The following is a 115,343-nucleotide window of genomic DNA, read 5'->3' as shown; positions in this document are numbered from 1 at the left end:
TTATTCATCTCTTAAATATAATTCTATTTTATAGCTTTTTAGGGGGAGTAGTTCATTACAGTATTCTTAGGCGGTATAAAGTGGCTTGTGAAGCAGAAGATAAAATACGAGTAACTGGTTCAACTATCTATTTACAATGATTCAAAACATTTAATACTGCATTATCAACTGTATTGAACGTTTGTGTGATTTCTATTAATATCACAGTGACCGACTGTACCAAACGATTTGATAATGGCTTGAATTTCAATATTAGAAAAACATTCTTCACAAAATTTCAATGACTTCACCTTCTACTCAAATACTTGTCCATAATTTCTAAGTGATGCATAATTGACAACTTCTTTGTAAAACCTAATCCAGGATACCTTTTTTCATTCCACAACACTTGAAATTGTTTCAAAGCATCTGAATGGTTTAATGCTGTTGTTGTCTCCGCCCAATTGATTAATTTTTCAAGCGCTTCTCGAAATTTTCCGGCTGGATCTGAATTATCATCATTTGATTCTGAAACAAAATGCTTAATTCTCAAAACATCATTTGAATCAAAATAAACGATGTGTATTGCAACTGCAACAGGTGCAAAACCACTATCTAAATAATGAAAGCCTCAAAAATAGTATTATATAAACTTCTAACCCCATTATTTTTCAAAAACAAATCTCCCTACTTATATATCAAGTATTGTACCTATTTAAGAATCATCAATTAAGTATCAAATAATAAAACTTCAACTGAGATAAATATAAGTATTTAAATCTTGATAAACATTTTAATCTTCTGATATTTATAATTATATCAAGATAAAAGTTTAAAGGGTATTATCAATGTTATAAAATTATAAAGACTATCAGATTTGATCAAAAGGTTTGCACCAGATACAGATGTTGGAGGATTAGTAAATTCATTAACAATCAAAATAAAAGCCATAGCTAATGCATCTGATGGTTTTGCATGGACGGATATTGCAGGTGTTATATCTGATTTGGCTAGATTTATTGCTAGTTATTTACACCACAAGCTAAAGTTGTAGATGTTGCTACAGCACTTTGGGAATATTCATCATTGCTTTAAGTTTTTCTACTATTTATAATATTGATAGATTTTGATAAGTATGGTTTTGAAAACATTCAAAATCATACTTATTTTAAATTAAATAAGTATAGGGATGGTATTACCATTGGCAATGATTAGAGAAACACTTATATGGATAACTTTGTTAGTATTTAGTATTATTAATACAATTTCAGTTTTATTAGATACGGGTACAATTCTAAATATTCCATTGTGGTTATCATGGTTACTATTTTGGGGAATTACATTTATTATTGTACTAATACTTTTGTTCAGAAAATATTTACAAAAAAGATATTCTACATATGAATTGATTGGAAATGATGATTTAAACTTAAAATCGAATGAATATTTTTTTCAATCTCCATTGTATATAGTTGATAATCAAGTAGTTCCTGTATATGGATTTGAAAATATAACATATACTCCAACATATTTTAATAAAATGCATAAATTTGTGAGCTTATTTGGCTTTTATCCTATATATAGTACATATCTAACTTCTGAAAATAATGAAGTTAAAATTATTCCACAAAATGCTTTTTCACTTAGATATAAATATAATGTGTACTTAAATGGTAAATTTATAGGTATTTTTGAAATGAGGAAACTTTTCAAAGAGAAAGGTATTAAGCAACAATTACCTTATATTTTTAAATCTGATAATGAACAGTATTCATTCAATAACGCTTATATGAGTACTCAAACTACAATTTCAGATATTAAAAATAAAATAGTTTTCCAAGCAAATAGAAGTTTTTTTGATTTCTCTAAAAATAAGAGTACAATAAAACGTGGAGAAAAGCATACTATTACACTTACTAGCAGTCACTGTTGTTCAGAACTACTTTTAGCGCTATATATACAAGCGATTATAAATAAACAATCTCAAAAAGGATCTTAGGAGGATTTGATGCTAGACTAAGAAATGGACACGGTAAATTGATAAGAATTTCATGTATAATAAAAGAAATCAATTGATAGGAGTGTCAGTGATGGCGAGAAGAAAATACGATCATAGCTTTAAAATGGAAGCAATTCAATTAGTCGAATCAGGGAGACGTGCCTCAGAAGTTTCTAGAGATCTAGATATTCCTATTCAAACGTTAACAAGATGGCTGAGTATATACCGTAAAGACGGTGAAAAAGGTTTTGTCGGTAGCGGTAAACGTACGTCAAATAAACAAGCAGAAGCAGATTTAGAAAAGCGATTAAGAGATTTAGAAGAAGAGAATAAAATCTTAAAAAAGGCTATGCACATCTTTGCCAAAGACCAGAAGTAATATACAGGTTTATTTATGAACACCGACATGAACTTCGTTTTGTGAAGATGTGCCAAGTCCTTGGTGTTTCGAATAGGGGTTATTATGATTGGAAAAATCGCAAGCCAAGTGCGCGTATAGTAAAACGTGATGGTTTGAAGAAGCATATTTATCAAATTTATATTAAGAGTCAAAAGCGATACGGAAGCCCCAAAATCACACAAATACTGAGGAGTCATGGCCATACTGTAACCCAAAGAACTGTCAGTAGATTGATGAAGGAGCTCGGTATAAGGTCTATCACAAAAAAGAAATACAAGGCAACGACCCATTCAAAGCATCATCTTCCTGTCTACCCTAATTTATTGAATCAACAGTTTAAAGTATCACAACTTGGCAGTGTTTGGGTGGCTGACATCACGTATGTATACACAAAAGAAGGATGGCTCTATTTAGCTACAGTCATGGACTTGTTTTCTCGTAGAATCATTGGCTGGGCGATGGCAGCTCGTATGACAAAAGAACTTGTGATGTCAGCTTTAAACAAAGCGTATACAATTCAAGAACCTAAAGAGGGATTAATCCATCACTCAGATCGAGGAAGTCAATATGCCTCAATAGAATATCAAAATTTACTACGTGAAAAAGGGATTCAGAGCAGCATGAGTCGTAAAGGAAACTGTTACGACAACGCATGTATAGAATCTTTTCATAGTATCATCAAAAAGGAATTGATACATCATCAGAACTATAAAACCAGGAATGAAGCGATGTTTAGCATTGTGGAGTATATCCTTACTTTTTACAATTCCAAAAGAGTGCATTCAACGTTAAATGATATGAGCCCCATTGAATTTGAGAAGAAATACGCAACAAAATAACCTAGCTCAGAATGTACTTTTTGATTTTTAAAAGTACATGATGGGCTAGGCTAGCAAGCGAAGCGCGGTAGAATTCTCTTTTTTCTGTGTCCGTATTCTTGACATAGATCCATTCTGTTGATTCCCAATCGATAATGTACGGTATTCCTTCTTTCCACAATACATTTTTTGAATCAAGGTTTCTATGACTTATGATTTATTTATTACATAGGTGACTCGTTGAGCGATTATATAAATCAATCCATACTTTTAATATTTTCTTTTAGAATATTGCTTTCTTTCCCCCACGCACCCCCATTAACTGATACATTATTAATTATCTGATCAAATTCTTGATAGTCCATTGTGTTGTATTCTCTTTGAACTCAAATCACTTTAATAATTTAAATGGTGTAACTTTGATAGTAATTTAGAAATAGTTATTAAGTGGTTATCTTCATTTCCATCTTGACCAAGCGAACGGGCTTCAATCCAGTCAAATACCATATAATATTTGTTATCAACAATTGTCCAAGGCAAATCATTATTATATTTTGCACAGATAGCATCAATACCACTTTCTTTTGAAAAACTAGAAAATCTTTCGGAGAGAATATAATTATTAGGCGCTTTAGGTCGTGAGATGATTTCTTCATTCAATCGCTTTATTGCATATATTCCTTGATCAGTTTCTACTTCGTACATTTTATGAAGAAGACCACCAAATATTTCACGTGGTGTATCAATTATTTCACTGACATTCATAAATGACAGTACACTTAAAGCAATATTCTTATCCACTTGTCACCTCATATAGTATATAAATTTCTAACTTCGGCCATTTTGAAATCCAATCTTTCTCTTCAATTCTTTTTAAATATATGTCTATTTTTTCTTTGTTATCAAAGTATGGTGTAGGTCTAACGACACCGTTAAATAATTCCTCAATATCGTAATCATAATGAATAGCAATTTTATCATTTACTAACTTTATACATATAGCAGTTGGGCATTCAGGATATTGATTTACAGCATCTACAGATGAATTATAAGGATCTGTCGCATTTCTTAAATGCATTCTTGCTTGATTTTTAACCGACCAAGGTATCTCTGAGTTTAATTTATTTAACTCTTTTTCATAAATCTTTTCAGTATTTTCTTGAATATTTAATACATCATAGTAAATAACGTCTACATCGTTATATTCAGTCTTTATATTATAGTCATGAAGAACATCCCATATTTTATTTCTTATAAAACCAGCACTAATCCACCAATCTGGTAAATCAAGTAATGACGCTGTCTTTAAGATTTCCATCATGTTTTTATCAGATTCAATAATATTTATCAACTCTTCTTTGGACTTTATTATCATGTTCTCAACACCTTAAAATGATATCAACTTTATTATAAAGAATTTTCAGTTGATTATTATAATTAGTTTATCATAATAATATATAGAAAGTTCCATATTTATTATAATGAGGTTAACATTAGGAATATCTACTGTTATAACTTGGAGGAAAATATGAAATTAACAGATTGTCAATAGCGGTTTGAAAATGTTGTTTTATGGCTGTTATAAGTCATTATCCTATAGCATCATATTTTCTTTTAACTTTGTTGCGACTACGTTGATATCATCCGCGTTCATATATTTCTTGCTGTTTTTAATTTTATCATCAAAGTACGCTACCAAATGTTCGATTTGATTAACGGCTTTAATTGGATTATTTTCTTCTGAACCATCAAAGAAAATATAATGGTCTGCTTCCGCTTTATAATTAAAATAGACTAATCCATTCACATAATACTTTTTGTTGAAGTAATGATACACCTTATAAATAGACTGTCTGACTTGTTGATAGGGGTTACCATAATCTAATACTTCAAATTTACCATCTTTATCAGACTTAAGTACAAAAGTTTTATATGCTTTTTCAAACTTATCATTAAACAAGTATTTCTCTAAAAATCTATATGGTGTCCCTTGCAATGCTTCCTTATTGGTATTATAAAATATATCCCCTTTCCAAGTCTTTGTTTCAATCATAAATATCCCATAATCACAAACCACCACATGATCGATTTGCCTTACATTCTCGTCACTGAAAAGGATATTGTCTATAATATGATATTGATTCACTATCCCCCTAGATTTATAAGATTCAAAAATATGAGACAAATCTCTTGATGCCATCACTTCACCGATATTATTTGAAAAAATCTTATGCTTGTTAAGTGTCTCTTTTAATTGGATGTAATTTTTCTCTAACTGTTTAAGATCTGTTTCTATTTCACCTTTACTCAATTGATAACTTTCCAACGTTTGAATATGCGTGTCAACCTCAGTTTCTTTCTGCTCCAATTTCTTTTCATATTGTTGTTCGATTGCCATTCTTTTATGCATCTCTTCTTTTACCATCGCATTTGTTCTTTTTAAGACAAATACTAAACCAAGAATCGTTATCATGAGTATGATTATGACGATTACCATACCCACTCACCTCCTGAATCACTTTATAGGTTTTTAATTTTATGATCAGATTCCCCATCACTTATTTTAAATATCACATTCATTATACCGAATTTTCAGTCATATTTCTTCATCAATTTTTCCATGTCTTTTGTTTTTGAGAGCCTATTTTTTACATTGTATGCACGCTCATTCGGTACATTGGTTTAACATGCCCTTCTTGAATCATTTGCATTTCACTTCATTAAGTCATTATAAAATAGTAATCACAGAGGTTTATGATCCAATACACGATCAACGCCTTGATTTCACACGCCTTTGAACATACTTATCATTGTCTCCCATATTCAAGGCGTTGTCGCGTTTCTATTCTGCATTGCCATTTATCGCACAATGCCAAAGTAAAAAGACACCTTCCCGCAATGAGAAGATGTCTTGAAACATAATATATAATCGATATTAACGTTTTGAGAATTGAGGTGAACGACGGGCTTTTTTAAGACCTGGTTTTTTACGTTCTTTCATACGTGGGTCACGTGTTAATAAACCAGCACGTTTTAATGAACCTCTGTATTCTGGATCAGCTTCTAATAATGCACGTGCGATACCGTGACGGATTGCTTGTGCTTGACCAGTAAAGCCACCACCGTGAACGTTAACTAAAACGTCATAGTTACCTTTAGTTTCTGTTACGTCGAATGGTTGGTTTAAGTCTAAGATTAATGATTCGAATGGTAAGTATTCACGTACGTCACGATCATTTACTTTAATGTTACCTTCACCTGGTACTAAACGTACACGTGCTACTGAGTTTTTACGACGGCCTGTGCCTCTATATTCAACTTGTGCCAATGTCATTTCCTCCTTCTAATTAACCACGTAACTCGTAGTTTTCTGGTTGTTGTGCAGCGTGTGGATGTTCAGCGCCACCATAAACGAATAATTTTTTACCTTGTTTTTCACCTAAACGTGAACTTGGTAACATGCCTTTAATTGATGTTTCAAGTAAACGTTCTGGGTTTGTACGTTTTAACTCGCCAGCTGTGATTGATTTTAAACCACCTGGGTGATTTGAGTGACGGTAGTAAATTTTATCGTTTTCTTTGTTACCAGTCAATTCGATTTTTGATGCGTTGATGATGATCACGTAGTCACCTGTATCAACGTGTGGTGTGTAAGTTACTTTATTTTTACCGCGTAAGATACTTGCTACTTCTGATGATAAACGACCTAATGTTTGCCCTTCAGCATCGACAACGTACCATTTGCGCTCAATGTTTGATTCATTTGCCATAAATGTTTGACGCATAATTGAGTCCTCCTAGTGAATAAATGTTTCTATAGTTTTTGGGTGATTGTACGAAACAATCCAGTGCGCTATTTATTCCGTTAGCTGTTGCTCTTTCCTGCTTATATATCTTGTAACACAATAAGTTTCCGGGGCTTATCGTGGGGTGATATAAAACAATACCGTTAACTATGATATAGGTTTTAGCGCATAAAGTCAATGTGTTTCGTTAAATTTGTGTTGATTTTTTATAGTGAATTTGAATGTCATCTCCAAAGTCCGCTGTTAACTGCTCTGGCGCTAAATAAATCTTCTCCAAATACAGTCCTTCTGCGGGTGCTGTATGCGGAACGAGATTTCTATCTTGCTGGGCTAACAAGTTTGGTACGTCGTCTGCTGAACGTTTCCCTTTGCCGACTTCTAATAAATACGCCATAATGACACGCACCATATTGTACAAAAATCCTGATCCAGTAATCACGAAATCGATACCGTCCTCAGTTTGTTCAATACGACTTTCATATATCGTGCGTTCTTTACTTTCAACTTCTGTTTTTTGCGAACAGAACGTCGTAAAATCATGCGTACCAACGAAATACTTTGCCGCACGTTGCATCGCTTCAATATCCAATGCTTTAGGCTCAAAGGTCTTCAACTGTGACCAAAACGGATTGCGATGGTCAGCTTGATAAATACTATATCGATAGCGCTTCCCCACACAGTCATAGCGACAATGAAAATCTTGATCAATAAAAGAAACGTCATGAACATAAATATCATCAGGCAATGCACTGTTCATCGCATGTTGCCAACGTTCTGGCGTAATGTTTAAATGCGTATCAAAATGAAAATATTGTGCTTTAGCATGTACACCACGGTCCGTTCGACTGGATGGATGAATGCGTACATGTTGTTGATGCATGCGTTTTAATATTTTTTCAAAGTAGCCTTGAACTGTTCGCCCTTGATTTTGAATTTGAAATCCTAAAAATTGTGCACCGTTATAACTGATTTTAACGAGGACACGTTGCATAATATCGTCCTTTCTTTAAAAAGTATGGCCTAACCATAAAGAGACCGCTGCAATAGGAACGAGGCTGATGATTAATAATGTGTCTTTCAGCTGCCATTTTAAAATGCGATAACTCGTTCGTTCTGCATTCGCATCATATCCTCTCACTTCCATCGCAATGGCAAGTTCTTCCGCACGTTGAAACGCAGAAATAAACAACGGAATGAGTAATGGAATAAATGCTTTAATTCTCGCAGTCAATGAACCTGAGCTAATGTCAGAGCCCCGTGACTTTTGAGATAAAATGATTTTGTCCAATTCTTCCATTAATGTCGGAATAAAACGTAATGCAATCGACATCATCATACTTAACGCTGCGACAGGAATTTTAATGTATTTCAACGGTTTAAATAGACGATCAAATGCATCCGTCAAATTGAGCGGACTCGTCGTTAATGTTAAAATCGTTGACACAATCATAATGAACCCGAGTCGAAACATGATGAGTATCCCTTCTCTAATCCCGTTTGAATCAATAGTAATGAAGCCCCATTCAATCAAACGTGTACCACCTTTAGTGAGAAACAGATGCATCATAAAGGTTAAAATTAAAAAGAAGAATACCGGCAAGAGCCCTTTGATAAGAAACCATAAAGGAATGCGCGCGAGTTGAGTGATTATGAGTAATATCAGTGCCAGCCACAAATAACTTAATGGATCATGACTAAAAAAAATAATGATAATAAATAAAAATACAAAAATGAGTTTTGCGCGTGGATCGAGTCGATGTATGACAGTATCGAGTGGAAGAAAACGTCCAATAATTAACTTATCTTTCATGACGTTGCCTCCATTCTTCATACATCGCTACAAACGATGCTTCGGTTAATGCCAACTTATCGAACTGTATGCCTAATTTCGCCTCAACATCACGCTGTAACCGCACAATGTCAGGAAGGCACAAATGTAAAGCATTGACGTCATCAGGTCGTTGGAAAAAGTCATACGGCGTGGTGGACTCAATTAAAGTTCCACCTTGCATGATTTTAATTTCATCCGCAAATTCAGCGACATCGTTCATATCGTGTGTCACTAAAATAATCGTTTTCCCTTCTTCTAACTGTAGTTTCTTAAATAACGCCATCACTTGCGCTTTACTTCGTGGATCTAAACCCGCTGTCGGTTCGTCTAAAATTAAAATGTCCGGATCCATCGCTAATATGGCAGCGAGCGCAATTTTACGCATTTGCCCTCCTGAGAGTAGAAATGGGGACTGCTGCATCACTTTCTCTGCATCAAAACCGAGTTCGCCAAGCAACATCAGCACTTTGCCACGTGCCTCTTCTAAGTCAAGCCCATAATTACGTGGTCCGAACAACACTTCCTTTTCCACCGTTTCCTCAAATAACTGGGACTCCGGAAATTGAAAAACCATACCGATCCGTTGACGAATGGATTTCAAATGTTTATCTTTCGTTTTTCGGTTGACGGTGACATCTAACACTTGGACCTTGCCGCGCGTCGGTTTCACTAAACCATTGAAATGTTGAATCAGTGTGGACTTGCCAGACCCCGTTTTACCGATAATCGCATAATAACGTCCAGGTAAAAATTCTGTTGAGACTTGATTTAACGCTTGATATTCGTAAGGTGTATTCTTTTGGTACGTATAGGAAACTTCTTCAAATTTAATCATATCAACCGCTCCAATAATCCATCATAAGTCATAAACGATTGGCTGAGGTTTAACTTTTGAGCCATGCGCATCTCAAAGGGCAAGTCCAAACCAATCTCTACTAACGCCTCACCTTGCTCAAAAATCTTGTCAACCGTTCCTTCTAAAAACACTTCGCCGCGATTCATCACAATCACACGATCTGACGACACGACTTCTGAAAGATCATGTGTAATCGCAATGACCGTAACCCCTTTATTGCGATGGAGTGCTTTCACCATTGCTAATATATCACGCTTACCTTCTGGGTCCAACATCGCCGTCGCTTCATCTAGAATAATCAGTTGTGGCTCTAAAGCTAAAACACTCGCAATCGCGACACGCTGTTTTTGGCCACCAGAAAGCGCAGTAGGTTCATGATGCTGTTTATCATACATATCTACATCTTTAAGGACTGAAGGCACGATGTCATGCATCTCATCATAGGACAACCCTTTATTTTCTAAACCAAAAGCCACATCATAACTTACTGTCGATCCTACAAATTGATTTTCGGGATTTTGAAACACGATGCCAATATGATGTTGAAAAGCTGAACGATCGACACCTTTAATCGAACTGCCGTTAATACGAATGTCGCCTTGATAATCTTCTTCAATACCTGTGAGCAGTTTCGCTAATGTTGATTTACCCGAACCGTTATGACCGACAATGGATAGCCATTCACCTTTGTTCACTTTGAATTGGATATCATTTAAAACTTTCGGTTGATCCTCATGATATTGAAATGAAACGTGATCAAATTCTATCAAGTGTTCGTGTTCCATTTCTAGTGCCTCCTTTATGTGCTAATATGACCATTTTACAAAAAACAGCGTCATTTGTATATGTATCGGAAATGTTTGCCTGTGATTCAATCCAATCGTGAGCCATCATTGTCCCTTGTTTGACGTGACTCATATCGTTTTATTTAAAAAAGGGCATGAGACAATCCATCATCATCTCACGCCCTTGCCTAATATCTTGAGGCCGAAACACTATGCAGTATTCACAGCCTCTATCTTTTTACAGTCTTATGATCATTCAATAATGATAAAACAGTCAAAAATGAGGACAAATGAGACACAAATCTTTGAGGTCCCATCCAACATTGACATAAAAAAGCGCGCACCCCATCTGAATTGAGTTCACGCTTTGTCGTCAATATTAAGTTAGATGGGGTACTCTGAGCTAGACAATATTTGTATGTGGCAAACATTATCGTTGCACTCATTTGCTTTCATGTAGTAGTGTGTATCAATTATACTAATTCAATGATTACTTTTAACGCGCCATCGCCTTGACGTGGAGCAACTTTAAGAATACGAGTGTAACCACCTTGACGCTCTTGGTAACGTTCAGCGATTTCACCGAATAATTTTTGAAGTGCAGTTTGAGTCGTTTCATCTTCGTTTAAGATTTGAACGTTGCGTAATGTTTTAGCCGCATTACGACGAGAAGCTAAGTCACCTTTTTTACCTAAAGTGATTAATTTTTCAACTACGCTACGAAGTTCTTTCGCACGTGCTTCAGTCGTTTCGATGCGTTCGCTAACGATTAATGATGTTGCTAAGTCACGTAACATTGCTTTACGTTGATCTGAAGTACGACCTAATTTTCTGTAACCCATGAGTTAACCTCCTTTATCAATCTTCTTTTCTTAGACCTAAACCTAAGTCTTCTAATTTGTATTTTACTTCTTCAAGAGACTTACGACCTAAGTTACGAACTTTCATCATATCAGCCTCTGATTTGTCAGCGAGTTCTTGTACTGAGTTAATACCCGCACGTTTAAGACAGTTGTATGAACGTACAGATAAGTCTAATTCTTCAATAGACATTTCTAATACTTTTTCTTTTTGATCTTCTTCTTTTTCAATCATGATTTCTGCATTTTGTGCTTCGTCAGTTAAACCAACAAAGATGTTTAAATGCTCAGTCATAATTTTAGCAGCTAAAGATACTGACTCTTGCGGTGTAATTGAACCATCAGTCCATACGTCTAATGTCAATTTGTCGAAGTCAGAACTTTGTCCCACACGTGTATTTTCAACTGTATAATTCACACGCTCTACTGGAGAGTATAATGAATCTACTGGAATCACACCAATTGGAAGATCACTTGAGTTATTTTGATCAGCTAATGCATACCCACGTCCTGTATTCGCAACTAAACGTAACTTAAGGTGACCACCTTTAGACACTGTCGCAATTTTAAGATCAGGGTTCAAAATTTCAACATCACTGTCATGCATGATATCTTTTGCAGTGACTTCGCCTTCTTCTTTAATATCGATTTCGAGTGTTTTATCCTCTTCAGAATAAATTTTAAGTGCTAACTTTTTAATGTTCATCACAATTGTTGAAACATCTTCAACGACATGATCAATTGCTGAGAACTCGTGTAACACACCTTCAATTTCGATATACTTCACAGCCGCACCTGGTAATGATGATAGTAGGATACGACGTAAGGAGTTTCCTAGTGTAGTACCATAACCACGCTCTAATGGTTCAACAACGAACTTACCGAATTTAGCATCATCACTAACTTCAATTGTCTCAATTCTAGGTTTCTCAATTTCAATCATTTACATATCCTCCTTAAGTACGTCGACTTGCATAATCTTTAAATTCAAGTGATTTGTGACAAAACGAAAATTTAATTATACGCGACGACGTTTTGGTGGACGGCAACCATTATGTGGAACTGGAGTAACGTCTTTAATCGCTGTTACTTCTAAACCTGCTGATTGTAACGCACGGATCGCTGACTCACGACCTGGGCCAGGGCCTTTTACAGTTACTTCAACTGATTTTAAACCATGCTCCATCGCTGCTTTTGAAGCTGTTTCAGAAGCCATTTGTGCTGCGAATGGTGTAGATTTTTTAGAACCTTTAAAACCAAGCGCACCTGCAGATGACCATGATAAAGCATTACCGAATTCATCTGTAATTGTTACGATTGTATTATTGAATGTTGAACGGATATGAGCCACACCGTTTTCAATATTCTTTTTCACTCTACGTTTACGTGATACTTGTTTACGTGCCATAGTATAATTTGCCTCCTTTACCTATTATTTTTTCTTGTTAGCTACAGTTTTAACTGGGCCTTTACGCGTACGAGCGTTGTTTTTAGTTTTTTGACCGTTAACCGGTAAACCACGACGGTGGCGGATACCACGGTAAGATGAGATTTCCATCAAACGTTTGATGTTTAAGTTTGTTTCACGGCGTAAGTCACCTTCAACTTTATAACCGTCTACAACTTCACGAATACGACCTAACTCATCGTCAGTAAGGTCTTTAACACGTGTATCTTCTGAAACGTTTGCTTCTGAAAGGATCTTTTGTGCTGATGTTTTACCGATACCGTAGATATAAGTTAATGAGATTACTACGCGTTTATCACGTGGGATATCAATTCCTGCAATACGTGCCATTATAATTTACACCTCTCTTTTAATTAACCTTGTTTTTGTTTATGCTTAGGGTTTTCACAGATTACCATGACTTTACCTTTACGTTTAATGACTTTACATTTTTCGCAAATAGGTTTTACTGATGGTCTTACTTTCATTTTTATACCTCCTTCAATGTTGGAGTGACAATTATTTATAACGATATGTGATTCTTCCGCGTGTTAAATCATACGGAGACATTTCTACTGTTACTTTGTCGCCAGGTAGAATACGGATATAGTTCATACGAATTTTACCACTCACATGTGCTAGAATTTCATGACCATTTTCTAATTCTACTTTAAACATTGCATTTGGTAAAGTATCTAATACTGTACCTTCAAGTTCGATAACGTCTTGTTTTGCCATTTGGAATAACGCCTCCCTTTTGTTGTAAGGATATAGAATATTTATTCATGAACGGTCTACTTTGGTTATACTCTCTTTTACACAATCGTTATAAAGCCTTGTCACCATAAAAATCAATTTATGCTATCAAAGTTAACGACTGATTCAAAAGGATCTCACCAAGCCGTTATGATTTAAGTGACTCTAAAATTTCAATCACATCTGATGTAACTTCATCAATGTGTTTTGACCCGTCGATGTTTTTCAAAAGACCTTTTTGATTGTAAAACTCTAAAATTGGTTTAGATTGCTTTACGTTCACTTCTAAACGGTTCGCAACAGTTTCAGGGTTGTCGTCTTCACGTTGATAAAGCTTACCACCATCAATATCACAAATACCTTCAACTTTTGGAGGATTGAAAACAAGATGATATGTTGTGCCACAAGTCTCGCAAATACGACGACCTGTTAGACGATTCATTAATTCTTCTTCTGGCACCTCGATATTCACAACTGCATCAATCGTTCTTCCAAGTTCTTCTAGGATTGAATTTAATGCTTCTGCTTGCTCAATCGTACGAGGAAATCCGTCTAATAAGAAACCTTTCTTTGCATCGTCTTCAGAGATACGTTCTTTCACAATCCCAACTGTAACCTCATCTGGTACAAGTTCACCACGATCCATATAGGATTTCGCTTCTTTACCAAGTTCAGTTTCATCTTTAATCGCTTTTCTGAACATATCCCCCGTTGAAATGTGAGGAATAGGGTACTTTTTAATGATTTCACTCGCTTGAGTTCCTTTACCAGCACCAGGTAATCCCATTAAGATAATGTTCATAAGTGCCCTCCTACAAATTATCGTCTACCAAAGCCTTTATATTCTTTTTCATTCACTTGTGCTTCTAAACTTTTCATGGTTTCGATGGCAACACCGATAACGATGAGTAAGCTTGTACCACCCAATTGAATCGCTTGTGGTAAGTTCATAAATTTAGTCGCGATAATTGGTAAAATCGCAATGACCGCTAAAAAGATTGAACCGACAAACGTTAAGCGATATAAGACTTTAGTGATATATTTTTTCGTTTGTTCACCAGGACGAATCCCTGGAACGTAACTGCCTTGCTTCTTAAGATTTTCTGCCATCTTTTCAGGGTTGACTTGAACAAATGCATAAAAATAAGCAAATGCAATAATCAAGACAACATAGACTACCATACCCATATTATTAGATGGATCAGCGTAATTTCCTAGCTTTTGTGCCCAGTCGGCATCCGGGAAGAACAATGATAATGTTCTCGGTAATAAAAAGAATGCCATTGCAAAGATAACTGGAATCACACCAGCTGAGTTAACTTTTAATGGTAAGTATGTTGCTTGTGAACCAAGACGCATATGAGATTGTTTCTTTGCATATTGAATAGGTATTTTACGAATCGCTTGTAATACATATACCGCGCCGACAGTTAATAAAATCATACCGACAACGAGTCCAGCTACTTTCAACCAAGCGAATGTAACATCATCTTGTCCGATAAACTCCTGTTGGTAAAATTGCATGAGTCCTGACGGTAATGTAGATAAGATACCTGCAAAGATGATAATAGAAATACCATTACCAACACCATATTGCGTGATCTGTTCACCTAACCACATTAAAAATGCAGTTCCTGACGTAAGTACTATTGCAATTAACAAATACGACCAAACATTTTGTTCTTTGATCAGTGCCCCGTCCAAATAATTATTGAATTGGAACGACATACCAATCGATTGAATAAATGCTAAAACAATTGTGAAATAACGCGTGAAGTTGTTTAACTTCTTACGACCTGTTTCACCTTGCTTTGCCCATTCAGTAAACTTAGGTACAATATCCATTTGCAATAGTTGCATAACAATTGAAGCAGTGATGTAGGGCATGATTCCCATAGCGAAAATGGAAAAGTTCTTCAAGGCTCCGCCACCAAACGTGTTTAACAAGTCAGTGACGCCTTGAGAACCTTGTCGATTATCAAATGCTGCTGGATTAACACCAGGTGCTGGGATATACGTACCTATTTTGAAAATGACTAACATTGCAAGAGTAAAAAGTATCTTGTTACGAACTTCTTTTGTTTTAAAAAAGTTCACAAGCGTGTGAAACATTAGATCACCTCTTGTGCTCCGCCTTTCGCTTCAATAGCGGCTTTAGCTGAAGCTGAGAATTTATGTGCTTTAACAGTTAATTTCTTTTCTAATGAACCATTACCTAAAACTTTAATGCCAGCTTTTTCATTCTTAACTACGCCTGTTTCGATTAATAACTCAGGTGTTACCTCAGTACCATCTTCAAATTGATTAAGTTGGTCCAAGTTAACAATAGCGTATTCTTTACGGTTAATGTTTGTGAAACCACGTTTTGGAATACGGCGGAATAATGGTAATTGACCACCTTCGAAACCTGGTCTTACGCCACCACCTGAACGTGCTTTTTGACCTTTTTGACCACGACCACTTGTTTTACCGTTACCAGTACCTGCACCACGGCCGACACGGTTACGTACTTTACGTGATCCTTCTGATGGTTTTAATTCATGTAATTTCATTTTGGCACCTCCTTAATTATTTTTCTTCTACTGATACTAAGTGACTTACTTTGTTAATTTGTCCACGAATTGCTGCGTTGTCTTCAACTGTAACAGATGAGTTGACCTTACCTAGGCCAAGTGCTTTAACTGTTTTACGTTGTGTTTCTGGACGCCCAATAACGCTTTTAGTGAGGGTGATTTGTAATTTAGCCATTTATCTGTTTCCCTCCTTAATTGTATAATTCTTCTACTGTTTTGCCGCGTAAACGCGCAACATCTTCAGCATTTTTTAAGTTTTTCAAACCATTGATTGTCGCACGAACCATGTTGATTGGTGTGTTTGAACCTAATGATTTACTTAAGATATCAGTGATACCTGCAAGCTCTAATACGGCACGAACTGGTCCACCTGCGATAACACCTGTACCAGGAGCTGCTGGTTTCATTAAAACACTTCCTGAACCGAAACGTCCAGTGATTGTGTGTGGTGTAGTACCGTCAACACGAGTAACTGTAATTAAATCTTTTTTCGCAGCTTCTACTGCTTTTTTGATTGCTTCAGGTACCTCTTGTGCTTTACCAGTACCGAATCCAACGCGACCATTTTTGTCACCTACTACTACAAGTGCAGTGAAACGGAAACGACGTCCACCTTTTACAACTTTAGCAACACGGTTAATCGTAACAACGCGTTCTTCAAATTCTTTAACTTCTTCTTCTCTACGAGCCATTTATATTGTCCCTCCTTTTAGATTAAAATTGAAGTCCATTTTCGCGAGCTGCATCTGCTAATGCTTTCACACGTCCGTGGAATAAGTATCCTCCACGATCGAATACAACTGCTTCGATGCCTTTTTCATTTGCTTTTTTAGCAATTACTTCACCGACTTTAGATGCCATTTCAACTTTTGTTGTAGAAGCATCTACTTCGCTATCTTTAGTTGAAGCTTGAACTAAAGTAACGCCTTTAGTATCGTCGATGATTTGTGCATAGATGTGTTTGTTTGAACGATATACGTTTAGACGTGGCTTTTCGCTAGTACCTGACAATTTCGTACGAACACGTGCATGTCTTTTTAAACGTACTTTATTTTTATCAATTTTGCTGATCATGTCAATACTCCTTTCTTATTAGAGTGATTTATTATTTACCAGTTTTACCTTCTTTACGACGTACATATTCACCTTGGTAACGGATACCTTTACCTTTGTAAGGCTCTGGAGGACGAACGTCACGAATTTTTGATGCTGTTGCACCTACTAATTCTTTGTCGATTCCTTCAACTTTAACTGTCGTATTTTTTTCTACTGAGAAAGTGATCCCTTCAGCAGCTTCAAATTCAACTGGGTGAGAGTAACCTACGTTTAATACAAGTTTGCTACCTTGAACTTGTGCACGGTAACCAACACCAATAAGTTCAAGTGTTTTTTCGTATCCTTTAGATACACCTTGTACCATGTTATTGATTAACGCACGAGTTGTACCATGAATTGTTCTATGTTCTTTAGAATCTGATGGTCTAACAACTTCAAGTGTGCTTTCATCTTGTTTGTAAGTCATTTCTTCATTTAAAGTTTGTGATAATTCACCTTTAGGCCCTTTTACTGAAACTGTATTTCCTTCGATCGTTACAGTAACATCGCTAGGGATTTCGATAATTTTTTTACCAACACGGCTCATGTTCTGGCACCTCCTTATTTTTTAATATTACCAAATGTAAGCTAATACTTCTCCGCCTACGTTACGTTTTCTAGCTTCTTTATCAGTGATTACACCTTCAGAAGTTGAAACTAATGCAATACCTAAACCGTTTAATACTTTAGGCACTTCATTTGCTTTAGCATAAACACGTAAACCAGGTTTTGAAATACGTTTAAGACCAGTAATAACACGTTCGTTATTTGAACCATATTTTAAGAATAGACGAATAACACCTTGTTTATCATCTTCGATATATTCTACATTTTTGATGAAACCTTCATTTTTAAGGATTTCAGCAATTTCTTTTTTAATGTTTGATGCAGGTAATTCTAATTTTTCGTGACGCACCATGTTTGCGTTTCTTACACGAGTAAGCATATCTGCAATTGGATCTGACAATGTCATAGTTGTTGCCTCCTTTCAAGAGTTAAATTTTTACCAGCTAGCTTTACGTACGCCAGGAATTTGACCTTTGTAAGCTAATTCACGGAAACAAATACGGCAAAGTTTAAATTTACGATATACAGAATGTGGACGACCACAACGATCGCAACGTGTATATTCACGGACTTGGAATTTTTGTTTACGTTGTTGCTTAACAACCATTGATTTTTTAGCCACTTAATTCGCCTCCTTTAGAGATTATTTTTGAAACGGCATACCGAATTGTGTTAATAATTCACGCGCTTCTTCATCTGTGTTTGCAGTAGTAACGATAACGATATCCATACCACGTACTTTTGATACTTTATCATAGTCAATCTCAGGGAAGATTAATTGTTCTTTAACACCTAATGTGTAGTTACCGCGACCGTCGAATGCATTTTTAGATACACCGCGGAAGTCACGTACACGTGGTAATGAAACTGAGATTAATTTATCTAAGAATTCGTACATTCTTTCGCCACGTAATGTTACTTTAGCACCAATTGGCATACCTTCACGTAAACGGAATGTCGCAACTGATTTTTTCGCTTTAGTGATTAATGGTTTTTGACCAGTGATTGCAGTTAATTCTTCAACAGCGTTATCTAACACTTTTGAGTTTTGTACTGCGTCACCTACACCCATGTTCACAACAATTTTATCGATTCTAGGTACTTCCATTACTGAGCTGTAGTTAAACTTTTTAACTAAGTTTTGTGTAACTTCTGAATTAAATTTTTCTTTTAAACGGTTCAAAGTGGATCCTCCTTTCAACTAGATATTAATTAGACTTAATTTCTTCGCCTGATTTTTTAGCGATTCTTACTTTTTTACCATCAACAAATTTGTAGCCTACACGTGTAGGTTCGTTTGTTTTAGGGTCTAATATTTGTACGTTAGAAACATGAATTGCTGCTTCTGTTTCTAAGATTCCACCTTCAGGATTCATTTGAGTTGGTTTTTGGTGTTTTTTAACGATGTTCACACCTTCCACAACGACGCGGTCTTTTTTAGGTTGAGTTGCTACAACTTTACCTGTTTTACCTTTGTCTTTACCTGCGATAACGATTACGTTGTCACCTTTTTTGATATGCATGTGGGCACCTCCTTGGAATTTATTATTTATGATTTACGATCGATTAAAGTACTTCTGGTGCTAAGGAAACGATTTTCATAAAGTTTCCTTCACGTAATTCACGTGCTACTGGTCCGAAGATACGTGTACCACGTGGTCCTTTGTCATCACGAATGATAACACATGCATTTTCATCAAATTTGATGTAAGAACCATCTTTACGACGTACACCTGATTTCGTACGTACAACGACAGCCTTAACAACATCGCCTTTCTTAACAACGCCTCCAGGTGTAGCATTTTTAACAGTTGCTACGATGACGTCGCCGATGTTAGCAGTTTTGCGGCCAGATCCACCTAATACTTTGATTGTAAGTACTTCACGAGCACCAGAGTTGTCTGCTACTTTTAAACGTGTTTCTTGTTGGATCATGATTAAACCTCCCTTATCTTTATAGTCATTAAATGATTACTGATTCTTCGACGATTTCTACTAAACGGAAACGTTTTGTCGCTGATAAAGGACGAGTTTCTTGAATTTTAACGATATCTCCGAATTTAGCTGAATTGTTTTCGTCATGTGCTTTATACTTTTTAGAGTATTTTACACGTTTGCCATATAGTTTGTGCGTTTTGTAAGTTTCAACTAAAACAGTCACTGTTTTGTCCATTTTGTCTGAAACAACTTTACCAACGTAAACTTTACGATCATTTCTTTCGCTCACTTTAGTAACCTCCTCTTTCAATCAATTATTGATTTGCTTTACCTTGTTCTAATTCTCTTTCACGTGCAACAGTTTTTAGACGTGCAATTGTTTTTCTAACTGTTTTGATTCTTGCAGTCTCTTCTAATTGACCTGTAGCTAATTGAAAGCGTAGGTTAAAAAGCTCTTCTTTTGAAGATTTGATTTGCTCTTCGATTTCTGAAGTGGTTAAGTCTCTAATTTCCTTAGCTTTCATTTGTTTCACCACCCAATTCTTCACGTTTTACAAACTTCGTTTTAACTGGAAGTTTGTGGCTCGCTAAACGTAATGCTTCACGCGCAACTTCTTCAGATACGCCAGCAACTTCAAATAAAATACGACCTGGTTTAACAACTGCAATCCAGCCTTCAACCGCACCTTTACCAGCACCCATACGTACTTCTAAAGGTTTTTGTGTGTATGGTGTGTGAGGGAAGATTTTAATCCAAACTTTCCCGCCACGTTTCATGTAACGTGTCATAGCTATACGAGCTGATTCAATTTGACGAGAAGTAATCCAAGATGTTGTTGTAGCTTGAATACCATACTCACCAAATGTTACAAAGTTACCGCCTTTTGAACGACCTTTTGTATCAGGACGATGTTGACGACGATATTTTACACGCTTTGGTAGTAACATAATTATTTTCCTCCTTCACTATTTTTCTTAGTAGGAAGAACTTCACCACGATAGATCCATACTTTAACACCTAACTTACCATAAGTTGTGTCAGCTTCTGCATGTGCATAATCGATGTCTGCACGTAAAGTATGAAGTGGTACAGTTCCTTCTGAATATTGTTCAGCACGCGCGATGTCTGCACCGCCTAAACGACCTGAAACTTGTGTTTTGATACCTTTAGCACCTAATTTCATTGCTCTGCCGATCGCTTGTTTTTGAACACGACGGAATGAAGCACGGTTTTCTAATTGACGTGCAATGTTTTCAGCAACTAAACGTGCATCAAGGTCAACTTTCTTAATTTCAACTACGTTAATGTGAACTTTTTTGTCAGTAAGTTGATTTAATTTGTTGCGAAGTTTTTCGATTTCTGAACCGCCTTTACCAATTACCATACCTGGTTTACCAGTGTGAATAGCAATGTTGATGCGGTTAGCAGCACGCTCAATCTCAACGTGAGATACTGATGCGTCTTTCAATGCTTTATCAATAAATTTACGAATTTTTAAGTCTTCATGTAAAAGTGATGCGAAATCTTTTTCAGCGTACCATTTCGCGTCCCAGTCACGGATTACACCAACACGAAGTCCGATTGGATTAATTTTTTGACCCACGGTATTCCCTCCTTAAAATTTGATTAAGCTTCTTGAGCTTCCTCTTGTCCATCACTTACTACGATAGTGATATGACTTGTTCTTTTGTTAATTGCGCTTGCACGTCCTTGTGCACGTGGACGGAAACGTTTCAATGTTGGTCCTTCGTTAGCATATGCTTCTTTAACAACTAATTGATCAGTGTTCATACCATAGTTGTGCTCTGCATTAGCTAAAGCGGACATTAATAATTTTTCTACTACTGGAGAAGAAGCTTTATTTGTTAATTTCAAAATAGCTACTGCTTCTCTTACGTCTTTACCTCGAATGAGATCCAATACTAATCGAACTTTACGAGGTGCGATTCTGATAGTTCTAGCAACCGCTTTTGCTTCCATTCGTATTTCCTCCTCTACTTACTAGAAATGGTATTATCTTCTTGTTTTCTTGTCGTCTGCAGCATGTCCTTTGAAAGTACGTGTTGGAGCAAATTCACCTAATTTGTGTCCAACCATATCTTCAGTTACATATACAGGTACATGTTTACGTCCGTCGTATACTGCGAATGTGTGTCCAATAAAGTTTGGAAAAATCGTTGAACGACGTGACCATGTTTTAATTACTTGCTTTTTCTCGCTATCGCCTTGAGCCTCAACCTTTTTCATTAAGTGATCATCGACGAAAGGTCCCTTTTTAATACTACGAGCCATATTGGCGCCTCCTTTCTTATTATGTGCGTGCAGCGATTACGCCGCACACCCAAATAAGCTATTTTTATTTTCTCTTGCGTCCACGTACGATAAGTTTATCTGAACGTTTTTTACCACGACGAGTTTTCTTACCAAGCGTTGGTTTACCCCATGGTGACATTGGAGATGGACGTCCGATTGGCGCACGACCTTCACCACCACCGTGTGGGTGATCATTAGGGTTCATTACAGAACCACGGACTGTTGGGCGTTTACCTAACCATCTAGATTTACCCGCTTTACCAATGTTAACAAGTTCGTGTTGTAAGTTACCAACTTGACCAATAGTAGCACGGCAAGTTGAAAGAATCATACGTACTTCACCAGAACGAAGTCTTACAAGTACATATTTACCTTCTTTACCTAATACTTGCGCGCTAGCACCAGCTGAACGTGCAAGTTGTCCGCCACGACCAGGTTTTAATTCAATGTTATGAATAACTGAACCTACAGGAATGTCTTTTAATGGAAGTGCATTTCCGACTTTAATGTCTGCGTCAGAACCACTTTCAATAATTTGACCTACTTCTAAACCTTTAGGTGCGATGATGTAGCGTTTTTCACCATCTGCATATACGATTAAAGCAATGTTTGCTGATCTGTTTGGATCATATTGGATTGAATCCACTTTACCAGGAATTCCATCTTTATTACGTTTGAAATCAATAACACGGTATTGACGTTTGTGTCCGCCACCATGGTGACGTACAGTCAATTTACCTTGGTTATTACGACCCGCTTTTTTCGGTAGCGGTTGTAATAATGACTTTTCAGGCTCAGATTTTGTGATCTCAGCAAAATCTAATGTAGTCATATTACGACGACCATTTGTAATTGGCTTGTAATGTTTAAGAGCCATTGTCGCTTACCTCCTTATTGGTATTTGATTTTTAGTTAAATAAGTCGATTTGACCTTCTTTTAATGTCACAATCGCTTTACGGCGTTTGTTTGTATAGCCTTGGTAACGGCCCATACGTTTTTTCTTTGGTTTGTAGTTGATAATGTTGACATTAGCAACTTTTACTTCAAAGATTTCTTCTACTGCTTTTTTCACTTCTGTTTTGTTAGCACGTACGTCTACATCAAAAGTGTATTTATCTTCAGCCATAGCTGCAGATGATTTCTCAGTGATTACGGGGCGCTTTAGAATGTCTCTAGCTTCCATTATCCGAGCACCTCCTCAACTTTTTTAGCTGCTTCTTGAGTGATTAATACGCTGTCTGCGTGAGTTAACTCTAATACGTTTAAACCTTCTGGTGTTGTGATTGTTACACCTGGAATGTTACGTGCTGATAATTCAACATTTACATCTTCTCCAACTGTTACAACTAACACTTTTTTAGGTAATTCTAAGTTTGTTAAAGTTGTTTTGAATTCTTTTGTTTTTGGTGCTTCTAAGTTAAAGCTATCCACAATTTTGAATTCATTTTCTTGTACTTTGTAAGAAAGTGCCGAACGTAATGCTAAACGACGCATTTTCTTAGGCATTTTGTAGCCGTAGCTTCTTGGTGTTGGACCGAATACGATACCACCACCGCGCCATTGTGGAGCACGGATTGTACCTTGACGCGCACGTCCTGTACCTTTTTGTCTCCATGGTTTACGTCCACCGCCACGAACAGCTGAACGGTTTTTTACCGCGTGTGTACCTTGGCGTAATGAAGCACGTTGTAAGTTAATTGCTTCGAATAAAACATTATTATTTGGTTCAATTCCGAATACTGAATCGCTAAGTTCTACTGTACCAGCTTTTGAACCGTCAACTTTATATACATCATAATTTGCCATTATGCATTTCCTCCTTTCGCTACTAATTATTTGTTAGCTTTAATTGCTGATTGGATTTGTACAAAACCTTTTTTAGGTCCAGGCACATTACCTTTAACTAAAATTACGTTGTTTTCCGTATCAACTTGAACAACTTCTAAGTTTTGAACAGTTACTGTATTACCACCCATACGACCTGGTAATTTTTGCCCTTTGAATACGCGTGATGCATCTGATGCCATCCCGATTGAACCTGGTGCTCTGTGGAAATGAGAACCGTGAGACATAGGTCCACGTGATTGGTTATGACGTTTGATTGCACCTTGGAAACCTTTACCTTTTGAAGTTCCTGTTACGTCAATAATGTCGCCAACTTCAAATGTATCTACTGAGACTTCTTGACCTACTTCGTAATCATCAACATTAACGTTTCTGAATTCACGAATGAAGCGCTTAGGTGCTGTGTCAGCCTTTTTAGCGTGACCTTCAGCTGCTTTAGTCGCATATTTATTAGTTTTTCTACCTTTTTTGTATGCTTCTTTGTTTTCAAAACCGATTTGGATTGCGTTGTAACCGTCAACCTCTACAGTTTTCTTTTGTAATACTACATTTTCTTTAGCTTCTACTACTGTAACTGGGATTAATTCACCATTCTCACCGAACACTTGAGTCATCCCGATTTTTCTTCCTAAGATTCCTTTGGTCATCGAAAGTCCACCTCCTAAAATTTTCTATTATAATTTAATTTCGATGTCTACACCTGATGGTAAGTTTAAGCCCATAAGTGCGTCAACTGTTTTTGGCGTAGGATTTACAATGTCGATTAAACGTTTATGTGTACGTTGTTCGAATTGCTCACGAGAATCTTTGTACTTATGAACCGCACGAATGATTGTGTAAACTGCTTTTTCAGTTGGTAATGGAATTGGACCAGAAACATCCGCTCCAGAACGTTTTGCAGTTTCAACAATTTTTTCTGCTGATTGATCGATAACACGGTGATCATAAGCTTTTAATCTAATTCTGATTTTTTGTTTTGCCATGATTTACCCTCCTTATTCGTCTTCATTAAAGTGATAGACTTCTCCACGAAAACTATCTCACACAACGCCATGGCAAAGCGGCCGGGTGTGTCAGTAACCTTTCGCTTCATCGCATTAAAAGTCCAACATTAGACATGATACATGAAATGTTTTAACCTTGCAACTATTTATACAAAGTTTTTTATGTCTAATTCACATACCCCATCATTTTACTTGATATACGCTTTAAGTTCAATAGCTTAGAGAGATTTTTTCAAATTTAATCTTACATTTTGTTTCTTATCATTTAAACAATTATAATAATGGTAAATCTTTTTTCTTCATTTTGATATGATTTACTGACAAAAAGTTGAGGTACTGTATTAAAGCTTTCTATATTATATAGTGTAGTATGATCACAATGTATCCCACATAGCAAGCGTCGATTTAGGCGTTTGATCAAATTATTAAGGAGTTGCTTATTTTGACGAGAAATTCTAAAACAGCTTTAGTCATATTATCTATTATTGCACTTGTTTCTGAGTTCATTGCTGGCTTTCCCTTTTTAGGCGGTTGGTATGTCCTTGCATTAGGTTGGCAACCACTCGCATTTAATGCTTTTATCTATTTAATTATGGTGCTTATCTTTATTTTCGATCGCCAAAATACGATTCGCCCTATGCTGCTCATCCCTGCTGGCGGTATCATTGCGAGTGCGCTTGCGGTGGTTCCTTTCGTAGGTATGATTTTGCATTGGATTATGTTCGTATTAATGATTTTCTTATTGATCGTTTTATTTGTAACCCCAGTTTATCTTAAAGCATCATATACACGTTATACGCATTCTGAACGTGATCATAAACGTTATTAAATTGTTTCATAGAGATTGGACAAAAAATTTGATGCTATTGATGCAATATTTTTGTTAAACTTGCCCTCCCTATGATTTGTGGCTTTAGATTGCCTTCATGGCTTCGCGTTCTTAGGGGCTGAAGGGAGGTTGTGACAAAAGCGCTTAGGATTTGAGCAGAACCGAGCGATGAGCAAAATTGATTTCCAAATTTTGCCGAAATCGCGGGAGTTCTGTCGAAAATCCTGCTTTTGGAACACCGTTTATTGATTCCCAGCGCACCCATTCATTGTGGATTTTGGGAGCAGTACAGAAATCTCATGTGTAACAAAGATTTCGTCGTACTACCCCCGCAAGGCTGACTAGACTTCTCAAAAGCATGTGCATTGAGAAGTCAGACAGCTACTGCGATAAACAGCAACCACTATTAAAGTGAAGAAACGACTGTCAGCAATATGCACGCATTCCCACAGGAGTCTCAGCCTTCTGGGCAATCTTACAGTAAACATTTTAGGGGCAAGTTTATGAAATCAAGAAAACAATAGCATCAATTTTTTGTATCCCATCCCCTTATTTTGCTACCGTTTTAAATTTATTAATAAATCATAAATCTATGAATGGTTTGATGATTAAAATTTTCTATGTCTTCCTTCTTTCGCTTGAATCATCTATCTCAATTGGCTTCAACCAAATAAAAACCCGAATAGTGCATGACACACTACTCGAGCTTCATTAAAGTGATTTTAACCATGTACAAATGCGAAATATAAAATAAAGATTACCATTAAACCGTACATAATCGGATGCACTTCTTTATGACGTTTTGTTAAGACCATTGTAATCGGATAGAAAATAAAGCCACACGCAATCCCTGTTGCAATTGAGTATGAAAGTGGCATCATAATAATCGTGATAAATGCTGGTACTGCCACTTCAAAACGTTTCCAGCTGATTTCCGCTAAATTCGAAGCCATTAAAACACCGACAACGACAAGTGCTGGTGTCGTTACTGCTGGCGTAACCACTGCCATTAATGGATTGAAGAATAATGCGAGTAAGAAACAGATCCCTGTCACAATACTAGCAAAACCTGTACGTGCGCCAACTGCCACACCTGAAGTTGATTCAATGTAAGATGTCGTCGTTGTGGTACCAAAGACTGCCCCCACCATTGTCGCTAATGAGTCTGAGAACAACGCACGTCCTGCACGCGGTAACTTGTTGTCTTTCATCATGCCTGCTTGAGATGCAACCGCAACAATTGTCCCAGCTGTATCGAAGAAGTCGATGAATAAAAATGTTAAAATGACGATCAAAAACTGAATCGTAAATAGTTGTGACGGATCTTGGAATGATTCAAACGCAGCACCAAATGTCGGTGCGATACTTGGCACTTTACCTATAATCGCGTTTGGCGGTGCAATTTGTTGTGTCAGTAAACCAACAATTGACGTTGCGACCATCCCAATAAAGATAGCGCCTGGAATTTTCTTGGCGTATAACACGACTGTAATGATAATACCGAACACGGCTAATAATACACCGGGATCTGTAATTTTTCCTAAAGTTACAAGTGTCGCTTCTTCATTTTTAATAATCCCTGAACCTTGTAAACCGACAAAAGTAATAAATAAACCTATCCCCGCTGAAACAGCCATTTTCATTTCAAATGGAATTGCGTTAATGATTGTTTCTCTCAAACCTGTAACGGTCAATATCGAGAAGATTAATCCTGAGAAGAAGACCCCTGTTAAGCCTGTTTGCCATGGAATCCCCATTGTTAATACGACTGTAAATGCGAAAAATGCATTCAATCCCATACCCGGTGCGAGTGCGATAGGATATCTCGCTATCAAGCCCATAAATAAACAGCCGACAAATGCAGCAAGTGCTGTCGCAACGAACACGGCACCTTGGTCCATTTTAAGTGCATCAGGTACGCCTTCAACACCAGCAAGACTCAATATTTGTGGATTGACAGCCAAAATGTATGCCATCGACAGAAACGTTGTTAAGCCACCTAAAATTTCGCGACGATAACTCGTTTGGTTTTCGTCAAATCGGAAATATTTTTTCACTTTAATTTTCTCCTTTAAATGAAATACTCCAATAGTCTAATACGATTACGGGTGAATTTCAACACTTTTTCCGAACTTTATATCCTAAAAACTATATTTCGTTCGATATTTATAAGTGTATTACAAGTTAAGTCCTTTTAATGCATCTTTAAATGGATTGTTTTCCAACTCGTCTTCTTTCATATATTTCTTCAATTCTCGCTTCGATACTTTATCTTTACCTTTATTTTTAAAGCGTTGATCCATATGTTCTTGCGTTTCGGTATAACCACAGACACAACGATACGTCGCTTTTTTACCTGTACCGAATTTCGTCAAACGTTTCTTACATTGCGGACATCGCGCATTCGTTTTCGTTTTCACATCTTTCTTCGTTTTACATGATGGATCTTGGCAAACGAGCATCGAACCATTTTTCGTGTTTACTCTTAACATAAATTTGCCGCACGTAGGACATTGCGCAGACGTTAAATTATCATGCTTATATTTTTGCTCACTCGATTTAATCGTATGAATAATCTCATGCGTAAACTGTTTCATTTCTTGCATAAATTGGTGCGCTTTGTACTGCCCTTTTTCAATTTGCATCAATTTATCTTCCCATTCAGCCGTGAGTCGTGGTGAAGTTAATGCAGGTGGCGCGAGGTCTAAAATTTGCTTCCCTTTAGAAGTGACTTTAATTTTACCGTCATGACTTTCGATCGCGTTCATATTAAACAACTTATCGATAATGTCTGCACGTGTCGCAACCGTACCAATCCCGCCTGTCGATTTTAACGTTTGTGCGGACTTTTTATCTTTTAAGTCGAAAAACTTATCTGGTCTCTCCATCGCTTTAAGTAGTGTGCCTTCATTAAAATATGCTGGCGGTGTCGTTTCGTGCGCCACAATGTGTAGTCGTCCTACATCGAATGTCTCGCCTTGCTTAAATGACACAGCCCGTTCAGTTTGTGCACGGTCTTGTTGTAACTTTTTAAAGCCTAACTCTACCGGAACTTGTGATTGGTATGTGAATACATGTTTGCCGATGTTCACTTCCACCTGTTGTGCACGATAACGATACGGTGGCATCAACACTTCTAAATAGCGCTGTGCAATCATCGTATAAATTTTCTGCTCATTCGGCGATAATGACGCAACGTTCGCACGCACTTCTGTCGGAATAATCGCATGGTGATCGAAAACTTTTTGATTGTTCACAAATGACAATTTCTTCGCTAAAGGCTGCTTTAAAATCTCTCTCGCATACGGCATCAAATTCGTCCCCATCGTTGCTTGTACGCGCTCTTTCAAGGTGTCCACCATATCTGTCGTCAAATAATTCGAATCTGTACGTGGATAAGTCACTAATTTATGTCGTTCGTACAATTGTTGCAACGTATTTAATGTTTGCTTTGCACCTAAATGATATTTTTGATAAGCCGCTTGTTGTAAATCAGTTAAATTAAATAACGGTTGCGGATAAACTTTTTTTTCTTTTTCATGTACGTTATTCACTTGCGCTTGCTTATTTTGCAACGCACTCACAATCGCTTCTAACTTTTCTTTCTGATAAATGCGTCCCTCGTGTTGATACGTCATTGTCACGCCGTTCACTTCAACTTCTAAAGTGTAATACTGTTGCGGTTTGAAGTTTTTAATTTGTTCTTGACGCATCGCTACGAGTTGAATCGTTGGTGTTTGTACACGTCCAAGTGATAATTGTGCATCATATTTCGTCGTCAATGCTCGTGTGGCGTTAATCCCTACAATCCAGTCCGCTTCACTTCTCGCTAACGCCGCTTCGTATAAATGTTGATACGCACGTCCATCTTTTAACTTTTTGAAACCTTCTTTAATTGCTTTCGACGTAACAGAACTGATCCATAAACGTTTAATTGGCTTTTTCACATGCGCTTTTTCAATGATTAAACGTGCAACGAGCTCCCCTTCACGTCCAGCATCCGTTGCAATAATCAATTCTTTGACGTCACTGCGCTTCATTAAATGTTGAACTGTATTGAATTGCTTTCGTGTCTTACTAATTACGACGGATTTCATTTGTTTCGGTATAATCGGTAAATCGTCCAACACCCATTGTTGATACTTTTTATCGTATTGTTCTGGTGTTGCATTCGTCACTAAATGCCCGAGTGCCCATGTGACGATATATTGTTGGTTTTCAAAATAACCTTCTTTGCGTGATCCTACATTTAAAGCATTGGCAATATCACGCCCCACTGATGGCTTTTCTGCTAATATCAGTGCTTTACTCATGTTTCATTCCTCCATATTTCATTCCAATTATTTATCAAAAAACAACGCTTTAAATCTCCGTTGAATGCTTCACAAGTTGCTTTCATTTCATATCAAAAAAACTTATAATTAAGCTAAGTATATCATTAAGGAGGCGCATGATGAAGATATCTCAAGTTACTCCCAATCCAGTTATTGCGTCATTTATTCAAACGTATGTGTCAGAACGCCCGTCTTATACGAATAAGTTGCCATTAGATGATGAACAAGCACTTTTCACTTTTTTAGAAGAAGCCGCAGATGAAACAGGGCTATTTGTCGTTGAAGAAGGCGATGAAATTCAAATGCTATTACTCTGTATTTCTTATTCTGAAGACCGTTACAAAGTGATTGGTCCAATTGTAAAGACGGGGTATGAACCAACGAAAGAGACGTTCAAACAACTTTTCGATACGATCACAGCACAACACCACCCACCATCGACGTATTACTTTGCATTTACAGCGCAACACGCACTGATTAAAACGTTTATGAAGACCATTGGCGCATCGTACACATTTACAGATTATCATCTAGAAACGAGTCAAGATTTGGGCGAAACGCAAAACTTACATCATATGATTCCGTATAGTAAAGCGTATTATCGCTATTTTCAACGGTTGCACGAAGATACGTTTACGCATAATGCGATGACGGCAAAAGAGATCGTGTCATCACTTGACGATCAACATGAACTCGTTTTGTATATGGCAGAGGGCATTTTAAAAGGGTACTTATACTTAATTTATGATGAGTCAGAGCGTCATGCAGAAATTAAGTATTTCTCAAGCCATGCGGACTATCGCTTAAAGGGCATTGCGTTCGACTTAATTCAGCATGCGATTCACCGTGCGTTAACGAGACCTGAGATCGAACGTGTTTATTTTAAAATCCGAAGCAAAAATCATAAACTGGTCGAACGTTTTCATGAGCTCGGCTTTCACATTTCATCTGAATATCAAAAGTTTAAAATTTATAAATAGTCGTCGTGCATATATCGACATATGCGACCAATGAGGACGATAAAGAAAGAGGCAGGGATTCGAATTTCCCAAGCCTCTTTTTTATACGAACCAATATTGATACAAGTACAAAATCACAATACTGATCACAATCGTGACATTACTCGCCATCGCAATAACTGGTAACGTCCGATATTTAAACTGAACCGCATAAGACAGTGCTGCAACGCCAACAGGTAACAGCCAAATGAGCTGTAAGGTTGTTTTAATCATCGCATCGTCTATCGGTAAGAAAAAATAGATGAGCGTTCCGAATAGTGCACCAAAACCGTAATGTAATACGAGATATTTAAGTGTTAACGGCAAAAAGCGGCGTTCTAATCTAAAGTCCATTAAAACACCAAGTAAAATCATCGAAAGTGGTAAGTTGGCATGGCCTAAAATATCGAAGAAACGAATCGCTGTGTGTGGTAAATGCCATTGAAAAATATTGAGTACTAACATCGTAATATATGTCATCAACGGCACAGATTTCAACATGTTCCATAAGATTTGCTTAGGATTAAAACCGCCACCTACTTGCTTGAAATAACTTGCAGCGAAATACGTGAGGCCGAACATCACGATTGCCCCACCGATATCGGCCATCCCAAAATACAACAAGCCTTGCTCAGGCCAAATTTGTTGAACTAACGGATATGCAAAAATGCCGATGTTCAGTGCTGCCATCATCATTGCGACAGTTCCCCGTACTTCATTATTATATTTTATGAACATGAGGACAATGAGCACTTTTGTTACAACACCATATAAAATCATCATCACAGGCAACACAGCGAGTGATGGCGTCAAAAGAACATGATTTAAATTGACGATGACGACAGAAGGCAGCGTCACATTAAGCACTAACGTCGAAATCACGCGACTGTCTTTCCCATTAATATAACCGATACGCTTTAGGATGTACCCTAGTGCAATTAATAATAATATCATCAAAAAATTCTCTGTCATGATACATCCCCCTTTGAAACAACTTGCTTCTATATTACTGTAAAACGTTTTAATTAAGCAATGTTAACGTGTTATAATGAAAAGGATTGATATAAGGAGGTGCCCTATGGATTTAGAACAGCAATTACAAGAGCTTAAAATGGACTATGTACGCTTACAAGGTGATTTGGAAAAACGCGAGTCCACGTCTCAACAAGTCGATCCACTGATTCAACAACTCGAACAAATCGAACAACAAATTGCTGAGGTACGTAGGCAACTTCGAGAAAATCATTAAAAGGAGCCATTCAACTCTAACTTAATCAACATTTGACTTTACTAGCAAGATACAGAAAGGATGTACTTCATGTTAGCTTACTTAATCTTATTACCCCTCATGTATTTGGTTGTTGCCTATATTAGTATTTTTAAAATGCGTATTATGATGCCGAAGTTATTAAGAGTGATTATGGGACTATTACTCATCATTGTCGTTGCGACTTCACTCGTCTATTACCCCGCAGAAACTTGGTGGGTATTTGTCGTCTTAATTTTATTAATTGGTAATGTTGAAATCACCGCATTCAAACATCTTAAAAATGATGAAAAAGGTGTACGTATTTTAAATATGATGAGTCTTTTTATTCTCGTTATTTATATCGTACTGGTTGCAGTTTTTATTTAAATCTGCCATTTACATATGCATATCGTGTAGCCATGAAGAACTAACGTTGCGCCTCAGCCAAAGCGCGCCGTTAGTTTTTTGTATATCACTGAAACAAAAGAGGGCCGATGTGACGTTGTGTCATGTCATCAGTCCTCTTTTTTCTATACTTGATGATAAAGTGGCTTCAATGAGACGAGTCGTGCAATGGCCTCATCCAGTTGTGCTTCATCAATCGCAAATGATAGACGCACGTAGCCTTCCCCTTCTTCACCAAAAGGATGCCCCGGTGCCGCTAAAATAGATTGTTCTTGTATTAAATGTTGAATGAAGGCATCGCTCGAAAACCCTTCTGGACATTTCAACCATAAGAAAATGCCCCCTTTAATCGGTTCATGCGGAATGGCTGCTTCATTTAAAGCCACTTCTATTTTATCGCGTCTTTTCCTAAATATGTCATTTTGTTTGTTCAATTCATGATCACATACGTTTAATGCGACTGTACAAGCATCTTGTAACGCCCCGTACATGCCTGCTTGAGTATGTGTGTGATATTTCCGAAGATTCGCAATCATTTCCGCGTTACCGACCGCAAAACCGACACGATATCCTGACATATTATAACCTTTTGAAAACGAAAACACTTCTATAGCACATGATTTGGCTCCGTCTGCTTGGAGAATACTCGGATTCGGTTGGTCAAATCCAAATGCTTGATATGCAAAGTCATGTACTATTTTTGTGGGCGTCTTTTTAAAACGGTCAATCGTCTCTTGGAAAAATTCAGGTGTTGCAACAGAACCAGTCGGATTATTCGGATACGTTAAATAGATGAGTTTTGTATTTGTAGTATCCACTGCATTCCAATCCGGTATGTAATGACGTTCAGGTGATAATTTTAATGGTTTCGGTATGCCCCTTGCGAGTCGCACGCCTGCATCATAATCTGTGTAGCCTGGATCGGGTAATAACACTTCGTCACCTGGCTCAATGACACACGTCGGCAAGGCAACAAGCCCGTTTTTCGTGCCATACAATAAACAAACTTCTTTATCTGGATCAAGTGTCACATTGAATTGCCGTTGATAAAAATCGACAATCGCTTGTCTGAACGCGTCTTTTCCTTGAAAGGCTAAATATTTTTGATTAGCAGGTTTCACAATTGCTTCCTGTAACGCTTTTATAATTTCAGGAGGTGTGTCGCCATCGGGTATACCGACTGCTAAATTAATCAACGGTAATGGCCCATGTTCAATCTTTTGTCCTACTGTTTTGCCAAAATAACTATCCGGAATTTCACTTAAAATTGTTGTATATGTCATCGTCTTCCTCCTTACATGCCTTTATTGTTATAAGAAAATCGTTATACCTATAAAGAGAAAGGGCTGAGACAAAGTCATGTACATATCCTGTCTCAACCCTCTTGTTTATGTTTAAAGCACTCTGTGTTTTGCCTAATGAACCGACTTATTTCATTGAGGATAATGGTTTCATCTTACATAATGAACCGTTTTACGTCAATGGTTTACGCCTTCTTTTTACGTCGTGTTAATTTCGCTTTTAACGTAAACAAAATTTCATAAATGACTGGGACGACAATGAGTGTGAGCAATGTTGAAGATAACAAACCACCGATAACTGTCGCCGCAAGTCCTTTCGAAATGAGGACGGAACTGTCTTGACCGAATAATAACGGAATTAATGCACCAATTGTCGCTATCGCTGTCATTAATATTGGTCGAATCCGTGTGCCACCCGCTTCTAACAGCGCTTCTTTCATCGGCAAACCGGCTTTTTCATTCGTAATGACACGGTCAATGAGAACAATCGCATTGGTCACAACGATACCGATTAACATCAGTAAACCAATCATACTTGGTACAGACAACGTTTCACCAGTCATCATCAACGCGAAAACGACACCGATAACCGTGTATGGCAGTGCGAATAAAATCGTGAATGGTGCAAGGGCGCCTTTGAATGTCAAAACAAGTACGAGATAGACGATAATAATCGCGGCTAACATCGCTATCATCAATTGTGAAAAGGCCTCTTGAATATCATCATTCGTCCCACCTAATGACGTATGCACATCACTTGGTGTATCGAGTCCATTTAACTGTCTCATCACTTCTTGAGAAATCGAACCGACGTCATCACCAGAAATCGTCGCCGAAACAGTGCTGACATAATCCCCACCTTTTTTCACGAGTGCGTTCGGTGTGGATGTCGTTTTTAATGTCGCAATGTCACTCAACTTACGATGATCCCCTGTTGGAGAAGGAATTGGCGTATTTTCTAACTTTTCTTTCGTCCAGTGCGTGTCTTTTTCTTGTTGCACAACGACATCATAAGTTTGATTTTGATCTTTAACCTTTGAAACCGTCATATCTGGGATGTTTTGATTGAGCATCATCGCTAATTGGCCCGCTGTCATTCCTGTTTTTGCTGCTTCATTCGGATCCACTTTCACTTCATATTGTTGATACGTTTCAGTTAAATCCGACTTCACGTTCGTTAAACCAGACACTTGAGACATTTTTTGTTGAATCGCCTTCACTGTGCCTTCAATCGCTGCAGTCGACGGTCCTGTCACTTCTACATTTAACGTGTTAGACGTCGCCCCTGTACCCATATCTAAGTTTTTCCATTCACCGTCATGATGATATGTCTTAATATGTTTTAACACGCGTTCAGGTTCTTGATCAAAGTTCGGTGTATCGGAATCATACTCGACCATTAACGCCATGTTATTCGTAGAGCCAGTCGGGTCAACAGGTGATGCGCCACCCACGGAATATTGCACGTGACGGACATGTTGATTGTCGAGCAAATATTTTTCGACTTCTTCTGCATGTGATAATACTTTCTGCTTCGTTTCACCCGGTTTTGGTGTATAGGTTAATGCCATAAACTTATCTTCACCCGTACTAATGAAGCTCGTTCCAATTTTCATACTCCCTAATACGATACTACCGATTAAAATGGCTGTACTTAAAATGATGACAATCCATTTATGGTTTAAACTCCAATTCAATACTTTTCGATATCCTCGGCCTACTGTACCGAGTTCGGATTTTGGTTTACGCTTCAAGCCACGTTTAAAGAAAATGGAACCGAGCACTGGCACGATCGTAATTGATACAAGTAATGAAGCAAGTAAACTAAATGTAATCGCATAAGCAAACGGTCTAAACATTTCGCCAACCGAACCTGTCACAAATGCAAGTGGTGCAAATACGACGATAGTCACTAATGTGGATGACATAATCGGGATGAACACTTCTTTTGTTGCAGATACGATGAGTCCATCTCCGGATAACGGCTCGTCTTGACGTGTCAGTCGGCGGTAAATGTTCTCGATAACGACAATAGAATCATCAATGACACGACCAATCGCAACTGTAAGCGCACCTAATGTCAGTATGTTTAATGAGACATCTGTCAGTTTTAACGCCACCATTGCGATGAGTAAAGACAACGGAATGGAAACAATCGAAATCGCTGTCATACGCACATTTCTTAAGAACAACATGATGACAATGACTGCCACGATGGATCCGAGGAGTGCTTTTTCTATCATCGTATTGAGTGAATCTTTAATCGGCTTAGAAGTATCCATAATTTTGACCGATTTAAGTTCTGGATGCTCTTTCACAAAATCTTGTATCGTTTGGTTTACATCGTTAGCGACAGCAACCGTATTGGCCCCTTGCGTTTTAACGATTTGAACATCGACAGCATCTTGACCATTCGTTCTAGAAATCGACTGACGTTCATCTGACAACTTCACTTCAGCAAGGTCACTTAACGCAACCGCTTGTGCACTTTGTGGATTGTTTGAAGGTGCCTGACCTGACGTTGCACTACCACTCTCTGATGCACCCCCGTCTTGTTGTCCTTGTGCGCTGCTGCCTGAAGACTGTGATGCAAGTGCTAACGGAATTTGCATATTTTTAAGTGCGTCAACGGAAGCATATTGCCCATCAACGACGACAGATTTTTCTGTATCACCAAATTGGAATAAACCTAATGGAGATTCTTTTGTTGCACCTTCAATATAGTCAGACACTTGTTTTGCATTAAGCCCTGCCTTTTGGAGTTTCACATCATCGAACTTTATCGTCACTTTACGCTCGATTTGCCCATTCACTGTGGCACGTTGAACCCCATCAATCGTTTGTAATTTCGGAATCAACTGTTCTTTAACAGCTTTGGTACTCGCTTTCACATCGTCTTTGTCATGTAAAATCGAATATGCCACCACTGGAAAAGCGTTCATTGAATTACGTTTAATGTCCGACGTTTGTGCCTCGCCTGGTAAATCCACCTTTTTCAGCGCTTTTTCAATATCTTGTTCCGCTTTATCCATATCCGTACTTTCATCAAAATTGACCGTAATCATGGATGCGTTTGATAAAGATTGTGTTTTAACACTTGTGACCCCTGCCATCCCCCGTATTTCTTCATCAATCGGGCCACTGATTTCTTTCATGACAGTTTCAGAAGTGGCACCCGGCATCGGTGTTGTAATCGTCAACATTGGTGGTTCAGTATCCGGTAACAATTCTAACCTCATTTTAAAACTTGCATAGACGCCTCCCAGCATGACAAGGAGTACCATCAATAAAATGGCAAACTTGTTCGATAACGAGAAGTCGATTAATTTTTTAACCACACGTATCTCTCCCTTTGAAATGACTTTACTACATCATGATTTCAGACCGTAAAAAATGCAGTCTTTCCATTAAATGTGTATGATACAACGCTGCGTATCGTTCTATCACACTTAAAAGGTGACACGAATAAGCACCTACGAGACATGTAAATGCATAACGTGACACCTTCTCTGTTTTTTCTTTGTTGTAACACTTTGAAATTACACCATGCTTACTTTATTTATGCGTTCTTTTGCCCTTTACGTTGTTGTATCGATTTGATTTGACGCACCAATTTAATTTTAAGTTGTGTCAATTGCGGTTTGAATTGTTCGACTGCTTTATACACAATAGGGTTCAGCACGTAATCAAATTCCCCAATTTTTTCGCTCAAACGTGTACCCCATGCCTTTTTAAACGCCCATAAACCGTAGTGACTTGAATCTTTGTCAGGGTTGTTATCTGTTCCTCCAAAATCATAAGTCGTCGCACCTTTTTCACGCGCAAATTGCATCATTTTAAACTGCATGTGGTGGTTGGGTAAAAAGTCGCGGTAATGGTTAGATGAAGCACCATAAAGATAATACGATTTGTGCCCCGCAAACATCAGCAATGCCCCTGATAAATAAATGCCCTCTGGATGCGTCCGTTCAAGTTGTGTCATATCGTCAATGAGTGCTTGGTTTTTCTTCATTTTTTGTGCTGCATCTTTTAACTTATTTTGAACTTTTTTGTTGTTTTGATCTTTTTCAGCTAACGTATCCATTTCAGCTTGTAACTTTTGTTGTTCTACCTTTAACTCAGCTAAAACAGGTTTCGGTTCAAGTTTCACTAAGAACAATTCCGCATCACCATCTGGATGAAGGGCATCATAAATCGTTTCAAAATAAGAAACATCACGTGTTAAGAAGCCATCACGCTCACCTGTTTCTTTCATTAAATCTGCAAATATTTTCAAGTCTTCGCGACCTTTACGTTCCACTTTCGTTCCACGTTTCAACGCCAGTCTCACTTTTGAACGATTGCGGTTTTCAAAGCTTTGAATTAACGCTTCGTCAGACTGATTAATTGGGGTAATCATCGTCATACGTGGTTGAATGTAATCTTTAGCTAAGCCCTCTTTGAATCCTTTATGTTTGAAGCCCATTTGTAATAAGTCTTGTACAACTGTCATCCCTTGATCAACTTCTACATCTGGGTCAATTTTAATCGTGTACGCTTTTTCACTTTGAGCAACTTGAATCGCTTCAGATAATAAAGTCTTCACCGCAACAGTATCTGAATAATCCACAACGAAGCCGCGTGAAGCATAACAAAGTGTAAAAGGGGTACGGGGAATCTTTTTAAAGAGTAATTGCGCCACACCTTTTAACTGACCGTTTTCTCCTACAGCGATACGTTTCGCATACCAACCTGTTAATTTTTTCGTATCGCCCCATTTTGTCAATTGTAGTAAATCGCCATTCGGATGCGCTTTAACAAATGCATCGTGTTCTTGATCGGTTATATTCATGCGTTTCATTTCTCGTTTAAAACTCCTTTTAGTTATCGTCTTCTCTTATTTTCTAGTATAATCAATGACACATTCGATTGAAACGTCACAGAACAGATGTATTAATCCAAACTGGAGGTCTCGTTATGCGTCAATTGATTTTACTTTTACTCTCTATCATAAATATCATCTTTATCGTATTCACATTTGTATTTCATATCGGTATCGACTACTTAAGTTTACGCATTATCTTTGTCGCGTTTTCATTGGTTGTCGGGACATATAATGTGCTCCTACATGAAACGAAACAACAACTCTTATTATCCGCTATTGAATTCGTCATTGCATTACTGCATATCGTACTCATCATTAGTGCCGTATACAGCGTTGTTTATGCGTGAGGCGGAATAAATTGATACCTTGCGCCTCTTGTACGAAAAGCAATCGGTGCATCAATGGTTTGATCGATAAATTGAACAGCTTCAATCCCGTCCTCTTTATCTTCCACCACTTTAAACTTGATTTTTTTCGCAGGGCTTTGGAGAATTGTATAGCGGTCTGAAGATTCAACTTCTTCCATATCAAACCATTGCTTCCAATGATCGACCATTGTTTGACGTTGATATGTATTGAATGTAATCATATCTAAAGTCAAATGTTGATGAAAATGTTCTTGTAAATCCGCTTCACGTGTTTCATCTGACGCGTGCCACTCTATAAAAAAGGGCATGATCACATCGAACTGATGGTTGGCTACATACAGCAGTCGCCATTGAATCATTTGTCCCTTTTTATTCTCTCTTGTCATTTCAACCGGCCCTACTGTTTCAAGCCCTCTTTCTTCAAATTGTACTTTTAATTGTTCAATATCGTGCGTTCTAAAACAGATCTTTTTAAATCCTTGTCGATAGCCATTTTCCATAATCGACGTCGCAAATGAATGTTTACCGACATCTGTTTTAGACTGTTGTTTCATTTTCCCTTGATGATATATATCTATCAATTCAATATAAGATAAATCTATTTGGACGAGACGATTATAAGTCCCTAAATTTTCATGTTGACCACCTGGTTGAATTTCCAAATATTTCCCGGGAAACTCGAACTGATTTAATCCATCGATGTAATGAATCACGTGATCAAATTCTATATCTATCATTTGTGCGCTCACTCCCAATTCTCATGCCATAATATTATTTTACCAAATATTTGTTGTGAAATCTCGATATAACACGCACTTCACTTTTGCGTTGATAAGCGCGCTTTTATCCAACAACTTTCACATGAAGTGTTATAATATGCTTTAATAACCTATTCAGAAAGGAGTCTCGTATGGAACCTTCAATATTATTTGATCATTTCACCAAACTTTACCGTCCCTATATTAAAGTCGTCCACCCATTACTTGATGAACATCAACTCTACCCCGCACAATGGTTAGTGATGAAAGATATCGCGATCAATCCCGGTACGACTCTCGTCCAAATTTCAAAACGCCGTTCGATTGAAAAACCGACGACGCGAAAAATTTTAAAAGCATTGGATGCGCAAGGTTGGTTATTGATTCGCCCAGGTGAAGTGGATAAGCGAGAAAAGCATCTCTATTTATCTGAAGCCGGTCAAGCAATCCATGAAAAGTTAAAGTTACAGATTGGTCAACTCCAACGGCAAGCCATCGAGCCGCTTCAACTTTCCGACGATGAGATTGCACGTGCAACAGATATTTTAGAACAGTTGTATCAATCGTTACTCACACAACTTCAAAATGATGAAATATAACATGACCTATCTATTTATCAGCATATGCTACGTTGATAAATAGGTAGGTTTTTTAATGGCTCAGATGATGTCATATGCTTTCGTATTTCTGCTATTCATCAAAAATCGTCATTATTTTACCCCCTTAAAGACATCTCCTTTTAACGCTATTGTCTCGTTTTTATCAATTCATCAAATTTTTACAATATTGTTATAGTTGTTTTGGTATACTTAACGCGTAAACAATATTTTTAAGGAGGCAATCTATTGAAAAGCAAATTAATAACTTCAACTTTAGTTTTAGGCCTACTCACGACAGGCTCAATCTTCCACGATTCGGCAGCACAAGCTGAAACGGCATCACCAACACTGATTCATGATATTCAAGGTGCGGGTCATACATCACCTTTGAAAGATCAACGCGTTGAAAAAGTACCGGGTATTGTGACTTATATTTATAAGGCCAACAACTATTATTATTTCCACCTTCAAACGCCGGACGCGCAAAAAGATAAAAATCCTGCCACTTCTGAAGGCATTATCGTCTTTGCTGGCAAAGAGAAACCTCACGTTAAAGTCGGTGATCTAATTCATGTTTCGGGCACGGTCCGCGAATATGCAATTGAAGGTTACGCGGAAAAACAACAAACAGATTTACCATTGACTGAAATTGATGCACGTCCAGATCAAGCAGGGCAAATCACCGTTCAAAAAACGCATCAACCTTTACCTCAACCGGTAAAAATCAAAAAAATCCCACAACAAATCGCTTCTTCGCAACATTTTTCTGTTTTCAAACCGGATACATATGCAATTGATTTTTGGGAAGCGTTAGAAGGCATGCGTGTGGAATTTGGCGATGTCCGCAGTGTAGGCCCTCAAGACCACGGCGAAGTGTTTACAGTGCTGAATCAAAATCGTCGAGAAACGAAAAATGGTGGTGTTTTATTAAAACCTGATAATGCCAATGGTCAACGTATCGCCTTTAAAATGCATGATGACAGCAAGCGCGCACAAGATTTTAACATTGTGACGGGGGATCGCTTCAAAGGGCCTTTAATTGGTTATGTGAACTACAGTTTTCAAAATTATAAAGTGAATATCGATTTAAAAGAGATGCAACAAGCGTATGTTCAAGGGAAAGCACAACCTAAAGGGACAACATTAAAACCGTCCGAAAATAAACTGACAGTGGCGTCCTACAACTTAGAAAACTTTTCAAATGACGTTAAAAGTTCAAGTGATGATAAGGCACGTAAACTCGCAAATGGTATCGTTAGCCATATGAAACAACCTGACATTGTCGGCGTGACAGAAGTTCAAGATAACAATGGACCAGGTAAAGGTAGTGCTGACGCCTCGGCTTCATATAAACGTCTCATCCAAGCCATTAAAGATGCGGGTGGTCCGACATATCGTTATGTCAATATCGATCCCGAAAACAATGTAGATGGCGGTCAACCTGATGCGAATATTCGTGTCGGCTTTTTATACAATCCTGAGCGCGTGACATTTAGCGACCACATTCCAACGGGTGACGCCACTACGAGCGTCGATTATGAAAACAACCAACTTACACGAAATCCAGGTCGTATCGCACCACAAGATCCTGCTTTTGAAGATGTACGTAAATCATTAGCTGCTCAATTTGACTTTAAAGGGCAACAAGTCATTGCGATTGCTAACCATTGGAAATCAAAACGTGGTGATGATGGATTATTCGGCAGTCATCAACCTGTTCAATTAACTTCCGAACCACAGCGTGTAGAAATCGCACATCGTATTGGTGAATTTACGGCACAAGTTCAACAACAAAACCCTAACGCCGCCATTATTTCAGTAGGCGATTATAATGACTTTCAATGGTCAAAACCGCTTAAAACTTTTGAGTCGTATGGTTTAACGAACAAGGTGAATGATGTGCCTAAAAACAAGCGCTATTCTTATGTCTATCAAGGAAACACGCAAACGCTGGATCACATTTTAGTGTCGGAACATTTAAAACGCCAAACGAAACTCGATATGATTCACGTTAATAGCGACTTCACTGATATGGCTGGCCGTGCAAGTGATCACGACCCGATTCTTGCTCAAATTGACTTTACCAAGCAAATTAAAAAGCAGAAAAAACAGAAGTAACTATTAATGTAAAAAAGCTGGGATGGGACATAAAAATTTTTGATGCTATTGATGCAATATTTTTGTTAAACTTGCCCTCCCTATGATTTGTGGCTTTAGATTGCCTTCATGGCTTCGCGTTCCTAGGGGCTGGCCCTACAACTAAATTCGGCTTGATTATAGTGTACATTTGGTGGTAGCCGAATTGGATTTTCCGGACCAGCTGATCCCTCAGGAGTCTCAGCCTTCTGGGCAATCTTATATCAAATACACAGAACTGAAGGCAAGTTTATGAAATCAAGAAAACAATAGCATCAATTTTTATCCCATTCACGCTTATTTTCCGACCGTTTTAAAGTCATTAATGAATATGCAATCTATGTATGGCTTGAGGTTTAATTTTTTCAAGCCCCATCCCTTGGTATACACAACAAAATATAGGAAAGGAGCTGAGGAACTTAATGTCCCAGTGTCCCAGCTTTTTTCTACTATTTATGCCAAGGTGTGTGAAAAAATTATCCACCTATATAATTCATATTAATTTTCTTCTGCTGTCTCTTTGCTACTGTTTCTGCTGTTCGTTCATCAGAATAACGATCGTCACGAATGTGCCACAATGCTTTCAACTGAGCCAAAATCTCGGCATCATCCGCCCCGCTTCTCAATAGCCCTCGAATATCAAAGCCACTTCCTGTACTGAATAAGCAACCGTAAAATTTACCATCTGAAGATAGACGTGCTCGTGTACAACTTGAACAAAATGAATCCGACACACTTGTAATCAGTCCAAACTGTGCTTGACTTCCGACATGGCGATAATATTGCGCAACTTCCCCATAATATTCTGGAGACACGGGTTCGATGTCAAATTCACTCGCAATCATCTGCAACATCTCATCTTTAGTGACAACTTTACTAAAGTCCCAACCGTTATCATTACCGACGTCCATAAATTCAATAAAACGAACCGTAACGTCTTTATCTTTAAAATAACGGACCATTGGCAAAATTTGATGATCGTTGACACCCTTTTGAACGACAACGTTAATTTTAACTTTTAAACCGATACTGATGGCATAATCGATTTGTTCAAGTACAGTCGTCGCCTTAATATCACGGTTGTTAATCGCTTGAAACACTCGGTCTTCAATTGCATCTAAACTGACATTAATACGACGTAACCCCGCATCATACAGTTTTTGCCCATGTTTTTTCAATAATAAGCCATTCGTCGTCAAACCTATATCTTCAATGCCTTCAATCTGTGTAATTTGGGCGATTAATTGATGGAGGTCACGACGTAGTAACGGTTCACCTCCTGTAATTCTCACCTTTTTAACACCTAATTGTGCATATAACTTTGTGATACGTACAATTTCTTCAAAAGATAACAATTGATCTTTCGGTAAAAACACATAATCGTCACCGAAAATTTCTTTTGGCATGCAATAATCGCAACGAAAATTACATCTATCAGTTACGGAAATGCGCAAATCACGAATGGGTCTGCCCAATTTATCAAGTATTTGGTCTGCCATATTGCGCCTCCTTTTCTTATTTCGCTAGTTCTGCTTCTAATGCTGCCAAATCTTGTTGATAATTCACATTTTGATACCAATAGTGCGGGCTCTCAATCGTATTCGCCTCTAACCAATCTGTTGATACTTGTTCATACACATGTTTCATACTCAGATTATCCGACTGTAAAACATTTTCAATAATAGGCAACACCCGTTTATGATAAAAAGCAATGGTCGGTATCGGACGTCCGTCATCCATAAATCCGGCGATGTCTAAATGTTCTTCAATAAGATTTGCAACCATAAACTGGTACAGATGGCTGATCGCTTTTTGAGTGACCATCGGCGTATCAACAGAAATGACGAAATAAAGATCCTCATCTGTATCACGCGACATCGCACTATAAATACCAGCGAGTGGTCCTTTATCTAGATGTTTCGGTTCATCTACAACGACCGCGTCATGTTGAAATTGAGAAAATAGTTGTTCGTTCGTACTAATTAAAACCTCATTGAACATGTTCGTCGCTTGTAACGTTTGGACAAGTTTGTGATAAAACGTCGTCCCATTAATTGTCGCAAATGCTTTCGGTGAGCCAAATCTCTCTGAATGCCCACCAGCAAGTATAATAGCTTTCATGACTAATGTTTAACCTCCACTGACTGGCGGAATCAGTGCAACCACGTCGTATGGCTGAATGAGATCTTCCGCGCGTGCAAACTCTTCATTGATTGCAACTTGAAATTTTTTCCCTTGAATGACGGGATAAGTTTGGTATAAATGTGTTGTTAAATCCGCAACAGGCACTTCATAATCAAAATGAAACACATCTTCTGAACGATTCACAAGTTCTTTAATTTCTGCAAAGTATAACACCTTCACGATGAAAGTCCTCCTTTATTGACAGCATCGTCGTGATAACCACGTTGATGTCCTTGCCATTCTGCGCCATCTTCCCAAATTTCTTTTTTCCAAATTGGGACGACCTCTTTAATCCGTTCAATCGCATATTCATTTGCAGCATAGGCATCTTTACGGTGAGGTGATGATACGCTAATACAAACTGCGATATCAGAAATTTGAAGCGCACCTATACGATGACCTATCGCAGTGATAGTCCCAGGCCAACGCTCCGTTATTTCATCACCAATTTGCGCCAGCTTTTTTTCAGCCATAGGAACATACGCTTCATACTCTAAATATTCTGTGCGGACACCTTTCGTCCATTCACGGACATGCCCTGTAAACACAACCACCGCGCCTTGTTTTTCATTTAATGTGTATGCGCGGTATTTTTCCGGTTCTAACGGTTGTGTTGTCACTTCAAATTGTTTCAACCCGATCACCCTTCATTCATTTCTATCCACTCAGTGAGCCACGTGAATAACGCATGCGCATCTGATGTTATAGCATCTCTTTTAACTGCAAATTTTACATTCGACAACTGTTGAAGTTGCGCATATTCTGCTTCATTACGATACACTATCACTTTATCGTAATGTTCATGTTTGTATCCTTCAACGAGTATGATACTTTTTTCAATGGTAACACATTCATCAATTAAAGTCCGTAACGGCATTTCACCAGCTCGTTGGACGCTTTCAATATACTGATGGCCTTGGACAATGCTTTGATCCGCCCCAGCATTAAAATGACGCATATGATCTAAATGGTCAGCCGGCAACGTAATGTCCTCCCCAGCGTGACCATGGTGTTTAATCGTCACGACAGCATAGCCTAAACGTTTCACATGGGCCACTAACTTTTCCATAAGCGTCGTTTTACCTACATCTTTAAACCCTACCACTTGTAAAATCATAAGCTACTCTCACGTTGATACGCTTCTGATGATGTTAATATCACTTGTACGTCATGACCTTGTTCAAATCCGCGTGTGCCACCTGGTAAAACAATCATGGCGTTACTATGCGCAATGGACACGACGGCACCTGACTTGTTGAAACCTGATGGGCGTACTGTCGCTTCACGCCCTGTGAGTACGACATTGGCACGAATAAAACGTGTAAATGGATTCGCCTTTTTAAAGTCTTCCATCAACGTCGCACGCACCATGCTTGGGTAACATTTTTCAGCATGCATCATATGGTACATCGCTGGTTTAACGAATAATTCAAAGCCAGAATAACAAGCTGAAGGATTTCCCGACAAGCCGAATAAATATTTGCCTTCTGATACTGCGACAGTCGTTACACTGCCTGGTCTCATCGCTACTTTATTAAACAACACATCAGCGTCTAATGCTTGATAAATATCTGGTAAATAATCAAAATCTCCTACCGACACACCACCTGTTGTAATAACAATATCGTGCGCGGCAAACGCTTTTTTGACGACAGCTAAGCTACTGTCAAAATCGTCTTGTTGAATTTGATACAGTTCAGCTTCAATACGTTCTTTACGCAATAATGCAGCAATCATCGGACCATTTGAATTACGAATTTTCCCTGGTTCCAACGGCGCATCAATATCAACCAGTTCGCTGCCCGTCGCAATAATGGCTACTGTCGGTTTTTGAAATACGGGAACGTCAACATAACCAAAAGTGGCTAGCACTGCAACAACGCCCGCATTGATCCGTTGGCCTTTCTTTAAAACCACATCACCCGTTGCAGTTTCTTCACCTTTTAATGACACATTTTCTAATGACTCAAACGGCTTACGAATCGTAAAACCTTCTGCCGTTTCCACCGTTTGTTCGAGTATCACAACGGCATCTGCACCTTGTGGCATTGCAGCACCTGTCATAATGCGTACAGCTTGCCCTGTTTCAAGTCGCTTCGTGGATACACTCCCTGCTCCGATGTGGTCGACGACTTCAAATTGGATACGGTTGTCACTCGAAGCCCCTGCTGTATCAACACTTCTCACCGCGAAGCCATCATAAGGGGATTTATCAAAACGCGGAATGTCATACGTCGCAACGATATCTTCGGCGAGTATGTAACCTTCACTTTCATAGATGTTCACTGTCGTCTTTTTCATCTCAATCTCTTGTTTCATAACACGTTGTAGCGCCTCTGACACAGGGATAGGATGTCTTTTTTCTACTGGCATGATGAACCACTCCTAACAAAATGAAAAATTCATGCTATACTATCCTTGCATTCAAGTAAGGAGGAATAACATGTCTGAATTTACACACCTTAATGCACAAGGTCATGCAAAGATGGTAGATGTTTCTGACAAACAAGTCACGAAACGTACAGCTATCGCACATTCAAGCATTCAAGTTAATGCCACGATTTATGAACAAATTACGCAAAATACAAACAAAAAGGGCAATGTTTTAAATACCGCACAAATCGCAGGGATTATGGCGGCTAAAAATACGTCGACGATTATTCCCATGTGCCACCCGTTAGCACTCACTGGGATTGATGTTGCCTTTGATTGGGACACTTCTGAAGATCAGTACATTTTGAACATTACAACGACAGTGTCTACAAATGGCAAAACCGGTGTGGAAATGGAAGCCTTAACTGCCGCTTCTGCCACTGCGTTAACCATTTATGATATGTGTAAAGCCGTTGATAAAGGCATGGTCATCGGTGCAACGTACCTCGTTCAAAAAACGGGCGGTAAATCCGACTTCAATCGCACATCCGACTAAATCACATCCATCTGTAATGGGACGGAACATCATGACTCTTGTAACTTTACTATGATAAATGAAATGTGCTATATGGAATGAAAAAATCAATTACGATGTGATTAGGCTGAAATTTTTGGCGTTTTCTACTTTTCAAAAGTTTGCCCTCATTGATTTACAGTCTTTGATATTCAATTGCTAAATTCGGCAAGCCTCCTAGGAACGCGAAGCCATGATGGCAATTGTAGCATTCAAAATATTTATCAATAAGGGCACGCTTTTATTTATTCATTTCATAAACTAAATGCGTGAGTTCTGGTAATATGAGTCGATTCAGCGCTAATTTTACAGCGCCTGTTGATCCTGGCAAGCAAAAGATTAGCGTTCGATTCGCTGTACCTGCAACAGCTCGTGATAACAACGCGCGTGTCCCGACATCTTCTGTAAAGCTTAAATAGCGAAACAACTCACCAAACCCTTCAATCTCCTTATCTAATAACGGTGTCACTGCTTCAATCGTTACATCTCTCGGTGCAATTCCTGTTCCACCTGTCGTCACAATGACATCGATATCTTCTGTAAGCCATTGTTGCACAGCTACTTGAATGGCAGTCAGTTCATCTTTAACAATCGTATAATGTTGAATTTCCACATCAAAATCTGCCGTTTGTAATAAAGTTTGAACGCTTTGTCCCCCTTTATCCGTCTCAGTCGTTCGCGTATCGGAAACGGTCAATACTGCACAACGGACAGGTCGCTCTAATTTGACGTTCGTATGCATGGAATCACTCCTTCATTAGCCGAATAATTTATGTATCATCACTTGTGCCGCGTCAATATCTGTTAAACCATGAATGAGTAGACGCCCATCTTGAAAAGCGACAATACGTGAATTTTCAAATTTAAATTGTAATAAATAACCATTGGACTTGTAGGGTAGCGCTCGCGCATCTAAAAATGACTTTAATCGCTCAAATGTCAGTTCTGGATGTTGATATTGTACGGTATCGCGACCACATAAAGCGGCATAAGTAGACGTTCGTGTATTTAAATACGGATAGCTCGGTTGATGACCACACGTTGGGCAGTCTTCACGTTGCAATCGTTGCATGCCAAACGCAAAATGTGTCCCTTCCCATATATCGCCATAAGTCAATTTAGGTTCAATAGGTGTCTCAGTTAAAATTTTCAGTGCGTCTCTTAACTGAAAACTCGTTGTCATTGTGACAGCAGGTTGAATGACTCCTACCGTATCACACGTAAGATTGAGAGATGGAATTTGTGGGACTAAACATTGAAAACAAGGCGTTTGTCCAGGAATAAATGGTGCTGAAACATAGGTACTTTGTACGACGCCGCCATAAATCCAAGGAACACGATAATAATACGCTGCGTCATTGATGCGCATACGTGTTTCAAAATTGTCTGTCGCATCCAAAATTAAATCAACAGCTGGCACATGTGTTTCTAAAAATTCACGAGCAACATGTGCAATATAAGCCTCAATGTGTACATCACGACGTATTGCTTGAAGCATCTCTTTTGCGGCCATTACTTTCGGTACACTTTCATCCGCATCACGTTCTGTAAACAACGTCTGTCGCTGTAAATTAGAATGCTCAATATAGTCCCGATCCACAATGATAAGCTTCCCGATACCTGCACGGACTAATCCTTCCGCAAGATGCGTTCCTAATGCGCCCATACCCACAATGAGTACAGCTTTTGCATTGATTTTCTGTTGACCACTCGGCCCTATTCCTTTGTATAACATTTGCCTAGAATATCGTTCTTCACCCATCATCATAATCCTCTCCCACAATACTATTCTCAATTATACGGATTTTTCGAAAGGGACTCAACGGATTAAAACGGCTGATTACCCTATTCATCGCGAGGTAAAACAATGAAATGATCAGCGCTGATTCCCTATATCGTAAACAAGCGAACCAAAGTAGTTGCATACATACCTTTGATCCGCTATTAAAACGATTTTATTTTCTCTCATGTTGATGTCTTATCCGAACAACGGCGCCTCGTAGTGCCTTAGCCCTTCACATATCCCAAGATGCTTTATGAACATCAGGCCGTCTCATTCTATCACAATAACTTCATCAGCTAATGTTTCAGCTTCCCACTTTGAATGTGTCACAAAAATGATTGGAATATGCCACTCATTAAAAATTCGCTTCACCAAGTCCATACTTTCTTTGCGTGACCCTTCATCCAAACTTGAAAATGGCTCGTCTAATAATAATATTTCTGGGCGCATACTTAATGCTCTTGCTAGTGCGACACGTTGCTTTTCACCACCCGAACAACGCTCTGGATAAACGTGCTTCAAATGTTCGATATTCAAATGTTTCATCAAATCTGCAATATGCGTGTTCCAGTGTGTCATAAAGGTAATGTTGTCCAACACGGTCATATGCGGGAACAATTGATAGTCTTGAAACAAATAGCCGATGTGACGTTCGCGAATAAGAACGTGTCGGTGTTGCGACGTATCAGTCAATACACGTCCATTTATTTCAATTTTGCCATAATCTGGATTACAAATACCTGCAATAACGTTCAATAAAGTCGTTTTGCCAATCCCTGATGCACCTTGAATGGCATAGATTTTAGGTTGATCGCTTTGAATTTGAATGCCGATGTGACGTTGGTTAATGGTCATGTTGATTTGAAGTTTTAACAATTAATCCACCTCACGATAACGCTCTTGATTCATCATATTCATTGTTCCTATAATACTAATCGCAAATGCCACTAAAACGAGTACCCATAACCATGCTTGGTGTTCTCTACCCTGTTGAACGAGAAAGTAAATTTCTAACGGCAACGTATTGGTTCTACCAGGAATGTAACCCGCAATCATGAGGGTCGCCCCAAATTCACCAATCGCACGTGCAAAGGCAAGCATCGTTCCTGAAATAATGGCACGCTTCGACAGAGGTAAGGTGATTTTGAAAAAGATTTTTCGTTCAGAAGCCCCCATCGTCCGTGCGGTATTCAGCATACGCGGATTAATATTACGAAAACCGTGGACCGTATGTTGATACATGAGCGGGAAACTGACAATGACTGAGGCTACGACAGCACCAACCCATGTGAACACGACTTTAATCCCTAAAATGTCAGTGAGGAGATGACCTACAGGATGATCCACCGAAAAGAACATAAGTAGTAAAAAGCCTAATACGGTCGGTGGTAAGACGATAGGTAGCAGTACAATACTTTCAATCAGATGTGTCCATTTCGTTCGTCGATGATACATCACACGTGCGAGTGCTATTCCAAGTATAAATACGATAATTGTACTCACAAAAGCCACTCTAATGGATATCCAAAAAGGCGTTAAGTCAGGCATAATGATCACCTATTTTTCAAAATGATAGTCTTTTAAAATACGTTGTGCAGTGTTACTTTTCATAAAATCATACCAAGCATTTGCCGCTTCAGTATCAGTCACTGTGCCCATGCGATAGACAATCGGTGACTTTAATGGCGCGTCCGAAACTTTCTCTACGCCAGTATGTGGTGTTGTGCCGACGTATAAGTCTGTTTGATAGACAAAACCCAGCTTTGCATTTCCTTTATTGACATAGTTTAACACTTCACGCACGTCTTTCGCATACACGATACGTTCTTCAACGGATGACCATTGATTTTGATCTTCCAAATAAGTTTTAGCATATTTCCCGGCTGGCACGGATTTCACTTCACCGATTGCCAGCTGATCGTTGTCCCCCAGTTGATCAATACTTTGAATGTCACTGCCTTTACGATGAATCAATACTAATTTGTTGTGGGCGTAATCGTATGTATGTTGTACTTTTCCTTTTTCTTTCAACATATCGACATCTTTCGTATTCGCGGACATGAAGACATCCACTGGCGCACCTTTATCGATTTGTTCTCGCAATGCGCCAGAACCCCCGTAATTAAACGACACATCGACATGAGGATACTTTTCATGAAATGCTTTTTCTAATGCTTTCGTCACATCTGTTAAACTTGCCGCAGCAGAAATGGTCAATGATTGTTCAGATGTTGATTTTTGATCACTCGATTGCGTACCTTTTTGTCCACACGCTGATAAAATGACAGCGAAAAGCCCAATAACCATTAACAAGCTCACCCATCTTTTCATATGTCGCGCCTCCTCAATTGCTTTTTTACGTTAAAATACGCTCGAAATCAGTATATCAAATTTCGAACGTATTTTGAGTTGATTCCTATTCAGTTTTTAACATTTAGCGTTGCGATAAAACGTTGAAAAGCCGCTTGACCCGCTTCATCCCTTTTAAAGACCCCTGCATCTTGAAGGACGCGTTCAAATTTATAACCGACTTCTTGACGCACAATCGCTTCAGCATCTTGCGTGTCAAAATCATACTTTTCTTTCATTTCTTGTGCCCATGCGTTATGCACGCCAAGGTCTACCGTTTCATCGCCATTTAAAAATGCAATCACATCTTGCAATTCATTTTTTAAACGTCCAGGTAAAATCGCTGTTCCCATGACTTCGATTAATCCGATATTTTCTTTTTTAATATGTTGAACATCTTGATGCGGATGGAATACACCGTCCGGAAATTCCTCTGTACGTTGATTATCACGTAACACGATGTCCATTTCATATTGGCCATCACGGAATCTCGCAATCGGTGTCACCGTATGATGACGTTCTCCTGAATCACTATGCGCTTTCACTTGCACACTTGCATCACTGTAACCTTCCCATCGACGACGTATCCATTCGCTTGCCGCAATGAGCTGTTCCGTATCTGTCGCCGTTAAACGAATGACACTCATCGGCCATTTGACGATACCGGCTTGTACAGTCGGAAAGTCCGTTAATTCAAATGTACGTTCGATGGGTGCCAGGGCCATTGGAAAATCATGACGTCCAGCTTGATAATGGTTGTGCGATAAAATCGAACCGCCAACAACTGGAATATCTGCATTCGATCCAATCGTATAGTGTGGAAATTGCTTTACGAAATCGAGCAAGTTTTCAAATGTTGCTTGATTGATTAACATCGGTGTATGTTCACGCGATAACAAAATGCTATGCTCATTAAAATACAAATATGGAGAATATTGGAATCCCCATGCTTCGCCGTTAATTTGCATTTGCACGTTACGATGATTTGAACGTGCCGCAGAAGTCATCGTCCCATAATAACCTTCATTTTCCATACAAATCGCACACTTTGGATAAGAGGAAGTTGGCGCATTTTTCTCACGTTCAATTTGTTTCGCATCTTTTTCAGGTTTCGATAAATTGATCGTAATCTCAAAATCACCATACGCTGTCGGCACATGATAAACGATATTTTTCGCGATCGCTTCTTCTTTAATGTAATGATTCAGGTGGCTCAACTGATAAAAATAATCTGTCGCCGCTTCTGGTGAAAGTTGATAACGTTTATAAAATTCACGATTTACCGACGAAGGTCTCGGCGTGATTAAATCCATCAAACTCGCTTCTAACTGTTCACGCGCTGACAAAATATCTTCAAACGCACCTCGCTCAATCGCATCTTCAATAAGTAAATTTACGATTTCAATCGGCGCTTGCGATTGCACGTCATGTTCAGTATCTAAAAGCGCAATATCATCTGCCTTTAAACGTGACAAAATTTGGTTGACGACATAAATACGGTCCCCTACTTCATAGTCGCCATGCGCAATAATATCATCTGCAAATTGATACACATGTGCTGCGTTTGCCATAATGAGCCTCCTTTAGACGTTTTCGTAGCCATCCGGGTGTTTTTGGTGCCATTCCCAAGCAGTACGGATAATTTCATGAATGTCATCATGTTGCGGTTGCCACTTCAATAACGCTTTCGCTTTATCACTTGAAGCGACTAATTTACTTGGATCACCCGCACGTCTTGGCGCCACAACTGCCGGAATGTCTCGATCTGTCACTTCGCGTGCAGCATTTAAAATTTCTTTCACTGAGTAGCCATGATTTGTCCCTAAGTTGAACGCACCACTTTCGCCACCCGCTTTTAAATAATCGTACGCTAAAATATGTGCTGAAATTAAATCTGTGACATGTAAATAGTCTCGAATTGGCGTACCGTCTGGTGTATCGTAATCATCACCAAACATTTTCAATTCATCACGTTGACCTAATGCGACTTGAAGGACAACTGGAATGAGGTGCGTTTCCGGATGATGATCTTCACCAATCGCGCCATTTTCTTTTGCCCCTGCAACATTAAAGTAGCGTAACGCAGCGTAGTTTACACCATACGCTTCATGACACCAACGTATCATTTTTTCCATCACAAGTTTACTTTCACCGTAAGGACTCGTTGGTAATTTTTGTGACGTTTCAACAATTGGTACCTCTTCAGGTTCGCCGTAAACTGCAGCTGTAGAACTAAAAATGATATGTTGAACATCGTGTTCACGCATCACTTCGAGTAATACTTGCAATCCGTAAACATTGTTATTGAAATATTCAAGCGGATATTCTACTGATTCGCCGACTAACGAATACGCACAGAAATGGAACACGCCTTCAATGTCCTCTTTTTCGAAAACGTCATTTAAAAATTCGCGATCACGGACGTCCCCTTCATAAAAGCGCGCATCTGCATGCACCGCTTCACGATGTCCTTTGACTAAATTATCAACGACAACGACATCATAACCCGCTTCAACTAATTGATCGACACAGTGGCTTCCGATATAACCTGCGCCACCTAATACAAGCATAGACATACTCCATACACTCCTTTATTGTTCCTCTAAAGTACGTACACCGTTTGCGATATCCACATGATAGAACGACGGTGCGTACCCTACCGTTTTCGTATAGGCTTCAGTCACCTTTGCTTCAAGGTCAGCAATTTTATCTTTGTGTACTAACGCAATCGCACATCCTGCAAAGCCTGCACCAGTCATACGTGCCCCTAATACACCGTCGACTTGTTGTGCCGCTTCTGCCAATGTATCTAACTCTAATCCTGTCACTTCATAATCATCTTTTAATGACGCATGAGACGCATTTAATAATTGACCAAACGCTTCGAAATCATGCGCTTGTAAAACTTCGTACGCTTTTTTTGTACGTTCATTTTCTGAAATCGCATGTTTCGCACGGCGTCGAAGCACATCATCATCAATTTTGTCTGCATATTGTTCAAATTGCGCTACTGAAATCTCACCTAATGACTGCACATCAAGATAATTTTGTAATTGAGCTAACGCACGCTCACATTCACTTCGACGTTCGTTATATTTCGACTCTGCAAGTTCTCGGCGTTTATTCGTATTCATAATCGAAATTTTGTAATCGCCAAATTCTGTCGGTACGTAGTGATATTCTAACGTATTCGTATCTAACAAAATCGCATGGTCTTTTTTACCGAATCCAACAATAAATTGGTCCATAATCCCTGAATTCACACCAATAAATTCATTTTCGACACGTTGCCCCATTTTCACGAGCTCAAGGCGGTCCATTTCAATACCGAATAAAGTCGTCACAAGGTGCCCTGTTAACAACTCGATAGACGCAGATGATGATAAACTTGCGCCATTTGGAATGTTACCTTCAACAACGATGTCAAAGCCACGATCAATCTCTGGAAATTGCTCAACCAAATAACGAATCATCCCTTTTGGATAGTTCGCCCACTGATGTTCAGCATTGTAATCTAAATGGTCTAGATCGAACGTCATCACACCTGCTGATTCAAAATTCACTGAGTAAAGTTGAATCTTACGGTCGTCACGTAAACGCCCCACACCATATGTGCCTAATTCAATTGCTGCTGGAAATACAAAGCCACCATTGTAATCTGTATGTTCGCCGATTAAATTGATACGCCCTGGTGCAAAAGCTGTCACTGTTGGTTCTGCGTTAAAAATGTCTTTAAATGTTTGAGTTAGGTTTTGCATATCTCACACCCCAAAGTCTTTATAGTAAACAACAATTACAGTTTACTGTTTATTTATCCAACTGTCAACTGAGACCGCTTTCAAAAAACTTTCTCGATAATTTAAATGCGTGTTCAACTGCATATGAATCGCGACTTGGCGTTGGCCTTTCATTTGATCTTGAGCCAAACGAACCGCTTGACGGCCAAACTCCTCAATGGGAATACGAATGCTTGAAATCATCGGCGCTGTATATTGCGTTATCTCAGAATCATTAAAGCTGACCAGTTGTACGTCTTCAGGTACACGTATTTGCGCTTGTTGTAACCCTTGCAATACGCCCACTGCAAGCACATCATTTCCGGTAATGACGACTTGTGGCAGTACGTCATCCTGTGCGATACGTTGGCCAATTTCGAGACCATTTTGACGCTCCCAATTTGACGGATAATAAAGTTCTTCTGCATTTGTTTGTGCACACCAATCGATATAGGCGCGTTGTCTCGCATCAGCAATTGTATCATGCGTTTGACCCACATCACGCACCTTTGTTTCTCCACCAACGTATGCCACTTTGTCGATATGTTGGTGTTGAAGTAATTCGAGTAACGCTCGCATACTGTCATATAAATCAGAAGATACCGCATCGATATGACTCGGCGCATCGATTTGATTAATTAAAATGAGCCGCGCATTATATGTATAAAGCTGTTGAATCACTGATTGTTTGAACGGTCCAATGACAATCACCGAACCCGCCTTTTCCACTTGTTGCAGTTGTTCAATCGACGTCAATGCGTTCGTACGAATCGTTTTCTTCAGTGTTAGATTCAAATGCTTCACTTCTTTTTCAATCGCTAATCGGAGTTCTCGATAATACGGGTCAATCATTTCTTTCTCTTTTGATGCATGTGTCACAATTTGGATTTGTCGTGTCAGACGCTTTTGTTTTGTATAATTTCGTGCATTGGCAATTTCGATAATGCGCTGTCTCGTCTTTGTTGCAACAGAAAGCGAAGGATCCTCATTCAACACACGCGACACCGTACCAGGACTCACACCTGCCTCTTTCGCAATCTCTCTAATACTCGCCATCATTCAACCTACTCTCTTCATTTGTTTACTATAGTTTACTTCTTTTGTTTTCTCTTTTCAACTCTCTTCATATTTCAAATTCTGTTAAAATCATTGGAGAAAGTTTAAAATTGGGATATATATCATCAGCATGCGTACATTTTTTGAAAGGAGGTTGTACCATTGAATCCAGACTTTAAAACGAATCAACCGATTGTACGTTTCGAAAATGGTGTTTTATTTGAAACAGAAGATGATTATGTGACAGAGATGCCGCTCACAATCATGGTGAACCGAGAAGAATTTGCGACAGTCATTTGTAGTCCCAATCAATTAGAAGAACTGGTGCTCGGATTTCTCGCTTCTGAAGGAGTCATTTTAAAACGAGATGAGTTAAAATCGATTGAAATTGATGAGCATCGTGGGTATGCGCACGTTGAAATCACATCGTCTGTTCATGATCGTGTGCAACTATCAACGAAACGCCTTGTCGCTTCATGTTGTGGGAAGAGCCGAGAATTTTATTTCCAAAACGATGCTGCCATTGCGAAAACATCAATGTCCAACCTTCAATTGACACCTGCTCAAATTTTAAACATGATGGCACGTTTACAAACGCAAAGTCGTGTCTTTCAAGCAACAGGGGGCTTACATAACGCAGCCATTAGTGACGGCAATGCATTTTACATTCATCGTCAAGATATAGGACGACATAATGCACTCGATAAATTGTATGGGTATTGTATTCAACGTCATATTAGCGTACGTGATAAGGTACTCATTTTTAGCGGGCGTATCTCCTCAGAAATTTTAATCAAAGCCGCTAAAATCGGTGTCGGAATGATTATTTCTAAATCTGCCCCGACGACATTAGCAGTGCAACTTGCCCATGACCTTAACATTACAGCAGTCGGTTTCGTGCGTGATGATTACTTTAACGTTTACAGTCATCCAGAACGTATACAACAAACAGACATGTAAAAAACAGGCGCTGATGAGAAATGTCTCACCATACGCCTGTTTATTTTCATTTCTGTTGTCATGTGTGTCAGCACCCATCAATACGGTACTGAAACTGTTAATTCCTTCAGGGCACTGTACTGAAAACTAATAAATGTATAACCTTGTTTCATATACATCTCTTTCGCTGTATCTTCAGCATCAGCGACTAAAATGACTGGACGTTCACGAGCGATCTCTCCCACAAATGCCTGCATCCGTGAACCCACGCCACGTCCACGTGCTACTTCAGCTACCGCAAAACCATCCAGTTCCACCGTTCGCTCCGTTTCAATCACATTCATAATGCCAACAGGTTGCGCATTTTCATAAGCGATATAAGGTTGGCGTGCACGCGTGTCTTTTTTCAAATTCGTTCGCAATGCCTGCGCACTTTCTTTAATATAATCTGCGCCAAATTGAATGGAGAGTGGCTCATAGACGTGCATATAATCTGCCATGTTTTCGATGGTTACAGGTTCTATCTCAAGGCTCGGGCCAGTCAATTGACGTAAATCCGCTGCCTCAATCATATACAGCTCCAGATTGCCGACTTGAAAACCTTCAGCACGTAAATATTGCATCATGTCTACGTTCGGTTTGACGTTTTCTGGAAATTCAAATTTGAGATGTGTCAACACACCATGGTCAGCATGAAGCGCTTGTTGCCGTCTCATATCTTCTTTAAACTGAGACACATCCGGCATTTGATGATAGACCCACTTATTATTGTCATAAGTTAGAGGTGTCGTTGGCGTCATATAAATCGTTACGTTGTTAGCTTTAGAATAAATATCCCCTTCACTATAAATGTCACTCATCTGAACTTCCATTTACATCCCCTACTTTCAATGCTTATTTTGCTAATTGTTGCATGATTCTCGACATCACAGGATTGTTAAATAGTGCGACCGCAATAAGTGATGCAATAGCTGCCTTAACTAAGTCACCCGGTAAAAATGTTAATGATAAATAAATCGCTTTAGACAATGGCATATGAATCACAAAGCCCATCACGATGGCACCGACTAAGTCTAGTAACACCACCCCGAAGATAACGATAATCGCAAAAGTACGTTTAAAATCTAATGTTTCAAAATATTTGTCGCGCATCCAACCGATCAAAAATGCGGCGATGGGATACATGATTAAAAAGCCGACACTCGGTCCGACGAAGACCCCGTAGCCACCACGTCCGCCTGAAAGTAATGGTGCACCCATCAATACGAGTAATAAAAATACAATGACGCTTAATGTGCCATAGCGACGTCCTAACAAAATACCTGCCAAAAAGATCCCGACGTTTTGAAGCACAATCGGTACTGGGATAAACGGCAAGGGAATAGCTGGAATAAAACCCATGACCGCGATAATGGCAGTCATTAATGCTGTATAAACTAAAAATTTCGTGTTCAAAATCTTTTTCCTCCTAAAAATGATAAAAACAGTTCATTTCAGATTATAGCATTAATGTAAATAGAATATCTATAGTTGTTTACAATTCAGCAACTGCGCCGAGTAATGCGGCATGATTTTGTAATTGTGCGACTTCAACTTTGGCATGACCGTAATCTTCAGGCAAATACTGTTTCAACTCCGGCAAGATATAACGTAACAACACGTCACCTTGTGCAGAAACTCCGCCACCAATAATAATCACTTTTGGATCATAAACAATTTGTATTTCCGCAATGCCTCGTGCCACTTCACGCGCCCATTGCTGAATATAACGTCGTGCTGTAGCGTCCCCATTTTCTGCTTCTTCAAACAGTTGTTGAATATTTTGATGCGGATAGTTTTCTCTTATTAACAATTGTTTTAACGCTTCAGTCGAGGCCCGCTGTTCATATTGTGTCTTCGTTTCTGGATCGTATAATAAATAACCAATTTGATTTGGACGATGACGTATGCCCGTTAATAGTCCGACATTGCGTTGATAATAACTACCGCCAATGCCTGTACCTAATGTTAAACAAAACGCACTCTCATAAGCCGCTTCTCTTTCATCCAACTCCCCTAACAATGCTGCATCGACATCGTTATAAACGACCAGCTCTTGAACATACGCTCTGAGTTTATCTGCAAAGTTTGTGCCTGTATAATTCAAAATATTCGGATTAGCATAAGCAATCGTACGCGCCTTTCTATCTACGGCTCCCGCTGTTGAAATGCCTACTGCGACCGCTTGGAGTTGATGTTCTTGAATATAACGTTGTAACCTTGCCTCAACATAATTCATAATGGCGTTATTTTCATTTACGGGAGTCCGCACTTTATCGTAATCTTGCAATTGTCGATGTTCATCAATAATGGCTGACTTAATATAAGTTCCCCCAATGTCAAAAGCTATTTTTTTCATAAAACTCTGCCCCTCTCATGAGATGTTGCGTTAACAATGCTTTAGCCAATGAAAAATTTCCTTCCTTTAATGCTTCATAAATATTGCGATGTTCTGTCATACTCCGCACATTTTCTTCGCGCGATGTTTCGATAGGCGTTTGATAAAAATACGCTTGCACCACAGCACTCATCTGTTGAAATAATGATGAATCCACTGCAGTAAGTAAACTTTCATGAAATTTTCGATCAACAGATACATTAAACGCTTGCACATCATCGACCAGTGTCTCCGCTATTGAAGTTAAGGGTGCCTGGTTACGTTCAATTATATCAATCGCTGCCAATTCGAAAGTGAGCCGTAACATCATTAAATCTTTTAAATTACCATGAGAGACTTGAAAACTAAATAAAAACCCTTCAATCAGTGGCGTAATATCTTGTGCTTTCACTAATGTGCCTCGTCCTTGTACGCTCTCAGTCACCCCTGTGTTTTCGAGATAACTTAAAGCCTCTCGAACGACAGAACGACTGACTTGATACGATTCAGCTAATTTGCGTTCAGTTGGTAATTTATCCCCTACCTGTAATGACTCTGCTAAAATATAATCCTTAATCTTTTGTACGACTGTTTGCTTTAAACTTTTACCAGAACGACTTAACATTTCCGCCATGATCCTTACTAACTCCTTGTTTACAGTTTAGTTCAGTTTAACATAATTGATCTCACGCGTTGTAAAAATATTGACCTCGTTATTGATAACGCTTACAATTAAATTATAAATTGGTCGGACCAATATTACAAACAGATGATTTATTGGAGGGTGTACCATGCATGAAAATTTAAAAGGCTTATATGCGGCTTTACTCGTCCCATTTGATGAAAACGGACAAGTGAAAGAACAAGGTTTAAGAGCGATTATCCGTAACGCGATTGATGAACAACAGTTAGATGGTTTATATGTGAACGGCAGCTCAGGGGAAAACTTTTTAATGAATACCGAACAAAAAAAAGAAGTTTTCCGCATTACGAAAGATGAAGCAAAAGACGACATACGCTTAATTGCACAAGTCGGTTCATTAGATTTAAACGAAGCGATTGAATTGGGTCAATATGCGACAGAGCTCGGTTATGATTCATTATCAGCCGTTACACCGTTTTACTATCCGTTCACGTTTGAAGAAATTCGTGACTATTATTTCGCTATTATTGAAGCGACTCAAAACAATATGATCGTATACTCTATTCCTGGATTAACAGGTGTAAATATTTCAATTCAACAATTTGAAGAGCTTTTCCAAAACGACAAAGTCATCGGTGTTAAATATACAGCACCAGATTTTTATTTACTCGAACGTTTACGTCAAGCATTCCCAGATAAGTTAATTTTCTCTGGTTTTGATGAAATGCTCGTACAAGCTGCGATTTCAGGGGTTGATGGTGCAATCGGTTCGACGTTCAATGTCAATGGTCGTCGTATTCGTCAAATTTTTGAACATGCTCAAAATGGCTCAGTTGAAGAGGCTTACCGCATTCAACATGAAACGAATGATATTATCGAAACGGTAATCGGCATGGGCTTATATCCAACATTGAAAGCCATTTTAGCTGAAAAAGGAATTGATACAGGTGTGCCTAAAGCACCATTCCATCCGTTTAACGAAGCACATCGCGACGCATTGAAAGCATTGATCAGCCAATATCAACTTTAAGACAATGAGACTTTGAATTAAAAAGAGTGAAGTACAAACGATAAATAGAGAAAGTGTTATGCTTCACTCTTTTACTTTGCTTTGTATTGTAAGCGGTTTCTTAAAGACTTTATATTGAAAATTGAAAGGGGTTTGTTGTTATGGGAACAATTGGCTTTGGTTTTTGGAACTGGATTGCTTTAATACTATATTTATTGATTATGTTAGGTGTGGGCGCGTATTTTACGAAACGTGCAGGGAAAGATACCGATAGTTTCTTTAAAGCAAGTGGCCGTCTACCGTCATGGGTCGTTGGATTTTCTATTTATGCGACAACTTTAAGTGCGATTACGTTTATGTCAACACCGGAAAAAGCTTTTTTAACAGACTGGTCTTACATAGCTGGTAACATCGCAATCGTTGCTATTATTCCGTTGCTCATTCATTTTTATATTCCATTCTTTAAAAAGCTTAAAATCACTTCCGCTTATGAATATTTAGAAGCGCGTTTTAACCCTGCAGTACGTGTCATAGGTTCTGCCCTATTTATCTTATTTCATTTAGGTCGTGTGGCCATTGTGATTTATTTACCGACACTCGCAATCACAGCCGTTTCTGACATTAATCCTTATTTAGTGGCAAGTCTTGTCGGGGTTTTGTGTATTATTTATACATTTCTCGGTGGTTTTGAAGGGGTCGTATGGAGTGACTTTATTCAAGGTGTGATTTTATTAGGAGGCGCACTTGTTATTATTATTACAGGAATTGTGCATATCGACGGCGGATTTGGCACAGTTTTGAACGAAGCAGTGAGCAACCATAAACTCATCAGCGCAGACAACTGGAAAATGAACGCCGCCGCTGCAGCCATCCCCATCATTTTCCTCGGTAGTATTTTTAATAACTTGCAACAATATACAGCAAGTCAAGATGTCGTTCAACGTTATCAAGCATCTGAATCTTTAAAAGAAACGTCACATTCGATTTGGACAAATGGGGTGTTGGCACTTATTTCAGCACCACTTTTTTACGGTATGGGAACTGTGCTGTATGTTTTTTATGCCACACATACAGCATTACCGAAAGATTTTAATACATCATCTATCGTCCCTTATTTTATCTTAACTGAAATGCCACCATTCGTTGCGGGGCTAATGATCGCAGCAATTTTCGCGGCTGCACAGTCAACGATTTCATCAAGCCTAAACTCGATTGCAGCCTGTTTCTCAGTAGATATTAAACAACGCTTCTTTGGAAGTAAAACCGATGCAACTGAAGTACGTATTGCGCGTGTAACGACTGTTGTTACAGGACTCATTGGGATGCTCATTTCATTATATTTAATCGCAGCGGACTCTAATGACGTATGGGATCTTTTCTTATTAATTACAGGGCTATTCGGGGTACCAATTGCAGGTATCTTTGCGGTCGGTATTTTTACCAAACGTACACATGGTGTTGGTGTCATTGTCGGTATATTAGTCGCAGTGATCGTCAGTTATTTCTTACAAGGGCAAGGCATTGGCGGTGCAGGCTCACCCTTCTACATCTCAATTATCGCCTTTATGACAGCGTTTATCGTGGCATATATCGCCAGTCTCATTATCCCAACACCGAAAAAAGATATTTCTGGACTGACACTTTTTGATAAACACGGTGCGATCACATACGTGCGTAAAACAAAATAATTCATCTCATAAAAAGGTATCCCATTTCTTTTGAGTTGTGTACTCAAAAGAGTGAGATACCTTTTTTCATTGGTGGATAGCCCATGAAACGATAGAAGAAGAGAAACAATTAATGTCCCCTCCCATGCATCGCGTGCTGTTTAAAAACAAAAAACACCCCACTTATTGGTAGAGTGTTTTTTAATTGCAAATCGGGGCCGAGACGCCTGAATGTATAGTCAAAATCTTTATATCGGCAACTTTTTACAATAGTGGTTACTGTTTATCGCAGTAGCTGTCTGGGGATGGGACATAAAAAATTTGATGCTATTGATGCAATATTTTTGTTAAACTTGCCCTCCCTATGATTTGTGGCTTTAGATTGCCTTCATGGCTTCGCATTCCTAGGGGCTGAGGGGAGGTTGTGACAAAAGCGCTTAGGATTTGAGCAGAACAGAGCGATGAGCAAAATTGATTTCCAAATTTTGCCGAAATCGCGGGAGTTCTGTCGAAAATCCTGCTTTTGGAACACCGTTTATTGATTCCCAACGCATCCATTCATTGTGGATTTTCCGGACCAGCTTGATCCCTCAGGAGTCTCAGCCTTCTGGGCAATCTTATATCAAATACACAGAACTGAAGGCAAGTTTATGAAATCAAGAAAACAATAGCATCAATTTTTATCCCATTCACGCTCATTTTCCGACCGTTTTAAAGTCATTAATGAATATGCAATCTATGTATGGCTTGAGGCTTAATTTTTTCAAGCCCCATCCCTTGGTATACACAACAAAATATAGTAAAGGAGCTGAGGAATCTCAATGTCCCAGCTCCGAGTCAGCCTTGCGGGGGCAGTTCGACGAAATCTTTGTGACACATGAGATTTCTGTACTGCTCCCAAAATCCAATTCGGCTTCCTCCCTTGGACATTTCAATCAAGCCGAATTGAGTTGAAGTTTCAGCGCCTAGGAACGCGAGGCCTATATTAAAGGCTTCTCTTCTCGCCTATGAAAAAGCGATACCACTCGATAATGAGTCGTACCGCTTTGAGATTGCAAAAACCATTCAAGACTCCCGAGGGATAGAGCCGAAGCGGAAAATCCACCAACGCTTTCATCTCTGTATCATTTAATCAAAGCGTTGGTTAGTTGAAGCGAGGCCCTGGGAAAGCGCAGAATGGTTTAGCAATCTCAGGTTACGACTCATCTTAATTCGCTGGTAACGCTAAAAGTTGCTTCTTTAAATCCTTACGAATGACATCTAATGTATATGGATCGTTATACCAATACACACTTGAATCTACATTGAACGTATGTTTGTTTTGTACCGCTTCTAAATTTTGCCACATTGCTGTTTTTTGGAATTCAGGTTGAGCGGCATCTTTCGCTTTCGCTGTAATGATCACATCTCCAGCATATTTGCCCACTTCTTCTTTCGGTACTTCTGTCCAACCTTCTTTTTTCGTTGCATCATCTAACGCTTTAGGCATTTGTAAACCGAACGCTTGGTAAAGCACTTCACTACCGCGTCCCCAGTTTTTACCATAAGCATAAATTTTCTTATCAAAGTCTTCAAAAATCGTTACTGATGTGTCATTACCAAGATGGGCTTTAATGTCTTTACCATCTTGTGCGGTTTGTTTCTCCCAATCCGCTTTCCATTTTTTAACTTCATCTGACTTACCGACAATGTCACCCATTGCTTCTTGTTGTTCAAGATAATTGTATTTCGCATAGTCAAAAGCAATCGTTGGCGCAATTTTTTTCAATTTATCTGTGTTCTTGTCTGTGTTGTATGTAATGATGAGGTCAGGCTTTAATGACGCAACCTTTTCTACATCCTCTCCCCCTACTTTATCCACATCTTTAAATTGTTTCGCCAACACTGGACTTTGGTCAACTTGATCAGATACACCGACAATGTTTGCATCAAGATATTTTAAACCACCCGCATATGTAGGTGCCATCACTACAATGCGTTTTGGTTCTTTCGGAATATCGATTTTTTCCTCACCTTTAGCTGTTTTAAGATTGAACGCTTTTGTTTCCTTTTCACTACTTTTATGATCATTCTGGCCACATGCTGCCAAAATTAACATACATACCAATAACGGTAATAATAACCTTTTCATTCATCTTCCTCCAATTGATAATGATTATCATTATTATATAGTGGAATGACTTTGGAATCAATCTTTTTCTCAACAAAACTTTTTAAAATATTAAAAAATGTCTTTCACAAAGTTTTGTTTTTGAATTCATTATAATAGTATGAATTCTAGACCATGTTAGCTCAAAAAAAGCAGAAACGACACGTCACTATAGCGTGCAATTTCTGCTTCATCAAATCGTATTCAATTTAACGCACATATGTTATCGCATATCGTAACTTTTCGGTAACGTCTTTACCCATGTAAATAAGACTACCGTTTGTAATACAACCATAACCAATAATCCTAGGCGAACCATTGTCACATCCACCATCCAAATCGAGAATCCCACTACAATGTATAAACTGATTAATAATTGTATTTTCTTTTTCATCGTATAGCCACGATATTTACGAAAATCTTCAACGTAGGCTTGATACACTTTTGTTTGTATGAGCCAATCATGAAAACGATCGGAACTCTTCGCAAAACAGAGTACAGCGACAAGTAAAAAAGGCGTTGTAGGCAATAATGGTAAAACGGCGCCTGCAAAACCTAATAATGTAAAGATACCCCCTATGCCCAGTAAAAGATATCGCATTATCCTATACTCCTTTATTCATGTAAATTTGCTTTTCTGCTTGGTGTCGAACTTTTATCTCTAAAACTATCATAACGACTCTTTTACGAAAAAACAATCGTCTTTTCAAAGATATGACCTATACATCACTTCGACGTTCAGTCAATGCTTGTTGAGCGATTTTAGTATACGCCATGTCCTGCATCGGCGGGTTATGCAGGCCTGCGCGCATATCTCGAAAGTATCGTTGCAATGGGCGCTCCATTTCTAAACTTTTCGCACCGACGATACGCATCGCCAAATCAATCACGTCCAAGCCTTCATTCATCACGACGACTTTACTTGCAGCGGTTTCTGCAGCAACAACATCTTGCGGTGTCATCGTTTGATAAGCACGTGCAGTACTCCAAAGTAAATGTCTTGCTGTGATGAGTTTCGTTTCCATTTGACCGATATTTTGTTGCACAACAGGTAAGTCTGCAATCGTCCCTTCAATGCTATTCGGACTATAATTTAATCCAAAATCAACTGCATAATCACGCGCTGCTTGGGCAATACCTAAATAAGTTGCGGGGAGGTGTAATAACCAGCCATTTTGATAAGGGGGTCCTTCTCCTCTGATTTCGATAAGTTGGTCTGGTTGAACTTGCACATCATTCAGTATCACATCATGACTTTCTGTAGCACGCATGCCGACCATATTCCAATTATCCGCAATTTCTAGACCTGGCGTACCTTTCTCGACCATAAAAAAGCCTACTTGTTCTTTTTCAGGGATGTAGGCTGCCACGATGATATGTGTTAAGACAGGACTCATCGATGTAAATGTTTTAACACCATTTAAAATATAATGGTTATTTTCAAAGCGCGCGTACGTTTGAGGTCGACCACCTCTTGTAGGACTACCTGTTTCCGCTTCACTTACCGCTCTATTTGCCAGTGCACCTTTTTTCACTGCTTCAGCAAAATCATCTAAAATCACTTCATCCCAAATGCGGCGTTCAAACACTTCCCCTACCAATGCAATGTGCCAACCAATTGAAAGTGCAGTAGGTCCATCAATCGAGCCAAGCACTGACTGAAGGACGACCATATCTTCTAAGGTAGCCCCGCGTCCGCCATACGATTCAGGTAATGTCAATTGCGTATACCCCTCGTCAACTAACCATTGAATATTCTCATGAGGAAAACGATGCGCTCGATCATTACTTTGTGCATATTTTGTTAATTCTTCACGATGCGCTTCAAGCTTTGCGACCCATTCTTTCTGTACAGCAGACTGGATTAACACAGATTTCATTTCTAAAACCTCTCAATCTTTTTATTTCTTACTTACTTTGTCAACATTATAATATAAATATGTGCGAATGCCTAATCCGAGTTTGAAAATAAGTTTTAAAATATAACGAGGACTATAGTGGAATCATGGGTTGAAAAGTATTTTTTCGATGACGTTCTGGACACACATCAGCCTCCCGCTAATCATACTGTTGCAATAACAATTAAAAAAGCGACAAAAAGCTTATTGTGTACACTTTTTGTCGCTTATTCTCCATCTCTTTTCACTATCTATAGTGCACTCAAGAACACATCTAGATAGGGGTTTTCTTAGGATATGTCGCTGCTAGTAACAGATGATATGCCCTTCAATCCGCAACTACTTGACGCTATATCCAATACTGTTCATCGTTTATTGCCCGCTCAAGCTACATGCTGTCAATCCGTCTATGACCGCTTAAAGTAACGTTTCGATTTCGTTAAATAAGCTCGCAATTTTTTCGTATTGCTCTTTTGAAACTTCAATAATGACTGTTCTTTCATCTTGTTCATTACGCTTTTTAGTTAAGAAACCAAAGTCTTTAAGCTTTTGCATCGCTTTCGTAATGTAATATGGCTTAAACTTAGAAGCTCTAATAATATCTTTCACGTTATATGTTTCTTGTTGATGTTCCAAAATAAACGTTAAAATGAACAGTTCTTCGTAAGTTAAGCTATACTTTTTCTTAATTTCTGTGTAAATCCCTTTTGTCGTGAAGCTGATCGTCATTAACTCTTTCATATTTTTGATTTGATACTTTTCCATACGCTTACCCCCTATAAATAAGTGCCAAGTTTAATAGGTTTCTTCTCTAATTTTCCTAATAACTATATTAACTTGGAAATTTAATATTTTAACGTTTATATTTTAAACCGAATCTGTCTTTTTTTCAATTACTTTCTCAGTATCGTTTCTGAAAAAATTTTTGTTATTTTTTCTTTAGTAAAATAAGCGATGTAGAAAAATGCCTAATATAAGCGAAAATAAAGATTATAAACAAATTAATTTTATACTTCGATTTTAATTAAACAACAATTGAGTTTTGTGCAAACGTCTTATTGGCAATCCATCGAAATACTTTAAAAGAATAAAAAAATAATAACCTACAAAGATAAATACTTTGTAGGTTAAATTATCAAATATTCATTTTTAAGTTATCGTCGTCAATAATAAATTTTCAAACTAAAGAGCTAGTACAATAAACATCAAATGAATATGTTATTGTAATTATTTTTTGTTAACTAAGTTGTCAACTAAGCTTAAGCCAGCTAAAGATGCCACGTCGATTGCGTGTTGTGCACCTTCTTTACCTTGACCAGCTTCAATGTGTTTGTAAATTGCACCTGCTAATACACCAAGAGTTAACACTGAAGCAACTTGTGATAAACGTTTGTCAAAAATACTAATAGCGAAAAGACCAGCAGCTACAGCTTCAGTAACACCAATGACTTTAACCATGCTTTCAGGTAATTTGAACATTTCAAAAGCGTCCTTCATACCTTGGTCACCTTTCAATTTTGGTTGAGCTGCATCGTATAAGTGTTTTGCAACCTTTAAGTTTGTAACGTAACGTAAAATCATTTCTAATTCCTCCTATTTGTTTTCAAAATGTGCATCGACGATAGGTTTTACCTTTTCCCCAAAAAGTCTAATTGCATGCATTGTTCTTTCATGTGGCATAGAACCTAATGGTAAGTGTAACATAAATCGTGTAATACCTAATGCTTCGATGGTATCAATAATTTTTTGTGCAACTGTTTCAGGACTACCCACGTACATTGCACCGTTAGGGCCAACCTCTCTTTGGAAATGTTCATCAGAAAATGGTGGCCAACCTCTTTCCTTAGCGATGACATTATGATGTGCTTCTGCACTTGGACGGAATTCACGTTCTGCTTGTTCATCTGTTTCAGCAACGTAACCCCAAGAGTGTGTGGCGATTTGAAGTTGATCACCTTGATAACCATTGGATTCAGCGACCGCTTTATACATTGCAATATTTCGTCTAAATCGTTTTGGGTCCCCACCTATTATCGCATAAGTGATTGGTAAACCTAAAGATCCTGCTTTCAGTGATGATTCAGGTGTGCCGCCTGTTGCTAACCACACTGGCAATTCTTTTTGTACTGCACGTGGATAAACCCCTCGTCCCTCAATATTAGGTGTGAGTGTGCCTTCCCAATGTACAATAGTATTTCGATTAATTTTTAATAATAGCTCTAATTTTTCATCATAAAGGGCTTCATAATTTTTGAGGTCATATCCAAACAATGGAAAGGATTCAATGAATGACCCGCGACCAGCCATAATTTCTGCACGACCATCCGATAACGCATCAATTGTCGCAAATTGTTGGTAAACACGTATCGGATCATCTGAAGACAATACGGTTACCGCAGAGGACAATTTAATATTTTTCGTTAAAGTTGCTGCAGCCGCAAGTACAGTTGTTGGACTAGATACAGCATAATCCGGACGGTGATGTTCCCCTAGCCCATATACATCAAGTCCCACTTCATCTGCTAATTGAATTTCTTCAACAATATTACGAATCCGTTCGGCACTTGAAATCGCAGGCAACACACCTTCTTCAGTATGCATATCTGTGTTTTCTGCAAAAGATGTCAATCCTAATTCAATTTTCATCTCAGCACCACCTTTTCAAGTATAATTTTTATACTAAGATTATATCCCTCTCCTATGCGATTTGTCAATAAGAAAGATTCCGATTTCAATTTATAACGTACACATCTTAAAACAACACATTTCTTCTATTATATGTATAGATAAACAATCATGCTTTATTCTATTTTCTTCTATTATAATAGGTAAAAATACGTTCACTAACTTTCAATTAAATCTATTTCTTCATTATAAAAATACATTCAAATGATGTTTTAGCTCTGAGGCAAAATAAAAGTGACATTCATCTATACTCTACCCAAATATGCAGTTCAAGATGCATAAATATGCCTCGTTCAATGCATTATGTATAATTTCCCTTTTGTTTTCATAACACAAAAGCCACTCGAAAATTTGTGACGAAATGTTCCTGTAACTATATTACAATTATGTAACAGAATATTTTAAACTACTTTCAAACATTTTCTTTTTTTGTCTAAAAACCCCTTAACAAAGGGCTTTATAAACCCCACTAATATTACATCGATTTTCATCAAAATGATTAAACATTACAAAATAAAGAAGTACTACACAAGCGATTTTTTTTCTGATACAGTATATATCGTTATTAAACCACAACAGTTGGTTTATACTTATGCAGAAAATCAAATCACACTTTAGTGAATTTACTTTATAATCTTGAATAAAATGATCTTAGGAGGATTTTTTAGAATGAAAAAATTAATCGCTACAACTTCAATCGCTACAGCAGGTGTTGCTGCTTTAACATTAGCTCACGGTCATGATGCACAAGCAGCAGAATACAACGGTGGATATAACCCACAAGATCCAACATCTTATAGCTATTCTTACACAATCGACAATCAAGGTAACTACCACTTCACATGGGAAGGTAACTGGTCACCAGAACGCTTTAACGGTGGTAACGCATCAGCTTCTTACTACACTGGTTATGATGCAACAGCGGGTGCTTCATACACGCAACCAACACGTACTTACAGCGCACCAACACAACGCTATAGTGCTCCATCATATACAACACAAACAACAAGCACGTCTAGCTCATACAGTTCACGTGATTACACATCATCTTATACAACAACTTCAACGTCTACACGTTCAGTATCAAGAGGTGGATCAAGTGCGAACTTATACACTGTAGGTCAATGTACGTATTACGTATTTGATCGTGTAGGTGGTACAATCGGTTCAACTTGGGGTAACGCAAGCAACTGGGCAAACGCAGCAGCTGCAGCAGGTTACACTGTAAATAACCGCCCATCAGCAGGTGCGATTTTACAAACAGCTCAAGGTGCTTTTGGTCATGTCGCATACGTTGAAAGCGTAAACGCTAATGGTTCTATTGTCGTATCAGAAATGAACTACGGTTTCGGTCCTGGTGTTGTAACAAGTCGTACAATCTCAGCTAGCCAAGCAGCATCATACAACTACATTCACTAATATGAATCTTTCATAGATCAAACCCTCCGCATATAGATATGCAGAGGGTTCTTTTTTGTATATTTTTTTAAGTTGAATCACATGCTTCTCTTTTACAATCTCGCCGCTTTAAAATCGCTACGCTCGTCATACGTGGCAACTGAGCACTTGAAACTCCTCATGCTTTACAACCAATAAGCAATCGTTACCCAATAACCAAATGCAAAGAAATAGAGTAATGGGAAGTTTTCCATGTTTTTAACTTTCAGTTGCTTGATGACGACGTGCACACCTATCCCTACAAATACTGCTGTCAAAATCAAGCGTATGACGAGCATCATCGTAATGGCATTAGAAACCAACAGGCTTGGGCCACTTGTCGCAAAAATAACAAGTGTGAACAATACAATCATCACTGTATAAACGATAGTATCTATAGAGCGATAAAGATGTGAATACGTCCAAGCCACAATGAAACCAAAAACTGTGACGAGTGCGATTTCATGGATTCGCTCATATAAATGAAGGGCATCAGTCTGATACAGTACAATCGCTACAAAATACAGTAACAGGCTGATAACCCATGATATTACAGAAGGACTTTTAAGTTGCTGTTCATCGTGATTGATGTATCGGTGAATCCCAAACCATAATAGAATCATCGCTACTAGAACTATTAAGTATAAGATGGAATCACCTCTTTATGCTTATACTATAACCGTTTTCTATCTAACTAAAACATATACGATTCAATTATTTAAAATTTTCTTTTTATTTTGATACCGATATCCCCTTTTACAATAAGGCTTTGCGTTTGCTTCATTTCCCACTCCACTCCTATCGCACGCATTCATTTAACTTATTAAAAAAAGCATATACCTAAAATCAGTTATTTTTGATTTTAGAATATATACTTTTAATCATGAATCGCTATCCTTTTATGATGAAACAGGTGCTTTCTTTTTAATGCCGATACCGGTAAAGCCATAGAACAATGCGATAAGTACGCAAAGGTAGCATGGCACGGCCCAAATCAAAAATTGCCCTACACCGACACCGAGTTGTTGCGTATAATAAATACCTGATGTGCCCCATGGAATGAGTGGGATGATCATCGTTCCAGAGTCTTCTAGTGTTCGAGATAAATTCACCCGATCCAAGTCCATTTTGTCATACATTTGCATGAGTAAGACACCGACCATAATAATCACAACTGACGCCACCCCTGCAGCGAGCACCATCATTAAACTTCCGATAACCGTCACGAGAATGAGTTGACCGCGTGAATTAATATTTTTAGAAATACTATGCAAAATCACGTCTAAACAGCCCGCTTTTTCGACAATTCCCGCGAAAGCATAGCCACAAAAAATCGTCACTAATACTTGCGTCATACTCATCATGCCACCTTGCTCAATCAATGACAACGCTTTTTGAGACAAGCCTTCTTGACCGAGTAACATCTTGGGTGTAAAACCACTAAATGTCGCAATGAAGCCATTTTTAAGTTGAAAGCCATTGTTCAACCAGCCGACTAAAATGGCCACGACGCTAGAAATGAGCATCGATGGTACAGTTGAAATTTTAGCTAAAAGACAAATGACAATGACAATTAACGGAAGCCAAACGAAAAAGTTAATATGGTACATTGTCGCAATGTCTTTTAACAATGCGTCAATTTGTGCTGTATTCGTCTGAACTGAAAACCTTCTTGATGCGATATGCCAAACGATAAGCCCGATAATCGATGCCGGTACAGTCGTCCAAACCATATGTTTGATGTGGCTGAAAATGTTCACACGTGTCACTAATGATGCCAAATTGGTCGTATCCGATAACGGTGACATTTTATCGCCAAATACTGCACCTGAAATAATTGCACCGGCTGCCATGCCTGCTGGAATATCCATATGTAAGCCGATTGCCATTAAAGCGATACCCGCAGTGGATGCTGACCCCCATGCTGTCCCTGTGGCCACTGAAGTAATGGCTGAAATGAGAAATGCCGAAATGAGAAAGTAACTCGGACTTAAAAATTTCAAACCATAATAAATCAGTGCGGGTACAGTGCCTGAATACATCCAGGAACCAACGATAATACCGACTGTCAAAATAATGAATATCGCGGGCATCGCTGTCGCTAAACGATCTGTAATCCCTTCTTCTAAATCTTTCCAACGCAAGCCAACACGCCATGCAATCCATGACGCATACGTTGCCGAAATAATTAATAAAGGTTGTACAGGTATTTTAAAAAAGATAAAGCCCACACAAACCACAATCATCATCACGAAAATGGTTGACAGTGACTCTAATAAAGTAGGTTTTCTTTTCATACACAACACACTCCCCTTTGTATTTTTAGTAAGAAGCTAACCCTACATTTTCTCTTCCTAAGTATTCAATTGTTAAGCCCTCATTGAAGAAATCACGCTCTAAAATCGTTGACGCAATCACAATAATCGCATCAATATTCGGTGTAGGTACCCCTATTTCTCTACCTAAACTCGACCATAATACGAGACCATAAGCGATATCTTCAGTTAAATAGCGGTTGTTTACTTTATTCGGTCCTGGAATTCGTGAAAAGACTGGGCTATGATTGAACAGCTTGTTGAGTGGTTCATCTTCCATCTCACGCTCTAAATAACCACGTGCAATACGGGCTTCTTTCGCCGTTTCCAACTCAAAACCTAACTTGCGCCCTAACGTTAAACGCTCGACTTCGACTGCATGTAACAAGCGCACCGTATGATTTGTGATTCCTTCTTTATAAAGCGCAAAATCTCCACTGTAATCAATACGTCCCACATTCAATAACGTTGGTCCAGGATGTACTTCTGGGTTCCCGTTTTCTAAATTTGTACGCCATAAACTTTCTTCTTTAACAATATATGGATAGAGTGATTCCACTTTTTTAAATGTTTTTGTTAAATCCTTTTCATTTAATGTAGAGAAATAAACTTTTCGTACATTTAATGATAAATCGACTGAAGCTGTTTCGAAGTTGACGCGTGTCCCATACGTTAAAGTGTTCGCTTCTGCAAAAATAGGACGTGTGTCTATTTTGTATTCTTCTAAAACTTTAATAAAACGTGCTGAACCCATTGCTGCTGCCATATTAAAGAAAATAATTTGATCATTATTAATATGCGATGACATTAATTCCGCATAATATTCGATAAATGACGAAGGGATACATAACATAACAATTTCAGCACCCTCTAAAACGTAGCCCATGTCGTCACTAATATTCGTGAATGGTACAAAACTTTCTGTGCCCTCATTATTAAAATTAAAGCCACCTTGTTCAATGGCATAATCAAATTTACTGATGGATTGGTTACGACAATACAGTTTGACCTGATGCCCTTGATTCATCATATCAACTGCTGCTGTCACTGCCCCGTTACCTGATCCTACAATTGCTATTTTCATTTATTTACCCTTCTTTCTGTTTTTTTCTGTGTGATGTCGTGTCATCGAATTGTGACTCAACATGAATCGTAACAGAACGATTATCAAAAGAAAACAATTTTTTGATAATCGTTGCATTCTCATCGCGTTGTTCCTTAGTTATACCCCATATGCGCACAATTATGTTGCTAAAGGTCTTTTATTTTAGTGATTACACATATTGAAAAACTGCTCGTAGCTCCTCCTCATAGCACTGCTTCTTATGTAGTCTTTATTTTTATCGAACTTTTTCTGCGTCCACAATTAACCATGGAGATAGAACAACTCATTATTATACCATTTGAAATTGGACACTTTCTCAATTGATGACGTTTCGTTTTTCAAAGTCTAAAACAATTTAAATCAACGTTCTAAATATTACATTCACTGTAACATCTCGAATGATAAAAAGTTTAAAAACAAAACTAAATAGCGCGTTAAATCGTCATTTAATAAGGAAAAGTGTCGCTGTCATAAGATTACATCGTATCCCATTCGAGTTTTAATTCAATTACAAAACTGTAACATTCTACACAGACGGCTCAATTTTTGATACAGTTCATATTGTCGTTAAAAGAACGATTTAATTAAACAAAACAACTTTTACAATTCTCAAATTAAAATAAACACCCAAAAACTTTAGGAGGACTTTGATTATGTTAAAAAAATTCGCTACTACAACTACATTAACTGCTGGATTAGGAGCTGCTGCTGCGGTAGGCTTACAACACGATAACGCTGACGCTGCTGAAGGAAACTACAGCTATTCATACAGCTACAACTACGGTTACAACACAAATGCACAAGGTAATACAAACTACAACTACAATGCCAACAGCACCCAAACTTACACATACGGTCAAAATACAACAAGCACATCTACTTCAACACAATCAACTGGCGTGACAAGTGCTGGAAACTTATACACACCTGGTCAGTGTACTTGGTATGTATATGACAAAGTTGGCGGTGAAATTGGTTCAACTTGGGGTAACGCAAACAACTGGGCAAGCTCAGCATCAGCTGCAGGTTTCACTGTAGACAACAACCCTGAAGAAGGTTCAATCTTACAATCAAATGCAGGTCCTATGGGTCACGTGGCATACGTTGAATCAGTGAATGAAGATGGTTCAATCACAGTATCAGAAATGAACTATGATGGCGGTCCATTCAACGTAAGTACACGTACAATCTCTGCATCAGAAGCTGGTTCATACAACTACATTCACGTATAAGATGACATTAATCATTAAATTAAAAAACCATTGTTGTTATAACATACAGCAATGGTTTTTATTGTGTAAATGGGTAAAAGTATTTTTTATCTATCTTGTCGACAAATGAAGATTCATTATATGATGGCATTATATGATTTTAAGGAGGCATTTCACATGCAATGGACGAAAGTGATTTTCGCTGGTTTAATGGAAGTGGTCTGGGTTATTGGCTTAACGTATTCTCACCTCCTTTACCAATGGATATTGACCATTGCGCTGATCAGTTTAAGTTTTTGGATGATGGTATCCGCTTCACGTGTCTTACCTGTAGGCACAGTATATGCTGTATTTGTCGGTATTGGCACGTTAGGTACTGTCATTGTCGGCATGCTGTTTTTCAATGAGTCAGTGAGTATCATCAAACTGTGCTTCATCCTTACATTACTTATCGGCGTTATCGGTCTCAAATTAACGACAGATCAGGCAGGTGAACAGCAATGAGTTGGTTCGCCCTTTTATTAGCAGGCTTATTTGAAGTATTAGGTGTGCTTTGGTTAAACGAATATGCACGTCAACATCAAAAACGCTTTATTGTGTTGCTCGCTATCACCTTTGCTTTAAGCTTACTCAGTCTTTCTTGGGCAATGGCAGACATACCAATGGGAACCGCTTATGCCATTTGGACAGGAATCGGCACAGCAGGCGGTACGATTTTAGGCATGGTCGTTTATCATGAATCCAAACAGTTGATAAGAATCTTTTTCATTGTCTTGATTATCATTTCTGCTGTTGGATTGAAATTAGTTGTATAACTTGCATTTCTTGTAATCTAGAAAGGGGTTTCATATACTAGAGAAGAAAGGTGGGAATCGTATATGAAAAAAGTATTTATCGCAGGTCCTATCCCAGAAAAAGGACTTGAATTATTAAAAGCTCATTTTGAAGTTGAAATGTACGAAGGTGAAGGCATTATTGATAAAGAAACGCTTAAAAATGGCGTTAAAGATGCTTTCGGACTCGTCAGCTTATTATCTACAGAAGTGGACCAAGAAGTGATTGATAGTGGTTCAAATTTACAATTCATCGCCAATTATGGTGCAGGTTTCAATAATGTCGATGTCGATTATGCACGTTCAAAAGATATCGATGTTTCAAACACACCTAAAGCTTCTACCAATTCAACGGCTGAATTAACGATGGCGATTTTACTTGCTGCGGCACGTCGCGTTGCAGAAGGTGATCGTCTAATGCGTAATGAAGGCTTTAATGGATGGGCACCGTTATTCTTTCGTGGTCGCGAAGTATCTGGTAAAAAATTAGGCATTATCGGTTTAGGTGAAATTGGTACAGCCGTTGCGCGTCGTGCGAAAGGATTTGATATGGATATCCTTTACACAGGGCCACATCAAAAACCAGACAAAGAACGTGAATTAGGCGCGAAATATTTAGATTTAGACACGTTACTTCAAACAGCGGATTTCGTTGCTATTAACGCTGCATATCAACCGTCTATGCGTCATATGATAGATACCCCTCAGCTAGAAATGATGAAACCAACGAGCTATCTGATTAATGCTTCTCGCGGGCCTATCGTGCATGAAGCGGCTTTATTAGAAGCACTTCAAAATAAAACGATTGAAGGCGCTGCACTTGACGTCTATGAATTTGAACCAGAAATTACGGAAGGTCTCAAATCATTAGATAATGTTGTCATTACACCGCATATTGGTAATGCGACATTTGAAGCACGTGATATGATGGCAGAAATCGTTGCGAATAACTTAGTTAAAAAAGCTAACGGGGAAACACCTGATTATATTGTCAATGCCTCTAAATGACACGACGCATCACCTTTTTGAATATAGTGACATCACACTTTATACAGCAGCATGATTGGTTAGCAGTCATTCAAAAGGAATAAAACTTTTAACGCTTTTAAAAACCTCCAAAAATTCTTTTAATTGAATTTTGGAGGTTTAAACTTTGATGTGCTTTGCATTCAAATATGGTAATAACGTCTAAATTTTGAAAATGCGCCTAGAAAACACCGTCTTTTTACATTAAAACCTATCTGATTCTTTTTAATTTGCGTTGTGATATTTCATAAATGACCGTAGCAATTTTATCGACAAAAAAGCTATCATGTGATGTAAATAATATCGTTCCTGGATATTGTTTGATCAATTGCTCTAACCCTTGAATTGCATCAATGTCTAGGTAATTGGTCGGTTCGTCCAAAATTAAGACGTTGCTACGGTTTAACAATGAAGTCGCAAGCAATGCTTTAAGCTGTTCCCCTGCACTAAGTGTCATTGTTTGTTTCACTAAATCGCTTTTATCGAAGCCAATCTTTTCCAAAACATCTACAACGAAATCATATGAATGTTCAGTATCATTCATAACGAAATGGATAAGATCAACGTCCTTTTGATCAAAGAAAAAGTCTTGTCTTAAATAAGAAAACTTAACATTGGAAGATATGATGATGGCTTCATGACGATGATAGATATGGTTTAATAATGTCGTTTTTCCTACCCCATTGTTACCAACAAAAGCCACTTTTTCACCCGTTTCAATTTGAAAAGATGTGTTGTCTAAAAGCATGTTATCACCAGCATGAATCGTCAGTTTATTCGCATACATCACTATTCTACTCGATTTCTGTATATCCATAGAAGGGAATTGTATCTCCTTATTTTCAAGTATGCCCTTTTTCATTGGAATATTTTCTAATTTCTTCTCAAGTGATTTAATTTGTCGAGAAATCCCTTTTTGACTACTCCCCCTTGATTTAGATTGTCCTAATCTTCCTGGATTTATTCTTTTATTCTTTTTACTTGATGTCACATTAGAAGTGCGTTTTAATGCTTCTCTTTTATTTTGTATCGCCGATTGTAACTGTTCTTTTTGTACGTCTATTTGGGTATTTATATTTTCAACCGTTGCTCTTTCTAGTTGTTTTTGTTCCGTGTAATCTGTCCAGCTTCCTTTGTATTCTTTTACTTTGTGATTTTCGATGACCCAAATTTTTGTCGCAATTTCTTCCACTAAATTTCTGTCGTGTGTCGTAAAAATAATAGTGCCTTGGTGATTTTTTAATGTCTTCATTAAAAATTTTACACTACTCAAATCTAAATTTGTCGTCGGTTCATCAAGCATTAAATTGACAAATTCATCTTTGATCACATTTGATAAACCTAATCTAATTTTTTCCCCTCCACTACAATTTTCAAAACTGCCACTATACGGAACGCCCCCCATTTTAGAGATCAACGCATAATTCGTTTCGTTTCCTAATTCATTGTTGTTCTCAATTTGTTTTAAATATAGAAAGTCATGGTTTTTTTCAAAAATTCCTGAAAAATTGTTAAAATGACCCGAAATTAAATTTAAAAGGGTTGTTTTTCCGCTTCCATTCGCACCGATAATCGCAATTTTATCACCATCTAATATTTCTAATCGGTCAATTGTCAATAATGCTTTACCTAAAAATTCAATATAGATATCTTTTAACATTGTCATATAACATTCTCACGCTTTCTATCTTTCATTCGTTGTTAATTTTGCATTTTTTATTGAATACAGTGCAATTGTAGACATTAAAATCGCCATCATCATAACAATCCCTATATTGAAAGGATTAGAAACACCAAATCCAATATCTCTCATTGCATTTAACTGGTAGGTTAAAGGATTTAAATAAGATATTGTACGAATTAATAGCGGTGCTTTATCAAAACTAAAGAAAATGGGTGCTGTAAAAGAAACCGGTAATAATAAAGTGTTCAAAATTAAATCCCTTATTTTGTATGACGTTATTTTCAACGAGATAACAGTTCCTACTGAAAACCAAAAAATCATCATAATGATAGAACATAAAGCAATCAGTATAAATCGCTTCACTGAAAAATAGTCTCCAAAAATGAGCGAAATTAAATAGAGGACAACAACCTGTATTAAAAAGTTAAATAACGGGAAAGACATTTTTCCGATAATATATGCAAGTGGCGTAACCCCTTTGAAGTATTTTAACGCTAGTAATCCCCACTTTCGATCCAATATAATCCTATAAACAGATTGTGCCATTTGACTATATACAATCAATCCTATAATGCCGATAAAAGAGAATTGTAAAAAAGAAACTTCTTTACTGCCATAATGAATCATGCCAAAAGTTGAAGCAATGCCTGTTGAATAAAATAGGAAATAAAGGATAGGAATAAGTATTTGAGTGTAAATTAAATGTTTATTGTTGATTAATGCTCTAAACTCAATGTAGCTCATCTTAAAAATAGACTCTATTAGATTCGACCTTTGATCTCTATAATTTAACTTTTTCATGTTTTCTACGCTCCTTACCCTTTTAACTTAATAATCTCTTTTAAACTACGCTTATTTTGTTCAACAGCATGAATGGCGATATCATGATCAATCAATAATTTCAATATTGCATTAATAGATTCTCCATTATTGACTTCAACCGTTAGAGGATGCCACGCTATCACATTAAAGTGCGCTGCTATATTTTTTTCAAGTTCTTTAGAGAGATGACCTTCATAGTTGACTTTATATTCATTCAGACGATTATATTGTTCTAAAAAATGATTGATCTCACCAAAAAAGATCAAGTTGCCGTTTTCAATATACAGCACTTTATTACAGTACCTTTCTAACATGTCTAAATCATGAGAAGAGATTAAACAAACTTTTCCTTCTTGCGTCTTATCTTTCAGTTGATCTAAAATTTTCTCAGATGTTATCACATCCAAACTAGATGTCGGTTCATCCAAAATTAAAACTTTTGCGTTTGATACAAGTTGTCTTGCCAACTGTACACGTTGCAATTGACCACCGGATAAATTTGTTGGATCCTCCTTTTCTTTTCCTTCTAAACCGATTTTATTTAATGCATGAATGGTTTCTGCTTTAGCATTTGAATATCCATCAAATAAAGCCTCCATATAGATGTTATCAAAAACATTTAAATACCAATCAATCGCTTGATTTTGTGGGCTAAATGAAATGTCTTTAGACGATAAGTCATCCGCTATCAAAACCTCTCCCTCTGTTAAAGGAAGTATGCCTAAAATCGAATTGATTAATGTACTTTTACCTGCACCACTTTTTCCAATAAGTGCTAAGAAATCACCACTATTTAATTCAAACGAAATATTTTTAATGCCATCTCCGTTTTCATAAAAACAAGATAAATTTTCGACCTTCAAAATGTGATTCAATTTAATCACTCCTTAACCCATACTTTCATTCTCAAGAAACTGTAAGGTTTATATATATTTTTTAATATATTTTCTAGTAATTTTATTTGTTTTAGTAAGAATTTTCAAAAAAATCCTTCTTCTTTCATTCCTAATATAAGTGTCGGGACCTCCATTCAAAAATATTACAGTTTTAAATTTAAAGTTTTGAGGTTCAATTTTGACTACAGGAACTTGCCTGTCACCAATTAGTTGCTTTTGAACATTATCTAATTGAAAATAAGTATCCGAAAGTTTTTCACTGGTCTCTCCTACTAAAAAACATTCCTTCAACTTGTTTAACATTATTTTATACAGAGCTCTAGAACGCTTAAAATTTGAGAATGAAAACAATACATATTCATTTTTTTGACGAGAAGTAATATCATATGTTAAAAGATTATGTTTAGTTTGTATTAAAAGTAAGTTTTTTGACAACCATTCTAAAAAAACTACTTCTTCTACATTAACTTTTACAATTTCATTATCCTCTAAAGTACATATATTTATACATTGACTAACGTTCGCTGCTTCAACATGAGAATAAATCGTTCTGTCCTCATTCATAGATAATTGATATACTTGCATTCTTGCATAGTCTCCTTAAAAAGTAAGAACACAGGCCTGACTAAATATAAAGAAAGCCAATCTGTGTTCCTATATAAACTTATAATGTTTATTCAATTTAGTACAGCATTTATTACAACATTCGGAATATTCTAACTATTTATAATAAAAAAATATCGCACTATTCTGCTTCATAACTAAAAATGTTAAATTCTTGTAGCAATAGGTCCACAAGTGGAACTATGTGCCCCCGAAAGAACACCAGCTGCTAACTCTCCTGAAACTCCTAAACCCACTAGCCCCTCAAAACTGCCAGATAATAACGCATCATGTTCTTCTTCACTTAAAACATACATTTCTAAAACACTTGTTGGATTCGAGATATACTCAGCTATCAAATTTGGATTTCCTTGAAGATTTTTTACTAAATCATTGAATTTCATGTTTTGTACACCCTTACATATAATTATTAAGTAAACAGTCATTCAATATTCTGGTTCTAATGAATTCTCTACCTAGTGTTACTATAATGTACTTCACTTAGATTTTCAATAATGTCAAATTAATTTTTTTAAAAAAACACCAAATTAATTCTACGTATTTTTTATTTGTTTATTTCAAAAATATATAAAGTTGTAATGTTTGGAGGCGTGTTTCTTAACAAAATGCCGTCTCCATTTGTTTATCATATCAGTATCTTAAATAGCGTAAAGTCAATGAATACGCTAACTAGTCATTGACCAACTCACCTCATAATCCACTTTCACAAACAAAAAGGGGGCATAGACGAAACGCCATACCACACCCTTGTTTAAATGATATACGAGAAAATGCGTCTGAGAATGCTGTATAGGAATTTCTCAGTCGCTCTATTTACTCTTTTTTTCCACGATACAACAAACGGGTTTGTCTTGCCATGACCCATTTCGGCATCATACGGAGGAGCCGATTTCTCACGCTCATCGTCATTCCATTTGATTTTTGTGCGATTTCCCCGATTTTACGGGATTTCTTAATGATTTTTTGTGTATGTTTCACACGCAAACGCTGATAACGTTGCAATGCACGATCCAGATCCGAGTACTTCTTCAATACGTTGGCTAATACAACTGCATCTTCCATCGCTTGACCAGCACCTTGCCCCATATTCGGCGTCGTCGCATGTGCCGCATCGCCTAATAACACGATATTTTTTTCATACACAAATGTCGACAATGACTTCAAATCATAAATGTCATGATGCAAAATCGCAGTTTCTGGTTGTAAATCTAATACTTTGCGCACAGGTTCTGGAAAATGATTAAAATACGCTTGTAAATAAGGTTTATTAAACTTTTTAAAGTGCATATCATTTTCTTTCGCATTCATCGTCGCAAACCAATATGCACGACCATCTAATAACGGAACAATACCAAAACGTCCTTTTTGTCCCCAATATTCATCGGCTATCGGTTTTAACATGTCCATATCGTCTACAATTCCTCTAAAACATGTATAACCTTGATACTGAACTTTACTTTTAGGTTGAACAGATTGTCTCACTTTCGAACGAATTCCATCAGCACCAATCACCATATCGAGTTGTACTGTACTTTGCTCTTTAAAATGAATTGTCGCAGTAGTTCCATCACTTTCGACATGCGTCACTTCATGGTTAAAATTAAACAAGCCATCGTCTAAATATGACTTTAAAAGGTCCACTAATGTTTGACGTTCTAACGTTACATTCGTCTTTTTCTCACTTAAAGGCAATGTATTTAAAGTGTGACCTTGCTCGTCAAAAATGCGCATCGCTGTAAGGACTTGCCCCGCGTTTCTAATACCTTTCGCCAGATCATGTTGCCCAAGCATTTGAAGCACATTGTCTCCTATACCAATGCCCGCACCCACCTCGCGAATCGCATCTTGCTTTTCATAAATGGAGATATCGTGTCCTTGTGCTCGAAGCATTATTGCAGCTGTAAGACCACCAATGCCTGCACCCACAATACCGATTTTCATATCATCACCCCGTCATTGATCATTTCTTGTAAAAATCTTTTCGAATATCATCTTTTTTAATACCATATTTTTGGTAGTAAGCTTCCATACGTTCAGCAATTTTAGCCGGCCAATCGATATCACTCGCATATTGATTTGTCGCAGGACTTTGCGGATTCCATCGCATTTGATACAAGTTGAGCTGGCCATTTTCAAAATATTGCGTTCTTACAAAAGAAGCGCCACCTTTAATCGCTTTGTCCGGTGAAGTCCATCCCGCTTTTTGCGCATAACTTACCCCTGTTTTGACAGCTTCACGATCAAACGCACCGATACCAAAAAAGTTGTAGTAACGGGCATCACCTTTACGTAAACCTTTCGCCAAAGCAGACCGACCTTCTCCTGTTTCTAACTGCGCATGACTCACTAAATAAATGACATTGACATCATTTTCCTTTTGCGCCTCTAAAAAAGCTTTCCCATGTCCTTCTAAAATGCCTTTCCCCTTGAGCATATCATTCACTTCATCTTCCGACATTTCAATCGGCTCAGATAAATCCATGTACATCAAATCTGAATCTTTGCGGTCAACAGTCATCGCACCTTTGACATCTTGTTCAGAAGCATTGACGAACTGGTTACCTTTAGATTTTGTATGTAACGCATCCCCTTGCATTTGTTTGGCAAAAGCCTCATCAAATGTATGTGTTTTATCATTTTTGAAGAGCGTCGTTTCATTCACCACAAATAAAATTACAAATAACGCAAATAATACAATAATAATGGCTTTCAAAGGCTTCACTTTACGCGATCGTTTCATCTCATAAACTCCTTTACATGATTGACGTTACCTCGACATATAAATCATCACACATACAGCACATAAAACGACAAAATACGCAATATTAACAGCTATTTTCACGGCACGTTTACCGTGATAAAGCATATTGAATAACACGAGACTTAAACCTAACGAAATTAAAAAGCAAACGAGCGCAATCCATGCACTAACAAAAACAAGTAAAATTAACCCCAAAATTAAAAATACATTGGAAATAATACCTAATATTTTAATCTTTTTTGTATCCATTTTCCCACCTCTTTCATACCTGTATTATTTTATCATGAATCGTACATCATCGCGACACAGCATTCATTCTTGGCGCATTCACAAAATGACCTGATACACGTAGAACAAGCTTTAACACTTGATGCAAATTGAAAATGCATCCCCATCGCACACTCGTTTTTTAAAATGCATGCCACCGACTCAGTTTTTAGTAAAAGCACAATTTAGCGTGTTGCTTTCTCTCCCACCTGTTAATTTTGTGATGGATGTCACATTTTATCAACTGCACCCTTTCTAAGATTGCATGAATGATTCTGCATATTTAATCAAAATTGACTGATTGATTTGTAACGCTGGGCGAGACTCTTGAGGGAATACGTCCATACTGCTGACAAACACTTCTTTACTTTAATAGTGATTGCTGTTTATCGCAGTAGCTGTCTGACTTCTCAATGCGCATGCTTTTGAGAAGTCTAGTCAGCCTTGCGGGGGCAGTACGACGAAATCTTTGTTGCACATGAGATTTCTGTACTGCTCCCAAAATCCAATTCGGCTTCCTTCAAATGCACACCTCAATAAAGCCGAATTTAGTTGAGGCAAGGCCCTAAGAACGCGAGCCCATAGCGTCCATTCAATCAGTCAAACACCATTCAATCTTATCCGCACCTCCCCCTTCCACACAGATGTCTCCGATTATTTTTGTGAACACACATTTCGGAGTGTTGTTGCTAAACTTAATGTCACTCCACTCTTTTGAAACTGTGATGGATGTCATATTTTATCAACTGCTCCCTTTCTAAGATTGCATGAACGATTCTGCACATTTAATCAAAATTGACTGATTGATTTGTAACGCTGGGCGAGACTCTTGAGGGATCAGACGCAGCCGAAAATCCAATTCGGCTTCCTTCAAATGTACACCTCAATAAAGCCGAATTTAGTTGAGGCAAGGCCCCTAAGAACGCGAGCCCATAGCGTCCATTCAATCAGTCAAACACCATTCACGCAGAATCGTTCACAGCAATCTGAAAGATGCGTACTTATCCAATGTTCTTGAAATGTACCAAAGCCGCTCAAAACCACACAAAAAAGTGGAATGACATCAACTGCCACTCCACTCCGAAATGTCCCAAAAACTAATCGCGAGACATCCCCTTCAACAAATTCAAAAAGTAAGTCAAACTTTGGTTCATCTCATCATCCTTCAACACACGCATCAAACCTGTCACAGAAGTACGTGCATGAGGACTCGCCTGATTTGCCACACGAATACCACGATTCACTTTATTCAACAATACGCGCAGTTCATCAGTCTGCAAATCACCTAATAAGAACAACATTTGGCCCATATTATGAATGACACCCGTATATTGATCTTTATTCAATTCAGTGGTGATTTTTTCTGTAATGACACCGCGTTGTTTCACGGCACCATTTAAAGCATCTAATATTTTAGCCTCATCTAACGTACGAATAAGGTCAATCGCTTTTAAAATACTGTCTTTATTTTCCGCAATGGCATCCGTCACTTGTGATAAACTTTCTGCTTTGATCTCTGCTTCACTTTTTTCAAGACGTTTAATTTTTCTAATACGTTCAGCCATTATTTCATCACCTGATCCCCTGGAAAGACGTAATCCGGTCTTGCCCATTTTTTATCAACACGCACGCTATACTGTGGATTTCTTGTTTGATTGCGGAAGTTGGTTGGGTTAAGCGGTGATTTTCCGCGCTTACTCAAGATTTCCATACGACAGCTTGTAGATTTATAAGCCGGTGTATGTGTTTCTGGGTCTGTCAAACTACTTGTTAAATAGTTAATCGCTGCTGCACTGTTGTCATTCAACGGTAAATAAATTTGTTTACCAGACACGCGTTCTGTAATGTGCACGTGCATTGTCGCTTCACCATGTTCAGAAATTAATTTAACTGCTGCCCCTTCATGGATACCACGTTCTTTTGCCAATTCCGGCGATACTTCAACAAACGCTGTCGGCATTTTGTATTTTAATCCTGGTACTTTGTATGTCATGTTACCTTCATGGAAATGTTCGAGGACACGACCATTGTTCACATGTAAGTCATACGTTTCATTCGTTTTATAGAAGTTATTGAAATCGAGTGCAAAGAATTTCGCCTTACCATTATCAAAGTTAAAACGTTCTGTAAACAATAATGGTGAATCGGTACCATCTGCAGCGACTGGCCATTGTAAGCTGTTATAGCCTTCTAAACGATGATATTTCACACCAGCAAACATAGGTGTTAGGTCTGATGCTTCATCCATAATTTCAGCTGGGTGTTTGTAACCCCAATCAAAGCCAAGTTCTTTTGCAATCATTTGTGTAATTTGCCAGTCTGGTTTAGAGTCACCAAGCGGTTCTAACACTTGATATAAACGTTGGAAACGACGCTCAGTGTTTGTGAATGTACCATCTTTTTCTAGTGACGGACTTGCAGGTAAAATCACGTCTGCATATTCAGCTGTAAATGTTAAAAATTCATCTTGAACGACAAGGAAGTCTACTTTTTCAAGTGCGGCTTGAACATAGTTAATGTTTGAGTCCACAATGCCAGTATCTTCCCCTAAAATGAATAAACTGTGTACGTCACCTGCATGAATATGATCCATCATTTGGTGGTTGTCGTAACCTGGATGACTTGGTAATTTCACACCCCAATCTGCTTCATAACGCCCACGTGCTTCATCATCTTCAACACTTTGGTACCCAGGTAATTTATCCGGCATACTACCAAAGTCAGAACAGCCTTGAACGTTATTATGGCCACGTAATGGGTATGACCCTGCGCCTGGTTTCATATAGTTCCCTGTTGCTAATAACAAGTTAGAAATCGCTGTACTTGTATCTGAACCAGTTTCTTGTTGTGTCACACCCATCGCCCAACAAATTGAAACTGAATTGACACTCACAATTTCTTTAGCAAGGTGGATGAGGCGTTCTTTTGAAATGCCTGTATGTTCTTCTGCAAAGTCCATTGTATACGGTTCGAGTGATTGATAGTATTCATCAAAATGGTCGACCCATTCATCAATAAATGACTGTGCATGCCATCCTTGATCAATGATGTATTTCGTCACAGCAGATAACCATACTAAATCCGTACCTGGATAAGGTTGATAAAATTCATCTGCGCGCTGTGCCATTTCATGTTTACGGATGTCGAATACATGCAATTTAGTACCGAATAATTTGTGGGAACGTTTAATGCGAGATGCGATAACTGGATGCGCTTCTGCTGTATTCGTACCAATCGTAATGACCATGTCTGCACTCGCAATATCTTCAATTGAACCTGAATCCCCACCATGACCGACCGTGCGGAATAAACCTTTTGTCGCTGGTGCTTGGCAATATCTTGAACAGTTGTCGATATTGTTCGTACCAATGACTTGACGTGCAAGTTTTTGCATTAAGTAGGATTCTTCATTTGTCGCTTTGGAAGATGAAATGAATGACAATGCATCTGGACCGAATTGCGCTTTAATTTCTTGCATACGTGTCGCCACATGTTTAATCGCTTCATCCCATTCAACTTCTTCAAATTGATCACCACGGCGAATGAGTGGTTTCGTTAAACGCTCTTCTGAATTGACGTAATCCCAACCGAATTTCCCTTTCACACATGAAGAAATTTTGTTTGCTGGTGAATCGTGAGAAGGTTGCACTTTTAAGATTTCACGGTCTTTCGTCCATACTTCGAAACTACAACCGACACCACAATATGTACATACGGTTTTCGTCTTTTTAATACGTTCTTCACGCATAGCCGCTTCGGAATCAGACACTGCAAATAAAGGACCGTAGCCTGTTTCTGCTTTCTTCGTTAAATCAATCATCGAAGCAAGTGAGCCTGGCTCGATGTCTGTCATGTAGCCTGCATTACCGACCATGTTGTTTTCCATCATCGCATTGCATGGACACACTGTTGCACATTGACCACAGCCGACACATGAAGAGTCATTAATTGAGACGTCGTTATCCCAAATGACACGTGGATGTTCACGGTCCCAGTCAATGGACAATGTTTCATTCACTTGAACGTCTTGACACACTTCGACACAACGTCCACATAAAATGCATTGGTTCGGATCATAACGATAAAACGGACCAAAATCCACTTCATACGGTTTCGGTTTATATTCATACGTTTGATGTTCCAATCCCCATTGGTCCATCGTATTATGAATTTCACAGTTACCGTTATTGTAATCACAGACTGTACAATAAAGTTGGTGTTTTTCTAAAATGCGATCTAATGCTTCCTTTTGGCTATCTTGTACCGGTTGTGTTGTCGTGTTCACAACCATTGAGCGTTGTACCGTCGTCCCACATGCACGTTCGATTTTACCGTCAATTTCAACGGCACAGGTATCACATGTTTGAATAGGTCCTAATGATTCGTTATAACAAATCGAGGGTACAAACGTTTGTTGCTCTTTTATGAATTCAAGCAAATTTTTGCCCGGTTCTACAAGATAATCTTTACCATCTAAAGTTACAATAAGATGTTCTTGCATAAATATCCCCCCTGGAATAATTGTTCATTTTATATGCCTAAGATGCCCCCACATACTTAGTTATTTCCATTTTATACCTTTAGTAACCAAAAGTTAACAGATTTCCAAAATTTATATATCGCAAACTAATTTTAAAAATACTAAAAAAATTTCTAAACACTTTTAAGGTACAGACACGCATCATATTTTTCGAACTTTAATGCGTCGTGCCGTGAACTGTCGCAACATCTGTATCATAGTTGAGACATACGCGAATCGCAGCTGTTAATCCTTTCACCATCATTTCTATCGACATCGATGGTTTTCCTGGCTTATCAATCACTTGTGTAGGCGCAAATGGCACGTGTATAAATCCTGTTTTCAACTTTGGATAATGCCGTTCTGCTTCATAAGCAAGTTGGTACATCATATGATTGCATACAAATGTACCGGCACTATTCGATAGACTTGCAGGCACACCTTCAGCTTGCATCGCCTCTACCATACGTTTTACGGGTAATGGCGTAAAATATGCTGGCGGTCCATCTTGTTGAATGCGCTGATCAATTGGTTGTTGCCCATCATTATCCGGAATACGTGCATCATCAACGTTAATGGCGACGCGTTCGGGTGTGATTTCATAACGTCCACCTGCTTGTCCTATAGCGAGCACAATATCATACTCTGTTTGCGCAAGCTTTTCTCGAACGACTTTAATACTTTTGTAAAACACTGTCGGAATTTCTAACTTATCAATAACGTGTCCTTCAATCGTGTCAGGCAATTGTTGTACCGCTTGCAATGCCGGATTCACCTTTTCACCATCGAATGGATCAAATGCAGTCACTAAAACTTTCATTGACTTAAAACCTCCTTTATTTATTTAAAAAGCAAGTACATACATTAAAATGATATGTGCCACGATGAGCATGACGGCCATCGGAGCTTGTGCTTTAATTACAGCTAATTCGTCTTTCATTTCTAATAATGCAACAGGCAACGTGTTAAAGTTTGCAGCCATAGGGGTAAGCAATGTGCCACAAAAACCGCCCGTCATCGCCAATGCACCGACAATCGTTGGGTCACCCCCATTTTGAATCACAAAAGGTAAACCAATACTCGCGGTAATGACTGTAAACGCTGCAAATGCATTTCCCATTAACATCGTAAAGAGCACCATGCCTAAAATGTACGCGATGACACCGAGTAAGGCATTATCTTGAGGTAAAAAGCTCGATATCCCTTTTGAAATCGTCGTCCCTACCCCACTCACTGTAAACAAAATACCAAGTGCCGCTAAAAATTGTGGCAGGATGCCGACTGTCCCAATTTGTTGCACTAAACGATCACTATCGTACAAGCCGACTTTCGCTTTCGGACGGATAATCAAGTACGCAACAATCAGTCCAACAATTGAAGAAATACTTATCCCTATCGCACCACCTAATGGCGTCCAAGTCGACACAATGACAGCAACAATTGCTAACACGACAGCTGGGATAAATAATAAATTGCCAAAACGTGTCGCACCTTTCTCTTCCTCTTGATGTTCGACCTCAACCACTTTTCCGATTTTTACATTTTTCGTTATCGTTAAAAGGCCCATCAATAATACAAGCAGACCATTGATCCAATTCGGAATATAAGGTCCTACCATAAATAATAAACCTAAAATACACCAAAACAGGGCTGTACCGACTCTTTTCATATTGCGCGGTTCACGATACACACGATAAGCTGTATAAATAAACTGTAAACCGATAAGCACATAGAAGATTTCTAGAATATGACTAATCGTTTGAGGACTCATCTTGTGTCACCCCTTTCTCATCATACTTACGGTTCATTTTTCGATCAAATAAGACATTTTGAATCACACCAATAATCAGCACGACAATCGCAATAGGTGCAGAATATAACGCAATCTCGACAGCTTTGACTTCCATACGTAATGATTGAAACGTGGCGACAATCAACAGTACCCCTGATGCGCCAACAAATAAATTTTGCCCGAAGAAGTTGCCATAATTTTCCATTGCAGCAATATGGGCTTTCAGTTTTTCTTCGTCTACAGGTTCTATTTTTTGTTTAAATTTCGCTTTTGCCGCTGCTTGGACCATTGGATTCATGAGCGGACGTACAAATTGGGGATGTCCACCAATTCGAATTGAAGCGAGACCCGCAACTTCACGAATGAATAAGTAAACAGACATAATCCGCCCCGAAGTGATACCTTGGATACGATTGATGAGCCGTGTCGCTTGTGTTTTCAAACCAAAGCGTTCAATCATCCCGACCATGGGCAACGTTAAAATAAATAATGACACCATACGATTATCAACAAATGCTTTACCCAGTGTTTCTAGAATCGTCATCATATCCATATGAGACACGAGACCTGTCACAATTGCTGCAATGAGTACTGTCCCGATCGTGTCCCATTTAAAATAAAAACCTAAAACGATGATGAGGATACCTATCAGTTTAAGCCATTCCATCAAATTCCTCCCTTATGTAAATAGTCACTTTATTTTATCGTTATCTGAAAATTGTTTCAAATAAGCATCAGAAAGTTATCTACCTCGAGAATTAAAAAAATGCCCTACAATGTGAACGCGGATAACGTTATACATTGCAAGGCATATTAATCATTTATCGAACTCAACTCGGTGATTCAATTGTCTTGGTTACGGTTGAAGGGGCTGCTTTCAAATCAACAATACATTTATAAGTTTAAATTTTGCTTATACCGCTGTACTAGTGATTGTTTTTGTGTTTCATCTGGAATGAAGTAATAAAGGCCATCACTTTGAATCCCACCAGAACCGTCTAATTGATGTCGATTAACGTTGTCATTGGCATCACTGTAGTTGCTACGAATTTGGTTCAGTTCACCAATCGTTAGATCTGTCTTTACGTTGTCACTCAATTGGTCCATTAAGGCATTAAAATTCGTGAGTGATGAAATACCTGTTAACTTATCAGCTAAACCTTGAAGCACAAGTTGTTGTCTTTCTTGTCTACCAAAGTCTCCACCTGCACCTTCTTCTTTACGGCTTCGAATAAATGACATGGCGGTATCACCATCAAGATGCGTACGTTGACCTTTTGTGAATTGATGTCCCCCTGCATTAAATGTCGCATTACTTGTCACATCAATGCCGCCGACCGTATCGATTGTTTCTTTCAAACCATCCATATTAACTGTTGCATAATGATCAATTGGCACACCCATTAATTTTTCAATAGACTTCACTGCCATATCTGGACCACCATAGGCATAAGCATGGTTAATTTTTTCTGTCGTATCACGTCCAACGATTTCTGCTTGTGTATCACGAGGAATACTGATCATTTCTGTCGTTTTCTTTTCTGGATTTACTGATAAAATCATAATTGTATCGCTTCGTTCACCGCCACCTGCACTTTCACGTTGGGAATCTGAATCTATTCCAAATAAAGCAATAGAAAAAGGTTCGCCCTTACTCAAATCCACCTTACCTGATCTCAATTCTGAATGATTTCTATCTAAAGGATTATGAATGGCGCCCCCGACTGCAAAAATTTTAAATGCGAGATAAGCAATAGCGATAATGGCTAAAATGAATAAAATACCTACGAACCATAATAAAAATCTTAATACTAGGTTTTTACGTTTTTGCGTTCTTTTATACTCCAACAAAGTCACTTCTTTCCGAATGTATTGATCAAGCTTTATGGAGATACATGAAAATATGATCCCGTCACATATTAAGTGTTATTTTACAGTAAAGTTTGTCGAACGAAATCGGTCTTTAGACGCAACTCTACTTTTGATAGCCTCCATTAGATAACAATATGTCTAAAATTGTTTCGTAACACCCTGGATTACTGATAATAAATGGACCACCACGAACAAAATCGATAGGCTGTTGATGGAAATCCGTCATCTTTAAACCAAGTTCTTGTGCAAATAAAAATTGAGCCGCGATGTCCCAAGGTTTCGCATTCGTATGAATATGTGCACCGAACTGCCCTGTAATCACGCGTGCTGAATCAAGTCCACAAGCACCAATTAAACGATAACCAAATGATGCATCTAATAAGTCATGCATCGTTTCATCATTCAATACACGATTGTTAAATGAAATAATCTGATCTTTCAAAGGCTGGGATGTGACGAATGGCAACAGCTTGTCATTCAAAAATGCCCCGCTTCCTTTCACAGCACGATACAGTTTTTGTCTTGGATAATCATAGATATAGGAAAGTTGTGGCTCCCCTTCAACAAAATAGCCAATAATCATGCAAAAGTCATCTTGTTGTTTGACTAAATTTGCGGTCCCATCTATCGGATCAATCAACCACGTATGGCCCTCTTTTAAATGATGCGTGTCATGATGCGCTTCTTCTCCATATAAGTGGTGGTGTGGATAATACGTTTTTAAAAATTGTTCAAATCTTGTTTCAATCGTTCGATCAACATTCGTCACAAGATCATAACGACTGGATTTCGTGTCGGTTTGAATTTGATGAATCAGATTAGGGATTTCTTGTGTCATCTGCTGAATCCATTGTTGGACATGTTGATCTATTTTATGACGCTCTGATTCAGATAACATATGTATCACCTCTTTATCTATGTTAGTTCCATTATACAGAAGAACAAAAGTTTTTGGGCGTTCTTTAAAAGATATGCATTAAAATCATCATGGCGTACAATATCTAATTGATGCACGAAAAAAACCGGCTGGCGTGAACCAACCGGCATAGAAAGGAAAGTAAGTAATAAATATTGAAGATGTTAAACTAGAATTAGTACAATTCATCATTCAAACATTACTATCAATGTTGATAGATACCCCTTTATTTGAACATTTCTTGTACCATCCCCCTAGTAGCTAACTACACTATAACATATTTCCGCTATAAATGTAAGCGTTTTCTAAAACTTTTTGTACACTTTTTATTTACATTTTTCACTTTATCGTGCAATTGAGATGGAAAAAGTCTTTCACTATAATTATTTAATCGATATGCTATAATATTGTTAAACATGTTTGGGAGGGGTTCGTATGAATAAAGAAGCACGGCAAAAGAAGCTGTTGGCCTTGATTCAACAAGACAAACCGATGACTGCTCTTGAATTAGCGCAAGCTCTCAACGTTTCTAAACGAACTATTTTACGCGACATGCAAGAATTAGAAGGAAAAGGCGTTCAAATCGTCGCACATGCCGGGATGTATGGTGGCTACCAACTTCAAGCGAATCAACATTACTATCAATTGAACTTGACACAAACAGAATTACAAGCGCTCTATTTGATATTAAAAGAAAGTCAAGCACAGTCAACATTGCCTTATGAAGCTGCAACGAATCATCTCATTCAAAAAATATTAAAACAACCGTATACACATATTCGACGTACATTACGCCAACTGGATCAATACGTTTTATACGAAACACGTCAGCATCCACGCTTGCCCGTTCAATTCAGTGACATTTTAATTTATTGCCAAGAGCGCAAAGTGATGGGTATTGACTATAAAAGCGATGCAAAGGGCGAACAACGCTTCGAAAATGTCATTTTTATTGGCCTGATTGCACGTCACGACGGTTGGCAAGCGATTGTTTATCATATTGGCGGCGATTATACACAATATGTTGATATCTCTACGATTGAAGACATATCATATTCTTTCCAAAAATCAATACAAACGAACGATATTACACTTGAGAACTACGAAACCTATTTAAAAGATTCAAAACATCAATAAAACCAATGTTATGCCTAAAAGCGTAACATTGGTTTTTTTCTATGCGCGTTGTCACTATTGCATGATTGTGACCACGAACGAAATAAAATTATTTAACATGTGAAAGGCGATCGACACACCTAAGTTACGGCCACTTTTCATATATAAGAACACAAGTGGCACGGCTAAAATTAAGTAATCGATTATTTCAAATGGGGATGTCGCTTGAAGTACGTGTACCCCCGCAAATAGCAAGGCTGATATGACGGCCATGACTTTAAAGTTTAACTTCTTACCTAATTCTCCAATTAAAATATGACGGAAGAAAATTTCTTCAACGACCGGGGCTAATATGACAATCATCATGAAATTGATTGGTGTAAACCACGGAATAGCGAAAAGTTGGTCAATCAGCATCTCGTTTTGCGTCGTATCATATTGAAAGTGTGCGGGCAAAAACTGTTGTAAATAACCATAAAGTGTTGAAGCGGCTTGTGCAACGAGGTACGCGCCTACGATCCAAAATATGTATTGGCGTATCCCTTGAAGCCCCTTCATAAAACGTTGCCCCATCGTTTGATAATGTAACAAGTAAAAACTGAGGATGACAATCAAGTAAGCAACGACTGTAGCGATGACTTGTGCGACAAGCGCATTTGAGTCAGACAACAACGCCGCTTCACTCACATTAAAAAACACAAAACTAATGATAGCTGCAAGTATGCTAAAGACGAACGTTGCAACGAGCACAATAGGAACTAATAATAAGTCTCGCCAAGCAATATCTTTCCATTTATATTTTGACATTTGAATACTCTCTTTCCTTTAAAAATGTACGAACGGTTGTATACATATCACAGACCCGTGACTTTTTTTACAGTTTCATACAACCCTTACACGCGTGAATGATTCTTGTTATACTATATATTATTTCATGAAAGGACGCTAGTGATGAACGGTTATGAAACGCCCAATTTGATGCAGGCACTTAAGGTTTTGAATGAACTGTTAGACTTAACTACGACTTATGATTTAACCTACACTCGTGATCCCGAACACGCACAAGACATACTGACGACTTTGAAAGCGAAAGTTCAATCGCATTATCAACAATCACCTCAACCCGTTCATACGGATGCAAACCGTCCCTATCCTTACGACCTTTATTATTTTTGCCTTTACAACTTGTATCACAATCCATTAGTCCCTATTGAATTCGGCAGTCAAAGTAAATTGAATCAAAGTTATATCCAACAGATTATACAAACACGTGCTTATTTCCAAATGTGTACGGTCACACGTTAAAACACTGTTTGCGCGATTTTTAGCAAATTTAAAAAGCGGAATGACATGCGCCATCCCACTTTAAACACGCTTTACAATTAAAAATAGACACGCATATTGAAGCACGGATTCATCTCAACTATGCGAATATAAGCTCGATCATTATGATATCGTTATGCATCTCTTTCCCAAAATACAACACGATGCCTGTTACTTTTATAATTTAAATTCTTCTTTGTCACGTTTATGATAGCCGCGTAAGAAGAAAAATACAGCCATAAAACCTAAGAATAAGAAACCAATAATCACAGATACACGTGTTTCATGATTAATTAACATTGCGACTAACACCGTTAATAAAAATGCGATAGACAGATAGTTTGTCACTGGTGCAAGTGGCATTTTGAAAGGATGGTTTTCTAATTTTTCTGGAAATTTCTTTCTAAATTGAATATGGCTAAATAAAATCATAAACCATGGAATCATCCCAGGTAAAATAGATGCACTATACACATAAACGAAAATATTTTCAGAGCCATCGATAAACTGTGGTAATACAACATTTAAAATGACACCAATTAAAATACCAATGGATACAGCTAAAACTGTGTAAAATGGCACACCGTTTCTCATAACTTTTGTAAATATCGCTGGTAATTGACGATGTTGTGCTAAAGTAAAAATCATACGACTTGAACTGAAAATACCCGAGTTACAGCCTGACATCGCTGCTGTAATCACAACGAAGTTAATTAAACCTGCTGCAATCGTAATTCCGATTTTTGCGAATGTTGCAACAAATGGGCTACCAATGTCGTGCAATTCATTCCAAGGATAAACCGTTACAATGACAAAGATGGCACCGATATAAAAGATTAAAATACGCCAAATGACGCCGTTTACAGCTTTTTTAATATTTTTTTGAGGATCCTTTGTTTCACCTGCTGTAATACCGATCAACTCAACCCCTTGATATGAACCGATAACAATAGATAAAGCAAAGAAAAAGCCTAACCAACCATTCGGCATGAAACCACCATGTGCTGTAAGATTGCTAAGACCGATTGGATTGCCTCCGTTCCCTATACCGAAGAAAATCAAACCGAAACCAGCAATAATCATCAAAATAATTGTCACGATTTTAATCATCGCAAACCAAAATTCAAATTCGCCAAACGCTTTTACAGACACCGCATTGGCTGCAGTTAACAGAACAATGACAATCAGACCTGGAATCCATGTTGGTAACTCTGGAAACCAAAACTTCATATATGCGCCAACTGCGATGACTTCTGACATCCCTACAACAATCCATTGAAAAATGTTGGCCCATGCAGTCACGTAACCAGCAACAGGGTGGATATAGTCTGTCGCATAGTTTGCAAATGAACCAGTTGATGGATCAAGATAGACCATTTCTCCCATTGCGCGCATGATTAAAAATAAAAACAAACCTGCAACTAAATATGCAAAAATGACAGAGGGACCTGTCCACGCAATCGTACTAGATGCCCCCATGAATAAACCGACACCGATAGTACCACCGAGTGCGATCATTTGAATCTGTCGAGAACTTAATCCTCTGTGTAATTGATTATCTTCCATGACAACGTTCCATCTCCTTTTGTAACCCCTACTCATATAAAATTGATGTTGAACCGTGCATGTCGCTATTATACTATAAACTATCAGAATTTGAAGAAAAAATTAAAAATGTTAACCCATTCATTTAAATTCTTATTTTCAACGCCAAACAGCCTTGATGCGTATATATATCCGTTACAGCTTTAACCCTTGATATATCGGTCATCCTATACAACAGTATCGTTATCCTATTAAAAATCACGCTTCGATATGATAGCGCTTGCATCGTCGACCGTCGAAATATTGTCACATTAATGTATTGTGATTATATTCACATTATCATCCGAATTGCTTATACTAGGTTTATTATTTAAGAAAGGAATCTAATTTATGAAGGATACTAATATTAAATGGGATACAATTTTTTATGGTCGCCAGTGGGTTTCAAATATTATTGAGACAATTCAAAAGAAAGATGTACTTCAGAGCTTTTATCTAAGACGTTATTTATTAAGAGCGATGATGGCTGGATTTATTATTAGCATCATTACCGTTTTTGTATTAGCAGTTAAAACAACATTTGCGCCTGACGTAGCGCCTGGTCTCGTGAATATGGCGGGTGCATTTACTTTTAGTTTTGCCCTCGTGTTAATTTTGTTCACCAACTCTGAGCTTCTGACGAGTAATTTCATGTATTTTACGGTGGGATTGTATTATCACTTGATTCGTCCAACACGGGTACTTAAAATATTCACGTTATGTTTTGTTGGAAATATGATGGGTGCTGTCATTTTGTTTAGTTTACTTCGGTTTTCCAACGTCATGACACCGGATATGCTACAAATGCTCGATCATACCGTTCAGGTCAAAATTCATGATTATAGTTTTCAAAACATTTTAGTCCGTGCCATTTTCGCCAATTTCTTTATTAACATTGCATTAGTCATTGCCATGCAGATTGATGATGTGTTGGCCAAAATATTTGTCATGATGTTCGGTGTAACGATTTTCGCGTTTATGGGCTATGAACACGTTGTTTATAATGCTTGTTTGTTTATTGCCAGTGCCATTTATCAAACAGACGCTTTCAATATGCTACATATGACTAAAAACATTATCGGCGCTTTACTTGGCAACTATATCGGCGGTGGCCTAATCATCGGCCTATTTTATGCTTATCTGAATGATCACGGTCAATTCAAAGCGATTAAAAAGGAAAACAAGAAGAACTAATGCATCATTTGTGATAGATGAGTACACGTCATCATTGATTGCGGTCTATGTTATAATAGGGACAATTCAAAGACTAAGGAGCATATTATGGATCGCACACGTATCGTTAGAGGTGTCCTCATCTCAATTATTTTAGGTCTACTCTTTTTCTTCCTAAATCAAACACAATCCACCTATACGACAACCGAGTTATTGCTACGTTCAATACTCGTTGCCATTGTCTTTGCGATATTATACTTCGTCGTCTTCACGCTTTTAAGTCACGACACACGAAAACGCATTTATGGCCCTCCCCTACTTATTGGCATCATCTTAGGTATACTCGTAGGGCAATGGCTAGCGCATGCTTTAGTAGGTCTTGCAATCGGGGTTGCAATTGGCTTAATCGTCGGTGCAATACGACAACGTTTTTTTAAGGAGTGATGAAATATGTCAACACAGACGATTGGTATCATTGTCATCGTAATTCTTTTAATTAGTTTTCTTCCTAATGCCTATATGTTATATAAAACCTCAAAAGAAGGCACTGAGAACACACGTTATAAATTAATGGTCGGTGTAGACGCCATGCTATTAGTGTTAATTATTGCTGCCATCTTATTATTAACCTAGACCCTCCTCATGACATCACAACAGAATCATTGTTGAACTGAACTTGTGGTGTCATGAACTTTCTCTTTGTTATTCCAGACAGATAAATGCCTCCCTTGTTATCACGCTTTCCACATTGTCACATCTCATTTGCAACAAATAACACAGTCCATATTCCAAAAGAAAAACGCAGATACCATCCACTCAAATGAGCATGGTACCTACGTTTGACATTAAATTTTACCTTGTAAGAAAAAATAATAAATGATTGAAGCAAGCACTGCGTAAACGATGAGTCCTGTTACAGCGGATAACACATGCACGCGCATCGGAATATGCTTTTGAAAACGTGGCGCTAATACTAAATTACCCACTAAAATAATCAAAGGCGCCACGATGAAAAATAAAATCATTTCTAAACTCATTGGTGTACTCCATCAAAATATTGCGCGACGACTTGGCTCAAATCGACATCTTTAGCAAGCAAGTCCAATTCTGAAAAATCGCTCTGAGCCGTGAATTGATTTGGGTTCACGATAACGTCAAGTCCTGCACGTATCGCGCCTGTCGCACCATTCACTGAATCCTCAATCGCTAAACAATGCGCCGGACTATAATTCAATGCTTGTACCGCAGCTAAATATAAATCAGGAGCAGGTTTTACTGTTTCTACATCTTCTCGACCTTTAATCACTGAAATATACTTTTCGATACCTAACTTCTGGACTAATGACTCAATGTGGTGTCTTGTACTACTTGAAGCAATCCCTATCGGAATATGACGTTGATGCAGTTGTTGCATCAGTGCTAACACACCAGGTCTTAAAGGCAGTTGTCCGGCCGTCTCATAATGTTCTTGATAGACTTGATCTGTTAACGTTTCTCCTAAATGGGTGAGTAAATGTTGGTGAATCCCTAGCGCACGTCCGCCAATATTCGAACGATAAAAGTCTGCGCTCATATTGTCATGACCTGCCTCATTCAAATAACGATTCACTGTTTCATATAAATGTTGTTCGGTATCGATAATCGTACCATCAAAATCAAAAATGACTGCGCGATACATGCTTGCTTCCTCCTAAATCCTGGGTTCCGGTTCTTTCATTCATTGTTAAAATCAATGTGGTTTAAAATCCTGGTGCTAACGTTGCAAATTCATACATAATTTTGTTTTGACGATAGTACAGCGATTTAAACCAAATACGATCAATGACACCTGAATGTTTGACCGCTAAATCATCGTGTAGTGAAACGAGTTGGTTTAATGTGTCATCATTTTCTGTTGCAAGTGCGTGATGATGAACATAACCGCGCCCTGGTCGAACGTTAGATCCGTTTTTTTCGATGACTACGAGGTCTGAATAATAACCTTGAGCATCAATCGCAACGACGGACTGCTCACCCAATTGTGCTTTATCTTTAAAATCTAATGTGTCGCGTAAATAATCTAACGTTTTCTGTGCATCTGCAACGTGAATTTCAATCGGTCCCAACCCTAAAATTTGATACTCTGCAGGAATGTCATTATCGACTGGATTTTGCCATCCATTTGGAATTACTGCATCACCATTCACCATCATGACATATGACAATGTATCTGGATCGTCAAAATACAGTGCAGGTTGTTCCATGTAAGTGCCTCTTGAAATATTTGTCGCTTTTCCTTGTAAGCGTGCTTCAAAGAAATCAAGTGCCGCTTCATTTGGTACGAGTAGCCCAATTCTCGCAATCATGTTTGTTCCTTTACGCATTGCACCCGCATTTGGAATTTCAAAAAATGTCAGCAATGTGCCTGGTGAATTTTGTTGGTCACCGTAAAAGATGTGTACCATCCCATGATCATCTTGGTTCACCGTTTCTTTCGTTAAGTGTAACCCTAATGTTTCCGTATAAAATGCTTTGTTTTGATCCAAATCTTTAGTGTACATTGAGATATGATGATGTCCTGTAATGTTCACGATACATCCCTCCAAGTGTTATTCAAATATGATTCAATTAAAGTATATTTTTTATACCTAGAGATTGCAATAGATATGATTAGGATACAGTTGGCAGAAGTATGAAACAGACAACACCAATAATGATGATAGATAATGGAAAGACGAGCGTTTGAATAAAACGTACTTTTCGTTCTGATAATGTTGTGCGCAAGAGCCAAGTTTCAATGCTAAAGTTGATCATAGTCAATATCGCAGTCAACGAAAGTAATAGCGTCAAGCCATTCGGAAAATTCATCAAAAAGCCGACTGACAGCACGAGCATCATAAACAATATGGAGACCGTGATAAAGTAATTTTGTAGCACTTTAATCATCATTTTTACATCACACCCTTTTTAAGGCTTCATTATTATATATATTTAAACATTATTTTCGCACAACCTAATAAAAAAGTAAAACCGCTAGCAATCCTACAATAGCGAATCATAAAAAGAAAAAAGAATAGACCCTATCTTATCGCCTTTAACGACACGATACGCCTATTCTTTCTAAAAAACTATTTTGATTTTGCTGCCCAGTATTTCGCTAATATCGGTCCTGTCACTAAATGAACTACACTAAATATTGCGCCGGGTACTGCAGCTAAAGGATTAAAATGAACTGTCGCTAATGATGCAGCTAAGCCAGAGTTTTGCATGCCGACTTCAATCGAAACTGTTTTTTGGTCTGTATAATTTAATTTGAACAAATGCGAAAACCAAAAACCTAATAAATAACCAATCGCATTATGTATCACTACGACTAAAAAGATGAGCAATCCTGTTTGAATAATGAGTTCACGACTGCCTGCTACAACCGCACCTAAAATCACTGAAATCGCAATAACTGAAATAAGTGGCAAGATGTCTTCACCCACATGTGCCACAGGTTTAAGAAATCTTTGAATCAAAATACCTAACACTAAAGGTACGAGTACGACTTTAACGACTGAAATAAACATGGCGATAAACGAAACGTCCATCCATTCTTGTGCTAATACAAACATTAAAAATGGTGTCATGAACGACGCAAGTACGGTTGAAATTGTTGTAATCGTGACAGATAATGGCACATTCCCTTTTGCCAAATAGCTAATGACATTGCTCGACGTACCTCCTGGACAACATCCTACTAACAGTACACCAATGGCAATATCAGCTGGTAATTGAAATAGCTTCACGACCGCATATGCAGAAAGCGGCATAATCGTATATTGTAAAATGACCCCAATTAAGACAGCTTTCGGTTCCTTCAATATTAATTTAAAGTCATCAACTGTAACTGTTAACCCCATCCCTAACATAACAATACCTAATAAATACGGTACAAACGTTCCGAATCCTTTGAAAATATCCGGAATTAAAAATCCTGAAATACTCGCCAATAACATCCATAATAAAAATGTTTTAGATGCAAATTGACCTAATCGTTGTAACATGGCATTCACTCCCCCAATGCAATTAATAATCAGAATATTATCACAAGTAAATATAGCATACAATACTTTTTGTAGAAATATTTAGTTTAAGTAAAAAATCATCATGTTCACTTTACATCTATAGTCTTACTGAAAATACAAATGACTCGTGATACAATGAATGCAACAATATTTAAAATGGGGAATTAGAATGATAATCGATAAAATAGAGACATTTATTTTAAATATAGATCACATGACAAGCCGCTTTGCCAGACGAAAATTATTAAAGTTATTAAATGGGATGAACCTCCATGCCACAATTCAAATGGAATGGTTGAAACATCAGCAAAATTACTTACTCAAAATTCATTTACCGAAACAAGCTTTGCCCTATTTGATTAGTTTTATGAGCTTCCATCATTACCGTATTTACCAAATCGTGCCTTTCCAATTACTTGATGCTATCAAACCATTACATCAACGACCCCACGAGGAACATCGCTTTGAAATGATGATTGATGGCTTAGACGACCCGTTTATTAAAGATAAAGTGATTGATATTTTAAATGGTTTCCACAGTGAACGTGTCATTTACAGTTTTGCTAAAGACATTTTGAAGGTGACGACAACTGCAGAAGTGATGAGTGCGCTAGTTGGCACTTTAGCAACGCGCAATATTGATATATATCATGCGAACACCGCTGCACGAAGTTTCCATAAAATACGTATTTCATAGGCTATGCAACATCTCTCTTTCAGTGGCATGGCGATGGCGTCGATGTCATCCCACTGTTTCATATAATGCAGTAAAAAACGGCACAGCGCATTTGCCTGTACCGTTTATTCTTCATCTATTCTTATTCATCCCATTCAACTTCTGCTTCTAATTCACGTTGTAACACATCAAACATCAATTCAAAACCGTGTGCTGTATGGTCGTGATAAGCTTTCTTTTGTTGTTTATATTCAAGATTGGTCAATCGGCGTTCTTTAGGGACCATACCTCTATAATGAAACGTCATCTCAGTCATCCCCGGTGAGCGTTCTTCAAAATAGACTTCAATCTCATCCACATGTTCACTCAATTCCGGCATCTGAATCGTTTTCACAATTTGCTCGTCTTCTTTTAATGTTTTGTACGTGCCAATAACTTCAATACGTCTCCCTTTACGTAAATCGACAATTTGGTAATGACCCCCTTCAACAGGATCATTTTCGATAACTAGGTTCGTTCGGCGTGAAGTCATAAACCAATGTATTAATTGATCCGGGTCTAACCACGCATGATACGCATTCGAAGGTGTCGTTTTCATCAGACGGACAAGCTCTATTTCTACCCATTCGTTTTGCATATGCTTCACTTCCATTCTCCTTACTTTTCGTTCATTTCGGTTGACTTCTATTGTAACTTAAATCCATCAAGAACTAAAATAAAGGGTGTATTTTTATGATTGTGATTCACTCTCTGAAATCTATGAGCGATGAGAACGTAAGCGCGGTAGATTAAACAAGATGGCGATAAACCCACAAATCGCAAGCATCACAGGATAAATAGAATAAGGCAACAGCGCCACAGGTGAAATGCTCGCTACACCCGCTGCTGCAATGAGCTGTGGACTATAAGGGACAAAACCTTGAAATGCACTGCCAAATATATCTAACAAGCTTGCCGATTTTCTCGGATCAATGTCATATTCTTCTGCAATATCTTTCGCAAGTGGACCTGCCATAATAATTGAAATCGTATTATTCGCTGTCGAAATATCAGCAACACTCACAAGACTCGCGATACCTAATTCTGCACCACGTCTTGTTTTAACGCGACGTTTAACGAAATTTAACAGCCAGGTAATACCCCCGTGATGTTCAACGAGTCCTATCATACCACCGATGAGTAGTGCAATCATCGCAATGTCTTGCATGCCAAGAACACCTTCTGACGCTGCTTTTAATAGACCTCCTAAGTTAAATGAACCATCAATCAAACCAATTAGAGACGATAACAAAATGCCGCCTAACAACACTAACACGACGTTAATACCGATAACCGCCAAAATTAATACGAGTAAGTACGGAATCACTTTAATCCATTCAAAGTCGTACGTTTTCGTTTCTGTCACATCATAACCGTGAGAAAGCCACCATAAAATGATAATCGTCACAATAGCACCCGGCACAACGATACGGAAGTTCACTTTAAATTTATCGCTCATTTGCGTCTTTTGCGTGCGGACTGCGGCAATCGTTGTATCTGAAATCATAGACAAGTTATCACCAAACATCGCACCACCAACCACTGTCGCCATCGCAAGTGCAGCCGGAATTTCTGTTGCTTCACTAATACCAAATCCCACAGGTGCAATCGCCGCTACAGTGCCCACCGACGTCCCCATCGAAATGGAAATAAACATACAAATGATGAAAAGTCCGACAATCAAAAAATTTTGCGGGATAAATGATAACCCTAAATTAACAATGGAAGTCACACCGCCCATCGCTTCAGTTGTTTTTGCAAAAGCACCGGCTAGTAAAAAGATAAACATCATCAACACAATATTAGCGTGACCTGCTTGACGTGCAAAAACTTCTACCTTTGACGCAAATGTCTCTCGTCGGTTCATCATTAATGCCACAACGACACCAATCATCGCCGCAACATTTAACGGCATAAAAGTAAAGTCTTTCGTGATGATACCTGCACCTAAAAAGATACTGATAAATACGACTAACGGAATGAGCGCCCATGGACTGCTATGCTCATGTTCTTGTTCTAACATAAAAAATCTCCTTAACGAAAAGCCAATCACCTGTTGCATACGAGCGATGTGCTTCTCCTTCACTTTATTTTTATATCTTTTATAAAAGCAAAAAATCATTTTTAATGACATTTGAAAAATTGAATTTTACTGTTAAACAATACATGAAAACCGTGTGACCGTCAACGTCTTAAATGTTCGTCCCATAAACGCTGAATGAACGCAATAAAATAGTCAGGTACTTTAACTAAAGTTTGTTCGTTCGGCTGGAATTGTTCATGGTGCAGTGGGTATTCACTGTCTGAACCAATCATCGCAAAATGAACAGGTGCCACGGTTTGATAACCTGAGAAGTCTTCACCTATCGTCAGTGCACGCGGTAACACTTCTGTTTCATAACCGACTGATTGTGCTACTTCCAGTGCCATATTTTGTAACGTTTCATCATTGACGACAGAGGCAGTTAAACGATGATAATTCAAATCAATTTTCACATTAAACTGCTTCTCTAATCCTTCACAAATTTGGGTCATTCTGTCTTCAACTTGGTCGCGAATGTCTGCTTTAAAACTACGAACTGTCCCTTCTACCATCGCTTCTTGAGGGATAACATTCCACGTATGACCGCTATGAATTTGACCTATTGTGACGACCGCTTCATCATAAGGCGCAATGTTGCGACTCACGATCGTTTGTAAGCTTAAAATTAGTTGACCTAAGACGATTTGCGGGTCTACCGAATCTTGAGGCATTGCTGCATGCGCGCCACGTCCTTGAATACGAATGTTGAAACGATCTACATTTGACGTTAAATGGCCAGCTTTTGCACGCCATTCACCGACTTTGATCGTTGGTGCATTGTGGAAGCCAAGAATCGCCAACGCGCCATCTAATGCGCCGGTTTGAACGACAGCGGGTGCCCCATCACCTGTTTCTTCAGCAGATTGGAAAATGATACGGACACGTCCCGGCAATTCGGCTTCCATCTCTTTCAATTTCACTGCTGTACCTAGAATAGACGCCATATGAATATCGTGACCACACGCGTGCATCACGTTATCATTTTGTGATTGATACGCTAAGTTTGTTTTTTCATTAATGGGTAACGCGTCAATGTCTGAACGAATCGCAATCATTGCTTCCCCTTGACCTACTTCTGCAATAAGCCCGACCTTTAACGGTAAATCGAGTATTCGAATATCGTAACTCTTTAAAATTTCTCGTAACCGTGCTGTTGTTTGAAATTCTTCATTGGAAAGTTCTGGATTTTGATGAAACCATCTTCTCCATTCAATCAATTGTTTTAAATCAGCTCCCATGTTGATCCCTTCCTTTTCGATATTTTTGAATCCGTTGATAACTATAATCCACCGCTGTGCCAACGAGTACCCCAAGCGCTAAATTACGTGCGATGACAATCAATAAAAAAGTAATGAGCATAATCATGAATTCTGTCCAACGTCGCTCGACAATATACCGCAACGTTTGACGGTCAAAAGCGTTCATCGCAATACGTGTCAATACGATAGCTAACACGACCATCGGAATGCTGCCGACGAGTGGACTTAATAACATTAAAAATAACAACATCACGATACCTGCTGCCAAAGTTGAAAGTCGTGATGTTGCACCTAATTTGAGATTATATTTTGACTGCCCCACTAACGCACTTCCCGCAAGCCCACCAAATAAACTTATGATGAAATTCGTAAGCCCTTGACCAAACGATTCACGATTGAGACTGCTAGCGGTTTTTGTCAGTTGATCGACCATTCGTGCTGTTAAACTCGTTTGAATCGTTGCGACAATCGCTAACATTAGGCCAAAAATGATCAATTCTACGACCATCCATCCTGTTAGAACAACTTGAGGTAACCCGAGCGCTGGCATTTCGAAATGAATATGCGCTAAATCTTGTACATCCGTTAAGTCGACATGAAACATTTTGGCCGCGATTGATAAGACGACAATCATAATGAGTGTAGCAGGGATGCGTTCCGTGATATGTGGAATTAAAAATATCATGATTAAACTGAGCACTGCAAAGAGGTATGTCGATAGATTGTGACCAAAAATATGTTTCAATTGCGAGGTCAATAATAAATAAGCTAACGCATTCATAAATCCAACGACGACCGGCACTGGAATTTTATGTATTGCTTTATCCACACAACAAAATGCGAATATGATTTGAAATAAGCCCATGACGAGCATCGCTGCAATGAGCATCTGCTGGTCATACATTGAGGTGATGAACACAGCGACAATGGAGACGCCACTACTCGGTGCAGAAACCATTAATGTGCGAGAACCTAAAAAACTGATTCCGATGAGCATGAGTGCGGTACTGAATATGCCGACTGTTGGGCTAACGCCAGCGATTAATGAAAATGCGATCGCGCCTGGCATCATAGCTAAAGCGACAAGTAAGCCTGCTGTGATGTTTTGGAAAGTGTGTCCTCTCCAGCTTGTGAGGTAATTTTGGATTGTGTGATGCATCTCCATCCCCCCGACTCCCCTTGTATTTCATTATATTATATCAAAGCAATCGGGATTTGTTGAATTTTTTAGGTTTTGCGTGATGGTTTTGTTTTTGGAACATATTATTACATAAACGATGATGAGGTGGATATTCTGATGATTGCTTGAACTGGGCTACGCTTTCTGAGGCGCTGATCCTTCAACTCAATTCGGCTTGATTGAAGATAATAGAAATTGAAGGTCGAATTGGATTTTGGAAGCGGTACAGAAATTTCATGTGTAACAAAGATTTCGTCGTACTGCCCCCGCAAGGCTGACTAGACTTCTCAAAAGCGAGCGCATTGAGAAGTCAGACAGCTACTGCGATAAACAGGAAGCACTATTAAAGAGTAGAAATCATATTTAGATATTTATTTTATCCCTCAGGCGTCTTGCCCAGTTCTTGCAATCTTAATTTTGTCCTCGTTCATTGATGTCCATAGCTTAATACAATCCATCTCGCTTTTGGGGTGGTGGTATACCTCGGGAGGCTTTCATTGTTTTGCAATCTTAGTTCTTTTCCCTTTTATTGGTATCAGTGGCCCAACAAAGTCATTATGCTTTTTGGGATGCTATGCTGGATGACTTCGACCCTTCTCATCTTATTTCACTACACTCATATTAGACGTGTCGGGATGAAAAAAGATGAGCGGCATGCACCCTCAATTTCAAGGTCCCATGCCGCTTCTCTGCACTTATTTATGCTTTTGTTAACAAACCTGGTTGACGGTCAACGATGACACGTCCGTTTTGAATGACTTTTTCCACATGGTTTACCCCGTAATGATACGGAATGTATTCATGGTTTGGTGCGCGCCAAATGACGATATTGGCATCGTCCCCTTCGTTAATCGTACCCGCGTCCACATCAATGGCTTTTGCCGCGTTGACTGTGACTGCGTTCCAAATTTCGGCTGGTGATAATTTTAATTTTAATGATGCAATCGCCATGACCATTTGTAAATTGTTTGTCACACAGCTACCTGGATTGTAGTCTGTCGCAATCGCAATGGCACCGTTATTGTCTAACATGCCTCGAGCATCTGCGTAACTTTCTTTGTCCAAGTAGAACGTTGTGCCTGGTAATAATACCGCTACTGTGTCAGAATCTTTTAAGTTCGCTTTGTCTTGATCACTTGATGCAACGAGGTGATCTGCAGAGATGGCATCTTCCTCAATCGCTAAGCCTAAACCACCGAGCGGATCGATTTCGTCTGCATGGATTTTCACTCTTAAGCCAAGTTCTTTCGCTGCTTCCATATAACGTTTCGATTCTTCTAACGTAAATACACCTGTCTCACAGAAAATATCTGCAAAGTCTGCGTATTCTTTCGCTTCTGGTAATAAATCAATCATCTCTTGTAAGAAGTCTGCTTGTGATGATGCTTCTTTTGGAATTGCGTGTGGTCCTAAAAATGTATGACGCATTTTCAAACCATATTTTTCTTCTAAACGTTTAGATACACGTAATTGTTTTAATTCATTTTCTTTGTTTAGGCCGTAACCACTTTTGCTTTCTACAGCTAATACACCGTGATGGATCATCGTTAATAAATCATATTCAGCTTTTTTAAATAGTTCATCTTCAGTTGCTTGGCGTGTCGCTTCTACTGTTGATAAAATGCCGCCACCTGATTCAAGTATTTCTAAATATGATTTGCCTTGACGTTTTAACGCCATTTCGTGTTCACGTGAGCCGCCATGAACTAAATGTGTGTGTGCGTCTACAAGTGCTGGTGAAACAACGCGGTCAGAAGCATCGATTGTTTCGCGTGCTTCATAGTCTTCAGTATAAGGCCCTGCATAGACAATTTTCCCTTCATGTACAACGACTGTACCGTGCTTGACTACATTTAATTCATCCAACGCTTTACCTTTTAAAGGGCGATCTGTCGTTACTGGTAAAATCAATTCTTTAATATTTTGAATCAGTAAATCATAAGTCATTCTGTTTCTACCTCCTTAGTGATCATAGGGATATCAAAGCCACGAGTTTTGGCAGTTTCAATCGCTTTTTCATAGCCCGCATCTGCATGTCGCACTACACCCATACCCGGATCTGTCGTTAATACACGCCCTAATCTTCTGTCCGCACGTTCTGAACCATCAGCAACAACCACCATGCCTGCGTGTAATGAATAACCCATACCTACACCGCCACCATGGTGAACTGAAATCCATGAACCGCCAGCTGCTGTGTTAATTAATGCATTTAAAATTGCCCAGTCCCCTACAGCATCTGATCCGTCTAACATTGCTTCAGTTTCACGGTTTGGTGATGCCACTGAACCTGAATCTAAATGGTCACGACCGATAACGATTGGTGCAGAAATTTCACCGTTACGTACAAGCTCATTTAATGCTAAGCCCATTTTTGCACGTTCGCCATAACCGAGCCATGCAATTCTTGACGGAAGCCCTTGGAATGCAATTTTTTCACTTGCCATATCTAACCAACGCATTAATTTTTCATCTTCTGGGAATAGTTCACGCATTAATTGGTCCGCACGTTCAATATCTTTCGGATCCCCTGATAATGCTGCAAAACGGAATGGTCCTTTACCTTCACAGAATAATGGTCGAATGTATGCTGGTACGAAACCAGGGAAGTCAAATGCGTTTTCTAAGCCTTCATCAAATGCAACTTGACGGATATTGTTACCATAGTCGAATGCCACGGCACCATTTTTTTGGAATTGTAACATCGCTTCAACGTGTTTTTTCATAGATTGTTTGGATAATGTGACATATTTAACAGGGTCACTTTCTCTTAATGCAGCCGCTTCTTCTAAACTATACCCTTCAGGCACATAACCATTAAGTGGATCGTGTGCAGATGTTTGGTCCGTCACAATATCAATTTTGAAGCCACGTTTTAAAATTTCATGGTGCACTTCAGCAGCGTTACCCACTAGACCAATTGCAAGGGCACGTCCTTCTTTTTTCGCCTGTTCTGCTAGTTCTAACGCCTCGTCTAATGAATACGTAATCGTATCACAATAACGTGTATCAATACGTTTTTGAATACGTGTTGGATCCACATCTACACCAATCACGACACCGCCATTCATCGTTACAGCAAGCGGTTGTGCACCACCCATACCGCCTAATCCAGCCGTTAATGTAATCGTGCCTTTTAATGAGCCATTGAAATGTTGATTTGCTAATTCCGCAAAAGTTTCGTACGTACCTTGGACAATCCCTTGCGAACCAATGTAAATCCAACTTCCCGCTGTCATTTGGCCGTACATCATTAAGCCTTTTTTATCTAATTCATGGAAATGATCCCAAGTTGCCCATTTTGGTACGAGCACAGAGTTTGATAAAAGTACACGTGGCGCTTCTTCATGCGTTTTAAATACAGCCACAGGTTTACCTGATTGCACTAACATCGTCTCATCATTTTCTAGGCGACGTAATGTATCGACAATCGCATCAAATGCTTCCCAGTTACGTGCTGCTTTACCGATACCGCCATAAACGACAAGACGTTCCGGATGCTCAGCAACTTCTGGATCTAAGTTGTTGTATAACATTCGTAAAACTGCTTCTTGTTCCCAACCTTTACATTCAATTTCTAAACCTTTTTTTGCTTGAATATTTCTCACCATAAGACTTCTCCCTTTCATTTAAAAAATAATTAGACTTAACGGAATGGTAATTAATAATGTTAATGTCACACGTACAAACCAAATCAATAACAATTGCCAAATCGGAACTTTAATTTCTGTCGCTAAAATACAGGGTACAAGCGCTGAAAAGAATATAATCGCTGATACACTTGTAATTGCCACTACAAATTTAACTTCAATCGTTGCTTTAACGACAAGTAACGATGGTAAAAACATTTCAATGACCGATATTGCAGACGCCTTTGCTAACAACGCTTTTTCTGCAATCGGGAAAATATAAATAAATGGATAAAAAATGTAACTCAGTATGTCAATAACTGGTGTAAAGTTCGCTAACAACAAACCGATAAAACCAATCGATAAAATGGACGGTAATATCGCAACTGTCATTTCTAGCCCTTCAGCAAAATGTGTCCACATATTTTTAAACAATGGTGTCGCTTGATGTGATTGTCTTTTCACTGCGAGCCATGCTTGTTGAATACGTGTGCCTTCTTCTTTAGGTTTTGCTGGTGGTTGTTGATTGTTATAGTACGCTTTCGACGCTTTTGATATCGGTGGCAAATAGGTCGAAATGGCTGTCACAACGAATGTGATGACTAAACAGCTCCAGAAATACAAATTCCAATGTGCCATTAAATCAAGTGTACGGGCCACGATGACCATAAATGTTGCTGATACTGTCGAAAACCCTGTCGCAATGATTAATGCTTCTCGGTAGTTGTAAACACCTTGTTTGTACACACGATTTGTAATTAACAGACCGAGCGAATAACTCCCTACAAACGACGCGACCGCATCAATCGCGGATTCACCTGGCGTATTAAACACTTTGCGCATAATCGGTTGCATTAACACACCGATAAACTCTAGCAAGCCATATCCTACTAACAATGATAAAGCGATGGCACCGACTGGAATTAAAATACTCAGTGGCAACATCAATTTATCGAACAAAAACGGGCCATATTGTGCTTCAAACAAAATTTTCGGTCCAATATGAAACACGTACATAACGCCAATCACAGCCCCTAACACTTTAGCCAAAACAATGACAAAATCCGTCTTCGTTTTCCGATAATCTTTACGATAGATGGGTAAGATTGCGCCAATTAAAATCATGACTAAAGCAATATAAGGCATCACACTATTGAGGCCTGCGCGTATTGCTAAATGAACATGGTCGACAATAATCGTTTGTACCCCGTTAATTTGAAAAGGCACAAAGAAACAAATCACACCTATCAAACTCAAAACCCAAAAACGCCACATCTGGTTACCCTTAACAGTTTGATGTTTCATCTCAACATTTCTCCCCCTTTACATTGTGAATCCTACACAAAATAACGACCTCTCCCCTTAGTTTTACTTTAATTCTCATTATTCTGTCATTTAATCATGCGCTGTCACTGACTAACTCTATTGTAATATGCTAAGCTATTATTAACTAATATAAATAAACTAATCACTTATAACTTCAAACTATAATAAGGAGGACGTTATGAAAGTTATACAGTTGGAATACTTTATCGAAATTGTAAATCAAAATAGCTTCACAAAAGCTGCGCAAGCCTTACACATTAGTCAACCTTCACTCACTGCAACAATTAAAAAAATGGAACGGGACTTGGGGTACCCATTGTTAAAAAGGACAACGAAAGAAATTTCAATTACAGAAAAAGGCATTCAATTTTATAACGAAGCAGTGGAACTTGTGAAACATTATCATCAATCCATTGAAAAAATGTATGATTTGAAAATGAGTCAAACGCCTAAAATAAAAATGGCCATCATTGAATCCACTGCACGTTGGGTGTCGACCGTCGTACAAACCCATCAAAATTCGCATCCGGAGCAACATTATCAAATCACGGAAATACTAGATCCTAACCAATTGGCACAAAAACTGATTAACTTTGATATTCACTTAGGCTTATCGAACGACCAAATTCGTCACGACGGCATTATCTCACTCCCGTTATATCATGAAGATTATGTCGTTCTCGCACCACAGAATGCCTTTGGAAATCAAAAATCAGTGTCGATTAAAAACTTGCCACTCATCGTCCCTAACCGTGGCTATCAAGTTCGCAAGCATATCGATGACTATTTTACACGATTAGATGAACGTCCCCATATCATCATGGAGGTGGACCGTTTTGAAACAGCGACCAACTTTGTACATCAAGGCATGGGCTATGCAGTCATTCCACAAATGTATTATCAGTCATACTCAACATTTCAACTAAGTGCGATTAAAATTCGTCCTAACATTAAAAGAACGATTTATTTGAATTACTCAAAAAAACGCGAATACAATCAACACGTCTTTGATTTAGTCGATGCATGTTGTGAATATTGGAACGTTGAAAGGAAAGTATAAAAAAGAGTGGTAGCGGAAATTGAATTGAAATCATTCAATGGAGAAGCGTACGGTGGCATACGAGACAAACATATGAGGAGTAGCGTCAGTCTTGCGGGGGCAGTATGACGAAATCTTTGTTGCACAGGAGATTTCTGTACAGCTCCCAAAACAAAAAACACCCCTATCAAGAGGTGTTCTTCAAAAATCTATTTTTCTTCTTTTGTTGGTGTTGTTTCAACTTTTTGCTCAGTTTCTTCTTTTTCATCTTCTGTCGTCGTATCCATTAAGATGGGTGTATCATCGTCTTCCCCTTTTTTGCGAGGAGAGAATATGCGCATGATGAGTCCTAATACAACCACTACCGTTGCGACACTTGCTGTTGAATAAGCCAATACTTTTATGGAGAAAACATCCCCAATTTCTTCACTGAAAAAAAACACCTTTGCGAACGTCATACTTGCATGAAACAATGTTGCCACGTATATCGAACGTCCGCCTGTACCACGCACGAGTTCACCAGCAATCATCGAAAATGCAAAAACATAAATAGCGCTGTACATCGTGTAAG

Annotated in this window: 128 protein-coding genes and 1 pseudogene (1 of these 129 only partly in view); 25 read left to right on the top strand and 104 right to left on the bottom strand. The window is 38.3% G+C overall.

All coding sequences use genetic code 11. The features are described from left to right. Positions 1-286 precede the first annotated feature (286 nt). Positions 287-559 carry a sce7725 family protein gene (locus tag EL101_RS13785; protein WP_414075307.1) on the bottom strand — a complete coding sequence of 91 codons (273 nt, stop codon included), beginning with the start codon at positions 557-559 and terminating at the stop codon, positions 287-289. Positions 560-1,180: 621 nt separating this feature from the next. Between EL101_RS13785 and EL101_RS03325 the strand changes: the two genes are divergently transcribed. Next, entirely contained in the window at positions 1,181-1,978 is a 798-nt protein-coding gene (locus EL101_RS03325; protein WP_096598470.1) for a hypothetical protein, read from the top strand. A 91-nt stretch (positions 1,979-2,069) separates the two neighbouring features. After that, positions 2,070-3,217, top strand: a pseudogene (locus EL101_RS03320) (IS3 family transposase). Between the two features lie 375 nt (positions 3,218-3,592). Here EL101_RS03320 and EL101_RS03315 read toward each other — a convergent pair. The 38 genes from EL101_RS03315 to rpsJ all read right to left on the bottom strand — a co-directional run bounded on the left by EL101_RS03315 (position 3,593) and on the right by rpsJ (position 24,853). Then, positions 3,593-3,997, bottom strand: a complete 405-nt coding sequence (locus EL101_RS03315) for a hypothetical protein (protein ID WP_096598442.1) — start codon at positions 3,995-3,997, stop codon at positions 3,593-3,595. Further along, positions 3,990-4,571 (bottom strand): nucleotidyltransferase family protein, encoded by a 582-nt coding sequence (locus EL101_RS03310; RefSeq protein WP_240622725.1) that lies wholly within the window; start codon positions 4,569-4,571, stop codon positions 3,990-3,992. The genes EL101_RS03315 and EL101_RS03310 overlap by 8 nt, the downstream gene beginning before the upstream one ends. A gap of 219 nt (positions 4,572-4,790) precedes the next feature. Further along, entirely contained in the window at positions 4,791-5,693 is a 903-nt protein-coding gene (locus EL101_RS03305; protein ID WP_096598443.1) for a nuclease-related domain-containing protein, read from the bottom strand. Positions 5,694-6,131: 438 nt separating this feature from the next. After that, complete coding sequence (gene rpsI, locus EL101_RS03300) at positions 6,132-6,524, bottom strand: 30S ribosomal protein S9 (protein ID WP_037542446.1); 393 nt, start codon at positions 6,522-6,524, stop codon at positions 6,132-6,134. Between the two features lie 19 nt (positions 6,525-6,543). After that, positions 6,544-6,981 carry a 50S ribosomal protein L13 gene (gene rplM, locus EL101_RS03295; RefSeq protein ID WP_096598444.1) on the bottom strand — a complete coding sequence of 146 codons (438 nt, stop codon included), beginning with the start codon at positions 6,979-6,981 and terminating at the stop codon, positions 6,544-6,546. Positions 6,982-7,189: 208 nt separating this feature from the next. Continuing rightward, complete coding sequence (gene truA / locus EL101_RS03290; protein ID WP_096543279.1) at positions 7,190-7,993, bottom strand: tRNA pseudouridine(38-40) synthase TruA; 804 nt, start codon at positions 7,991-7,993, stop codon at positions 7,190-7,192. 15 nt (positions 7,994-8,008) lie between these two features. After that, entirely contained in the window at positions 8,009-8,812 is an 804-nt protein-coding gene (locus EL101_RS03285; RefSeq protein WP_096598445.1) for an energy-coupling factor transporter transmembrane component T family protein, read from the bottom strand. Further along, the gene (locus EL101_RS03280) at positions 8,802-9,668 is read right to left on the bottom strand and encodes an energy-coupling factor transporter ATPase (protein WP_096598446.1); all 867 of its coding nucleotides are present in this window, start codon (positions 9,666-9,668) and stop codon (positions 8,802-8,804) included. Before EL101_RS03280 ends, EL101_RS03285 begins: the two co-directional genes overlap by 11 nt. After that, the gene (locus EL101_RS03275; RefSeq protein ID WP_096598447.1) at positions 9,665-10,474 is read right to left on the bottom strand and encodes an energy-coupling factor transporter ATPase; all 810 of its coding nucleotides are present in this window, start codon (positions 10,472-10,474) and stop codon (positions 9,665-9,667) included. Before EL101_RS03275 ends, EL101_RS03280 begins: the two co-directional genes overlap by 4 nt. A 473-nt stretch (positions 10,475-10,947) precedes the next feature. Next, positions 10,948-11,316 carry a 50S ribosomal protein L17 gene (rplQ, locus tag EL101_RS03270; RefSeq protein ID WP_014613237.1) on the bottom strand — a complete coding sequence of 123 codons (369 nt, stop codon included), beginning with the start codon at positions 11,314-11,316 and terminating at the stop codon, positions 10,948-10,950. Between the two features lie 16 nt (positions 11,317-11,332). Next, complete coding sequence (locus EL101_RS03265) at positions 11,333-12,277, bottom strand: DNA-directed RNA polymerase subunit alpha (protein ID WP_014613236.1); 945 nt, start codon at positions 12,275-12,277, stop codon at positions 11,333-11,335. Between the two features lie 75 nt (positions 12,278-12,352). Beyond that, positions 12,353-12,742 carry a 30S ribosomal protein S11 gene (gene rpsK, locus EL101_RS03260; protein WP_014613235.1) on the bottom strand — a complete coding sequence of 130 codons (390 nt, stop codon included), beginning with the start codon at positions 12,740-12,742 and terminating at the stop codon, positions 12,353-12,355. A gap of 24 nt (positions 12,743-12,766) precedes the next feature. After that, on the bottom strand, positions 12,767-13,132 hold the full coding sequence (gene rpsM, locus EL101_RS03255; RefSeq protein WP_014613234.1) for a 30S ribosomal protein S13: 366 nt from the start codon (positions 13,130-13,132) through the stop codon (positions 12,767-12,769). 23 nt (positions 13,133-13,155) lie between these two features. Beyond that, entirely contained in the window at positions 13,156-13,269 is a 114-nt protein-coding gene (rpmJ, locus tag EL101_RS03250) for a 50S ribosomal protein L36 (protein WP_002509257.1), read from the bottom strand. Positions 13,270-13,300: 31 nt separating this feature from the next. Next, positions 13,301-13,519 (bottom strand): translation initiation factor IF-1, encoded by a 219-nt coding sequence (infA, locus tag EL101_RS03245; RefSeq protein ID WP_001118443.1) that lies wholly within the window; start codon positions 13,517-13,519, stop codon positions 13,301-13,303. Between the two features lie 166 nt (positions 13,520-13,685). Further along, positions 13,686-14,339 carry an adenylate kinase gene (locus EL101_RS03240; protein ID WP_014613233.1) on the bottom strand — a complete coding sequence of 218 codons (654 nt, stop codon included), beginning with the start codon at positions 14,337-14,339 and terminating at the stop codon, positions 13,686-13,688. Between the two features lie 17 nt (positions 14,340-14,356). Further along, complete coding sequence (gene secY / locus EL101_RS03235; protein WP_019166624.1) at positions 14,357-15,649, bottom strand: preprotein translocase subunit SecY; 1,293 nt, start codon at positions 15,647-15,649, stop codon at positions 14,357-14,359. Further along, a complete protein-coding gene (rplO, locus tag EL101_RS03230) occupies positions 15,649-16,089 on the bottom strand; it encodes a 50S ribosomal protein L15 (protein WP_019166623.1) in 441 nt (146 codons plus the stop codon). Before rplO ends, secY begins: the two co-directional genes overlap by 1 nt. Before the next feature lie 16 nt (positions 16,090-16,105). Beyond that, entirely contained in the window at positions 16,106-16,285 is a 180-nt protein-coding gene (gene rpmD / locus EL101_RS03225; RefSeq protein WP_014613230.1) for a 50S ribosomal protein L30, read from the bottom strand. A 16-nt stretch (positions 16,286-16,301) separates the two neighbouring features. Continuing rightward, on the bottom strand, positions 16,302-16,802 hold the full coding sequence (gene rpsE, locus EL101_RS03220; RefSeq protein ID WP_014613229.1) for a 30S ribosomal protein S5: 501 nt from the start codon (positions 16,800-16,802) through the stop codon (positions 16,302-16,304). 22 nt (positions 16,803-16,824) lie between these two features. After that, positions 16,825-17,184 carry a 50S ribosomal protein L18 gene (rplR, locus tag EL101_RS03215; RefSeq protein ID WP_014613228.1) on the bottom strand — a complete coding sequence of 120 codons (360 nt, stop codon included), beginning with the start codon at positions 17,182-17,184 and terminating at the stop codon, positions 16,825-16,827. Positions 17,185-17,215: 31 nt separating this feature from the next. Further along, entirely contained in the window at positions 17,216-17,752 is a 537-nt protein-coding gene (gene rplF, locus EL101_RS03210) for a 50S ribosomal protein L6 (RefSeq protein ID WP_096598448.1), read from the bottom strand. A 27-nt stretch (positions 17,753-17,779) separates the two neighbouring features. After that, a complete protein-coding gene (gene rpsH, locus EL101_RS03205) occupies positions 17,780-18,178 on the bottom strand; it encodes a 30S ribosomal protein S8 (RefSeq protein ID WP_014613226.1) in 399 nt (132 codons plus the stop codon). A gap of 30 nt (positions 18,179-18,208) precedes the next feature. Beyond that, complete coding sequence (locus EL101_RS03200; RefSeq protein WP_014613225.1) at positions 18,209-18,394, bottom strand: type Z 30S ribosomal protein S14; 186 nt, start codon at positions 18,392-18,394, stop codon at positions 18,209-18,211. A gap of 21 nt (positions 18,395-18,415) precedes the next feature. Next, positions 18,416-18,955, bottom strand: coding sequence for a 50S ribosomal protein L5 (gene rplE, locus EL101_RS03195; RefSeq protein WP_014613224.1), 540 nt, complete (start codon positions 18,953-18,955; stop codon positions 18,416-18,418). A 25-nt stretch (positions 18,956-18,980) separates the two neighbouring features. Further along, the gene (rplX, locus tag EL101_RS03190) at positions 18,981-19,295 is read right to left on the bottom strand and encodes a 50S ribosomal protein L24 (RefSeq protein WP_014613223.1); all 315 of its coding nucleotides are present in this window, start codon (positions 19,293-19,295) and stop codon (positions 18,981-18,983) included. Between the two features lie 43 nt (positions 19,296-19,338). Then, on the bottom strand, positions 19,339-19,707 hold the full coding sequence (gene rplN, locus EL101_RS03185; RefSeq protein ID WP_014613222.1) for a 50S ribosomal protein L14: 369 nt from the start codon (positions 19,705-19,707) through the stop codon (positions 19,339-19,341). 28 nt (positions 19,708-19,735) lie between these two features. Further along, entirely contained in the window at positions 19,736-19,999 is a 264-nt protein-coding gene (rpsQ, locus tag EL101_RS03180) for a 30S ribosomal protein S17 (RefSeq protein ID WP_014613221.1), read from the bottom strand. A 25-nt stretch (positions 20,000-20,024) separates the two neighbouring features. After that, positions 20,025-20,234: a 50S ribosomal protein L29 gene (gene rpmC, locus EL101_RS03175; RefSeq protein WP_014613220.1), complete on the bottom strand. Its 210-nt coding sequence runs from the start codon at positions 20,232-20,234 to the stop codon at positions 20,025-20,027. Beyond that, a complete protein-coding gene (rplP, locus tag EL101_RS03170; RefSeq protein ID WP_014613219.1) occupies positions 20,224-20,658 on the bottom strand; it encodes a 50S ribosomal protein L16 in 435 nt (144 codons plus the stop codon). Before rplP ends, rpmC begins: the two co-directional genes overlap by 11 nt. A 2-nt stretch (positions 20,659-20,660) precedes the next feature. Then, positions 20,661-21,314, bottom strand: coding sequence for a 30S ribosomal protein S3 (gene rpsC, locus EL101_RS03165; protein ID WP_014613218.1), 654 nt, complete (start codon positions 21,312-21,314; stop codon positions 20,661-20,663). Between the two features lie 23 nt (positions 21,315-21,337). Next, a complete protein-coding gene (gene rplV / locus EL101_RS03160; RefSeq protein ID WP_014613217.1) occupies positions 21,338-21,691 on the bottom strand; it encodes a 50S ribosomal protein L22 in 354 nt (117 codons plus the stop codon). 33 nt (positions 21,692-21,724) lie between these two features. After that, positions 21,725-22,003 carry a 30S ribosomal protein S19 gene (gene rpsS, locus EL101_RS03155; protein ID WP_014613216.1) on the bottom strand — a complete coding sequence of 93 codons (279 nt, stop codon included), beginning with the start codon at positions 22,001-22,003 and terminating at the stop codon, positions 21,725-21,727. Positions 22,004-22,067: 64 nt separating this feature from the next. Further along, entirely contained in the window at positions 22,068-22,901 is an 834-nt protein-coding gene (rplB, locus tag EL101_RS03150) for a 50S ribosomal protein L2 (RefSeq protein ID WP_019166621.1), read from the bottom strand. A gap of 31 nt (positions 22,902-22,932) precedes the next feature. Continuing rightward, complete coding sequence (gene rplW / locus EL101_RS03145) at positions 22,933-23,208, bottom strand: 50S ribosomal protein L23 (RefSeq protein ID WP_014613214.1); 276 nt, start codon at positions 23,206-23,208, stop codon at positions 22,933-22,935. Then, entirely contained in the window at positions 23,208-23,831 is a 624-nt protein-coding gene (gene rplD / locus EL101_RS03140; RefSeq protein WP_019166620.1) for a 50S ribosomal protein L4, read from the bottom strand. The genes rplW and rplD overlap by 1 nt, the downstream gene beginning before the upstream one ends. A gap of 26 nt (positions 23,832-23,857) precedes the next feature. Further along, positions 23,858-24,517 carry a 50S ribosomal protein L3 gene (gene rplC / locus EL101_RS03135; RefSeq protein WP_019166619.1) on the bottom strand — a complete coding sequence of 220 codons (660 nt, stop codon included), beginning with the start codon at positions 24,515-24,517 and terminating at the stop codon, positions 23,858-23,860. Positions 24,518-24,544: 27 nt separating this feature from the next. Further along, positions 24,545-24,853, bottom strand: a complete 309-nt coding sequence (gene rpsJ / locus EL101_RS03130) for a 30S ribosomal protein S10 (RefSeq protein WP_014613211.1) — start codon at positions 24,851-24,853, stop codon at positions 24,545-24,547. A 463-nt stretch (positions 24,854-25,316) separates the two neighbouring features. Here rpsJ and EL101_RS03125 point away from each other — a divergent pair, with 463 nt between their 5' ends. Beyond that, a complete protein-coding gene (locus EL101_RS03125; RefSeq protein WP_096555561.1) occupies positions 25,317-25,703 on the top strand; it encodes a hypothetical protein in 387 nt (128 codons plus the stop codon). 722 nt (positions 25,704-26,425) lie between these two features. Here the strand turns inward: EL101_RS03125 and EL101_RS03120 are convergent. Both EL101_RS03120 and EL101_RS03115 read right to left on the bottom strand, forming a co-directional pair. After that, positions 26,426-27,760, bottom strand: coding sequence for an NCS2 family permease (locus EL101_RS03120; protein WP_096543274.1), 1,335 nt, complete (start codon positions 27,758-27,760; stop codon positions 26,426-26,428). Between the two features lie 120 nt (positions 27,761-27,880). Next, positions 27,881-30,016, bottom strand: a complete 2,136-nt coding sequence (locus EL101_RS03115; RefSeq protein ID WP_096598449.1) for a DNA topoisomerase III — start codon at positions 30,014-30,016, stop codon at positions 27,881-27,883. Between the two features lie 137 nt (positions 30,017-30,153). On the opposite strand from EL101_RS03115, the gene EL101_RS03110 reads away from it, so the two are divergent. Next, positions 30,154-31,017: a GNAT family N-acetyltransferase gene (locus EL101_RS03110; RefSeq protein ID WP_241521943.1), complete on the top strand. Its 864-nt coding sequence runs from the start codon at positions 30,154-30,156 to the stop codon at positions 31,015-31,017. An 81-nt stretch (positions 31,018-31,098) separates the two neighbouring features. Here EL101_RS03110 and EL101_RS03105 read toward each other — a convergent pair whose 3' ends face one another. Beyond that, the gene (locus EL101_RS03105) at positions 31,099-32,007 is read right to left on the bottom strand and encodes an AEC family transporter (protein ID WP_096598451.1); all 909 of its coding nucleotides are present in this window, start codon (positions 32,005-32,007) and stop codon (positions 31,099-31,101) included. A gap of 106 nt (positions 32,008-32,113) precedes the next feature. Here EL101_RS03105 and EL101_RS13190 point away from each other — a divergent pair, with 106 nt between their 5' ends. Together EL101_RS13190 and mspA are read left to right on the top strand one after the other, a co-directional pair. Further along, on the top strand, positions 32,114-32,284 hold the full coding sequence (locus tag EL101_RS13190; protein ID WP_096598452.1) for an SE1832 family protein: 171 nt from the start codon (positions 32,114-32,116) through the stop codon (positions 32,282-32,284). Positions 32,285-32,353: 69 nt separating this feature from the next. Next, a complete protein-coding gene (gene mspA / locus EL101_RS03100; RefSeq protein ID WP_096598454.1) occupies positions 32,354-32,671 on the top strand; it encodes a membrane stabilizing protein MspA in 318 nt (105 codons plus the stop codon). Positions 32,672-32,814: 143 nt separating this feature from the next. On the opposite strand, the gene EL101_RS03095 is transcribed toward mspA, so the two are convergent. The 3 genes from EL101_RS03095 to EL101_RS03085 form a co-directional block, all read right to left on the bottom strand. Beyond that, on the bottom strand, positions 32,815-33,972 hold the full coding sequence (locus EL101_RS03095) for an aminotransferase class I/II-fold pyridoxal phosphate-dependent enzyme (RefSeq protein WP_096598456.1): 1,158 nt from the start codon (positions 33,970-33,972) through the stop codon (positions 32,815-32,817). 203 nt (positions 33,973-34,175) lie between these two features. Beyond that, on the bottom strand, positions 34,176-37,328 hold the full coding sequence (locus EL101_RS03090; protein WP_096598458.1) for an efflux RND transporter permease subunit: 3,153 nt from the start codon (positions 37,326-37,328) through the stop codon (positions 34,176-34,178). A 221-nt stretch (positions 37,329-37,549) separates the two neighbouring features. Then, positions 37,550-38,830 carry a lipid II:glycine glycyltransferase FemX gene (locus tag EL101_RS03085; protein WP_096598460.1) on the bottom strand — a complete coding sequence of 427 codons (1,281 nt, stop codon included), beginning with the start codon at positions 38,828-38,830 and terminating at the stop codon, positions 37,550-37,552. A gap of 116 nt (positions 38,831-38,946) precedes the next feature. Between EL101_RS03085 and EL101_RS03080 the strand changes: the two genes are divergently transcribed. Continuing rightward, complete coding sequence (locus EL101_RS03080) at positions 38,947-39,201, top strand: hypothetical protein (RefSeq protein ID WP_096598462.1); 255 nt, start codon at positions 38,947-38,949, stop codon at positions 39,199-39,201. On the opposite strand, the gene EL101_RS03075 is transcribed toward EL101_RS03080, so the two are convergent. Then, positions 39,192-39,959 carry a VOC family protein gene (locus EL101_RS03075; protein WP_019166607.1) on the bottom strand — a complete coding sequence of 256 codons (768 nt, stop codon included), beginning with the start codon at positions 39,957-39,959 and terminating at the stop codon, positions 39,192-39,194. The two genes, EL101_RS03080 and EL101_RS03075, sit on opposite strands and share 10 nt — an antisense overlap. Before the next feature lie 173 nt (positions 39,960-40,132). Here EL101_RS03075 and EL101_RS03070 point away from each other — a divergent pair, with 173 nt between their 5' ends. Together EL101_RS03070 and EL101_RS03065 are read left to right on the top strand one after the other, a co-directional pair. Continuing rightward, positions 40,133-40,579 (top strand): MarR family winged helix-turn-helix transcriptional regulator, encoded by a 447-nt coding sequence (locus tag EL101_RS03070; RefSeq protein ID WP_096598464.1) that lies wholly within the window; start codon positions 40,133-40,135, stop codon positions 40,577-40,579. Between the two features lie 246 nt (positions 40,580-40,825). After that, complete coding sequence (locus tag EL101_RS03065; RefSeq protein WP_096598466.1) at positions 40,826-42,697, top strand: DUF8508 domain-containing protein; 1,872 nt, start codon at positions 40,826-40,828, stop codon at positions 42,695-42,697. Positions 42,698-43,191: 494 nt separating this feature from the next. Here the strand turns inward: EL101_RS03065 and moaA are convergent, their stop codons facing one another. The 6 genes from moaA to EL101_RS03035 are packed head-to-tail and all read right to left on the bottom strand — an operon-like array spanning position 43,192 to position 47,272. Beyond that, a complete protein-coding gene (moaA, locus tag EL101_RS03060) occupies positions 43,192-44,214 on the bottom strand; it encodes a GTP 3',8-cyclase MoaA (protein WP_096597310.1) in 1,023 nt (340 codons plus the stop codon). A 16-nt stretch (positions 44,215-44,230) separates the two neighbouring features. Continuing rightward, entirely contained in the window at positions 44,231-44,836 is a 606-nt protein-coding gene (mobA, locus tag EL101_RS03055) for a molybdenum cofactor guanylyltransferase MobA (RefSeq protein WP_096597308.1), read from the bottom strand. 9 nt (positions 44,837-44,845) lie between these two features. Next, positions 44,846-45,079, bottom strand: a complete 234-nt coding sequence (locus tag EL101_RS03050; RefSeq protein WP_019166602.1) for a MoaD/ThiS family protein — start codon at positions 45,077-45,079, stop codon at positions 44,846-44,848. After that, a complete protein-coding gene (locus EL101_RS03045; RefSeq protein WP_019166601.1) occupies positions 45,076-45,534 on the bottom strand; it encodes a molybdenum cofactor biosynthesis protein MoaE in 459 nt (152 codons plus the stop codon). The genes EL101_RS03050 and EL101_RS03045 overlap by 4 nt, the downstream gene beginning before the upstream one ends. A 5-nt stretch (positions 45,535-45,539) precedes the next feature. Next, positions 45,540-46,016, bottom strand: a complete 477-nt coding sequence (gene mobB, locus EL101_RS03040) for a molybdopterin-guanine dinucleotide biosynthesis protein B (RefSeq protein ID WP_096597306.1) — start codon at positions 46,014-46,016, stop codon at positions 45,540-45,542. Further along, positions 46,013-47,272, bottom strand: coding sequence for a molybdopterin molybdotransferase MoeA (locus EL101_RS03035; RefSeq protein WP_096597304.1), 1,260 nt, complete (start codon positions 47,270-47,272; stop codon positions 46,013-46,015). Before EL101_RS03035 ends, mobB begins: the two co-directional genes overlap by 4 nt. A 70-nt stretch (positions 47,273-47,342) precedes the next feature. On the opposite strand from EL101_RS03035, the gene moaC reads away from it, so the two are divergent. Continuing rightward, positions 47,343-47,828: a cyclic pyranopterin monophosphate synthase MoaC gene (gene moaC, locus EL101_RS03030; protein WP_096597302.1), complete on the top strand. Its 486-nt coding sequence runs from the start codon at positions 47,343-47,345 to the stop codon at positions 47,826-47,828. Between the two features lie 259 nt (positions 47,829-48,087). On the opposite strand, the gene EL101_RS03025 is transcribed toward moaC, so the two are convergent. From EL101_RS03025 to EL101_RS02985, 9 genes are all read right to left on the bottom strand, one after another. Then, positions 48,088-48,588: a MogA/MoaB family molybdenum cofactor biosynthesis protein gene (locus EL101_RS03025; protein ID WP_096597300.1), complete on the bottom strand. Its 501-nt coding sequence runs from the start codon at positions 48,586-48,588 to the stop codon at positions 48,088-48,090. A gap of 15 nt (positions 48,589-48,603) precedes the next feature. After that, complete coding sequence (locus EL101_RS03020; RefSeq protein ID WP_236653890.1) at positions 48,604-49,608, bottom strand: ThiF family adenylyltransferase; 1,005 nt, start codon at positions 49,606-49,608, stop codon at positions 48,604-48,606. 291 nt (positions 49,609-49,899) lie between these two features. Further along, positions 49,900-50,505, bottom strand: coding sequence for an ATP-binding cassette domain-containing protein (locus EL101_RS03015; RefSeq protein WP_096597296.1), 606 nt, complete (start codon positions 50,503-50,505; stop codon positions 49,900-49,902). Continuing rightward, positions 50,506-51,177 carry a molybdate ABC transporter permease subunit gene (gene modB, locus EL101_RS03010; RefSeq protein WP_096542517.1) on the bottom strand — a complete coding sequence of 224 codons (672 nt, stop codon included), beginning with the start codon at positions 51,175-51,177 and terminating at the stop codon, positions 50,506-50,508. Between the two features lie 9 nt (positions 51,178-51,186). Next, on the bottom strand, positions 51,187-51,960 hold the full coding sequence (modA, locus tag EL101_RS03005) for a molybdate ABC transporter substrate-binding protein (RefSeq protein ID WP_096597294.1): 774 nt from the start codon (positions 51,958-51,960) through the stop codon (positions 51,187-51,189). 89 nt (positions 51,961-52,049) lie between these two features. Further along, entirely contained in the window at positions 52,050-53,549 is a 1,500-nt protein-coding gene (gene galT, locus EL101_RS03000) for a UDP-glucose--hexose-1-phosphate uridylyltransferase (protein ID WP_096597292.1), read from the bottom strand. 12 nt (positions 53,550-53,561) lie between these two features. Then, positions 53,562-54,554: a UDP-glucose 4-epimerase GalE gene (galE, locus tag EL101_RS02995; RefSeq protein WP_096597290.1), complete on the bottom strand. Its 993-nt coding sequence runs from the start codon at positions 54,552-54,554 to the stop codon at positions 53,562-53,564. A gap of 15 nt (positions 54,555-54,569) precedes the next feature. Further along, positions 54,570-55,736, bottom strand: a complete 1,167-nt coding sequence (locus EL101_RS02990; protein WP_096542523.1) for a galactokinase — start codon at positions 55,734-55,736, stop codon at positions 54,570-54,572. A 42-nt stretch (positions 55,737-55,778) separates the two neighbouring features. Further along, complete coding sequence (locus tag EL101_RS02985; protein ID WP_096597288.1) at positions 55,779-56,813, bottom strand: LacI family DNA-binding transcriptional regulator; 1,035 nt, start codon at positions 56,811-56,813, stop codon at positions 55,779-55,781. Between the two features lie 159 nt (positions 56,814-56,972). Here EL101_RS02985 and fdhD point away from each other — a divergent pair, with 159 nt between their 5' ends. Next, a complete protein-coding gene (gene fdhD, locus EL101_RS02980; protein ID WP_096597286.1) occupies positions 56,973-57,770 on the top strand; it encodes a formate dehydrogenase accessory sulfurtransferase FdhD in 798 nt (265 codons plus the stop codon). Between the two features lie 77 nt (positions 57,771-57,847). Here fdhD and EL101_RS02975 read toward each other — a convergent pair whose 3' ends face one another. From EL101_RS02975 to EL101_RS02960, 4 genes are all read right to left on the bottom strand, one after another. Continuing rightward, entirely contained in the window at positions 57,848-58,621 is a 774-nt protein-coding gene (locus EL101_RS02975) for a GNAT family N-acetyltransferase (protein WP_096597284.1), read from the bottom strand. A 22-nt stretch (positions 58,622-58,643) separates the two neighbouring features. After that, entirely contained in the window at positions 58,644-59,204 is a 561-nt protein-coding gene (locus EL101_RS02970; protein WP_096542531.1) for a biotin transporter BioY, read from the bottom strand. Between the two features lie 79 nt (positions 59,205-59,283). Further along, positions 59,284-60,147: an ROK family protein gene (locus EL101_RS02965; protein WP_096597282.1), complete on the bottom strand. Its 864-nt coding sequence runs from the start codon at positions 60,145-60,147 to the stop codon at positions 59,284-59,286. Next, positions 60,128-60,799: a FadR/GntR family transcriptional regulator gene (locus tag EL101_RS02960; protein WP_096597280.1), complete on the bottom strand. Its 672-nt coding sequence runs from the start codon at positions 60,797-60,799 to the stop codon at positions 60,128-60,130. The genes EL101_RS02965 and EL101_RS02960 overlap by 20 nt, the downstream gene beginning before the upstream one ends. 157 nt (positions 60,800-60,956) lie before the next feature. Between EL101_RS02960 and EL101_RS02955 the strand changes: the two genes are divergently transcribed. Both EL101_RS02955 and EL101_RS02950 read left to right on the top strand, forming a co-directional pair. After that, positions 60,957-61,838: an N-acetylneuraminate lyase gene (locus EL101_RS02955; RefSeq protein WP_096597278.1), complete on the top strand. Its 882-nt coding sequence runs from the start codon at positions 60,957-60,959 to the stop codon at positions 61,836-61,838. Positions 61,839-61,978: 140 nt separating this feature from the next. Continuing rightward, positions 61,979-63,505 carry a sodium:solute symporter family protein gene (locus tag EL101_RS02950; protein ID WP_096597276.1) on the top strand — a complete coding sequence of 509 codons (1,527 nt, stop codon included), beginning with the start codon at positions 61,979-61,981 and terminating at the stop codon, positions 63,503-63,505. A gap of 1,186 nt (positions 63,506-64,691) precedes the next feature. Here EL101_RS02950 and EL101_RS02945 read toward each other — a convergent pair. From EL101_RS02945 to EL101_RS02920, 6 genes are all read right to left on the bottom strand, one after another. Then, the gene (locus EL101_RS02945; RefSeq protein WP_096597274.1) at positions 64,692-65,615 is read right to left on the bottom strand and encodes an ABC transporter substrate-binding protein; all 924 of its coding nucleotides are present in this window, start codon (positions 65,613-65,615) and stop codon (positions 64,692-64,694) included. A gap of 241 nt (positions 65,616-65,856) precedes the next feature. Then, positions 65,857-66,234, bottom strand: coding sequence for a YbaN family protein (locus tag EL101_RS02940; protein WP_096597272.1), 378 nt, complete (start codon positions 66,232-66,234; stop codon positions 65,857-65,859). Between the two features lie 118 nt (positions 66,235-66,352). Further along, entirely contained in the window at positions 66,353-67,513 is a 1,161-nt protein-coding gene (locus EL101_RS02935; protein WP_096597270.1) for an acyl-CoA dehydrogenase family protein, read from the bottom strand. A gap of 435 nt (positions 67,514-67,948) precedes the next feature. Beyond that, positions 67,949-68,296, bottom strand: a complete 348-nt coding sequence (locus tag EL101_RS02930; protein WP_019166577.1) for a transcriptional regulator, SarA/Rot family — start codon at positions 68,294-68,296, stop codon at positions 67,949-67,951. Between the two features lie 462 nt (positions 68,297-68,758). Continuing rightward, positions 68,759-69,112: a DoxX family protein gene (locus tag EL101_RS02925; protein ID WP_019166576.1), complete on the bottom strand. Its 354-nt coding sequence runs from the start codon at positions 69,110-69,112 to the stop codon at positions 68,759-68,761. A gap of 12 nt (positions 69,113-69,124) precedes the next feature. Then, on the bottom strand, positions 69,125-70,177 hold the full coding sequence (locus tag EL101_RS02920) for an LLM class flavin-dependent oxidoreductase (RefSeq protein ID WP_096597268.1): 1,053 nt from the start codon (positions 70,175-70,177) through the stop codon (positions 69,125-69,127). 708 nt (positions 70,178-70,885) lie between these two features. Between EL101_RS02920 and EL101_RS02915 the strand changes: the two genes are divergently transcribed. Further along, positions 70,886-71,635: a CHAP domain-containing protein gene (locus EL101_RS02915; protein WP_096597266.1), complete on the top strand. Its 750-nt coding sequence runs from the start codon at positions 70,886-70,888 to the stop codon at positions 71,633-71,635. A 164-nt stretch (positions 71,636-71,799) separates the two neighbouring features. Here the strand turns inward: EL101_RS02915 and EL101_RS02910 are convergent, their stop codons facing one another. From EL101_RS02910 to EL101_RS02900, 3 genes are all read right to left on the bottom strand, one after another. Beyond that, positions 71,800-72,276 carry a hypothetical protein gene (locus EL101_RS02910; RefSeq protein WP_096597264.1) on the bottom strand — a complete coding sequence of 159 codons (477 nt, stop codon included), beginning with the start codon at positions 72,274-72,276 and terminating at the stop codon, positions 71,800-71,802. Positions 72,277-72,552: 276 nt separating this feature from the next. Then, positions 72,553-73,950, bottom strand: a complete 1,398-nt coding sequence (gene nhaC / locus EL101_RS02905) for a Na+/H+ antiporter NhaC (protein WP_096597262.1) — start codon at positions 73,948-73,950, stop codon at positions 72,553-72,555. Positions 73,951-73,975: 25 nt separating this feature from the next. Continuing rightward, positions 73,976-75,052, bottom strand: coding sequence for an NAD/NADP-dependent octopine/nopaline dehydrogenase family protein (locus EL101_RS02900; RefSeq protein WP_096542558.1), 1,077 nt, complete (start codon positions 75,050-75,052; stop codon positions 73,976-73,978). Positions 75,053-75,726: 674 nt separating this feature from the next. On the opposite strand from EL101_RS02900, the gene EL101_RS02895 reads away from it, so the two are divergent. The 4 genes from EL101_RS02895 (at position 75,727) to EL101_RS02880 (ending at position 78,125) form a co-directional block, all read left to right on the top strand. Continuing rightward, positions 75,727-76,305, top strand: coding sequence for a CHAP domain-containing protein (locus tag EL101_RS02895; protein WP_096597260.1), 579 nt, complete (start codon positions 75,727-75,729; stop codon positions 76,303-76,305). Between the two features lie 156 nt (positions 76,306-76,461). Next, positions 76,462-76,788: a DMT family transporter gene (locus EL101_RS02890; protein ID WP_096597258.1), complete on the top strand. Its 327-nt coding sequence runs from the start codon at positions 76,462-76,464 to the stop codon at positions 76,786-76,788. Next, entirely contained in the window at positions 76,785-77,099 is a 315-nt protein-coding gene (locus EL101_RS02885) for a DMT family transporter (RefSeq protein ID WP_096597256.1), read from the top strand. Before EL101_RS02890 ends, EL101_RS02885 begins: the two co-directional genes overlap by 4 nt. A gap of 63 nt (positions 77,100-77,162) precedes the next feature. Beyond that, the gene (locus tag EL101_RS02880) at positions 77,163-78,125 is read left to right on the top strand and encodes a 2-hydroxyacid dehydrogenase family protein (protein WP_096597254.1); all 963 of its coding nucleotides are present in this window, start codon (positions 77,163-77,165) and stop codon (positions 78,123-78,125) included. A 229-nt stretch (positions 78,126-78,354) separates the two neighbouring features. Here the strand turns inward: EL101_RS02880 and abc-f are convergent, their stop codons facing one another. The 15 genes from abc-f to EL101_RS02805 form a co-directional block, all read right to left on the bottom strand. After that, complete coding sequence (gene abc-f / locus EL101_RS02875; RefSeq protein ID WP_096597252.1) at positions 78,355-79,809, bottom strand: ribosomal protection-like ABC-F family protein; 1,455 nt, start codon at positions 79,807-79,809, stop codon at positions 78,355-78,357. An 18-nt stretch (positions 79,810-79,827) separates the two neighbouring features. After that, positions 79,828-80,628 (bottom strand): ABC transporter permease, encoded by an 801-nt coding sequence (locus EL101_RS02870; protein WP_096597250.1) that lies wholly within the window; start codon positions 80,626-80,628, stop codon positions 79,828-79,830. 14 nt (positions 80,629-80,642) lie between these two features. Then, positions 80,643-81,524: a metal ABC transporter ATP-binding protein gene (locus tag EL101_RS02865; protein ID WP_162682398.1), complete on the bottom strand. Its 882-nt coding sequence runs from the start codon at positions 81,522-81,524 to the stop codon at positions 80,643-80,645. A gap of 48 nt (positions 81,525-81,572) precedes the next feature. Further along, positions 81,573-82,130 (bottom strand): hypothetical protein, encoded by a 558-nt coding sequence (locus EL101_RS02860; protein ID WP_096597248.1) that lies wholly within the window; start codon positions 82,128-82,130, stop codon positions 81,573-81,575. Between the two features lie 185 nt (positions 82,131-82,315). Next, positions 82,316-82,552, bottom strand: a complete 237-nt coding sequence (locus EL101_RS02855; protein ID WP_096597246.1) for an arginine deiminase — start codon at positions 82,550-82,552, stop codon at positions 82,316-82,318. Between the two features lie 430 nt (positions 82,553-82,982). Further along, complete coding sequence (locus EL101_RS02850) at positions 82,983-84,110, bottom strand: FAD-dependent monooxygenase (protein ID WP_096597244.1); 1,128 nt, start codon at positions 84,108-84,110, stop codon at positions 82,983-82,985. Positions 84,111-84,129: 19 nt separating this feature from the next. Continuing rightward, entirely contained in the window at positions 84,130-84,909 is a 780-nt protein-coding gene (locus tag EL101_RS02845; protein WP_096597242.1) for an N-acetylglucosaminidase, read from the bottom strand. Between the two features lie 27 nt (positions 84,910-84,936). Further along, positions 84,937-85,179, bottom strand: a complete 243-nt coding sequence (locus EL101_RS02840; RefSeq protein WP_019165357.1) for a hypothetical protein — start codon at positions 85,177-85,179, stop codon at positions 84,937-84,939. A gap of 1,115 nt (positions 85,180-86,294) precedes the next feature. Next, positions 86,295-86,762 carry a helical membrane plugin domain-containing protein gene (locus EL101_RS02835; RefSeq protein WP_019167172.1) on the bottom strand — a complete coding sequence of 156 codons (468 nt, stop codon included), beginning with the start codon at positions 86,760-86,762 and terminating at the stop codon, positions 86,295-86,297. Further along, positions 86,762-89,698, bottom strand: a complete 2,937-nt coding sequence (fdhF, locus tag EL101_RS02830; RefSeq protein WP_096597240.1) for a formate dehydrogenase subunit alpha — start codon at positions 89,696-89,698, stop codon at positions 86,762-86,764. The genes EL101_RS02835 and fdhF overlap by 1 nt, the downstream gene beginning before the upstream one ends. A 196-nt stretch (positions 89,699-89,894) precedes the next feature. After that, on the bottom strand, positions 89,895-90,536 hold the full coding sequence (gene pcp, locus EL101_RS02825; protein WP_096597238.1) for a pyroglutamyl-peptidase I: 642 nt from the start codon (positions 90,534-90,536) through the stop codon (positions 89,895-89,897). 24 nt (positions 90,537-90,560) lie between these two features. Next, positions 90,561-91,487, bottom strand: coding sequence for a DUF979 domain-containing protein (locus EL101_RS02820; protein ID WP_096597236.1), 927 nt, complete (start codon positions 91,485-91,487; stop codon positions 90,561-90,563). Next, positions 91,468-92,175: a DUF969 domain-containing protein gene (locus EL101_RS02815; protein WP_096597234.1), complete on the bottom strand. Its 708-nt coding sequence runs from the start codon at positions 92,173-92,175 to the stop codon at positions 91,468-91,470. The genes EL101_RS02820 and EL101_RS02815 overlap by 20 nt, the downstream gene beginning before the upstream one ends. Positions 92,176-92,402: 227 nt before the next feature. Then, positions 92,403-93,356 carry an LCP family glycopolymer transferase gene (locus tag EL101_RS02810; RefSeq protein WP_096597232.1) on the bottom strand — a complete coding sequence of 318 codons (954 nt, stop codon included), beginning with the start codon at positions 93,354-93,356 and terminating at the stop codon, positions 92,403-92,405. A 127-nt stretch (positions 93,357-93,483) separates the two neighbouring features. Next, positions 93,484-94,278, bottom strand: a complete 795-nt coding sequence (locus EL101_RS02805; RefSeq protein ID WP_096597230.1) for an inositol monophosphatase family protein — start codon at positions 94,276-94,278, stop codon at positions 93,484-93,486. A 453-nt stretch (positions 94,279-94,731) separates the two neighbouring features. Here EL101_RS02805 and EL101_RS02800 point away from each other — a divergent pair, with 453 nt between their 5' ends. Continuing rightward, entirely contained in the window at positions 94,732-95,433 is a 702-nt protein-coding gene (locus EL101_RS02800) for a helix-turn-helix transcriptional regulator (protein WP_096555471.1), read from the top strand. Between the two features lie 54 nt (positions 95,434-95,487). Here the strand turns inward: EL101_RS02800 and EL101_RS02795 are convergent, their stop codons facing one another. Then, entirely contained in the window at positions 95,488-96,219 is a 732-nt protein-coding gene (locus tag EL101_RS02795; RefSeq protein WP_096597228.1) for a CPBP family intramembrane glutamic endopeptidase, read from the bottom strand. Positions 96,220-96,363: 144 nt separating this feature from the next. On the opposite strand from EL101_RS02795, the gene EL101_RS02790 reads away from it, so the two are divergent. Further along, a complete protein-coding gene (locus EL101_RS02790) occupies positions 96,364-96,717 on the top strand; it encodes a hypothetical protein (protein WP_096597226.1) in 354 nt (117 codons plus the stop codon). 195 nt (positions 96,718-96,912) lie between these two features. Here EL101_RS02790 and EL101_RS02785 read toward each other — a convergent pair whose 3' ends face one another. Further along, positions 96,913-98,301, bottom strand: coding sequence for an amino acid permease (locus EL101_RS02785; protein ID WP_096597224.1), 1,389 nt, complete (start codon positions 98,299-98,301; stop codon positions 96,913-96,915). Positions 98,302-98,670: 369 nt separating this feature from the next. Here EL101_RS02785 and EL101_RS02780 point away from each other — a divergent pair, with 369 nt between their 5' ends. The 3 genes from EL101_RS02780 to EL101_RS02770 all read left to right on the top strand — a co-directional run bounded on the left by EL101_RS02780 (position 98,671) and on the right by EL101_RS02770 (position 100,125). Then, on the top strand, positions 98,671-99,513 hold the full coding sequence (locus tag EL101_RS02780) for a formate/nitrite transporter family protein (RefSeq protein WP_096597222.1): 843 nt from the start codon (positions 98,671-98,673) through the stop codon (positions 99,511-99,513). An 87-nt stretch (positions 99,514-99,600) separates the two neighbouring features. Next, positions 99,601-99,936 carry a hypothetical protein gene (locus tag EL101_RS02775; RefSeq protein ID WP_096597220.1) on the top strand — a complete coding sequence of 112 codons (336 nt, stop codon included), beginning with the start codon at positions 99,601-99,603 and terminating at the stop codon, positions 99,934-99,936. A gap of 6 nt (positions 99,937-99,942) precedes the next feature. Beyond that, the gene (locus EL101_RS02770) at positions 99,943-100,125 is read left to right on the top strand and encodes a hypothetical protein (protein ID WP_014613143.1); all 183 of its coding nucleotides are present in this window, start codon (positions 99,943-99,945) and stop codon (positions 100,123-100,125) included. Positions 100,126-100,337: 212 nt separating this feature from the next. Here the strand turns inward: EL101_RS02770 and EL101_RS02765 are convergent, their stop codons facing one another. The 5 genes from EL101_RS02765 to EL101_RS02745 form a co-directional block, all read right to left on the bottom strand. Further along, positions 100,338-100,529 carry a hypothetical protein gene (locus tag EL101_RS02765; RefSeq protein ID WP_019167158.1) on the bottom strand — a complete coding sequence of 64 codons (192 nt, stop codon included), beginning with the start codon at positions 100,527-100,529 and terminating at the stop codon, positions 100,338-100,340. Continuing rightward, the gene (locus EL101_RS02760) at positions 100,526-101,170 is read right to left on the bottom strand and encodes an HAD family hydrolase (protein WP_096597218.1); all 645 of its coding nucleotides are present in this window, start codon (positions 101,168-101,170) and stop codon (positions 100,526-100,528) included. The genes EL101_RS02765 and EL101_RS02760 overlap by 4 nt, the downstream gene beginning before the upstream one ends. 61 nt (positions 101,171-101,231) lie before the next feature. Continuing rightward, positions 101,232-102,062, bottom strand: coding sequence for a VOC family protein (locus tag EL101_RS02755; protein ID WP_096597216.1), 831 nt, complete (start codon positions 102,060-102,062; stop codon positions 101,232-101,234). A gap of 79 nt (positions 102,063-102,141) precedes the next feature. Beyond that, positions 102,142-102,420 carry a hypothetical protein gene (locus EL101_RS02750; RefSeq protein ID WP_096542600.1) on the bottom strand — a complete coding sequence of 93 codons (279 nt, stop codon included), beginning with the start codon at positions 102,418-102,420 and terminating at the stop codon, positions 102,142-102,144. A 179-nt stretch (positions 102,421-102,599) separates the two neighbouring features. Next, entirely contained in the window at positions 102,600-103,520 is a 921-nt protein-coding gene (locus EL101_RS02745) for a bile acid:sodium symporter family protein (protein WP_019167154.1), read from the bottom strand. A 190-nt stretch (positions 103,521-103,710) separates the two neighbouring features. Between EL101_RS02745 and EL101_RS02740 the strand changes: the two genes are divergently transcribed. Further along, on the top strand, positions 103,711-104,238 hold the full coding sequence (locus EL101_RS02740) for a hypothetical protein (protein WP_096597214.1): 528 nt from the start codon (positions 103,711-103,713) through the stop codon (positions 104,236-104,238). Positions 104,239-104,359: 121 nt separating this feature from the next. Here the strand turns inward: EL101_RS02740 and EL101_RS02735 are convergent, their stop codons facing one another. The 7 genes from EL101_RS02735 to EL101_RS02705 form a co-directional block, all read right to left on the bottom strand. Next, positions 104,360-104,869, bottom strand: a complete 510-nt coding sequence (locus tag EL101_RS02735; RefSeq protein WP_179299324.1) for an SRPBCC family protein — start codon at positions 104,867-104,869, stop codon at positions 104,360-104,362. 105 nt (positions 104,870-104,974) lie between these two features. Next, positions 104,975-106,279 carry a Na+/H+ antiporter NhaC family protein gene (locus EL101_RS02730; RefSeq protein ID WP_096597212.1) on the bottom strand — a complete coding sequence of 435 codons (1,305 nt, stop codon included), beginning with the start codon at positions 106,277-106,279 and terminating at the stop codon, positions 104,975-104,977. A gap of 161 nt (positions 106,280-106,440) precedes the next feature. Continuing rightward, entirely contained in the window at positions 106,441-107,577 is a 1,137-nt protein-coding gene (locus EL101_RS02725; RefSeq protein WP_096597210.1) for a M20 peptidase aminoacylase family protein, read from the bottom strand. Then, positions 107,567-108,763, bottom strand: coding sequence for a SulP family inorganic anion transporter (locus tag EL101_RS02720; RefSeq protein WP_096597208.1), 1,197 nt, complete (start codon positions 108,761-108,763; stop codon positions 107,567-107,569). Before EL101_RS02720 ends, EL101_RS02725 begins: the two co-directional genes overlap by 11 nt. A gap of 714 nt (positions 108,764-109,477) precedes the next feature. Then, complete coding sequence (gene hutI / locus EL101_RS02715) at positions 109,478-110,725, bottom strand: imidazolonepropionase (RefSeq protein WP_096597205.1); 1,248 nt, start codon at positions 110,723-110,725, stop codon at positions 109,478-109,480. Continuing rightward, positions 110,722-112,386, bottom strand: a complete 1,665-nt coding sequence (gene hutU, locus EL101_RS02710; protein ID WP_164715590.1) for a urocanate hydratase — start codon at positions 112,384-112,386, stop codon at positions 110,722-110,724. Before hutU ends, hutI begins: the two co-directional genes overlap by 4 nt. 21 nt (positions 112,387-112,407) lie before the next feature. Further along, the gene (locus EL101_RS02705; RefSeq protein ID WP_096597201.1) at positions 112,408-113,712 is read right to left on the bottom strand and encodes a YjiH family protein; all 1,305 of its coding nucleotides are present in this window, start codon (positions 113,710-113,712) and stop codon (positions 112,408-112,410) included. 199 nt (positions 113,713-113,911) lie between these two features. Between EL101_RS02705 and EL101_RS02700 the strand changes: the two genes are divergently transcribed. After that, positions 113,912-114,793: a LysR family transcriptional regulator gene (locus tag EL101_RS02700; RefSeq protein WP_096597199.1), complete on the top strand. Its 882-nt coding sequence runs from the start codon at positions 113,912-113,914 to the stop codon at positions 114,791-114,793. Positions 114,794-114,981: 188 nt separating this feature from the next. Here EL101_RS02700 and sdpC read toward each other — a convergent pair whose 3' ends face one another. Beyond that, positions 114,982-115,343, bottom strand: partial view of a peptidoglycan release complex CPBP-like subunit SdpC gene (sdpC, locus tag EL101_RS02695; protein ID WP_096597197.1) — the 3' portion only. Its footprint extends 523 nt past the window's final position; 362 of the gene's 885 nt are visible here — the last part of the coding sequence; its start codon lies off the right edge, out of view; its stop codon occupies positions 114,982-114,984.

This window comes from Staphylococcus delphini (genome assembly GCF_900636325.1).
Taxonomy (GTDB): Bacteria; Bacillota; Bacilli; order Staphylococcales; family Staphylococcaceae; genus Staphylococcus; species Staphylococcus delphini.
The sequence above is the reverse complement of the archived record's forward strand: the minus strand, read 5'-3'. Positions and strand labels throughout refer to the sequence as shown.

What these genes read in the sequence shown, in the direction of transcription:
- EL101_RS03310 (WP_240622725.1), bottom strand. Translation starts at nt 4,571, where the DNA reads ATGATAATAAAGTCCAAAGAAGAGTTGATAAATATTATTGAATCTGAT.
- EL101_RS03305 (WP_096598443.1), bottom strand. Translation starts at nt 5,693, where the DNA reads ATGGTAATCGTCATAATCATACTCATGATAACGATTCTTGGTTTAGTA.
- rplM (WP_096598444.1), bottom strand. Translation starts at nt 6,981, where the DNA reads ATGCGTCAAACATTTATGGCAAATGAATCAAACATTGAGCGCAAATGG.
- truA (WP_096543279.1), bottom strand. Translation starts at nt 7,993, where the DNA reads ATGCAACGTGTCCTCGTTAAAATCAGTTATAACGGTGCACAATTTTTA.
- EL101_RS03285 (WP_096598445.1), bottom strand. Translation starts at nt 8,812, where the DNA reads ATGAAAGATAAGTTAATTATTGGACGTTTTCTTCCACTCGATACTGTC.
- EL101_RS03280 (WP_096598446.1), bottom strand. Translation starts at nt 9,668, where the DNA reads ATGATTAAATTTGAAGAAGTTTCCTATACGTACCAAAAGAATACACCT.
- EL101_RS03275 (WP_096598447.1), bottom strand. Translation starts at nt 10,474, where the DNA reads ATGGAACACGAACACTTGATAGAATTTGATCACGTTTCATTTCAATAT.
- rplQ (WP_014613237.1), bottom strand. Translation starts at nt 11,316, where the DNA reads ATGGGTTACAGAAAATTAGGTCGTACTTCAGATCAACGTAAAGCAATG.
- EL101_RS03265 (WP_014613236.1), bottom strand. Translation starts at nt 12,277, where the DNA reads ATGATTGAAATTGAGAAACCTAGAATTGAGACAATTGAAGTTAGTGAT.
- rpsK (WP_014613235.1), bottom strand. Translation starts at nt 12,742, where the DNA reads ATGGCACGTAAACAAGTATCACGTAAACGTAGAGTGAAAAAGAATATT.
- rpsM (WP_014613234.1), bottom strand. Translation starts at nt 13,132, where the DNA reads ATGGCACGTATTGCAGGAATTGATATCCCACGTGATAAACGCGTAGTA.
- rpmJ (WP_002509257.1), bottom strand. Translation starts at nt 13,269, where the DNA reads ATGAAAGTAAGACCATCAGTAAAACCTATTTGCGAAAAATGTAAAGTC.
- infA (WP_001118443.1), bottom strand. Translation starts at nt 13,519, where the DNA reads ATGGCAAAACAAGACGTTATCGAACTTGAAGGTACAGTATTAGATACT.
- EL101_RS03240 (WP_014613233.1), bottom strand. Translation starts at nt 14,339, where the DNA reads ATGAACATTATCTTAATGGGATTACCTGGTGCTGGTAAAGGAACTCAA.
- secY (WP_019166624.1), bottom strand. Translation starts at nt 15,649, where the DNA reads ATGTTTCACACGCTTGTGAACTTTTTTAAAACAAAAGAAGTTCGTAAC.
- rplO (WP_019166623.1), bottom strand. Translation starts at nt 16,089, where the DNA reads ATGAAATTACATGAATTAAAACCATCAGAAGGATCACGTAAAGTACGT.
- rpmD (WP_014613230.1), bottom strand. Translation starts at nt 16,285, where the DNA reads ATGGCTAAATTACAAATCACCCTCACTAAAAGCGTTATTGGGCGTCCA.
- rpsE (WP_014613229.1), bottom strand. Translation starts at nt 16,802, where the DNA reads ATGGCTCGTAGAGAAGAAGAAGTTAAAGAATTTGAAGAACGCGTTGTT.
- rplR (WP_014613228.1), bottom strand. Translation starts at nt 17,184, where the DNA reads ATGATCAGCAAAATTGATAAAAATAAAGTACGTTTAAAAAGACATGCA.
- rplF (WP_096598448.1), bottom strand. Translation starts at nt 17,752, where the DNA reads ATGAGCCGTGTTGGTAAAAAAATTATCGAAATCCCTAGCGATGTTACT.
- rpsH (WP_014613226.1), bottom strand. Translation starts at nt 18,178, where the DNA reads ATGACATTGTCAGATCCAATTGCAGATATGCTTACTCGTGTAAGAAAC.
- rplX (WP_014613223.1), bottom strand. Translation starts at nt 19,295, where the DNA reads ATGCATATCAAAAAAGGTGACAACGTAATCGTTATCGCAGGTAAAGAC.
- rplN (WP_014613222.1), bottom strand. Translation starts at nt 19,707, where the DNA reads ATGATCCAACAAGAAACACGTTTAAAAGTAGCAGACAACTCTGGTGCT.
- rpmC (WP_014613220.1), bottom strand. Translation starts at nt 20,234, where the DNA reads ATGAAAGCTAAGGAAATTAGAGACTTAACCACTTCAGAAATCGAAGAG.
- rplP (WP_014613219.1), bottom strand. Translation starts at nt 20,658, where the DNA reads ATGTTACTACCAAAGCGTGTAAAATATCGTCGTCAACATCGTCCTGAT.
- rplV (WP_014613217.1), bottom strand. Translation starts at nt 21,691, where the DNA reads ATGGAAGCAAAAGCGGTTGCTAGAACTATCAGAATCGCACCTCGTAAA.
- rpsS (WP_014613216.1), bottom strand. Translation starts at nt 22,003, where the DNA reads ATGGCTCGTAGTATTAAAAAGGGACCTTTCGTCGATGATCACTTAATG.
- rplB (WP_019166621.1), bottom strand. Translation starts at nt 22,901, where the DNA reads ATGGCTCTTAAACATTACAAGCCAATTACAAATGGTCGTCGTAATATG.
- rplW (WP_014613214.1), bottom strand. Translation starts at nt 23,208, where the DNA reads ATGGAAGCTAGAGACATTCTAAAGCGCCCCGTAATCACTGAGAAATCA.
- rplD (WP_019166620.1), bottom strand. Translation starts at nt 23,831, where the DNA reads ATGGCAAATTATGATGTATATAAAGTTGACGGTTCAAAAGCTGGTACA.
- rplC (WP_019166619.1), bottom strand. Translation starts at nt 24,517, where the DNA reads ATGACCAAAGGAATCTTAGGAAGAAAAATCGGGATGACTCAAGTGTTC.
- rpsJ (WP_014613211.1), bottom strand. Translation starts at nt 24,853, where the DNA reads ATGGCAAAACAAAAAATCAGAATTAGATTAAAAGCTTATGATCACCGT.
- EL101_RS03115 (WP_096598449.1), bottom strand. Translation starts at nt 30,016, where the DNA reads ATGAGTAAAGCACTGATATTAGCAGAAAAGCCATCAGTGGGGCGTGAT.
- EL101_RS03110 (WP_241521943.1), top strand. Translation starts at nt 30,154, where the DNA reads ATGATGAAGATATCTCAAGTTACTCCCAATCCAGTTATTGCGTCATTT.
- EL101_RS03105 (WP_096598451.1), bottom strand. Translation starts at nt 32,007, where the DNA reads ATGACAGAGAATTTTTTGATGATATTATTATTAATTGCACTAGGGTAC.
- EL101_RS13190 (WP_096598452.1), top strand. Translation starts at nt 32,114, where the DNA reads ATGGATTTAGAACAGCAATTACAAGAGCTTAAAATGGACTATGTACGC.
- mspA (WP_096598454.1), top strand. Translation starts at nt 32,354, where the DNA reads ATGTTAGCTTACTTAATCTTATTACCCCTCATGTATTTGGTTGTTGCC.
- EL101_RS03095 (WP_096598456.1), bottom strand. Translation starts at nt 33,972, where the DNA reads ATGACATATACAACAATTTTAAGTGAAATTCCGGATAGTTATTTTGGC.
- EL101_RS03085 (WP_096598460.1), bottom strand. Translation starts at nt 38,830, where the DNA reads ATGAAACGCATGAATATAACCGATCAAGAACACGATGCATTTGTTAAA.
- EL101_RS03080 (WP_096598462.1), top strand. Translation starts at nt 38,947, where the DNA reads ATGCGTCAATTGATTTTACTTTTACTCTCTATCATAAATATCATCTTT.
- EL101_RS03075 (WP_019166607.1), bottom strand. Translation starts at nt 39,959, where the DNA reads ATGATAGATATAGAATTTGATCACGTGATTCATTACATCGATGGATTA.
- EL101_RS03070 (WP_096598464.1), top strand. Translation starts at nt 40,133, where the DNA reads ATGGAACCTTCAATATTATTTGATCATTTCACCAAACTTTACCGTCCC.
- moaA (WP_096597310.1), bottom strand. Translation starts at nt 44,214, where the DNA reads ATGGCAGACCAAATACTTGATAAATTGGGCAGACCCATTCGTGATTTG.
- mobA (WP_096597308.1), bottom strand. Translation starts at nt 44,836, where the DNA reads ATGAAAGCTATTATACTTGCTGGTGGGCATTCAGAGAGATTTGGCTCA.
- mobB (WP_096597306.1), bottom strand. Translation starts at nt 46,016, where the DNA reads ATGATTTTACAAGTGGTAGGGTTTAAAGATGTAGGTAAAACGACGCTT.
- EL101_RS03035 (WP_096597304.1), bottom strand. Translation starts at nt 47,272, where the DNA reads ATGCCAGTAGAAAAAAGACATCCTATCCCTGTGTCAGAGGCGCTACAA.
- moaC (WP_096597302.1), top strand. Translation starts at nt 47,343, where the DNA reads ATGTCTGAATTTACACACCTTAATGCACAAGGTCATGCAAAGATGGTA.
- EL101_RS03025 (WP_096597300.1), bottom strand. Translation starts at nt 48,588, where the DNA reads ATGCATACGAACGTCAAATTAGAGCGACCTGTCCGTTGTGCAGTATTG.
- EL101_RS03020 (WP_236653890.1), bottom strand. Translation starts at nt 49,608, where the DNA reads ATGGGTGAAGAACGATATTCTAGGCAAATGTTATACAAAGGAATAGGG.
- modB (WP_096542517.1), bottom strand. Translation starts at nt 51,177, where the DNA reads ATGCCTGACTTAACGCCTTTTTGGATATCCATTAGAGTGGCTTTTGTG.
- modA (WP_096597294.1), bottom strand. Translation starts at nt 51,960, where the DNA reads ATGAAAAGATGGGTGAGCTTGTTAATGGTTATTGGGCTTTTCGCTGTC.
- galT (WP_096597292.1), bottom strand. Translation starts at nt 53,549, where the DNA reads ATGGCAAACGCAGCACATGTGTATCAATTTGCAGATGATATTATTGCG.
- galE (WP_096597290.1), bottom strand. Translation starts at nt 54,554, where the DNA reads ATGTCTATGCTTGTATTAGGTGGCGCAGGTTATATCGGAAGCCACTGT.
- EL101_RS02990 (WP_096542523.1), bottom strand. Translation starts at nt 55,736, where the DNA reads ATGCAAAACCTAACTCAAACATTTAAAGACATTTTTAACGCAGAACCA.
- EL101_RS02985 (WP_096597288.1), bottom strand. Translation starts at nt 56,813, where the DNA reads ATGATGGCGAGTATTAGAGAGATTGCGAAAGAGGCAGGTGTGAGTCCT.
- EL101_RS02975 (WP_096597284.1), bottom strand. Translation starts at nt 58,621, where the DNA reads ATGGAAGTTCAGATGAGTGACATTTATAGTGAAGGGGATATTTATTCT.
- EL101_RS02965 (WP_096597282.1), bottom strand. Translation starts at nt 60,147, where the DNA reads ATGAAAAAAATAGCTTTTGACATTGGGGGAACTTATATTAAGTCAGCC.
- EL101_RS02960 (WP_096597280.1), bottom strand. Translation starts at nt 60,799, where the DNA reads ATGGCGGAAATGTTAAGTCGTTCTGGTAAAAGTTTAAAGCAAACAGTC.
- EL101_RS02955 (WP_096597278.1), top strand. Translation starts at nt 60,957, where the DNA reads ATGCATGAAAATTTAAAAGGCTTATATGCGGCTTTACTCGTCCCATTT.
- EL101_RS02950 (WP_096597276.1), top strand. Translation starts at nt 61,979, where the DNA reads ATGGGAACAATTGGCTTTGGTTTTTGGAACTGGATTGCTTTAATACTA.
- EL101_RS02945 (WP_096597274.1), bottom strand. Translation starts at nt 65,615, where the DNA reads ATGAAAAGGTTATTATTACCGTTATTGGTATGTATGTTAATTTTGGCA.
- EL101_RS02940 (WP_096597272.1), bottom strand. Translation starts at nt 66,234, where the DNA reads ATGCGATATCTTTTACTGGGCATAGGGGGTATCTTTACATTATTAGGT.
- EL101_RS02935 (WP_096597270.1), bottom strand. Translation starts at nt 67,513, where the DNA reads ATGAAATCTGTGTTAATCCAGTCTGCTGTACAGAAAGAATGGGTCGCA.
- EL101_RS02930 (WP_019166577.1), bottom strand. Translation starts at nt 68,296, where the DNA reads ATGGAAAAGTATCAAATCAAAAATATGAAAGAGTTAATGACGATCAGC.
- EL101_RS02925 (WP_019166576.1), bottom strand. Translation starts at nt 69,112, where the DNA reads ATGATTTTACGTTACGTTACAAACTTAAAGGTTGCAAAACACTTATAC.
- EL101_RS02920 (WP_096597268.1), bottom strand. Translation starts at nt 70,177, where the DNA reads ATGAAAATTGAATTAGGATTGACATCTTTTGCAGAAAACACAGATATG.
- EL101_RS02915 (WP_096597266.1), top strand. Translation starts at nt 70,886, where the DNA reads ATGAAAAAATTAATCGCTACAACTTCAATCGCTACAGCAGGTGTTGCT.
- EL101_RS02910 (WP_096597264.1), bottom strand. Translation starts at nt 72,276, where the DNA reads ATGATTCTATTATGGTTTGGGATTCACCGATACATCAATCACGATGAA.
- nhaC (WP_096597262.1), bottom strand. Translation starts at nt 73,950, where the DNA reads ATGAAAAGAAAACCTACTTTATTAGAGTCACTGTCAACCATTTTCGTG.
- EL101_RS02900 (WP_096542558.1), bottom strand. Translation starts at nt 75,052, where the DNA reads ATGAAAATAGCAATTGTAGGATCAGGTAACGGGGCAGTGACAGCAGCA.
- EL101_RS02895 (WP_096597260.1), top strand. Translation starts at nt 75,727, where the DNA reads ATGTTAAAAAAATTCGCTACTACAACTACATTAACTGCTGGATTAGGA.
- EL101_RS02890 (WP_096597258.1), top strand. Translation starts at nt 76,462, where the DNA reads ATGCAATGGACGAAAGTGATTTTCGCTGGTTTAATGGAAGTGGTCTGG.
- EL101_RS02885 (WP_096597256.1), top strand. Translation starts at nt 76,785, where the DNA reads ATGAGTTGGTTCGCCCTTTTATTAGCAGGCTTATTTGAAGTATTAGGT.
- EL101_RS02880 (WP_096597254.1), top strand. Translation starts at nt 77,163, where the DNA reads ATGAAAAAAGTATTTATCGCAGGTCCTATCCCAGAAAAAGGACTTGAA.
- abc-f (WP_096597252.1), bottom strand. Translation starts at nt 79,809, where the DNA reads ATGACAATGTTAAAAGATATCTATATTGAATTTTTAGGTAAAGCATTA.
- EL101_RS02870 (WP_096597250.1), bottom strand. Translation starts at nt 80,628, where the DNA reads ATGAAAAAGTTAAATTATAGAGATCAAAGGTCGAATCTAATAGAGTCT.
- EL101_RS02860 (WP_096597248.1), bottom strand. Translation starts at nt 82,130, where the DNA reads ATGCAAGTATATCAATTATCTATGAATGAGGACAGAACGATTTATTCT.
- EL101_RS02855 (WP_096597246.1), bottom strand. Translation starts at nt 82,552, where the DNA reads ATGAAATTCAATGATTTAGTAAAAAATCTTCAAGGAAATCCAAATTTG.
- EL101_RS02850 (WP_096597244.1), bottom strand. Translation starts at nt 84,110, where the DNA reads ATGAAAATCGGTATTGTGGGTGCAGGCATTGGTGGTCTTACAGCTGCA.
- EL101_RS02845 (WP_096597242.1), bottom strand. Translation starts at nt 84,909, where the DNA reads ATGAAACGATCGCGTAAAGTGAAGCCTTTGAAAGCCATTATTATTGTA.
- EL101_RS02840 (WP_019165357.1), bottom strand. Translation starts at nt 85,179, where the DNA reads ATGGATACAAAAAAGATTAAAATATTAGGTATTATTTCCAATGTATTT.
- EL101_RS02835 (WP_019167172.1), bottom strand. Translation starts at nt 86,762, where the DNA reads ATGGCTGAACGTATTAGAAAAATTAAACGTCTTGAAAAAAGTGAAGCA.
- fdhF (WP_096597240.1), bottom strand. Translation starts at nt 89,698, where the DNA reads ATGCAAGAACATCTTATTGTAACTTTAGATGGTAAAGATTATCTTGTA.
- pcp (WP_096597238.1), bottom strand. Translation starts at nt 90,536, where the DNA reads ATGAAAGTTTTAGTGACTGCATTTGATCCATTCGATGGTGAAAAGGTG.
- EL101_RS02820 (WP_096597236.1), bottom strand. Translation starts at nt 91,487, where the DNA reads ATGAGTCCTCAAACGATTAGTCATATTCTAGAAATCTTCTATGTGCTT.
- EL101_RS02815 (WP_096597234.1), bottom strand. Translation starts at nt 92,175, where the DNA reads ATGGAATGGCTTAAACTGATAGGTATCCTCATCATCGTTTTAGGTTTT.
- EL101_RS02805 (WP_096597230.1), bottom strand. Translation starts at nt 94,278, where the DNA reads ATGTTATCTGAATCAGAGCGTCATAAAATAGATCAACATGTCCAACAA.
- EL101_RS02800 (WP_096555471.1), top strand. Translation starts at nt 94,732, where the DNA reads ATGAATAAAGAAGCACGGCAAAAGAAGCTGTTGGCCTTGATTCAACAA.
- EL101_RS02795 (WP_096597228.1), bottom strand. Translation starts at nt 96,219, where the DNA reads ATGTCAAAATATAAATGGAAAGATATTGCTTGGCGAGACTTATTATTA.
- EL101_RS02790 (WP_096597226.1), top strand. Translation starts at nt 96,364, where the DNA reads ATGAACGGTTATGAAACGCCCAATTTGATGCAGGCACTTAAGGTTTTG.
- EL101_RS02785 (WP_096597224.1), bottom strand. Translation starts at nt 98,301, where the DNA reads ATGGAAGATAATCAATTACACAGAGGATTAAGTTCTCGACAGATTCAA.
- EL101_RS02780 (WP_096597222.1), top strand. Translation starts at nt 98,671, where the DNA reads ATGAAGGATACTAATATTAAATGGGATACAATTTTTTATGGTCGCCAG.
- EL101_RS02775 (WP_096597220.1), top strand. Translation starts at nt 99,601, where the DNA reads ATGGATCGCACACGTATCGTTAGAGGTGTCCTCATCTCAATTATTTTA.
- EL101_RS02770 (WP_014613143.1), top strand. Translation starts at nt 99,943, where the DNA reads ATGTCAACACAGACGATTGGTATCATTGTCATCGTAATTCTTTTAATT.
- EL101_RS02765 (WP_019167158.1), bottom strand. Translation starts at nt 100,529, where the DNA reads ATGAGTTTAGAAATGATTTTATTTTTCATCGTGGCGCCTTTGATTATT.
- EL101_RS02760 (WP_096597218.1), bottom strand. Translation starts at nt 101,170, where the DNA reads ATGTATCGCGCAGTCATTTTTGATTTTGATGGTACGATTATCGATACC.
- EL101_RS02750 (WP_096542600.1), bottom strand. Translation starts at nt 102,420, where the DNA reads ATGATGATTAAAGTGCTACAAAATTACTTTATCACGGTCTCCATATTG.
- EL101_RS02745 (WP_019167154.1), bottom strand. Translation starts at nt 103,520, where the DNA reads ATGTTACAACGATTAGGTCAATTTGCATCTAAAACATTTTTATTATGG.
- EL101_RS02740 (WP_096597214.1), top strand. Translation starts at nt 103,711, where the DNA reads ATGATAATCGATAAAATAGAGACATTTATTTTAAATATAGATCACATG.
- EL101_RS02735 (WP_179299324.1), bottom strand. Translation starts at nt 104,869, where the DNA reads ATGGAAGTGAAGCATATGCAAAACGAATGGGTAGAAATAGAGCTTGTC.
- EL101_RS02730 (WP_096597212.1), bottom strand. Translation starts at nt 106,279, where the DNA reads ATGTTAGAACAAGAACATGAGCATAGCAGTCCATGGGCGCTCATTCCG.
- EL101_RS02725 (WP_096597210.1), bottom strand. Translation starts at nt 107,577, where the DNA reads ATGGGAGCTGATTTAAAACAATTGATTGAATGGAGAAGATGGTTTCAT.
- EL101_RS02720 (WP_096597208.1), bottom strand. Translation starts at nt 108,763, where the DNA reads ATGGAGATGCATCACACAATCCAAAATTACCTCACAAGCTGGAGAGGA.
- hutI (WP_096597205.1), bottom strand. Translation starts at nt 110,725, where the DNA reads ATGACTTATGATTTACTGATTCAAAATATTAAAGAATTGATTTTACCA.
- EL101_RS02705 (WP_096597201.1), bottom strand. Translation starts at nt 113,712, where the DNA reads ATGAAACATCAAACTGTTAAGGGTAACCAGATGTGGCGTTTTTGGGTT.
- EL101_RS02700 (WP_096597199.1), top strand. Translation starts at nt 113,912, where the DNA reads ATGAAAGTTATACAGTTGGAATACTTTATCGAAATTGTAAATCAAAAT.